The sequence below is a fragment of the Streptomyces qinglanensis genome (assembly GCF_900111245.1).
In the GTDB taxonomy this organism is placed as follows: domain Bacteria; phylum Actinomycetota; class Actinomycetes; order Streptomycetales; family Streptomycetaceae; genus Streptomyces; species Streptomyces qinglanensis.
The window spans coordinates 57,454-172,796 of record NZ_FOGO01000016.1 but is presented as its reverse complement, the minus strand read 5'-3'; the positions used below and the strand labels follow the sequence as shown (position 1 = coordinate 172,796).

83 protein-coding genes, 4 pseudogenes and 1 riboswitch (2 of these 88 only partly in view) are annotated in these 115,343 nt (G+C 73.1%); of the genes and pseudogenes, 34 read left to right on the top strand and 53 right to left on the bottom strand.

From position 1 onward, the window contains the following. Positions 1–983, top strand: partial view of a glycoside hydrolase family 31 protein gene (locus BMX65_RS27290; protein ID WP_075003008.1) — the 3' portion only. The gene continues 1,498 nt to the left of window position 1, outside the view; the window shows 983 of its 2,481 coding nt (coding positions 1,499–2,481); the start codon falls outside the window, past its left edge; it ends in the stop codon at positions 981–983. Positions 984–1,061: 78 nt separating this feature from the next. On the opposite strand, the gene BMX65_RS27285 is transcribed toward BMX65_RS27290, so the two are convergent. Together BMX65_RS27285 and BMX65_RS27280 are read right to left on the bottom strand one after the other, a co-directional pair. Beyond that, positions 1,062–1,874, bottom strand: a complete 813-nt coding sequence (locus tag BMX65_RS27285) for an SAM-dependent methyltransferase (protein WP_075003007.1) — start codon at positions 1,872–1,874, stop codon at positions 1,062–1,064. Positions 1,875–2,006: 132 nt separating this feature from the next. After that, positions 2,007–2,831, bottom strand: a complete 825-nt coding sequence (locus BMX65_RS27280; protein WP_075003006.1) for a M15 family metallopeptidase — start codon at positions 2,829–2,831, stop codon at positions 2,007–2,009. Positions 2,832–3,239: 408 nt separating this feature from the next. On the opposite strand from BMX65_RS27280, the gene glpK reads away from it, so the two are divergent. Beyond that, positions 3,240–4,745 carry a glycerol kinase GlpK gene (gene glpK / locus BMX65_RS27275; RefSeq protein WP_075003005.1) on the top strand — a complete coding sequence of 502 codons (1,506 nt, stop codon included), beginning with the start codon at positions 3,240–3,242 and terminating at the stop codon, positions 4,743–4,745. A gap of 169 nt (positions 4,746–4,914) precedes the next feature. Here the strand turns inward: glpK and BMX65_RS27270 are convergent, their stop codons facing one another. From BMX65_RS27270 to BMX65_RS27220, 10 genes are all read right to left on the bottom strand, one after another. Continuing rightward, complete coding sequence (locus tag BMX65_RS27270; protein ID WP_075003004.1) at positions 4,915–5,520, bottom strand: GTP-binding protein; 606 nt, start codon at positions 5,518–5,520, stop codon at positions 4,915–4,917. Continuing rightward, the gene (locus BMX65_RS27265) at positions 5,501–5,923 is read right to left on the bottom strand and encodes a DUF742 domain-containing protein (RefSeq protein ID WP_075003003.1); all 423 of its coding nucleotides are present in this window, start codon (positions 5,921–5,923) and stop codon (positions 5,501–5,503) included. Before BMX65_RS27265 ends, BMX65_RS27270 begins: the two co-directional genes overlap by 20 nt. A gap of 56 nt (positions 5,924–5,979) precedes the next feature. Next, complete coding sequence (locus BMX65_RS27260) at positions 5,980–6,426, bottom strand: roadblock/LC7 domain-containing protein (protein ID WP_075003002.1); 447 nt, start codon at positions 6,424–6,426, stop codon at positions 5,980–5,982. After that, positions 6,423–9,335 (bottom strand): nitrate- and nitrite sensing domain-containing protein, encoded by a 2,913-nt coding sequence (locus tag BMX65_RS27255; RefSeq protein WP_075003001.1) that lies wholly within the window; start codon positions 9,333–9,335, stop codon positions 6,423–6,425. The genes BMX65_RS27260 and BMX65_RS27255 overlap by 4 nt, the downstream gene beginning before the upstream one ends. A gap of 579 nt (positions 9,336–9,914) precedes the next feature. After that, positions 9,915–14,906 carry a coiled-coil domain-containing protein gene (locus BMX65_RS27245; RefSeq protein WP_075003000.1) on the bottom strand — a complete coding sequence of 1,664 codons (4,992 nt, stop codon included), beginning with the start codon at positions 14,904–14,906 and terminating at the stop codon, positions 9,915–9,917. A 52-nt stretch (positions 14,907–14,958) separates the two neighbouring features. After that, positions 14,959–15,840: a hypothetical protein gene (locus tag BMX65_RS27240; RefSeq protein WP_075002999.1), complete on the bottom strand. Its 882-nt coding sequence runs from the start codon at positions 15,838–15,840 to the stop codon at positions 14,959–14,961. Between the two features lie 46 nt (positions 15,841–15,886). After that, positions 15,887–17,425, bottom strand: a complete 1,539-nt coding sequence (locus BMX65_RS27235; RefSeq protein WP_075002998.1) for a hypothetical protein — start codon at positions 17,423–17,425, stop codon at positions 15,887–15,889. Positions 17,426–17,550: 125 nt separating this feature from the next. Next, positions 17,551–18,249, bottom strand: coding sequence for a GntR family transcriptional regulator (locus tag BMX65_RS27230; protein WP_075002997.1), 699 nt, complete (start codon positions 18,247–18,249; stop codon positions 17,551–17,553). 97 nt (positions 18,250–18,346) lie between these two features. Then, positions 18,347–21,943: a hydantoinase B/oxoprolinase family protein gene (locus BMX65_RS27225; protein WP_075003030.1), complete on the bottom strand. Its 3,597-nt coding sequence runs from the start codon at positions 21,941–21,943 to the stop codon at positions 18,347–18,349. A gap of 95 nt (positions 21,944–22,038) precedes the next feature. Continuing rightward, complete coding sequence (locus BMX65_RS27220; protein ID WP_075002996.1) at positions 22,039–23,526, bottom strand: hypothetical protein; 1,488 nt, start codon at positions 23,524–23,526, stop codon at positions 22,039–22,041. A gap of 325 nt (positions 23,527–23,851) precedes the next feature. Here BMX65_RS27220 and BMX65_RS27215 point away from each other — a divergent pair, with 325 nt between their 5' ends. Next, complete coding sequence (locus tag BMX65_RS27215; RefSeq protein WP_075002995.1) at positions 23,852–25,405, top strand: PP2C family protein-serine/threonine phosphatase; 1,554 nt, start codon at positions 23,852–23,854, stop codon at positions 25,403–25,405. Between the two features lie 209 nt (positions 25,406–25,614). Here the strand turns inward: BMX65_RS27215 and BMX65_RS27210 are convergent, their stop codons facing one another. Continuing rightward, positions 25,615–27,171 (bottom strand): DNA-binding protein NsdB, encoded by a 1,557-nt coding sequence (locus tag BMX65_RS27210; RefSeq protein ID WP_075002994.1) that lies wholly within the window; start codon positions 27,169–27,171, stop codon positions 25,615–25,617. 247 nt (positions 27,172–27,418) lie between these two features. Between BMX65_RS27210 and BMX65_RS27205 the strand changes: the two genes are divergently transcribed. Next, complete coding sequence (locus BMX65_RS27205) at positions 27,419–28,603, top strand: aminoglycoside phosphotransferase family protein (protein WP_075002993.1); 1,185 nt, start codon at positions 27,419–27,421, stop codon at positions 28,601–28,603. A gap of 263 nt (positions 28,604–28,866) precedes the next feature. After that, the gene (locus BMX65_RS27200) at positions 28,867–30,903 is read left to right on the top strand and encodes an N-acetylmuramoyl-L-alanine amidase (protein WP_075002992.1); all 2,037 of its coding nucleotides are present in this window, start codon (positions 28,867–28,869) and stop codon (positions 30,901–30,903) included. Between the two features lie 89 nt (positions 30,904–30,992). Here the strand turns inward: BMX65_RS27200 and BMX65_RS27195 are convergent, their stop codons facing one another. The 6 genes from BMX65_RS27195 to BMX65_RS27165 all read right to left on the bottom strand — a co-directional run bounded on the left by BMX65_RS27195 (position 30,993) and on the right by BMX65_RS27165 (position 36,498). Then, complete coding sequence (locus BMX65_RS27195; protein ID WP_075002991.1) at positions 30,993–31,490, bottom strand: glycosyltransferase family protein; 498 nt, start codon at positions 31,488–31,490, stop codon at positions 30,993–30,995. Positions 31,491–31,877: 387 nt separating this feature from the next. Beyond that, positions 31,878–32,096 carry a DUF397 domain-containing protein gene (locus BMX65_RS27185; RefSeq protein WP_019356239.1) on the bottom strand — a complete coding sequence of 73 codons (219 nt, stop codon included), beginning with the start codon at positions 32,094–32,096 and terminating at the stop codon, positions 31,878–31,880. Between the two features lie 199 nt (positions 32,097–32,295). Then, positions 32,296–33,489 carry a thiolase domain-containing protein gene (locus BMX65_RS27180; RefSeq protein WP_075002989.1) on the bottom strand — a complete coding sequence of 398 codons (1,194 nt, stop codon included), beginning with the start codon at positions 33,487–33,489 and terminating at the stop codon, positions 32,296–32,298. Next, entirely contained in the window at positions 33,486–34,625 is a 1,140-nt protein-coding gene (locus BMX65_RS27175) for a thiolase domain-containing protein (RefSeq protein ID WP_239501884.1), read from the bottom strand. The genes BMX65_RS27180 and BMX65_RS27175 overlap by 4 nt, the downstream gene beginning before the upstream one ends. Next, entirely contained in the window at positions 34,622–35,596 is a 975-nt protein-coding gene (locus tag BMX65_RS27170; protein WP_075002988.1) for a Zn-ribbon domain-containing OB-fold protein, read from the bottom strand. The genes BMX65_RS27175 and BMX65_RS27170 overlap by 4 nt, the downstream gene beginning before the upstream one ends. A 101-nt stretch (positions 35,597–35,697) precedes the next feature. Next, positions 35,698–36,498: a crotonase/enoyl-CoA hydratase family protein gene (locus BMX65_RS27165; protein WP_075002987.1), complete on the bottom strand. Its 801-nt coding sequence runs from the start codon at positions 36,496–36,498 to the stop codon at positions 35,698–35,700. Positions 36,499–36,705: 207 nt separating this feature from the next. On the opposite strand from BMX65_RS27165, the gene BMX65_RS27160 reads away from it, so the two are divergent. Next, on the top strand, positions 36,706–38,370 hold the full coding sequence (locus BMX65_RS27160) for an acyl-CoA synthetase (protein WP_075003028.1): 1,665 nt from the start codon (positions 36,706–36,708) through the stop codon (positions 38,368–38,370). 69 nt (positions 38,371–38,439) lie between these two features. On the opposite strand, the gene BMX65_RS27155 is transcribed toward BMX65_RS27160, so the two are convergent. The 6 genes from BMX65_RS27155 to BMX65_RS27125 form a co-directional block, all read right to left on the bottom strand. Then, the gene (locus BMX65_RS27155) at positions 38,440–39,894 is read right to left on the bottom strand and encodes an amino acid permease (protein WP_075002986.1); all 1,455 of its coding nucleotides are present in this window, start codon (positions 39,892–39,894) and stop codon (positions 38,440–38,442) included. Positions 39,895–40,058: 164 nt separating this feature from the next. Continuing rightward, positions 40,059–41,606, bottom strand: a complete 1,548-nt coding sequence (locus BMX65_RS27150) for an acyl-CoA synthetase (RefSeq protein WP_075002985.1) — start codon at positions 41,604–41,606, stop codon at positions 40,059–40,061. Between the two features lie 130 nt (positions 41,607–41,736). Continuing rightward, positions 41,737–42,837, bottom strand: coding sequence for an NAD(P)H-dependent flavin oxidoreductase (locus BMX65_RS27145; RefSeq protein WP_075002984.1), 1,101 nt, complete (start codon positions 42,835–42,837; stop codon positions 41,737–41,739). A 156-nt stretch (positions 42,838–42,993) separates the two neighbouring features. Further along, positions 42,994–44,721, bottom strand: coding sequence for a serine/threonine-protein kinase (locus BMX65_RS31740; RefSeq protein WP_079172108.1), 1,728 nt, complete (start codon positions 44,719–44,721; stop codon positions 42,994–42,996). Positions 44,722–44,948: 227 nt separating this feature from the next. Beyond that, positions 44,949–46,148, bottom strand: coding sequence for an acyl-CoA dehydrogenase family protein (locus BMX65_RS27130; protein ID WP_075002983.1), 1,200 nt, complete (start codon positions 46,146–46,148; stop codon positions 44,949–44,951). A 115-nt stretch (positions 46,149–46,263) separates the two neighbouring features. Then, on the bottom strand, positions 46,264–47,550 hold the full coding sequence (locus tag BMX65_RS27125; RefSeq protein WP_075002982.1) for an amidohydrolase: 1,287 nt from the start codon (positions 47,548–47,550) through the stop codon (positions 46,264–46,266). A 308-nt stretch (positions 47,551–47,858) separates the two neighbouring features. On the opposite strand from BMX65_RS27125, the gene BMX65_RS27120 reads away from it, so the two are divergent. Together BMX65_RS27120 and BMX65_RS27115 are read left to right on the top strand one after the other, a co-directional pair. Then, positions 47,859–48,053 (top strand): hypothetical protein, encoded by a 195-nt coding sequence (locus BMX65_RS27120; protein WP_019356234.1) that lies wholly within the window; start codon positions 47,859–47,861, stop codon positions 48,051–48,053. A gap of 101 nt (positions 48,054–48,154) precedes the next feature. After that, positions 48,155–49,804: a hypothetical protein gene (locus tag BMX65_RS27115; protein ID WP_075002981.1), complete on the top strand. Its 1,650-nt coding sequence runs from the start codon at positions 48,155–48,157 to the stop codon at positions 49,802–49,804. A gap of 169 nt (positions 49,805–49,973) precedes the next feature. Here the strand turns inward: BMX65_RS27115 and yczR are convergent, their stop codons facing one another. Further along, the gene (gene yczR / locus BMX65_RS27110) at positions 49,974–51,596 is read right to left on the bottom strand and encodes a MocR-like transcription factor YczR (RefSeq protein WP_075003027.1); all 1,623 of its coding nucleotides are present in this window, start codon (positions 51,594–51,596) and stop codon (positions 49,974–49,976) included. Positions 51,597–51,643: 47 nt separating this feature from the next. Here yczR and yczE point away from each other — a divergent pair, with 47 nt between their 5' ends. From yczE to BMX65_RS27090, 4 genes are all read left to right on the top strand, one after another. Then, positions 51,644–52,378 (top strand): membrane protein YczE, encoded by a 735-nt coding sequence (gene yczE, locus BMX65_RS27105; RefSeq protein ID WP_239501882.1) that lies wholly within the window; start codon positions 51,644–51,646, stop codon positions 52,376–52,378. A 40-nt stretch (positions 52,379–52,418) separates the two neighbouring features. Then, entirely contained in the window at positions 52,419–53,210 is a 792-nt protein-coding gene (locus BMX65_RS27100) for a glycerophosphodiester phosphodiesterase family protein (RefSeq protein WP_075003026.1), read from the top strand. Between the two features lie 159 nt (positions 53,211–53,369). After that, complete coding sequence (locus BMX65_RS27095) at positions 53,370–54,764, top strand: MFS transporter (RefSeq protein ID WP_239501881.1); 1,395 nt, start codon at positions 53,370–53,372, stop codon at positions 54,762–54,764. A 308-nt stretch (positions 54,765–55,072) separates the two neighbouring features. Beyond that, positions 55,073–55,459, top strand: a complete 387-nt coding sequence (locus tag BMX65_RS27090; protein ID WP_075002979.1) for an RNA polymerase-binding protein RbpA — start codon at positions 55,073–55,075, stop codon at positions 55,457–55,459. A gap of 265 nt (positions 55,460–55,724) precedes the next feature. On the opposite strand, the gene fxsA is transcribed toward BMX65_RS27090, so the two are convergent. The 5 genes from fxsA to BMX65_RS27065 form a co-directional block, all read right to left on the bottom strand. After that, entirely contained in the window at positions 55,725–56,411 is a 687-nt protein-coding gene (gene fxsA, locus BMX65_RS27085) for an FxsA family membrane protein (protein ID WP_239501880.1), read from the bottom strand. A 35-nt stretch (positions 56,412–56,446) separates the two neighbouring features. Next, positions 56,447–57,250: a polyprenol monophosphomannose synthase gene (locus BMX65_RS27080; RefSeq protein ID WP_075002978.1), complete on the bottom strand. Its 804-nt coding sequence runs from the start codon at positions 57,248–57,250 to the stop codon at positions 56,447–56,449. Then, entirely contained in the window at positions 57,247–59,076 is a 1,830-nt protein-coding gene (gene lnt, locus BMX65_RS27075) for an apolipoprotein N-acyltransferase (protein WP_075002977.1), read from the bottom strand. The genes BMX65_RS27080 and lnt overlap by 4 nt, the downstream gene beginning before the upstream one ends. 601 nt (positions 59,077–59,677) lie before the next feature. Continuing rightward, positions 59,678–61,318: an amidohydrolase gene (locus BMX65_RS27070; protein WP_075002976.1), complete on the bottom strand. Its 1,641-nt coding sequence runs from the start codon at positions 61,316–61,318 to the stop codon at positions 59,678–59,680. 162 nt (positions 61,319–61,480) lie between these two features. Next, positions 61,481–61,921: an Lrp/AsnC family transcriptional regulator gene (locus BMX65_RS27065; RefSeq protein ID WP_019356223.1), complete on the bottom strand. Its 441-nt coding sequence runs from the start codon at positions 61,919–61,921 to the stop codon at positions 61,481–61,483. 237 nt (positions 61,922–62,158) lie between these two features. On the opposite strand from BMX65_RS27065, the gene BMX65_RS27060 reads away from it, so the two are divergent. Together BMX65_RS27060 and BMX65_RS27055 are read left to right on the top strand one after the other, a co-directional pair. Further along, positions 62,159–62,608, top strand: coding sequence for a hypothetical protein (locus BMX65_RS27060; protein ID WP_079172113.1), 450 nt, complete (start codon positions 62,159–62,161; stop codon positions 62,606–62,608). Positions 62,609–63,311: 703 nt separating this feature from the next. Further along, on the top strand, positions 63,312–64,022 hold the full coding sequence (locus tag BMX65_RS27055; protein ID WP_079172107.1) for a hypothetical protein: 711 nt from the start codon (positions 63,312–63,314) through the stop codon (positions 64,020–64,022). A 207-nt stretch (positions 64,023–64,229) separates the two neighbouring features. On the opposite strand, the gene BMX65_RS27050 is transcribed toward BMX65_RS27055, so the two are convergent. Continuing rightward, positions 64,230–65,405 carry an acyl-CoA dehydrogenase gene (locus BMX65_RS27050; protein WP_075002975.1) on the bottom strand — a complete coding sequence of 392 codons (1,176 nt, stop codon included), beginning with the start codon at positions 65,403–65,405 and terminating at the stop codon, positions 64,230–64,232. A 360-nt stretch (positions 65,406–65,765) separates the two neighbouring features. Between BMX65_RS27050 and BMX65_RS27045 the strand changes: the two genes are divergently transcribed. Further along, positions 65,766–67,052: a glycoside hydrolase family 18 protein gene (locus BMX65_RS27045; RefSeq protein ID WP_075002974.1), complete on the top strand. Its 1,287-nt coding sequence runs from the start codon at positions 65,766–65,768 to the stop codon at positions 67,050–67,052. A 284-nt stretch (positions 67,053–67,336) separates the two neighbouring features. Here the strand turns inward: BMX65_RS27045 and BMX65_RS27040 are convergent, their stop codons facing one another. Continuing rightward, positions 67,337–67,612, bottom strand: coding sequence for a GlsB/YeaQ/YmgE family stress response membrane protein (locus tag BMX65_RS27040; protein ID WP_075002973.1), 276 nt, complete (start codon positions 67,610–67,612; stop codon positions 67,337–67,339). 59 nt (positions 67,613–67,671) lie between these two features. Beyond that, entirely contained in the window at positions 67,672–68,379 is a 708-nt protein-coding gene (locus BMX65_RS27035; protein WP_079172106.1) for a TetR/AcrR family transcriptional regulator, read from the bottom strand. A gap of 192 nt (positions 68,380–68,571) precedes the next feature. On the opposite strand from BMX65_RS27035, the gene BMX65_RS27030 reads away from it, so the two are divergent. The 5 genes from BMX65_RS27030 to BMX65_RS27010 all read left to right on the top strand — a co-directional run bounded on the left by BMX65_RS27030 (position 68,572) and on the right by BMX65_RS27010 (position 75,259). Next, entirely contained in the window at positions 68,572–70,329 is a 1,758-nt protein-coding gene (locus BMX65_RS27030) for a bifunctional 3'-5' exonuclease/DNA polymerase (protein ID WP_075002972.1), read from the top strand. Positions 70,330–70,464: 135 nt separating this feature from the next. Beyond that, positions 70,465–71,904: an NADP-dependent phosphogluconate dehydrogenase gene (gene gndA, locus BMX65_RS27025; protein ID WP_075002971.1), complete on the top strand. Its 1,440-nt coding sequence runs from the start codon at positions 70,465–70,467 to the stop codon at positions 71,902–71,904. A 302-nt stretch (positions 71,905–72,206) separates the two neighbouring features. Beyond that, a complete protein-coding gene (locus BMX65_RS27020; protein ID WP_075003021.1) occupies positions 72,207–72,410 on the top strand; it encodes a hypothetical protein in 204 nt (67 codons plus the stop codon). Positions 72,411–72,496: 86 nt separating this feature from the next. Further along, positions 72,497–72,829 (top strand): DUF952 domain-containing protein, encoded by a 333-nt coding sequence (locus BMX65_RS27015; protein WP_075002970.1) that lies wholly within the window; start codon positions 72,497–72,499, stop codon positions 72,827–72,829. Positions 72,830–73,180: 351 nt separating this feature from the next. Further along, entirely contained in the window at positions 73,181–75,259 is a 2,079-nt protein-coding gene (locus BMX65_RS27010) for a M4 family metallopeptidase (protein ID WP_075002969.1), read from the top strand. A 181-nt stretch (positions 75,260–75,440) separates the two neighbouring features. Here BMX65_RS27010 and BMX65_RS27005 read toward each other — a convergent pair whose 3' ends face one another. Continuing rightward, the gene (locus BMX65_RS27005; protein WP_075002968.1) at positions 75,441–75,896 is read right to left on the bottom strand and encodes a VOC family protein; all 456 of its coding nucleotides are present in this window, start codon (positions 75,894–75,896) and stop codon (positions 75,441–75,443) included. A gap of 509 nt (positions 75,897–76,405) precedes the next feature. Here BMX65_RS27005 and BMX65_RS27000 point away from each other — a divergent pair. Together BMX65_RS27000 and BMX65_RS26995 are read left to right on the top strand one after the other, a co-directional pair. Then, positions 76,406–77,374, top strand: coding sequence for a glycosyltransferase family 2 protein (locus BMX65_RS27000; RefSeq protein ID WP_075002967.1), 969 nt, complete (start codon positions 76,406–76,408; stop codon positions 77,372–77,374). Positions 77,375–77,377: 3 nt separating this feature from the next. Further along, on the top strand, positions 77,378–78,790 hold the full coding sequence (locus tag BMX65_RS26995; RefSeq protein ID WP_075002966.1) for a polysialyltransferase family glycosyltransferase: 1,413 nt from the start codon (positions 77,378–77,380) through the stop codon (positions 78,788–78,790). 96 nt (positions 78,791–78,886) lie between these two features. Here the strand turns inward: BMX65_RS26995 and BMX65_RS26990 are convergent, their stop codons facing one another. After that, complete coding sequence (locus tag BMX65_RS26990) at positions 78,887–79,906, bottom strand: acyltransferase (protein ID WP_239501878.1); 1,020 nt, start codon at positions 79,904–79,906, stop codon at positions 78,887–78,889. A gap of 421 nt (positions 79,907–80,327) precedes the next feature. Between BMX65_RS26990 and BMX65_RS26985 the strand changes: the two genes are divergently transcribed. From BMX65_RS26985 to BMX65_RS26970, 4 genes are all read left to right on the top strand, one after another. Next, positions 80,328–80,708 (top strand): YrhK family protein, encoded by a 381-nt coding sequence (locus BMX65_RS26985; protein ID WP_079172104.1) that lies wholly within the window; start codon positions 80,328–80,330, stop codon positions 80,706–80,708. A gap of 1,250 nt (positions 80,709–81,958) precedes the next feature. Beyond that, positions 81,959–83,596, top strand: a complete 1,638-nt coding sequence (locus BMX65_RS26980) for a DUF4331 domain-containing protein (RefSeq protein ID WP_075002964.1) — start codon at positions 81,959–81,961, stop codon at positions 83,594–83,596. A 99-nt stretch (positions 83,597–83,695) separates the two neighbouring features. Continuing rightward, entirely contained in the window at positions 83,696–85,081 is a 1,386-nt protein-coding gene (locus tag BMX65_RS26975) for a tetratricopeptide repeat protein (protein WP_075002963.1), read from the top strand. Then, a complete protein-coding gene (locus BMX65_RS26970) occupies positions 85,078–86,757 on the top strand; it encodes a sulfite exporter TauE/SafE family protein (protein ID WP_177214358.1) in 1,680 nt (559 codons plus the stop codon). The genes BMX65_RS26975 and BMX65_RS26970 overlap by 4 nt, the downstream gene beginning before the upstream one ends. Positions 86,758–86,835: 78 nt before the next feature. On the opposite strand, the gene BMX65_RS26965 is transcribed toward BMX65_RS26970, so the two are convergent. Together BMX65_RS26965 and BMX65_RS26960 are read right to left on the bottom strand one after the other, a co-directional pair. Further along, a complete protein-coding gene (locus tag BMX65_RS26965) occupies positions 86,836–87,207 on the bottom strand; it encodes a peptidase inhibitor family I36 protein (protein WP_075002962.1) in 372 nt (123 codons plus the stop codon). 373 nt (positions 87,208–87,580) lie between these two features. Continuing rightward, positions 87,581–88,324 (bottom strand): AraC family transcriptional regulator, encoded by a 744-nt coding sequence (locus BMX65_RS26960; RefSeq protein ID WP_075003018.1) that lies wholly within the window; start codon positions 88,322–88,324, stop codon positions 87,581–87,583. Positions 88,325–88,378: 54 nt separating this feature from the next. On the opposite strand from BMX65_RS26960, the gene BMX65_RS26955 reads away from it, so the two are divergent. The 3 genes and pseudogenes from BMX65_RS26955 to BMX65_RS26945 all read left to right on the top strand — a co-directional run bounded on the left by BMX65_RS26955 (position 88,379) and on the right by BMX65_RS26945 (position 92,044). After that, the gene (locus BMX65_RS26955; protein ID WP_075002961.1) at positions 88,379–89,641 is read left to right on the top strand and encodes an MFS transporter; all 1,263 of its coding nucleotides are present in this window, start codon (positions 88,379–88,381) and stop codon (positions 89,639–89,641) included. A 385-nt stretch (positions 89,642–90,026) separates the two neighbouring features. Then, a pseudogene (locus BMX65_RS33195) lies at positions 90,027–90,607 on the top strand (site-specific integrase); the annotation flags it as partial. Positions 90,608–90,667: 60 nt separating this feature from the next. Continuing rightward, positions 90,668–92,044, top strand: coding sequence for an IS1380 family transposase (locus tag BMX65_RS26945; RefSeq protein ID WP_075002960.1), 1,377 nt, complete (start codon positions 90,668–90,670; stop codon positions 92,042–92,044). Between the two features lie 193 nt (positions 92,045–92,237). On the opposite strand, the gene BMX65_RS26940 is transcribed toward BMX65_RS26945, so the two are convergent. Beyond that, positions 92,238–92,612, bottom strand: coding sequence for a hypothetical protein (locus BMX65_RS26940; RefSeq protein WP_075002959.1), 375 nt, complete (start codon positions 92,610–92,612; stop codon positions 92,238–92,240). 62 nt (positions 92,613–92,674) lie between these two features. On the opposite strand from BMX65_RS26940, the pseudogene BMX65_RS31725 reads away from it, so the two are divergent. After that, positions 92,675–93,260, top strand: a pseudogene (locus tag BMX65_RS31725) (IS5 family transposase); the annotation flags it as partial. A 62-nt stretch (positions 93,261–93,322) separates the two neighbouring features. Here the strand turns inward: BMX65_RS31725 and BMX65_RS26925 are convergent. Both BMX65_RS26925 and BMX65_RS33060 read right to left on the bottom strand, forming a co-directional pair. Beyond that, on the bottom strand, positions 93,323–94,177 hold the full coding sequence (locus BMX65_RS26925; protein ID WP_239501877.1) for a transposase family protein: 855 nt from the start codon (positions 94,175–94,177) through the stop codon (positions 93,323–93,325). Positions 94,178–94,374: 197 nt separating this feature from the next. Further along, positions 94,375–94,755, bottom strand: a complete 381-nt coding sequence (locus BMX65_RS33060) for a DUF5958 family protein (RefSeq protein ID WP_075002958.1) — start codon at positions 94,753–94,755, stop codon at positions 94,375–94,377. A gap of 244 nt (positions 94,756–94,999) precedes the next feature. Here BMX65_RS33060 and BMX65_RS26915 point away from each other — a divergent pair. After that, positions 95,000–95,764, top strand: a pseudogene (locus BMX65_RS26915) (tyrosine-type recombinase/integrase); the annotation flags it as partial. Positions 95,765–96,224: 460 nt separating this feature from the next. Here BMX65_RS26915 and BMX65_RS26905 read toward each other — a convergent pair. Together BMX65_RS26905 and BMX65_RS26895 are read right to left on the bottom strand one after the other, a co-directional pair. Next, positions 96,225–99,605 (bottom strand): annotated as a pseudogene (locus BMX65_RS26905) (polymorphic toxin-type HINT domain-containing protein); the annotation flags it as partial. A 619-nt stretch (positions 99,606–100,224) separates the two neighbouring features. Next, entirely contained in the window at positions 100,225–101,634 is a 1,410-nt protein-coding gene (locus BMX65_RS26895) for a peptidase C39 family protein (protein ID WP_075002954.1), read from the bottom strand. Positions 101,635–101,887: 253 nt separating this feature from the next. On the opposite strand from BMX65_RS26895, the gene BMX65_RS26890 reads away from it, so the two are divergent. Together BMX65_RS26890 and BMX65_RS26885 are read left to right on the top strand one after the other, a co-directional pair. Beyond that, on the top strand, positions 101,888–102,529 hold the full coding sequence (locus tag BMX65_RS26890) for a uridine kinase family protein (RefSeq protein WP_075002953.1): 642 nt from the start codon (positions 101,888–101,890) through the stop codon (positions 102,527–102,529). Positions 102,530–102,911: 382 nt separating this feature from the next. Continuing rightward, complete coding sequence (locus tag BMX65_RS26885) at positions 102,912–105,035, top strand: AAA family ATPase (RefSeq protein ID WP_398764115.1); 2,124 nt, start codon at positions 102,912–102,914, stop codon at positions 105,033–105,035. On the opposite strand, the gene BMX65_RS26880 is transcribed toward BMX65_RS26885, so the two are convergent. The 10 genes from BMX65_RS26880 to ribD form a co-directional block, all read right to left on the bottom strand. Beyond that, on the bottom strand, positions 104,956–106,182 hold the full coding sequence (locus tag BMX65_RS26880; RefSeq protein WP_075002951.1) for a hemolysin family protein: 1,227 nt from the start codon (positions 106,180–106,182) through the stop codon (positions 104,956–104,958). The two genes, BMX65_RS26885 and BMX65_RS26880, sit on opposite strands and share 80 nt — an antisense overlap. Further along, positions 106,179–107,603: a hemolysin family protein gene (locus BMX65_RS26875; RefSeq protein ID WP_075002950.1), complete on the bottom strand. Its 1,425-nt coding sequence runs from the start codon at positions 107,601–107,603 to the stop codon at positions 106,179–106,181. Before BMX65_RS26875 ends, BMX65_RS26880 begins: the two co-directional genes overlap by 4 nt. A 202-nt stretch (positions 107,604–107,805) precedes the next feature. Next, a complete protein-coding gene (locus BMX65_RS26870; RefSeq protein WP_075002949.1) occupies positions 107,806–108,309 on the bottom strand; it encodes a PH domain-containing protein in 504 nt (167 codons plus the stop codon). A 19-nt stretch (positions 108,310–108,328) separates the two neighbouring features. Beyond that, entirely contained in the window at positions 108,329–109,177 is an 849-nt protein-coding gene (gene hisG, locus BMX65_RS26865) for an ATP phosphoribosyltransferase (protein WP_075002948.1), read from the bottom strand. A 47-nt stretch (positions 109,178–109,224) separates the two neighbouring features. Continuing rightward, entirely contained in the window at positions 109,225–109,497 is a 273-nt protein-coding gene (locus tag BMX65_RS26860) for a phosphoribosyl-ATP diphosphatase (RefSeq protein ID WP_019356185.1), read from the bottom strand. A gap of 34 nt (positions 109,498–109,531) precedes the next feature. Beyond that, the gene (gene ribH, locus BMX65_RS26855) at positions 109,532–110,017 is read right to left on the bottom strand and encodes a 6,7-dimethyl-8-ribityllumazine synthase (protein ID WP_075002947.1); all 486 of its coding nucleotides are present in this window, start codon (positions 110,015–110,017) and stop codon (positions 109,532–109,534) included. A 101-nt stretch (positions 110,018–110,118) separates the two neighbouring features. Continuing rightward, positions 110,119–111,480 (bottom strand): bifunctional 3,4-dihydroxy-2-butanone-4-phosphate synthase/GTP cyclohydrolase II, encoded by a 1,362-nt coding sequence (locus BMX65_RS26850; RefSeq protein ID WP_239501876.1) that lies wholly within the window; start codon positions 111,478–111,480, stop codon positions 110,119–110,121. Positions 111,481–111,526: 46 nt separating this feature from the next. Further along, a complete protein-coding gene (locus BMX65_RS26845; RefSeq protein WP_075002946.1) occupies positions 111,527–112,210 on the bottom strand; it encodes a nicotinamide mononucleotide transporter family protein in 684 nt (227 codons plus the stop codon). After that, positions 112,207–112,884, bottom strand: coding sequence for a riboflavin synthase (locus BMX65_RS26840; protein ID WP_075002945.1), 678 nt, complete (start codon positions 112,882–112,884; stop codon positions 112,207–112,209). The genes BMX65_RS26845 and BMX65_RS26840 overlap by 4 nt, the downstream gene beginning before the upstream one ends. After that, positions 112,885–114,078, bottom strand: coding sequence for a bifunctional diaminohydroxyphosphoribosylaminopyrimidine deaminase/5-amino-6-(5-phosphoribosylamino)uracil reductase RibD (gene ribD, locus BMX65_RS26835; protein WP_075002944.1), 1,194 nt, complete (start codon positions 114,076–114,078; stop codon positions 112,885–112,887). It lies immediately after the preceding gene. Positions 114,079–114,233: 155 nt separating this feature from the next. Continuing rightward, positions 114,234–114,364: riboswitch (FMN riboswitch) on the bottom strand. 259 nt (positions 114,365–114,623) lie between these two features. Here ribD and BMX65_RS26830 point away from each other — a divergent pair. Further along, positions 114,624–115,343 carry the 5' portion of an MFS transporter gene (locus BMX65_RS26830; protein WP_075002943.1) on the top strand. Its footprint extends 630 nt past the window's final position, so only the first 720 of its 1,350 coding nucleotides appear in the window; its start codon is at positions 114,624–114,626; its stop codon lies beyond the right edge, outside the window.

The following is a 115,343-nucleotide window of genomic DNA, read 5'->3' as shown; positions in this document are numbered from 1 at the left end:
GCCGGGGCGGCGACCACCGGGAGGGGCACAACCTCTACGCGCTGGCGATGGCGAAGGCGGGCTGGGCCGGGATGCGGGAGCTGCGCCCCCAGGAGCGTCCGTTCGTGCTCGCGGGTTCGGGGTGGGCGGGGATCCAGCGCTACGGCGGCATCGGCACCGCCGCGCCGGAGGCCGGGTGGGAGGGGCTGCGGACCACGCTGTCGCTGGTGCTGGGCCTGGGCTTGTGCGGAGTGCCGTTCGCGGGGCCGGATGTCGCGGCCCCGGCCCGGCGCCCCTCCCCCGAGCTGTATCTGCGCCGACTCCAGTTGGCCGCGTACCTGCCGCTGCTGCGCACCCGGACGACCGGGAGCGCCGCCGGTGCGTCCTGGGAGGCCGCGGCGCCCTGGGGCGTCGGGGAGGAGCTGCTGGGACATGTGCGCGCGGCGCTGGCGGAGCGGGAGCGGCTGCTGCCGTATCTGATGACGCTGGCTCAACTGGCGCACCGCACGGGCACCCCCTACGTGCGGCCGGTCTGGTGGCAGCATCCCCGGGACCGGGCGCTGCGCGACTGCGAGGACGCGTTCCTGCTGGGGGACGCGCTGCTGGTCGCGCCGGTGCTGGAAGCGGGTGCGCGGTCGCGTGCGGTGCGGCTGCCGCCGGGCCGGTGGTACGACACCCGCACCGGGCGCTGTCACCGGGGCCCGGCGACGGTGCGGCTGCCGGCGCCGTTGGCGGGGCTGCCGGTGCTGGCACGGGCGGGATCGGCGATACCGGTGCGGGGTGCCGGCGGGCGCACGGAGCTGGAGGTGTGGCCGCCGCTCCCGGGGCGTACCGGAGGCGGGCTGCTGATCCCCGATCCGGGTGCCGGAGGGGAGCGCCCGGCCGCCGAGCGGTTCACGGTGCGTGGCGGGCGCGACGGGGCAGTCCTGGTGGAGGGGGAGGACGGTGCGGCGGTGGAGTACGCCGTGCGGGTGGGCCGCCCGCCCGGCCCGTCAGCCGGGTGATCCGGCCCGGCGCACCGGCCCGGCCCGCCTGCCGGACCACCGGCCCGGCGGGCGGGCCGGGCCGGTGGCCGCGTGCGCTCACGGCTTGCGTCCGACTCCTCCGTAGCAGGCGATACGGGGCGGCTCGCCGAACGGCAGCGCCTCGGGACGCCAGTGCGGGAGGGAGACGATGCCTGGTTCCAGCACTTCCAGCCCCTCGAAGAAGCCCGCCATCTGCTCGGGGGTGCGCGGGGTGTAGGGCACGGCTCCGCTGCCCGCGTTGAAGCGGCGGATGGCCTCGACGTAGGCGGGGTCGGTGGTGCTGCCGTCGTTGTAGCCCAGATAGCTGCCGGACGGCAGCGCGTCCAGCAGTTCGCGGGTGACGGCGCGTGCCTCGTCCTCGTCCTGGACCAGGCCCAGGACGCCCATCAGCATCAGGCCGACGGGCTGGTCGAGGTCGAGGGTCTCGGCGGCGGCCGCGAGGATCCCGGCGGGGTCGCGCACGTCGGCGTGCAGGTAGCTGGTGGCGCCCTCGCGGGTGCTGGTGAGCAGCGCCTGGGCGTGCGCGAGGACGAGGGGGTCGTTGTCGACGTAGACGATCCGGGACTCCGGTGCCACCCGCTGGGCGATCTCGTGGGTGTTGTCGACAGTGGGCAGGCCGGTGCCTATGTCGAGGAACTGGCGGATGCCCGCCTCCCCCGCGAGGTGGCGTACGACGCGGCCGATGAAGGCCCGCGAGTGCCGGGTGATGTCGACCATCCCGGGGAAGACCTCGCAGACCTTGTCACCTGCGGCGCGGTCGACGGCGTAGTGGTCCTTGCCGCCCAGGAGGTAGTTCCAGATGCGCGCGGAGTGCGGGACCGTGGTGTCGATCTGCGTCGCGGGCCGTTGTGCCTTCGTCCGTTCGGTCATGGTGGGCTCCCCTGCTCGGCTGTGCTGCGGCTGCTGCGGGTCCGGTGTCCGGCTGCCGCTTCAACCTAGCGCCAAAGGTGCGGCCTCCGGAGCCCCCGGGCGCGTTCGCCGGTGGCTCCGGAGGCGGCGGTCTCAGTGCTGCGGGGTCAGCGAGCGGGGGGAGACGGGAAAGTCGAAGTAGGTGTCCGAGAAGGTCTCCGGCTCATGGGTGAAGTGCCACCACTCCTCCGGCAGGTTGCTGAAGCCCTCGTGCTCCAGTGTGCGCTTGAGCAGCAGCCGGTTGGCGCGCTGCTTCCCGGTGATGCGGGGGTCGTCGGTGTGCGCGAGGGTGTCGAAGCAGTCGAAGCCGGTCCCGGTGTCGACGGAGTTGTCGGGAAACCGCTCCTCCTGGGGTGCGTAGCACGGCACCAGGGGTTCGCCGGGGTGGTAGGGGCGGGTGGGGCGGGCGGGCAGCTCGGCGACGGTGATGTCGACGGTGCTGCCGCGGCTGTGTCCGGACTTCTCCGCGATGTAGCCGTCCTCGAAGAGCCGGTTCTTGGCCACGCGCGGGTAGAATTCGCGCTTCATCCGCTGGTCGTCCAGGTCCTTGGCCCAGCGCACGAAGTGGTCCACGGCCCGCTGCGGGCGGTAGCAGTCGTAGACCTTGAGCGTGTAGCCGCGGCGCAGGAGGGAGCGCTGGGCCCGGGCGAGCGCGCGGCCGGTGTCCCGGGTGACGAGGCACATCGGCCGGCGGTAGCCGTCGATGCGCTCGCCGACGAAGTTGTGCCGGGTGAAGTAGCGGATGTCCTGGCGGATGGTCGGGGCCACGTCGTGCAGGGCGACGAACTCCTCGGGTGCCTTGGGCTCATGGCCGCGCCCGGATGCGGCCTGAGCTGCGGGGACAGGGGCGGCCGCGAGGACGAGGAGAGCGGCGGCTGCGGCGAGCGGGGCCCGAGGGGCGGTGCGGATGCGTCTCATGCCCCTCTCCTCTACCAGGGAACGGGCAGATGCGGAACGGTGGCTCGGGATCACCCCCGTCGGTCCCGTGCCACCGTTCCTGATGCATCTGGACGCCCGGCCCCCGGGAGCGGTTCACGTGAGGGGTGGGACGTGCGGGGGCGTGGGGATCTGGTGACACCCTGGTGACAGTCGCGACAGCAGCGTCGCAGAGGGGGCGTGTCGAGGTGGTCGTGCGCCCGGCCTTGACTGCCCCTCAGCCGCGCTGAACACTGCCGTCACGCTCATCGCGGGCACCGCCGTCAGCCGGGTGGAGCCGCCGATCGGCGGGGCCTGGGGGCTCTGCTCGGCGGGGCTGCGGCGTACCGCTCCGCAAGGCCGCATTCTGATCGGGACGTCCGAACGCACCTATCGAGGGGTCGTCACAACATGACGGACAAGTACGTCGCTGCCATCGACCAGGGCACCACCTCCAGCCGCTGCATCGTCTTCGACCAGCGGGGCGGAATCGTCGCCGTCGACCAGCAGGAGCACCGCCAGATCTTCCCCAAGCCCGGCTGGGTGGAACACGACGCCGACGAGATCTGGACGAAGGTCCAGGCCGTGGTCGGGGGCGCGTTGGAGCGGGCGGAGCTGCGCGCCGACCAGCTCAGCGCCATCGGCATCACCAACCAGCGCGAGACGACGGTGCTGTGGGACCGCGCGACGGGCCGGCCGGTGCACAACGCCATCGTCTGGCAGGACACCCGGACCTCGGCGCTCTGCACGGAGCTGGGCGGCGAGGTGGGCCAGGACCGCTTCCGCGACCGGACGGGGCTGCCGCTGGCCAGCTACTTCGCCGGGCCGAAGGTCGCGTGGCTGCTGGACAACGTACCCGGACTGCGGCAGCGCGCGCTCGACGGGGAGATCGCGTTCGGCACCATGGACTCCTGGCTGATCTGGAACCTGACCGGTGGCGTCGACGGCGGACGGCACGTCACCGATGTCACCAACGCCTCCCGCACCATGCTGATGAACCTGGAGTCCCTGGAGTGGGACGCCTCGGTGCTGGAGGCGATGGATGTCCCCGCCGCCGTGCTGCCCGAGATCAGGTCCTCCTCGGAGGTGTACGGCACGGCCGTCGGGCAGTTGGCCGGGGTGCCGGTGGCCTCGGCCCTCGGCGACCAGCAGGCGGCCGTCTTCGGGCAGACGTGCTACGGCGTGGGCGAGGCGAAGAACACCTACGGCACCGGCTCCTTCCTGCTGCTGAACACCGGAAACCGGCCGGTGCCCAGCAAGCACGGACTGCTGACGACGATGGGCTACCGGCTGGGCGACGAGGCACCCGTCTACTGCCTGGAGGGCTCCATCGCGATCACCGGCGCGCTGGTGCAGTGGTTCCGCGACCAGCTCGGCATCATCGACGACGCGGCGGAGATCGAGACGCTGGCCGCCAGTGTCGAGGACAACGGCGGGGCCTACATCGTGCCCGCGTTCTCCGGCCTGTTCGCGCCGTACTGGCGTTCGGACGCGCGCGGAGTCATCGCGGGGCTGACCCGGTACGTGACCAAGGCGCACCTGGCACGGGCCGTGCTGGAGGCCACGAGCTGGCAGACCCGCGAGGTGGTCGACGCGATGTACCAGGACAGCGGCGTGGAGATCACCTCGCTGAAGGTGGACGGCGGGATGACCGCCAACAGCCTGCTGATGCAGCATCAGGCCGATGTGCTGGGCGTACCGGTGATCCGGCCGGTGGTCGCCGAGACCACCTGTCTGGGCGCGGCGTACGCCGCGGGGCTGGCGACCGGTGTGTGGTCCGGCCTGGAGGAGCTGCGCGCCCACTGGAAGCGGGACGCGGAGTGGACGCCCTCGATGGGCGAGGAGGAGCGCGAGAAGGAGTACGCGAACTGGCACAAGGCCGTGGAGCGCAGCTTCGGCTGGGAGCAGTCCGGCTGAGACCGGGTCGGGCGGGGCCGCTGTCGGCCCCGCCCGGGGTCCGGCACGGCGGGGCCGCCGGGAGACGGCGCGGGCGGCCCGACGGGGAAGCGAGGGGTCCGACGGAGGCCACCGGGCCGGGAGGCGGGCCGTGCGGCGTGGCACCGGCACCGCGCGCTGAACTCCGACCTCAGGTGCCGGCTGTCGTCCGGGTGGCGATCCGCATGGCGTGCTCGACCACCGAGACGAGGACGTCGCGCGCGGATTCGCGCTGCCGCGCGTCGCACAGCAGCACCGGTATCCCGCCGTCCAGGTCGAGAGCCTCGCGGACATGCTCGACGGGGTACCGCTCGGCGTCGTCGAAGCAGTTGACCGCCACCGTGAAGGGGATGCCCCGGCGCTCGAAGTAGTCGACGGCCGCGAAGCTGTTCTCCAGCCGCCGGGTGTCGGCGAGCACCACGGCGCCCAGCGCGCCGGTCGCCAGTTCGTCCCACAGGAACCAGAACCGGTCCTGTCCCGGTGTGCCGAACAGGTACAGCACCAGCTCTTCGTTGATGGTGATCCGGCCGAAGTCCATGGCGACCGTCGTGGTGGTCTTCGCCTCCACACCGCGGGTGCTGTCCACGGGGCGGCTGGCCTCGGTCAGCAGTTCCTCGGTGCGCAGCGGTTTGATCTCGCTGACCGCCCCCACCAGTGTGGTCTTGCCGACGCCGAACCCGCCGGCCACCAGGATCTTCAGTGTGACCGGTTCGGCGGGGGCCTTGCTGCCGCGCCGCTCAGAGCGCCCGAAGACCATTGATCACCTCTCTGAGGATGCTCTCGTCCGGCAGTTCCGCCGGAGGGACGGGGCGGGTGACGCGTACCAGTGCGGACTCCAGCAGGTCGCCGATCAGCACGCGTACCACCCCCACGGGAAGGTCGAGCTCTGCCGCCACTTCCGCCACCGACAGCGGCGAGCGGCGACAGAGCACGACGATGTCGTGGTGCTCGGGGACGAAGGAGTGGTCGGCGAGGAGCTTGTCCTCGGCCGCGGACAGCGCTCCCGGCTCCGCCCCGTCCGCGTCGTCGGCGCCGTCGGCGATGACGAGGGCGATGAGGTCGAGCTGCGTGTCCGTGCCGCCGCTGCGCGTGCGGCCGCGGGTCATCGCGTACGGCCGCACCACGGGTCCCGCCGCGTCATCGAACCAGTGGTCCGCCATGGCCGGCCCGCCTCCTCCCGCTCCTCGTCCCGTCGCCTGTCATCCTCGCCGCGCCGTCACCCGGCTCCGGGCGTGCCGCCGTCGCCCGGGGTGCTGCGCGGTGCGGTGCCCAGATGCGCCCCGACGCGCTTGACCAGGAGCGTCATCTCGTAGGCGACCTGGCCGACATCGGCGTCCTGGTCGGCCAGGACGGCGAGGCAGCTCCCGTCCCCGGCGGCCGTCACGAAGAGGAACGCTTCTTCCAATTCGACCACGGTCTGCCGTACGCCGCCGACGCCGAAGTGGTGACCCACCCCCTTGGCGAGGCTGTGGAACCCGGAGGCGACAGCCGCCAGGTGTTCGCTGTCCTCGCGGGACAGGCCCTCCGAAGCGCCTCTGGCGAGGCCGTCCCCGGAGAGCACGAGGGCCTTGCGGATACTGGCGACGCGCTGGACCAGCTCGTCGAGGAGCCAGTTGAGTTCACCGCTTCCGGCCTGGTGCGATGCGGTGTCTGGTGCGGTCATCGACCGTCCCTTCCCGGTGTTGTTCCTGGTGCTGACTCCCCCGCCTCGTGCGGCGGTTCGCTCTCGCGTCTGCCGCGTTCCCAGCCGCGCTGGAGGGATGCCATCTTGCTGCGCACTTCGTCGGCGTCGCGGTCGGCGACCTCCGGCGCGCTGGTTCCTGGGGGATCCGTCCGCGGCTGCGGCATACGGGTGTTGACCGTCGGCGCGTCCCCTTTGAGCTGCGGTGCGAGGCTGGCCTGCCGCACCCGGCGGGGCAGCCCGCCGGGGCGCTCGCCCCCGGTGCCCGGTCCTCCGGACGGCGTACCTTCCGGAGAGGTGCCGTCCGCACGTCCGGAGGTGCCGCCCGCGCCGGAGCCGGTGGCTGCCTCGCCGCTGTGCGGCCCGGTGGCGGTGCCTCCGGGCCCGGTGGCCGCCGCCGGCCGCCCGCGGCTCCCCGGCTCGCTGCCGGAGCCCGTCCGGGCGGCGGCGTCGGACGCCTCCGCGGAGGACGCCTGCCCGGAAGGCGTCTGCTCGGAGGGCGCACGCCCGTCCGCTCCGGTGCGCGGATGTGTGCGGGGCTTCTTGCGGCGGGGCAGCGGTGCGGGGCCGCCGCCCGCGGGCCGGTCCGCCGGGGTCTGGCGGTCCGGGTCGACGGTGCGCCCGTTGTCGGAGACCAGGACCGGGGCGCCCGGCCGGCGCCGGGGCAGGGGCTTGGGGCCGCCGTCCGCGGGCTCGCTCCCGCCGGTGCGGGAGTCCGCGTCCCCGGCGGGGGCCGGGGCGCTCCCGGAGCCGCCGCGGGAGTCCGCGCGGGAGGCGGGAGCCGTCTCGTCCCGCGCCTGCTGGTGCTGCTCTCCCGCCGGGGCGACCGCGGGTGCTCCCGGGCCGCGGGGCAGCTTGCGGGGCCCGCTCTCCTGACCCGGCCGGCTCCCGTCCTCCAGCGGGGCCTCCAGCTCGACGGGGCCGTCCAGCGGCCGGCCGGCTCCCGCGGGGGAGCCCGCGGCACCGTGGAGACCGCGCGGCTCGTCGCCGCGGCCGGGGGTCTCGGTGAGGACCGCGCCGGGGATGAGGACGACCGCGGTGGTTCCGCCGTAGGGCGAGGGCTGCAGCGAGACCCGGACGCCCTGGCGCTGAGCCAGCCGCGAGACCACGAACAGGCCCAGCCGGTCGGTGTCGGACAGCTCGAACTCGGGGGTCTCGGCGAGCCGCAGGTTGGCGTCCAGCATCGCTTCGGCCGTCATGCCCAGGCCGCGGTCGTGGATCTCCAGGGTGAAGCCGTTGGCGACGCGCTCCCCCAGCACCTGCACGGCGGTGTGCGGCGGGGAGAAGACCGTGGCGTTCTCCAGCAGTTCGGCGATCAGGTGGGTCAGGTCGGCGACCGCGCTGCCGTCCACGGCGAGCCGGGGCAGCCTGCGCACCTCGATCCGCTCGTAGTCCTCGACCTCGGCGACGGCGGCCCGTACGACGTCCATCAACTGGACGGGCTTGCGCCACTGCCGCGACGGCGTCGCACCGGAGAGGATGACCAGGCCCTCGGCGTGCCGGCGCATCCGGGTGGTCATGTGATCGAGCTTGAAGAGGTCGGCGAGTTCGTCGGCGTCCTCGGTACGTCGCTCCATCGCGTCGAGCAGGGTGAGTTGGCGGTGCAGCAGCACCTGGTTGCGGCGGGCGAGGTTGACGAACACCTCGGAGACGCCGCGCCGCATGTCGGCCTGTTTGACGGCGGCTTCGACGGCCGCGCGCTGGAGGGTGTCGAGGGCCTGGCCCACCTGGCCGATCTCGTCCTGCGGGTACTCCAGGCGGGGCGACTCGCTCTCGACGTCCACCCGTTCACCGGCGGCCAGTCGGCGCATCACGCTCGGGAGGCGCTCACCGGCGGCCTCGCCGGCCTCCTTGCGCAGCGTGTTCAGGTCGCGGACCAGGCCGCGGCCGACGCGGATGGAGATGACGAGGGAGGCGAGCACCGCGAGGAAGCCCAGCACGCCGGCGGCCGCCGCCTGGACGAGCACCCGGGTGGCGACCGGGTCGACGCGCTCGTGGTAGCGCTGATGGGTCTGCTTCGCCATCTTCCGGAGGTCGTGCATGACGGTGTTCATGGCGAACCGCCAGCGCTCCTCGCTGACCGGCCCCTCGGTGGTGCGCGGTCCGGCGGCGATGACGGCGTCCTCGTAGCTGCGCAGGGTGCGGCCGTCGCTGCTGTTCCAGTAGTTCTCGAACAACTGCCGGTCCTCGGCGGGCAGCGTGGGGAGGTTGCTCTCGTAGGCGATGTTGCGCTCGGCGACCCGGTCCGACAGCGCCCGCTGGTCACCGCGGGTGAACTGCCCGGCCGCGTATGCGGCGGCCATCAGCGCGTCCTCCCGGGAGAGGTACTCACGCGCGCGGTTCACACCGACCAGGGCCCGGCCCTGCTTCTCCAGGTCGATGTCGTCCACCGCACTGAGCGAGTTGACCAGCGCGTAGGCGGGGTCGATCAGTTCGTTGTACGCCTGGAAGGCACCGCCCCGGGTGATGGTGTCCTGCTCCACCCGGGTCCGCAGCGTCTTCAGCCCGTCCAGGGCCTCCAGGAAGTCGTCCAGCCGGGCCTCGGAGTCGGGTCCGAGCTCGGCGCGCAGGCCACTGTCGTCCGCGTTCCGGCGCACCGCGGCGGCCTCGCGGTCCGTGGTGCGCTGGAGTTCGTGCAGCTTCGACAGCCCCTTGTCGCCACCCGGATCGGCCACCTGGACCATGATCTGGCGGCGCTCCTGCTGGAGGGCGCGGACGGCGTCCTCGGACGGCTCACCGATCCTGTGGGTCACCTCGTCCAGGCGCAGCAGGCTGTTCGCCTCGGTGGCGGTGATGTAGGTCGCGAAGCCCCAGATGGACAGCAGGGAGACCAGCGGCACCAGCAGCAGCACCACGATCTTCCGGCGGATGGACTTCCCGCGAAAGCGCATGGCCTCCCCTACGTCGTCCCCAGCGCACGGGGGGTGTGTACCGACAGCAAACGGCCTGAGCTTACTACTGGGGCGCCGGCAACTCGTAGGCGTGCGAGAGCGTTCGACCAGGCAGTCCAGGGTGCCTCATCCTGAGTTGTCCGTCGATGCCCCTCCGGACGTTCGAAGTGTGTGGCACAGCCCACGTTTACGGAAGCGTGGGAGGATCAGGGGGTAGTGAAGGGGGAGTGAAAGAGATGTATGCGAAACCCCGCCTGCCGGACCCGGTACGGACGGCGGCGGTACGAGCGGTGATCGTCGCGGCACTGACGCTGGTGCAGCTCATGGTCGCGTTCTTCTGCTCGCTGGCTGCCGTCTGGCTGGCGTTCCCGATGGTGCTGTCGACCATCGGCAGCACCGTCGTGGCGACGTGGGCGGTCCTCGACGTGTGGATCACCCGGCAGGTGTGGGTACAGCGGCACGGGGTGCTCTCCGAACCCAGCAGCGCCGCCAGACGCCGGGCGCTGGCCGACCGCCACCGCACGGCGGGCACCGGGACGGAGCGGGGCGGCGCCGAGGCTCCGGGCGCCGCCCCCGGGGTCAGCCGTGCGGGGAGTGTGCCGCATCCGACGCGTCACCCGGCTGCTGAGGAGCGGGAACGTCCGGCCGGGCGTCCGGCTCCGGTGGCCGCGCGCGCGGCTCGTCCTGACCGCCGGACGGATCCTGGCCGGGCCGGCGGAACATCCGTGTCGCGGTGATCTCCCCGTGCACCGCGGCCTCGTCCTCCTCGGCCTCCGGCCGGGGCACTCCGGGGCGCATGTGCTCCTCCACGCTGATGTACTTCAGCCCGGCCCGCAGGTCGGCATCGTTGCGCAACCGGATCACCAGCGGGAACTCCGCCAGCGCCGTCGTGTCGAACAGCCCGGTGGTGTACAGGAGCTGGACGCCCAGCGCGTCGGCCACCGCCCGCTGGAGCTCCAGCAGATAGGTGGCGTTGGCCCGTCCGATGGGGTTGTCCAGGAAGAGCGTGCCGGCGTGCCGGTGCTTGTCGTGCCCCCGGTCGTTGCTGCGCAGCGCCGCCATCGTGCAGTACAGGGCGATGGCGGCGGTCAGCAGCTGTCCGCCGGAGAAGACGTCGCCCATCTGCCCGACAGGAACGCGCTCGGCCCGCAGCACGGCGTCCGGCTTCAGGATCTCCACCGCGACACCGCGCGGCTGGAGCGCCGCGTGCACCCCGCGCAGCAGCAGCGTCATGCCGTCCCGGCGCAGATCGGAGTTCTTGCGGACCGCCGCACGGGTGGCCTCGTCGATGACCTCGCCCAGCCGTTCGGTCAACGTCACCTGATCGGGGTCGTCGAACCGGATGCGCAGGAACTCCTGGCCGGACCACTCCCCCAGCCCCTCCGGCAGCCGGGAGAGCCGCTGCGCCGAACGCAGCGTGGTCAGTGACGACTCGACCAGACCGCGCAGCCGGTCCACGATGCTGTCGCGGTTGCGCTCCAACTGGGCCAGCTCGTCGGTGAGGACCCGCAGCCGGGGGGCGAAGGCCGTCGCCCAGGCGGCCGCGTGGTCGGGCAGCGCCGAGGCCGGGAGTTCGCGCACCTGCTGCCGGGCCGGGGTGCGGACCTGCTCGTAGCGGCTGGAGTTGGCGTGCCGCACCAGCACCTCGCATGCCTCGCGCACGGACTGCTCGGCCGCGCCGAGGTCGGCGGCGCAGCCGCGCAGCGACCGTCTCGCCTCGGCGGCCGCCTGCCGTGCCTCGGCCGGGCTGCCCGCATACGGCTCGGGGGCCTCCTCGCCGTCGCCGCCGGGGGCGGGGGCGGCCGGATCGCGCAGCAGGTCGCGGAGGACGGCCGCCGTCTCGTCGAAGCCGCCGGCGGCGTCCTCCGCGGCGGAGTGGTCACGCTGGAGCGCGGTGTGGGCGGCACGCGCGGCGTCCAGCTCGTCGCCGCGGGCCGCGAGTTCGGCGTTGGCGGTCCGCAGCAGGGTCTGGGCCTGCGCGGCGTCGGCGGGCACCAGCTCGTCCGGCAGTTCGGTGTGGCGCTCGCCCTCGCTCGGCGAGAGGCGCTCGGCCTCGCCGCGGAACCTGCCGAGCTGCTCGCTGATGTCGGAGCCGCGCGCCTCCAGCCGCTGGACGAGTGCCTCGGCCCGGGCCGCCGCGGCCTGCCGGGAGGGGCCGTCGGCGCCGTCCGGGCCTTCGAGCAGTTGGGCCGCGCGGGTGCGCACCTTGTTGCTGAGCCGGTCGAGGGCGGCCTTGGCCGCGGACTCGTCGCCCTCCGAGCGGGCCTGTTCGGCGCGCAGGTCGGCGCCGACGCCCACCTTCTCGTAGAGCTGGGAGGCCGAGCGGTAGGCGGCGCGCAGGTCCGGCAGGGACGCGGTGCGCTCGGCTTCCGGCGTGCCGTGGCCCGCATCGGCCTCCGCTTCCGCTTCCGCATCCGGCTGCGCGGGGCCGTCGGGTACGCCGGCGATCTCGGCCCGTTCGGCGCGCAGGGTGCGCGCAGTCCGGCGCGCGTCGTCGGCGGCGCGCTGCGCCTCGCGGCGGTCCTCGTCGGCCGCGCGGGCCCGTTCCAGACACTGCTCGGCACGTTCCCCGGCGGCGGCCACGCCGTCGGCCAGCTCGCGCAGCCGAGCCTGCCAGCCGGCGCGCTCCCGCAGCCGGAAGGCGAGCCCCGCGAGCGCGTCGGCGGCACGGCGCGCGCGCTGGGCGGCTTCCTGGCGCTCGTCGCGGACCCGGGCCGTCTCGGCGGCCTGTTCGTCGGCCTCCGCGCGGTCCTCGCGGACCTCGGTGAGGTGCCGCTGGGCGGCTTCGGCGGCCTCGCGGGCCCGGGCCGCGGCCTCGGCGAGCTCGACGAGGCGGCCTTCGGGGCAGCCCCCGCGCCAGGAGGCGAGCCGGGCGGCGAGCGCCCGGTCGGCGGAGAGCCGGGCGGCGAGACCGCGGATCTCCTCGTCCCGGGTGGCGGCGCGCTCCCGCAACCGGCCGCGCTCGCCGTCGGCCGCGTGCTCGTCGTGCATCGCCGGGTTGGGCGGTACCAGGAACACCTGCCCGGCGGCAGCGCCCTCCCCGCCGCCGTCCGGCGCCGGCGCGGGGGCCAGCAGCGCGGCGGAGGTGCCGACGGCCACCGCGGAGCGGGGCAGCAGCACCGCCCCGGCCAGCACTTCCCGGGCGCGCGCGTGGCTCTCCGGGTCGGTGATGATGACACCGTCGACCAGTTCCGGCCGGGCCGCGAGCACCGCGGCGTGGTCGGCCGGGTCGACGGCCTGGGCGAGATAGCGCCAGCCGGGCAGCGCGGGGACCCCGTGCTCGCCCAGATACTCGACGGTGGCGGTCACATCGGGTCCGGGCGGCAGGAGTCCGCCGTCACCGAGCGCGCCGAGCATCCTGGAGTCGTCAGCGGCCGCCGTCCGCAGCTCGAAGAGCTGCCGCTCGGCCGCGGCCACGCCCTCGTCCAGCAGTTCCTGGAGCGTCCCGGCGCTGCGGTCCAGTTCCTCCGCCGTGAGCGGCCCCTGGGCGGCCGGGGTGCCGTGGTCGGGCACCGCGCGGGGAGCGGGCGGCGCGCCCCGTCCCGGTCCGTCCTCCGGGGCGCCGCCCTGGCCGGGTACCCCGCCGGTGCTCCGGCCGGCCGCGGGTGCGGTGTCCGCGGGGGACGCCTGCGCGTCGGGGGCGCTGCCCGCGTCCCGCTGGCCCGGTACGGAGGGGCGGGAGGGCCCGGCGGCCCCCGTGCTCCCCGCGGCGGCGGCCGCCGGGCGGTCGGGCAGTCCGAGGAGTTCGGCCAGCCGCTCCTCGGCGCCGAGGGTTTCGGCCGCGGCGCGCTCGGCGGTGTACGCCCCCTCCGCGGCGTCCGCGGCGTCCGCGGCGCGGGCGGCGTGGAGTTCGGCGCTCGCGTGCCGGTCGGCCAGCTCCCGGGCACGCTCACCGCCGCGCACCGCCGCTTCCCGGGCCGTGTCGAACGCGGCGACCGCGCTCTTCTCCGCGTCGCCGGCCGCCAGCGCGGCGCGCGCCGGGTCGGCCTCCGGGTCGCTGTCGTCGAGCCAGCCGGCCCGGACCGCCTGTTCCATCTCCGCTTCCACCTCGGCGCGGCGCTGGCGCAGGTGTTCGGCCTCGCTGCGGGCGCGCTCCCCCTCGGTGGCGGCCGCGGTGGCGTCCCGGTGCGCGGCCTCGCTCTCGTGCTGCAGCGCGGCGGAGCGCTCCTCCTGCTCACCGGCGATGCACTCGCTGTCCCGGGCCGCGGCGTTGAGGGCGCCCACCAGCGCGCCGGCGGCCCGGGCGCGGGCCTCCAGGGCGGGGGCTGCATCGCGCTCGGCCTCCTGGATGGCGGCGGCCACCCGGGCCGAACGGTCGGCGGCGGTCCGGTGCGCGAGCACGGTCTCGGCCGCCTGCCAGGCGGAGTGCAGGGTGCGGGCCTCGCTCAGTTCGCGCTTGTGCGCCGCCGCCGACTTCTCCGCGGCGGCCAGCGCCAGCGAGGCGTGCCGGTAGGCCAGCTCGGCGGCGGTACGGGAGGTGCGGGTGCGCGCGTCCTCGGCACCGGTCACCGACTCCTGCGCCTGCTGCAGCTGCTCGGCCAGCTCGGCGGCGCGGCCTCGCTCCTGGGAGCCGCGTGCCGTGAGGCGGCGGGCCAGTTGCCGGGTGCGGCGCTCGGCCCCGGCGTGGATCTCCCGGGCCCTGGCCCGGGCCTCGGCGGTCTCGGTGATGCGGTGCAGATGCTCCAGGGAACCGGCGGTGAAGTCGCGCTCGGCCGTCAGCTCGGCGCGGCGGCCGAGCTTGTGCGCGAAGCCGTGCACCAGGTCGGCGAGTCCGTCGGTGTCGCGGGTGTCGGTGACGGCGCGCAGCAGCAGGTCGGTGAAGTCCGAGTCGTTCTTGACGGCGAACAGGCCCGCGGCCTCGCCCTCGTCGGCGTTCATCTCGCGCTGGTAGCGGAAGAGTTCGGGGTCGAGGCCGAGTGTGGTCAGATGCTCGTTCCAGCGTTCGTGGATCTCCTCCCAGACCACGTCCAGGTTCGGGTACGCCTTGCCGGTCTCGGCCAGGACGTCGCGGAAGCCCTTCATGGTGCGCCGTCTGCCGCGGGCCGAGGACGCGCCCTCGGCCCGCGGCCGCAGCGCCGCCGACTCGGCGACCGGGAGGGAGTCCAGGGACAGGCCGGGGCCCGGCCGGAAGGAGTACCACGCCTCGGCGAACTTGCGCGGATCACCGGAGACCTGGCGGCCGCGCCACTCGCTGACCTTGCCGACGACGATGGTCTCGCCGGTCCTGGTGTGCTGCCACTCCAGCGCGACGTGCCCGCAGTCGTCCGCGAGCAGGAACTTGCGCAGCACGCCCGAGCTGGCGCCGCCCAGGGTGTTGCGGTGACCGGGCAGCATCACCGAGAAGATCAGTTTGAGCAGGACGGACTTGCCGCCGCCGTTCTCCAGGAAGAGCACCCCGGCGGGGGCGGGGCGGCGCGGTGGGCCCTGCGGCTCCTCCTCGAAGAAGTCCGCCTGCGTCGGTGCGGGGCTGGGCACCGGTTCGCCCACCCCGCGCAGGTCCAGCACGGTGTCGGCGTAGCGCGCACCGGCGGGCCCGATGGAGTAGAGGCGGATCCGGGACAGCTCGTACATGGCGGCGGGGCTCTCGTTGCTGGGGCGGGCGGTGCCCGAAGGGGCGGGCAGGTCAGGAGTGGAAGGGCAGTCCGGCGTCCGGAACCAGGTCCGGATCGTCGTCCTGGGGCGGAAGCAGGCTGGCCGTACCGTCCGAGACGGGTACGACGCCCAGTTCCAGCAGTTCGGCCATGGCGGCACTGCCCGCCATGTCGCGGACCTGCAACTGGTAGCGCGCGGTGGTGCGGTAGGTGCCGCCCGCGTCGTCCCCGGTGCGCTGGAGGAACCCGGAGTCGGCGAGGAAGGCGGCGGCCTTGGCGATGATGCCGGTGGTGGAACCGGCGAGCCGCCGCGCGTCCTTGGTGGCGCCGGTCGCGCTGCGCCGGGCGTAGACCCGCCAGGCGGCCTCCAGCCCGGGCGCGTCGGTCGCCGGGTCGGTGTTCTCGCCGTCGGCCTCGGCGCGCTCCTCCAGCCTGCGGCACGCCTGCCGCACGAAGGAGTCCACACCGTTGACGCTGATCCGGCCGATGTACCCGTCGTCGGCCAGGTCCTCCGGGCGCGGGAAGGCCATCGCGGCGCAGGCCAGATGGGCGAGGCCGTGCAGGAAGCGGTCCGCCGAGTCGGCGCCGGCCCGGCGCGCGTAGTCGCCCATGCGGACGGCGAAGACGGAGTCCTCCGCGGCGGCCAGCGCCATGCCGGCCCGGGTGGAGACCTCCAGCACGACCAGGCCCAGTCCGGTGGCGACGGCGTCGGCCAGCCGTGCGAAGGGCGGCTCGTCGCGGTAGCGGCGCAGGAGTTCGGTGTACTCGGCGTCCCGGGCGGGCGCCAGTTTCGGCTGCAGGCCGAAGGAGACCAGGCGGGCCGCGTCGGCGGCGTCCGCGGGGGTCACCCGCGGCGTCGGGCCGGGGTCGGCGGGCCGCTCCTCGTGCTCGGGCTCCGGCGCGGGGTCAGTCATGGTCGCTCCAGTTCGCAAGAGTGCCGGGACGCGGCGGGCAGCGGGCTCACGCGGCCTCCGTCCGGTCCGCGGCCATGCCCGCCGCGTCCAGCAGGGCCGTGCCCACGATCAGGTCGGCTCCGCCGAACTCGGGGTCGTCGAGCTGCTCTCCGTCGTCGACGGCGAACAGCAGCCGCTGCTCGCCCTGCCGGTAGGCCGTGCCCACCGGTGGGCTCGCGGCGTGGATGGCGAGGAGGGCGATCAGATACGGCAGCTCCGGGTCGCGCCGGCGGGCGTCGGCCAGCAGTCCGGACAGCCGCCGCGGCGCGTCCGGCGGCAGCTCCAGCAGTTCGGTGGCCGCCGCGAACTGCTCCTCGCTGAACCGGCTGTCGTCGGGGGTGGCGACCAGGTCGGGCTCGGGCATCTCCGCGCCGAGGTGCTCGCGGGGGGCCGGCGGGGTCAGCAGCAGGTCGGTGAGGTCGCCCAGCCGCACGGTGCCGGGCGTGCGCAGCCCGGTGCCGCGGGCGAAGAAGGCGTCGGTCACCCGGCTCGCTTCCGACAGCGCCAGCGGCAGCACGGGCGCCAGGAGCTGGCCGTGGAGGTCGAGTCCGGCACGGACGGCGGGCGGCGCGAAGGACTGCCGGTCCTGCTCGGCGCGGAAGAGCGGGCCGGCCTCCAGCAGCCGGGACTGCAGCTGGGTGTGCCGGCGGATGCAGTCCTTGACGATGTCGACCAGTTCGGCGGCACGGCGCTTGTGGTCCGGCCCCCGTTCGGCGGCGGCCTCGTCGCGGGCCTTGCGGATGTTGGTGAGGATGGCGTTCTCGTGGCGGTAGCGGTCGGCGACGTGGTCGAGGGCTTCGTTGATCATGTCGGGGACGGCGCTCAGCCAGTCGACGGCCCGCACGTCGCGCCGGGTGGCCTCCAGGGTGCGGCGCAGCGTCTCCGCGTACTGGACCGTGCGGTAGCGGGCCTGTTCCGCGGCGAGCTGGGCGTCGGCGAGGCGGCCGCGGCTGATGAGGACCTCCAGCTTGACCTCGGCGGCGATCTGAGCGCTGGTGACATCCGTGTCCAGCGCGCCGACCAGGACGTTGACGGCCTCGTCGGTGGTGCGCAGATACACGCTGCCGCCGGGCCCCGGCACCTCTTCGACGAGCTTGAAGTCGTAGTCCCGCCGCACATAGCTGCCGTCGGGGCCGAACGTGCCGTAGACGGCGCGGAAGCCACGGTCCACACTGCCGACGTTGATCATGTTCTCCAGCACCCAGCGGGCCACGCGTTCGTGCTCGGCGGTGGCGCGCCCGGGCGCCTGCGCCGCGACCCGCGGCAGCAGCTTGGCGACGACCTGGTCGTGGTCGGCACCGGTGTCGAAGTCCATCTGGAGGGTGACCAGGTCGATGGCGGCCAGCGCCAGCTCGGCCATCTCGTAGGCGCGGTACTCGCCCGCGAGATTGGCCTTGCGGGTGTCGAGGTCGTGCAGCGGCGCGGTGCAGGCGAGCGCGCGCAGGCGGCGGGCCAGGCCCTCGTCGGCCGCGGGGCCCGGAGCCGGGGAGGGTGCGGCCGCACCGGTCCCCGGCGGGGTGCTCGTCGTGGTGGCGCTCTCAGTCACGACGCACACATTATGCGGTCACCCTGACAGGATCCGAAACGGCACGGTTGTCACGGTCCGGGCGGTTGCCGCACGCCGCGCGCCAGCCGGTCCCGGACGGCCGCCCCGGGCGACCACGCACCGGGTCAGCCCAGCCGGCGGGCGTACGCCTCGGCGAGCTGGCGGCGGGAGTCGTCGAGATAGTCGGCGAGCAGCAGTTCCGCACCCGGCCGGTCGCCCTCCCGAAGGGTACGCAGGATCTGCTCGTTGCGCGGCAGGTAGGGCTCGTGGAAGCGGCGGGGATCGTCCATCGTCTGGAAGACGAGCCGCAGTTCGGCCAGCACCCCGCGCATCATCTCATCGGTGCGCGGGCTGCCGGCCAACTGTACGAGGCCCTGGTGGAAGCGCATGTTGGCGGTTCCCAGATCGCGCCACCGGTGCGCTTCCGCCGCGTCCCGCCCGGCCGCCACCGCTGCCGCCATCGCCGCCACGGCCCGCTCCGGGCAGGGCGGCCCGGCCGGTTCGCGCAGCGCGGCGCACTCCAGGAGGCGGCGCACCCGGTACAAGTCGGCCAGGTCCTCGACGGTGAGCTTGCGCACGAACATGCCCCGGTTGAGTTCGTGCACCAGCAGCCGCTCGTGGGTGAGCAGCCGGAACGCCTCGCGCAGGGTGTTGCGCGAGACCCCGAGCGCGCTGCCGATGTCCTCCTCCGCGAGCCGCATGCCCGGCAGGAAGCCGCCCTCGATGATCCGGGTGCGCAGCAGGCCCGCGACCCGCTCCGCCGTGCTGGTGCGCTCCAACAGCTCTCGTTCGCCGCGGAGTTGGTCCAGCACGTGGTCGCTCATGGCTGAAGTGAACCGCACCGGCCGGAAAGGGGACAACACGGGGGCCGCGGAACCGGCCGGGTGCGCGTCCGGCCGTCCGCCCGGCGGGCGCTGCGGGTCAGTCCGGCGGCGGGGTGCCGTAGCCGCCGCCACCGGGGGTGCGCAGCACCAGCACGTCCCCCGCGGCCAGTTCCGCCACGTCGCGCCCGGCCAGCCGGGTGCGGGTGCCATCCGCGCGCTCCACCGCGTTGTCCCCGAGCGCGCCCGGGCAGCCGCCCGCCATCCCGTAGGGAGGCACCCGCCGGTGGCTCGTCAGCAGTGCCACGGTGACCGGTTCCAGGAAGCGCAGGCGCCGCACCACGCCGTCGCCGCCGTGCCGGCGGCCGGCGCCGCCGCTGCCGCGGCGGATGCGGAAGTCCTCCACCCGTACCGGGTAGCAGGACTCCAGCACCTCGGGGTCGGTCAGCCGCGAATTGGTCATGTGCGTCTGGACCGCGTCGGCGCCGTCGAACCCGTCCCCCGCGCCCGCACCGCTGGCGACGGTCTCGTAGTACTGGACGCGCGCGTTCCCGAACGTGAGGTTGTTCATCGTCCCCGAGCCCTCGGCCTGCACGCCCAGCGCCGCGTAGAGCGCGCCGGTGACGGCCTGCGACGTCTCCACGTTGCCCGCGACGGTGGCCGCGGGGCGGACGGGCGCGAGCATCGACCCGGCCGGGATGCGCACCTCCAGCGGGACCAGGCAGCCGCTGTTGAGCGGGATGTCCTCGGCCACCAGCGTCCGCAGGACGTAGAGCACCGCGGCCCGCACCACGGAGCTGGGCGCGTTCAGGTTGTCCTCGCGCTGCGCCGAGGTACCGGTGAAGTCGAGCAGGGCCGAGCGGCCGGCCCGGTCCACGGTGACGGCCAGCCGGATCACGGCACCGCTGTCGGTCTCGTACGCGCAGGCGCCGTCCCGCAGTCCGGCGACGAGCCGGCGCACGGATTCCTCCGCGTTGTCGCGCACATGCTGCATGTACGCCTGCACTACGTCGAGGCCGTACTGCTCGATCGTCGCGCGCAGCTCCGCGATGCCCTTCTCGTTGGCGGCGATCTGGGCGCGCAGGTCGGCGAGGTTGGCGTCCGGGTCCCGGGAGGGGTGGCGGGCGCCGGTGAGCAGCGCGCGGGTCTCCTCGGTGCGCAGCCGCCCGCCGCGCACCAGCAGCCAGGTGTCGAACAGCACGCCCTCCTCCTCGACGGTGCGGCTGAAGGCGGGCATCGAGCCGGGCGTGAGGCCGCCGATCTCGGCGTGGTGGCCCCGCGAGGCGACCAGGAAGAGCAGCCGGTCGCCCGCCTGGCCGAAGACGGGCGTCACCACCGTGATGTCCGGCAGGTGGGTGCCCCCGTGGTACGGGTCGTTGACGGCGTAGACGTCCCCCGGGCGCAGCTCGTCGCCCCTGCGCCGCAGCACCTCCTTGACGGTGTCGCCCATGGAGCCCAGGTGCACCGGAATGTGCGGCGCGTTGGCGACGAGGTTGCCCCCCGGGTCGAAGAGCGCGCACGAGAAGTCGAGCCGCTCCTTGATGTTGACGGAGTGCGCGGTCTTCTCCAGGCGTGCCCCCATCTGTTCGGCGATCGCCATGAAGAGGTTGTTGAAGACCTCGAGCCGCACCGGGTCGACCCCGGTGCCCACCGCCGGCCCCGCCGCCCTGGCCCGGACCCGGGTCAGCACCAGGTGCCCGCGCGGGTCGGCCGCGGCCGCCCAGCCCGGTTCGACCACGGTGGTGGCGTCGGCCTCCACCACGACGGCGGGTCCGGCCACCCGCTGCCCGGGACGCAGTTCCTCCCGCCGGTGGAGCGGGGTGTCCTGCCACTGCCCGTCCGTGAACATCCGCACCACGTCGTGCGGCTGCGCGGCGCCTCTGGCGGATCCGGACGCGGGGGCCTGCGCGGCGACCCGCCCGGCTCTGCCGGTCGCCTCCGCCACCGCGGTGGCGACCACCAGCGGCTTGTCCATGGTGAATCCGTAGCGCGACCGGTGCTCGGCCGCGAAGTCGCGGGCCATCCGCTCCGCACCGCCCAGCGGGACGGTCAGCGCGGCGTCCGTTCCGGCGTACCGCAACTGCAGCCGCGCGGTGGTGCTGATGGCCTCGTCGGGAATGCCGTCGTCGCGCAACTCGTCCCGGGCCTGCCGCTCCAGGCGCGCGCACAGGTCCCGCACCCGGACGAGCCGCTCCGCGCCGAGTTCCTCCTCGACGGACTGCTCCCGCAGCACGGTGGCGTCCGCCACGCCGATCCCGTACGCGGACAGCACTCCGGCCCTCGGGGGCACCACCACCGTGCCGATGCCCAGTTCGTCGGCGACCGCGCAGGCGTGCTGCCCGCCCGCGCCGCCGAAGCTGGCCAGCGCGTAGCGGGTGACGTCGTGGCCGCGCTGCACGGAGATCTTCTTGACGGCGTTCGCCATGTTCAGGACGGCGATCTCCAGGAACCCGGCCGCGACCTGCTCGGGGTTGCGGCCGTCGGCGGTCCGGGCGGCGAGCCGGCCGAAACCCGCGCGGACCGCCTCCACGTCCGGCGGGAGGTCGCCGTCCGGGCCGAGGACGGCGGGGAAGTACGCGGGCTGGATACGGCCCAGCATCACCTGCGCGTCGGTCACGGTCAGCGGACCGCCGCGGCGGTAGCAGGCGGGGCCGGGGACCGCGCCCGCCGAATCGGGGCCGACACGGTAGCGGGCGCCGTCGAAATGCAGCACCGAGCCGCCGCCGGCCGCCACTGTGTGGATGTCCATCATCGGCGCGCGCATCCGCACCCCGGCGACCTGCGTACCGAACACCCGCTCCAGCGCGCCCGCGTAGTGCGACACGTCGGTGGAGGTACCGCCCATGTCGAAGCCGATGACCCGCCCCTGCCCGATCTCCGCGCAACTGCGGGCCATGCCCACGACACCGCCCGCCGGTCCCGAGAGCACGGCGTCCTTGCCCCGGAAGTGCCGCGCCTCCCGCAGTCCGCCGTTCGACTGCATGAACATCAGTCGCACACCGTGCAGTTCGTCCGCCACGTCCGCCACGTAGCGGCTCAGCACGGGCGAGAGGTAGGCGTCGGCGACGGTCGTGTCGCCGCGGGGCACCAGTTTGATCAGCGGGCTGACCTCGTGCGAACAGCTCACCTGGGAGAAGCCCGCCGCGCGGGCGAGACGGGCGACCTCGCGCTCGTGGGCGGGATACCGGTAGGCGTGCAGCAGGACGACGGCGGCGCTGCGGAAACCCGCCTCGTGTGCCTCACGGAGGGCGCGCGCCGCCGCTTCGCGGTCCAGCGGCAGCACCACGGTGCCGTCGGCGGCCAGCCGCTCGGGGACTTCCACGACGCGGTCGTGGAGCGCCTCCGGCAGCACGATGCGGCGGTCGAAGAGGCGGGGCCGGTTCTGGTAGGCGATGGTGAGGGCGTCCCGGAAGCCCCGGGTGGTGACCAGGACCGTGGGCTCGCCCGTGCGTTCCAGGAGCGCGTTGGTGGCGACCGTGGTGCCCATCTTGACGACGTCGATCCGGTCGGCCGGGACCGGTTCGCGGGCCGGCACCTCCAGCAGCGCGCGGATGCCGGCCACCGCGGCGTCCCGGCCGGGCCGCGCCGGGTCGTGGGACAGCACCTTGCGGCTCACGAGGGTGCCGTCCGGCCGTCGGCCGATCACGTCCGTGAACGTTCCGCCCCTGTCCACCCAGAACTCCCAGCGGCCGTCCACGCCCTCCATGGTGCCCCCGGCACGCTCCACCGCAAGGCGGAGAGGCCCGGGTGCCCCCTTGCGCGCCGTGCGGCGCCGGCAGGCGGAAGGGCCGATCAGGCGGGCGGGGTGAGGCGGCCGCGGACGGCGGTCTGGACTCCCGCCTCCTCGGCCGGATCGGCGGCCAGCCTGCGCAGCCGCTCCACGACGCGGGCGTCTCCGGTCGCGGCGTGCTCGGCGGCGACCTGCCGGGTGGATTCCTCGCAGTCCCACAGGCACTCGATGGCGAACCCGGCGGGGAAGGAGGGGTCGGTGACGGCGAGGGAGCGGGCGGTGCGCCCGCGCAACTGGGAGGAGGCGGTCTCCCGGTAGATGTGCCGCAGCACCGGTGCCGCGCAGCCGATGGACAGCCGCCCGGCACCGTCCACCAGCGGCCACAGTGCCGGGCTGTCGGGGCCTTCCAGGCGGATGGTGCGGCGCAGCGCCGCGAGGACCGCCTCGGCGTCCTGCTCACCGCCCCGGCAGGCCAGCATCTCGGCGGCGACGGTGGCCAGCCCGGACGGCAGGGCACCCTCGGGTGCGGCGGCCCACCGGCGGGCGCGCTCCAGCGCGGCCAGGGACCGCATGCGGGCGAAGGCGGAGGTGGCGGCACCGGCGACGGTCTCGGCCGGGTCGGCGGCGGCTTCCTCGACGAGGTCGAGGACGTCGGGGTCGTTGCGGTCGGCCAGGTGCCGCAGGGCGGCGGCCCGCGCGGCCTCGTGGGGCCCGCGCGCCGCGGCCAGCAGCAGCGGGCGGTCCTCGGGCCCGGCGACGGCGGACAGGCAGCGGGCGGCGGGGGCCTCGCGGTGCTGGCGGGGGTGCTGGTCGTGGCCGTCCTGTGCCCAGTCGAGGATCTCCCGCACGCTCCAGCCGGGCCGCGGTCCGGGGCTGCGGAGCTGGCGCTGCCAGCGGTCGAAGGAGCGGCACTCCCGGGCCCGGCGCAGCCGCTCGGCCTGCTCGGGGTGTGCGGGGTCCTCCGCCCACAGCCGCCAGGGGCGGGGTTCGAAGGCGTCGCGCGCGGCTTCGGCGAGCTCGGCGTCGCCCTCCGGGGTGCGCGGGAAGCGGGCCAGCACGGCAGGGCCCAGGGGCCGCAGTCCGGCGTCGGTGTCGCGGACGGCGAGCTCGTCCAGCGCCCATTGCCAGTTGGTGCCGGTGGTGGCATAGCGGCGCAGCAGCCGCAGGGGCGCGTTGTCCTGCGGGTTCGCGGGGTTCCCGCCCCGGGCCGCCGCGTAGGAGGCGAGGTGACCGAGGACGGAGAGGGCGAGCCCGGTGCGGCTCTCGGCCTCTTCGGGGGTGCAGAGCAGGTCCGCGGGGGCGAAGAGGTGCGCGGCGATGTCGTCGAGCCCGGCGTCCAGCTCGCTGTGCAGACGGGCGTAGTACAGGGAGCGGTGCTCGACCTGCCAGTCCCGCCTGGGGTCGTGCAGCACGCAGTGCCGTAGCGCGCCGAGCGCCTCGGCGCGCGGCGCGGCGAGCGCGTGCAGCGTTCCGTCGCCGCGGCCCCTCTGGAGGAGGCCGAGCAGCGTACCGCTGGGCGCTATGTCTGAATCGACGGAATCGACGAACATAAGAGTCAGCATCCGGTGCGGGGTATTCGACTGGCAACGGGATTTCCGTTGCCCGGCATTCTTGCCGGTGACCGCGGTTCTACTCCTGGGTTTCACCTTTCGGAGCGAGGACACCGGGTCGGCAGCCGGAGCTTACCCGGAGTGAGGGATTCCGCCGAGCCCGGGCGCCCGCAGCGCCGGAACCGGCTCCCCTGGCCCGGACCCCGGGCGTCCTACCGGGACATATGACGGCAGCACCACCGCATCGAGTGTGGCCGAATCCCTTACGGGGAGTCGCGGGCTGTGTCACAGTCGTAATCGACTCTCCCCCGTATCGGAGTTCTCCATGGCCCCCTCTCTCCATGCGGACCGCTCGGCACCGCAGCCCCCGGACCGCGGCACGCTGGACGCTCTGATCACCCAGGCGCGCACCCTGCGGGGGCGCCTCGACGCCGTGCGCCGGGGCGCGGACGAGGAGGGCGAGCCGGACCCGGGGGTCGCCGGAGCGGATCCGGGCACGCGGTGGCGGCGCGCGCTGTGCGAGCTGGCCGTGCACCAGCTCGACGACCTGGGCAGCCAGCTCGACCAGTTACGCGAGGGCATGCCGCCCGAGACGCCCCGGGCGTGGCCGTCCGCCGACCAGCCGCCCGGGGAAGCCGCGGCGGACACCGGGGGCGCCGCCTACTCCGCGGCCCGGCCCTCCGGAGAGTCCGCGGCGCCCGCCCGGCGCGACCGGGTGGGCAGCGCCGAATGGAACCTGCTGACCGACGAGGTGTCCTGGTCACCGGAGCTGTACGGGATCTTCGGCAGGACCGGGCGGGACGGCCCGCTCTCGCTGGACGAACTGCCCTCCTGGGTGGTGCCCGAGGACCAGCCCGCGCTCGCCCTCGCGTTCACCGACTGCCTGGTGGACGGCAGGGCCATCGACCAGGAGTTCCGGCTGGTGCGGCCCGACGGCTCCGTGGGAACGGTCCACATGGTCGGCGAGCCGGTGCTCGACAGCGACGGGAGCACCGCCTCCATGTGGGCGGTGGTGCGGGACGTCAGCGCACTGCGCCGCAGCGAGCACGCGGTGCGGGAGACCCGGGACTCGCTCCAGCAGGAGCGGCATCTCGCCCGGACCGAACACAAGCTGGCCGTCGAACTCCAGGAGGCCGTGCTGCCGCCCTGGCGCGGCTCGCTGCGGTTCCCGCAGGGCGACGAGCGGACCACCGGCGCACTCGATCTGGCGGCGCACTACCTGCCCTCCGCGTCCAGCACGCTGATCGGTGGCGACTGGTACGACGCGATGGAACTGCCCGGCGGTGCGACGCTGCTGACGGCGGGCGACCTGACGGGGCACGGGGTCACCGCGACCTCCGGCATGGCCATGCTGCTGGGTGCGGTGCGCGGAATGGCGCTGGCCGGTGTCGGGCCGGGGGCGCTGATGGGTCATCTCAACCAGCTCCTGGACTCGACCGCCCAGCCGTCTCTGGGCAGCGCCCTGTGCTGCCGGTACGAGCCGCACGCCCGCACCCTCACCTGGGCGCAGGCCGGCCACCCGGCGCCGCTGCTCTTCCGGGACGGCGCGGGCAGCGTGCTGCCGCGCCCTGAGGGGGTGCTGCTGGGCGTCACCTCCGGCGCGGCCTACGGGCAGCGCACCGTGCAACTGCGGCCCGGCGACCTGCTGGTGCTGCACACCGACGGCCTTGCTCCCGACGATGCGCTCCGGCCCTCCGGCCCCGCGTGCGGCCCCCGGTCGGCCGCTCTGCACGCGGGCAGCGCCCGCCTCCTGGCCCTCGCCGACCGGTTCACCGCGGCCGACTCCGCACAGGAGTGTGTCCGGGCCGTCGCCGAGGCATTCGCCGACCGGGAGCGCGAGGACGACGCGTGCGTACTGGTGGCTCGTGTGACCTCCTGACAGTCGGCGCCCCCAGGGGCGGTGCCCGGGAGCGCCCTGCTCCGATCCGCAGGACCCGCCCGCCTCGGGTGCACCCGGCGCCTTTCGACCGGTGACCGCAGGGTGCCGGTGGACCGGGCCGGTGCCCGCGGGTCCCGGGCCGGTGCCCGCGGACCGGTGCCCGCGGGCTGCCGCCCCGCAGGGGCCGCGCAACGGCCCGGTCTCCCGTCTCACACCGCCTCGGCCCCCTTCGCTCCGCGTACTCTGCGGATGTCGCCGGGGGCCCGCCGCAGCTCCTCCGCGTCCTTGAGGCTCCTGCCGGTCCGCGACGGCTTCGGCGCCCGGGGAAGCGCCTCCTCGATCTCCGCGCGCAGGTCCTCGACCTTGCCGTGACCGGCGTACTGCCCCGTGAGCCGGTACATCTCGCGCAACCGGTCCCAGGTGCGGTGCGAGGAGTTCTCGCTGATGGACAGCAGGGCGAGGCGGGCGTAGCGGTCCGCCTGCTCCGGGTCGTCGGAGATGAAGCAGGCCGAGGCCACCGAGAGGTAGTCGAAGATCTGGGAGCGCCGACGGCCCTCCTCACGGAGCGCCAGTGCCCGCTTGGCGTGCTGTTCGGCCGTCTTGGCGGCGGCGGGTTCGTGTTCGGCGAGGGTGCGGAAGGCCAGCGCCTCCATGCCGTACAGATCGGCCTCGTCGAACATCTGCATCCAGCCGGGCGGTGCCACGTCGCCCCGGTCCGAGGCGAACAGGTCCTCGGCCTGGCCCAGAGTGCGCCGCATCTCTCGCCCCCGCCCCATGGATGCCTGCGCCCACGCCTCGATCGTGCGGAACATGGCGCGGGTGCGGGGCAGGGCCTGGTCGCCGGAGCCGGACCGGGCCAGCTTCACCAGGTCGAGCGCGTCGTCGGGGCGGCCCAGGTGCACCATCTGCCGGGCGGCGCGGGAGAGCGCCTCGCCGGCCCGCGGCCGGTCGCCGCCCTCCCGCGCCGCGTGCGCGGCGATGACGAAGTACTTCTGGGCCGTGGGCTCCAGGCCCACGTCGTGCGACATCCAGCCGGCGAGCACCGCGAGATTGGCGGCGACGCCCCACAGCCGCTGCTGCAGCGGCTGCGGGTGGTGGTAGGAGAGCATCCCGCCCACCTCGTTGAGCTGGCCCACCACGGCCTTGCGCTGGAGGCCGCCGCCACGTTCGGCGTCCCAGGCGCGGAAGACCTCCACGGAGTGCTCCAGCGCCTCGACCTCCTGCCGCCCGACCGGAGCGGCCTCGTAGCGGTCGTAGGCCGAGTGGCCGACGGGGACCGCCTGGGCCGCCCCTCCGGTGCCCTGTGCGCGGGACGTCACCGGGTCGCTGCCGAGCCAGTTCTGCATGGCACTGCTGAGTGCCGATCCTGCGGCGAGCGCGGCGCCCGCGCCCACCATGCCGCGTCGGTTGAGCATGAGGTCCATTCCCGTGAATTCGGTGAGGACCGCGGCGACCTGGCCGGACGGCAGGGGCAGTCCGTCGACGGGCTGCCCCTGAGCTGTCTGCCCCGGCCCGGTGAACCCGAGGTCCTCGATGGTCACGACACGGCCGAGTCGCTCGGTGAACAGGGACGCCAGCACCTTGGGCACCGGATCACGCGGAGTCTCCCCGGTGTCGATCCAGCGCCGCACCCGGGAGGTGTCCGTTGCCAGTTGCGCGTACCCCATCGCTGCCGCCTGCCGGTTGACCAGCCGGGCGAGCTCGCCCTTCGACCATCCGGCGAGTGCGAAGAGGTCCGCGAGGCGCGCGTTGGGTCCCTTTGTCACGTCAAGCCCCCAGGTTCTCGGCTGAGTTGACAGTAGCTTCCGTACGCCCCGGTACGGCGGGCCCGAGAACATTCGCCAGGGTTCGCCAGGGTCCGCCAGATGGTGTGCCACCCGCGCCCGGGTGTCGTGTAGGAACGCGCCACCCCGGTCGTTCCGCCCGGCCCGCATTCCCCAGGGTGCTCAGGTCCGGACGGGCAGCCGGGGAGGCGCGGAAACCCGTCGGCACACGAAGGGATCTCGCGCGCCCATGTATTCAGCACCATCCCCCGTGTCCGTGCAGCGTCGGCCGCGTGCGGCCCCGGTGCCCCCGCCCAGCGGAAGAGGGCCGGCCGTGCTGGCCCCCGATCCGGCACGCGATCCCGCGCGGGCACCGGGCCCCGTCGTCCCGCACCCCGGCGCCCGCATGGATCTCCGCGCGCCCAGCACCGTGTCCCCACCCGTCAGCGGGAGGCTGGACTTGTCCGGCCCGCAAGGTACCCGGCTCCGTGCCGCCATCTCCTCGATCCACCGGATCTGCCCGGAGTTCACCCCTGTCCAACTGCTCCGCAGGCGAGGACGCTCGGTGCTGCTGGCCGGCACCGCCGGACGGAACACCCTCATCGCCAAGTGCCTGCTGGACCACTCCTCCGCCTGGGCCGAGCGCTTCCAGCACGAAATAGCGGTCTACCGGGCCTTCGTACGGCACCGTCCGCCGGTACGGACTCCGCGGCTGGTCGCCGCCGACCCGGACGCCTGCACCCTGGTGATCGAGCGCGTTCCGGGGCGGGTCGCGGCGGCGCAGCGGCACCCGGTCGAGGCGCCGCCCCGGGCGGATCTGCGGGCGGTGATCGGCTCCTTCCGCCGGCTCAACGAGTGGGAGCCGCCGCCGTCGGCGTTCGAGCGCCCGCTCGACTACCCGGCGCGGCTGACCCGCTTCCACGAACAGGGCCTGCTGACCGACCGCGATCTGGGCGATCTGCAGAAGCTGCTGCACGGACTGGTGCAGTACCGCGGGCCGGGCGGCCGGCGCGGGGTGCCCTGGCAGTTCTGCCACGGGGACGCCCTGCTGACCAACGTCATGCTGGGTCCGGCCGGTCCCTCCCTGGTCGACTGGGAGCACGCGGGCTGGTATCTGCCCGGCTACGACCTGGCCTCCCTGTGGGCGGCACTGGGGGACGCGCCGCTGGCGCGCCGTCAGATCAGCCAGCTCGCCCAGGCGGCCGGTCCGGCGGCACGGGATGCCTTCCTGGTGAATCTGATGCTGATCCTCACCCGGGAGATCCGTACCTACGAGGCGGCCGTGCAGCGCACCATGCGGGAGCCCTCGCCGCAGGTCGCAGCGGAGGGGGGCGGCCTTCCCACGGGCGAGGAGCAGCGGCTGCTGCTGCGCAGGCTGCACGACGACTGCGCCACGGCGCGGCGGGCCGTGCGCGCGGCGGTCGGCACCCGCTGATCCGGCAGCCGAGGGGCCGTTCGGGTCATCCGCCCGGAGCGGCGGCCGGGACGCGTGGCGTGCCCGGGGGTGTCACCGGTCTGCACCGGTGACACCCCCGGGCGCCCACCCCGCCGGGGCCCGGACGACGTGCGGAGACGGGTTCTGTGGTGTGGCAGCGAACTGACAGCCGCGCGGAATGATTGACGGATCGTCGGCCAATGGGTACGTCTGAGGACTGCTCGCGTCCGTGACCTCACGGCGCACAGTCCGAGGAGGCGGCATTGCCACGATCCTTCCGTGACCCAGACAGCGCACCCGCCGACGGCAGCAGCCCCAGACGCGGCAGCCGCGGCGAGAGACGTACCGGCCGCCGCGGATCCCGCTCCGCGGTCGTCGCCGCGTCAGCAGCCGCACTGGTCGTCCCGCTGCTGACGGCGGGGAGCCCGGCGACAGCGGACCAGCCCGACGGCCGGACGTTCCAGCAGCAGTTCGCCGCTGCCGCGGACCGCTACCACGTGCCGGAGAAGGTCCTGCTCGGCGTCTCGTACCTGCAGTCGCGCTGGAACGCGCACCTGGGGGCACCCAGTGTCTCCGGCGGGTACGGACCGATGCACCTGACCGACGCGCGCACAGCCCTGGCCTCCTCCCGTCCGCAGGGCCACACCTCCACCGAGGACGCCCGGGGCGACAGCGCCCGCCCGCTCCGCTCCGCCGCGCGGCCCGGCCGTCAGCAGCCGGCCGGGAAGCTCCCGGCGCGGCTGCGGACGCTGGCGCGTGCCGCCGAGCTGACCGGGCTCGACGCGGCCCGGCTGCGCTCCTCCACGGAGGCCAATCTGCGCGGCGGCGCCGCCCTCCTCGCGGACGCGCAGCGGCGGCTCGGCCACCCGCTGAGCGCCGACCCGGCGGACTGGTACGAGGCGGTTGCCGCCTACCCGGGCGGCGGGCGCGGCGAGCCGAGCGCCACGGCGTTCGCCGACGACGTGTTCGACGTACTGCGCACGGGTGAAAGCCGGACCACCGACACCGGCGCCGCCGTCACCCTGCGGGCCACGCCCGGGCTGCGCTCTCCGCAGGCGTCCGACCGGGCGCGCCGTCCCCGGAACAGGGTGGAGTGCCCGCGCAGCGTGGACTGCGAGTGGTATCCGGCGGCGTACGAGAAGTGGACCGACGACTCCGGCGCCGAGGACTACGGCAACCACGACAAGGCGCGGCGCCCCCGGTCGCAGAAAATCGACTACATCGTCGTCCACGACACCGAGGGGACGTACGAGACGACGCTGAGTCTGGTGACCAACCCGAAATACGTCTCCTGGAACTACACGCTCAGGTCGTCCGACGGACACGTGGCGCAGCATGTGCGGGCCAAGGACGCCGCCTGGCACGCGGGCAACTGGTACGTGAACTCCAAGTCCGTCGGCCTGGAGCACGAGGGCTTCCTGACCGATCCGGACGCCTGGTACACCGAGGCGATGTACCGCAGCTCGGCGCGGCTGGTGAAGTACCTCGCCAAGCGGTACGACATCCCGCTGGACCGCCAGCACATCCTCGGCCACGACAACGTGCCCGGCCCGACCGCCTCCAGCGTCCGCGGCATGCACACCGACCCCGGTCCCTACTGGGACTGGCAGCACTACTTCACGCTGATGGGCAAGCCGTTCACGCCCAAGGCCGGTCCGCGGTCGGGAGTGGTGACGATCCGGCCCGACTACGACGGGCACAAGCCGCTGTACACCGACTGCGAGGGCGCGGGCAAGCCCTGCCCCGCGCACGGTTCCTCCGCCGTCCGGCTGCACCAGGCGCCGGACGCGTCCTCGCCGCTGGTCGAGGACATCGGGCTGCGGCCCGACGGCTCCCCGTCGACCACCGGGGTCAACGACACCGGCGCCCGGGCCACCACCGGCCAGCAGTACGCGGTCGCCGACCGGAAGGGCGAGTGGACGGCCGTCTGGTACCTCGGGCAGAAGGCGTGGTTCCACAACCCCGCCGACGGGCGCACCGCCGTACCCGGCCGGGGCACGGTGCTCACACCCCGCGAGGGGCGTACGGAGATCCCGGTGTACGGGCGGGCCTATCCCGAGGCGGACGCCTACCCTGAGGGCGTACCGGTGCAGGCGCTCTCACCGCTGCCGTACAAGGTCACCGCGGGGCAGCGCTACGTCGCGGGGCTGCGGACGTCGGGCGAGTACCTGTACGCCGTGACCTACGACCCCGATGCGGAGAACTTCCAGGTGGTCCGGGGCAAGCAGCGGTATTACCAGATCCAGCTCGGCCACCGGGTCGCGTTCGTGAAGGCGGCGGACGTGCGCGTGGTCCGCTGAGCGTTCCGCTGCGGAAGGCGGGCACCGCCTCCGGCCGGACGGCCGGCGGAGGCGGTGCCCCTCGGCCGTCGGGCCGGCGCCCGGGGCGGCTACTGCTGGAACATCTCGGCGGGCAGCGGCTTGAGGAGCGCGTAGAGGTCGTTGGTGATGGGGCGGTCCCAGCTCGCGATGGTGACCAGCACGCCGTCGCTGCGGTCGAACTGGACGCAGGAGATCCGGTCTTCGGAGAGCTTGACCCGGCGGACGATCAGCAGGTTGTCCTCGTGCATGACCGGGTCGTCCTCGGTGCTGACGACCTCGACGTGCTCGTCGTTCTCCAGCGCGGCCAGGAGCTGCGCCACCTCGAAGGGTGCCTCGTCGTCGGCGACCTCGCGCGCCGGGGAGCCCTCCGGGAGGTTCCCGATGATCATCGCCGGGCCGCGGCCGCCGAACAGGTCGTACCGCAGGAAGACGCCCTGGCAGGTGCCGTCCGGAGCGGGCAGCAGTCCCGCGCCGAGATTCCCCGGCCAGTCGGACGGGTCCATGGCCAGGACATCGAAGTCCGGGCCCGCGGGCACGGCGGCGCTGCGGCGGCGGAGGAACGACATGCCGCAATAGTACGTGCCCCTCGGTGATCGCCCTCAGTCAGTGCCCCGCCACCCGCACGGCGACGGGGTTCCCGGTGGCGGGGTCCGCTGCGGGGCGCCGCGCGGTCAGGCTGCGGGAGGGGCCGGCACTTCCGGTGCCGGACGGGCGGGGCGGGCGGGGCGGGCGTGGCGCAGGGGGGCGGATCAGTGTCAGCTCCTCACCGTGCGCCCCCGCGTACGGGCGCTCCGCGACGACCTGCCGCAGCAGGGTGCCGGCGGGGCGGTGGTCCCCGGTGCGGTCCTCGGACTCCGCCGCTCCGGTGCGGGCGGGTGGGGACGTCTCCGCCGGGTGCTGCGAGCCGGGTTCCGACGGCGTCCGGGAGGACCGGGACGCCGTCGGCCGGGATGTCACGTCAGGTCGAACTCGCCCTCGCGGGCCCCGCGGACGAAGGCGCGCCACTCCCCCGGGTCGAAGATGAGCGCGGGCTTGTCGGGCTGGCGGCCGTGCCGCATCGCCACGAACCCCTCGACGAAGGCGATCTCGACATCGCCGGTGCCCCGGCTGCTCGACTGCCACTGCGCCCGGCTGAGGTCGAGTTCAGGCTGCCCGATGGTGCTGTCGGCCACGCTGGTGCTCCTCCCGGTCGTCCTGCCGCCGGCGTCACCCTAACCAGCGGCGCGGTCGCCGGGACAGGGCGCGGCAGCGGGAAATCGAGGGACGGGCGGCTCCTCCCGCGCCGGGTGGCGGCCGGCCCGTGCGCCGCGCCCGGCGCGGTTCCGGGCGGGTGATCGAATGATCAGATGGTCAGGCGGTCACGTGGTCTGGTCACGTGGTGGGCGGCCGGTCGCCGACCAGCCACATGGCGAAGAACTGCGAGCCGCCCCCGTAGGCGTGCCCCAGCGCCCTGCGCGCCCCCGGCACCTGGTGTGCACCTGCGGCGCCACGCACCTGGAGGGCGGCCTCGGCGAAGCGCAGCATGCCCGAGGCGCCGATGGGGTTGGTCGACAGCACCCCGCCCGAGGGGTTGACCGGCAGCTCCCCACCGGGGCCGGTGGCGCCGGACTCGGTCATCCGCCAGCCCTCCCCCTCCTCGGCGAAGCCGAGGTTCTCCAGCCACATCGGTTCGTACCAGGAGAAGGGGACGTACATCTCCACCACGTCGATCTCGCGCCGCGGGTCGGCCACGCCCGCCTGCCGATAGACGTCGGCGGCGCAGTCGGTGCCCGCGCGCGGCGAGACGGCGTCCTTGCCCGCGAAGAGGGTGGGCTCGCTGCGCATGGCTCCGCCGTGCACCCAGGCCGGCGGGCGGGGGGCGCGCGCGGCCCCGGCCCGGTCGGTCAGCACCATGGCGCAGGCCCCGTCCGAGGAGGGGCAGGTCTCCGAGTAGCGGATGGGGTCCCAGAGCATCGGTGAGGAGCGCACCTTCTCCAGCGTGAGGCCCTCCTCGTGGAGGTGCGCGTAGGGGTTCCGCAGCGCATTGCGGCGGTCCTTGTAGGCGACGAGCGCACCGATGTGGTCGGGCGCCGAGGTGCGGTGCATGTAGGCGCGGACGTGCGGCGCGAAGAAGCCGCCCGCGCCCGCCAGCAGCGGCTGCTGGAACGGCACCGGCAGCGACAGGCCCCACATGGCGTTCGATTCGGACTGCTTCTCGAAGGCGAGGGTCAGCACGGTGCGGTGCAGCCGGGCCGCGACCAGGTCGGCGGCGACCAGCGCCGTGCTGCCGCCGACCGAACCGGCCGTGTGCACCCGCAGCATGGGCTTGCCGACCGCACCGAGCGCGTCGGCGAGGTAGAGCTCGGGCATCATGACGCCCTCGAAGAAGTCGGGCGCCTTGCCGATCACCACGGCGTCGATGTCGGCCCAGCCGAGCGCCGCGTCCTCCAGCGCCCGGACCGCGGCCTCGCGGACGAGCCCGGCGATCGAGACGTCGCGGCGGGCGGCGACGTGCTTGGTCTGGCCGACCCCGACGATGCCGACGGGCTCCTTGTTCCTGGCGCCGGGCCGGGTGGCGGTGCTCATCCTCGCTCCTCCTCGGCTCCATGGCTGCCGGGCCCGTCCGCGGCGGCGTCCGACTCCAGGACCGCCACGAGGTTGTGCTGCAGGCAGGGGCCGGAGGTGGCGTGCGCGACCGCGCGGCGGGCCTCCCCGCAGGCCACGCGCTCCGCGGCCTCGCCGATGCGGATCAGTCCGGCCGCCATCACGGGGTTGGCCGCCAGCGGCCCGCCCGAGGGGTTGACCGCGGTGCCCGGGCCCAGCCGCAGCGCCTTGCGCAGGACGACCTCCTGCGCGGTGAAGGGGGTGTGCAGCTCGGCGACGTCCGGTGGCGGCGCCTGCGGGTCGAAGAGTCCGGCGCGTTCGGCGGCCAGCCGGGTGGAGGGCGAGTCGGTGAGGTCCCGGACGCCCAGGCTGTGTGCCTCGATCCGGTGGTCCATCCCGCGGATCCACGCGGGGCGGCGGCCGGTGCCGCAGAGCCGGCGGGCGGTGTCCCCGGCGGCCAGCACGAGCGCGGCGGCGCCGTCGGAGACGGGTGGTACGTCGTGCAGCCGCAGCGGTCCGACGAGGTGGTCGCTTTCCAGCAGCGCGTCGGCGGAGGGCGAGCCGGTGAGCTGGGCGTACGGATTGGCTTCGGCGGCGTTCCTGCTGCGGGCGGCGATCCCGGCCAGCTCCCGCTCGTCGGTGCCGCCCGCGTCGAGCAGCGCGCGGGTCTGCAGCGCGGCGAGGGAGACGGAGTCGGGCCACAGCGGGGCGAGGTAGTAGGGGTCGAGTTGGCGCGTGAGGACCGCGGGCAGATCGCCCGCCGAGGACTTGCCGTACGCGTACACCAGTGCCGTCTCCGCCCGGCCGGTCAGGAGCTTGACCCACGCCTCGTGGAGGGCCCAGGCGCCGTCCGCCTCCACGTGCGACTCGGAGATCGGGGGCCAGGCGCCCACCCCGTCCAGGGCCATGGTGAAGGAGAAGGCGCGCCCGGCGAGGTAGTCGCAGGAGCCGGAGCAGGTGAAGTCGACGGCCCCCGCGGACAGCCCGGTCCGCTCCAGCACCTCGCGCAGCACCGGCAGCAGCATCTCCACCTCGGAGAGGTCGTCTGCCGCCCGTACGTGCGCGGTCTGCGCGAAGGCGACGACGGCGACCTCGGGGAGTCCGTTCCGGATCGTCACAGCAGCTCCTGGTAGGTCTCGGGGGCCGCGTCCGGCTCGCCGGTGGGCCGGTAGTGGTCGGGATGGCGGCCGCCCTCGGTCCAGACGGGTTCGACGCGCAGCCCCATCCGCACCTGGTCGTAGGGGATGCCGGCGATCCGGCCGTGCAGGGCGAGCCCGGCGCCGTCCAGCGCGATGTGCGCGTAGACGTAGGGCACCTCGATGTCGAGCCCCTTGGCCTTGATGTTCACGACGCAGAAGGTGGTGACGGTCCCCGCCGGCCCCACCTCCACCTGTTCCGCGGTGGGCACTCCGCAGGTGGGGCAGGCGCCGCGCGGCGGGACATAGACCTTGCGGCACCCGGGGCAGCGCTCGCCCAGGGTGCGGTGCCGGGCCAGTGCCTCCAGGTAGCGGGTCTGGGCGCGGCCGGGCGTGTAGGTGTAGTCGAGGCGGGCCTCGGCGACGATGCCGTGCACGGGGTCGGCGAACGCTCCGCTGTGCGGCCTCGCCGCGGGCCGGGTGCTGTCGTCCGCGGCGTCGGCGGCCGGCTCGAAGCAGGCGATGTCGGTGATCGCACCGCTGCGCTCCTCGGCCCAGCGGATACGGACGCGCATCCCGGTGCGGACCTGTGCGGGCCCGCCCGGCACATCGAGCGCGTGCAGGAGCGCGGTGTCGGCGCCGTCGAGGCGGACCAGCGCCCATGCGAAGGGGTGCCGGAGGGGCTGCCCGCGGCGCGGGGCGCTGTTCCACGCCCAGGTGGTGACGGTGCCGGTCCGGCCGACCTCCACCAGGTCGCGGAGTTCCGCGGCGGTGTCGGGGTCGTACTCGGCCGGCGGCACCAGGGTGCGGCCGTCCGCGGTGCGGACGCCGAGGACCGTGCGTTCGCGGAGGCCGGTGAGGAAGGCGCTCTGGACCGGGCCGAGCGAGCGGGTGAAGGGGAACTCGACGACGAGGGGGGCGCTGAGCGTTCCGTGCGCGGGTGCCGCGTTCAAGGGTGGGTGCCCCTTCCGTCTCTGGTGGAGGTTCCTGCTCCGGCTGAGGTTCCTTCTGCGGTCGCGGATCTGTCTCCGGCCGAGCCGGCGGGTCGGCGGGCTCACTCCCGGCGGAACCGTGGCGCCCTCTTCTCGGCGAAAGCCCGGGCTCCTTCCTTCGCGTCGGCGGTGGCGAAGACGGGTTGGCCGCACTCCAGTTCGGCGGCGAGTCCCTCGGCCTCCGCCATGGACGCGGTCCGGTGGACCGACTCCTTCACGGCCTCGACGGCCAGCGGCCCGCAGGCGTTGATCCGCGCCGCGGTCTCCAGTGCCGCCTCCAGCGCGGTTCCCTCGGGTACCACGCGTCCGATCAGCCCGATGCGCGCAGCCTCCTCGGCGCTGTACGGACGCCCGGTCAGCAGCATCTCCAGAGCGTGGGTACGGGGAATCTGCCGCGGCAGCCGCACCGTCGAGCCGCCGATCGGGAAGAGGCCGCGGCGCACTTCGTAGAGGCCGAAGACCGCGCTCTCGCCCGCGACGCGGATGTCCGTGCCCTGGAGGATCTCGGTTCCGCCCGCCACGCAGTGCCCCTCGACCGCCGCGATGACCGGCTTGCGCGGCCGGTGGTGGCGCAGCATGGCCTTCCAGTGCAGGTCGGGGTCCGCGCGCAGCCGTTCGCGGTAGGGACCGGCGGCCGTGCCGTCTCCGGCGAGGGCTTTCAGATCCATGCCGGAGCAGAAGGTGCCCCCGGCGCCGGTGAGGACGACGGAGCGGATCGTGTCGTCCGCGTCGGCCTCCAGCCAGCCGTCGTACAGGCCGACGAGCAGCGGCAGGGAGAGCGCGTTCCTGGCTTCGGGACGGTTGAGGGTGAGCACGAGGGTGGCACCCGCGCGCTCCACGGTCAGATGCTCGGTACCGCCCATCGCGGTTCCTCCCGTCTGCGGTCCGCATCCGGACCTGGAACAGGTTGCAGTACGGGCGGCCGGAGTTCAAGAGGTTTCTGACGCAGCGTCATATTTTTTCCCGCGGCCTCTTCCGGTCTTCCCCCGCCGGTGCTCTGATGGCGCCGGCACGCACGGGGGCACGCACACCAGACGAGCACGCCGGGCCGGGGTATGGAGGAGCGCGCCGTGGAATACAACCTTGCCGACCTGTTCGAATCGGTCGCCGACACCGTCCCCGACCGCGAGGCGCTGGTCCATCTGGACCACCCCGGCACCGGCGCCGAGCGCAGACTCACCTACGACGGGCTGGACCGCGCGGCCAACCGGTTCGCGCACCACCTCACGAGCAGCGGCGTGCGGCCCGGCGAACACGTCGGACTGCATCTGTACAACGGCGTCGAGTACGTGCAGACCCTGCTGGCCTGCCTGAAGATCCGGGCCGTCCCGGTCAACGTCAACTACCGCTATGTGGAGGGCGAACTGGTCCACCTCTACCGGGACGCCGACCTGGCGGCGCTCGTCTTCGACGGTGAGTTCACCGCCCGGGTGGCCGCCGCCGCATCACGCGCGCCGAAGCTGCGCCACCTGGTGCGGGTGGGAGGCGGCCCGGACCCGCGCCCGCCGGCCCCGCGGGGCCGCACGGCGCCCGCCACGTTCGCGGAGTTCGCCGAGGCCGAGGCGGCGGGATCGCCCGAGCGCGACTTCGGTCCGCGCTCGGGCGACGACCTGTTCCTCATCTACACCGGCGGCACCACGGGAATGCCCAAAGGGGTGATGTGGCGCGCCGAGGACCTGTTCTTCTCCGGGCTCGGCGGCGGCGCGCCCACCGGCGAACCGGTGGCACGCCCCGAAGAGTTGGCCGAGCGGGTCGCGGCCGGGGGCGAGGGGCTGGTGTTCTTCCCCACTCCCCCGCTGATGCACGGAACCTCCACACTGACGCTCTTCATCGGGCTGGACTACGGCCAGAAGGTGGTGCTGCACCGCAAGTTCGCCCCGGAGGAGGTGCTGCGCACCGTCGAGCGCGAGCGGGTCACCGCGCTCTCGCTGGTGGGGGACGCGATGCTGCGGCCGCTGGTGGACGCGCTCGCCGGGCCGATGCGCGGGACCGACTGCTCCTCGCTGCTCGCGCTCTCCAGCTCCGGAGCCGTGCTCTCCGGGACGGTGCGCGAGCAGTTCACGGCGCTGGTCCCGCACACCGCCGTGCTCAACAACTTCGGGTCCTCCGAGTCCGGGTTCAACGGCACCGCCACCGCGGACTCCGGCCCGGCGAACGGCTTCCGGATCAGCGTCGACGCACACACCACCGTCGTCGACCCGGACACCCGCCGCCCCGTGGCACCGGGCGGAACCGGCCGCATCGCGCTGCGCGGCCACGTCCCGCTGGGCTACTACAACGACCCCGCCAAGAGCGCCGAGACCTTCTTCGAGGCCGAGGGGGCGCGCTGGGTACTGCTGGGCGACACGGCGACCGTCGACGCGGACGGCGTCGTCACCGTGCTGGGCCGGGGGTCCCAGTGCATCAACACCGGAGGCGAGAAGGTCTACCCGGAAGAGGTGGAGGAGGCCCTCAAGTCCCACCCCGGCATCTACGACGCGCTCGTCGCGGGCCTCCCGGACGAGCGGTGGGGCCAGCGGGTGGCGGCCGTCGTCCAACTACGCGGCGACGCCGCCGTACCGCTCACCGCCGAGGGGGTGCGGGCCCACGCCCGCACCCGGCTGGCGGGCTACAAGGTGCCCCGCAGCGTGGTGCTCGCCGCGCACATCCAGCGGTCGCCCAGCGGCAAGGCGGACTACCGCTGGGCCCGGCGGATCCTGCGGGAGGCGACGCACCCCGCACCCCCGGACGGCTGAGCGGCACCGGCCCGCCCGGCGCGTTCCGTTGCCGCTCGAACGGGCGCGCTCACATGGCGGGACGCTCCGTCACTCGTCCCGCTTGTCGAAGGAGCCGGGCCGGGTGTCGCCGGGCCGGACGGCCAGCTCGGACTTCCGGTAGGAGTAGCCGAAGTAGACGATCAGGCCGATGAGGAACCACACCACGAAGCGCACCCAGGTCTGCCAGTCGAGGTAGGTGGTCAGCCAGATCGAGAAGATGACGCCGAGCGCCGGTGTGACGGGCATGCCCGGGGCCCGGAAGGTGCGCGGCAGGTCCGGGCGCCGGTAGCGCAGCACGATGACCGCGACGCAGACCACGACGAACGCCAGCAGGATGCCGATGTTGGTCAGCTCGGCGGCCTCCTGGATCGGCAGCAGGCCCGCGATGACGGCGGAGACGACACCCACGATCCAGGTGACGCGCACCGGCACGTGGTGGACGGCGTCGGTCTTGGCGAACCACTTGGGCAGCAGCCCGTCCCGGCTCATGGAGAACCACACCCGGGTGACGCCGAGCATGAAGGTGAACATGACGGTCAGGATGCCGATGATGGCGCCGACGGCGACGACGTCGGCGATGCCGCTCAGCCCGACCGACTTGAACGCGGTGGAGAAGCCGCTGTCGGGGTCGATGTCCCGGTAGTTCTGCATACCGGTCAGCACCAGGCTGACGGCCACGTACAGCACCATGGAGATGGCCAGCGAGTAGATGATCGCCTTGGGCATGTGCCTCTGGGCGTCCACCGACTCCTCGGCGGCCGTGCTCATCGCGTCGTAGCCGAAGACGGCGAAGAAGACCGTCGCCGCACCGGTGAAGGCACCGGAGACGCCGAAGGGGAAGAAGGGGTGCCAGTTGCCGGTCTTGACGTGGAAGACGCCGACGACGATCACCAGCAGGACCACTGCCACCTTGAGGCCGACGACGATCAGCTCGAAGCGGGCCGCGTTCTTGATGCCCCGGGTGAGCAGATAGGCGATCAGCAGGCAGAGCACCGCGGCGAACAGGTCGACACGGTGCCCGGCACCGGTTCCGGGCGCCCCCAGCATCCAGGCCGGCAGGTCGAGGCCGGTCTCGCCGAGCAGGAACGAGAAGTACCCGGAGATGCCGATGGCCACCACCGCGACGATGGCCGTGTACTCCAGCAGCAGGTCCCAGCCGATGAACCAGCCGCCGAGTTCGCCCAGCACCGCGTAGCCGTAGGTGTAGGCGGAGCCCGCCTTCGGGATGAGCCCGGCGAACTCGGCGTAGGAGAGGGCCGCACAGGCGCTGGCCAGCCCGGCCACCAGGAAGGAGATCAGTACGGCGGGACCCGCCTTGCCGTTGGCGACCGTTCCCGCGAGGCTGAAGACTCCGGCCCCGATGATGCCGCCGACGCCGATCGCGGTCAGGTGCCGCAGGCCCAGGGTGCGGGAGAGCTGCTGTCCGGCTCCGCCCTCGGTCTCCTCGATGTGCTCGATCGGTTTGCGGCGCAGTACGCCTTCGCCGCTCCAGAGCCCGGCCATGGGTCCTCCTGCCATCGGTGCGTGTGACGGCGACGCCGCGGGCGCTGCCCACGACGCCCCGTCAGCATCATGGCCGTGCCGGGGAGGGGGGAAAAGTGGCCACGAGGTCCGCGGGGGCCATCACCCCCAGACATACCCGTCTGGCCCTGCGCGGCGGCCGCCGGTCACGGCTGCCGCGCCCGGTCCGCCCAGTACGGCTCCCGCAGCCTGCGCTTGTAGAGCTTGCCGTTGGGGTCGCGGGGCATCTCGTCGGTGAAGTCGACCGTCGCGGGGCACTTGTAGCGCGCGAGCCGGTCCGCGCAGTGCGCCAGGATCGCCGCGGCCAGCTCCGGGCCGGGCCGATGGCCCGGTGCGGCCTCGACGACGGCCTTGACCTGCTCTCCCCAGTCCTCGTGCGGCACGCCGAAGGCGGCGGCGTCCGCCACGGCGGGGTGGGTGAGCAGCGCGGACTCGATCTCGGCCGGGTAGATGTTGACCCCGCCGGAGATGATCATGTCGATCTTGCGGTCGCGGAGGAAGAGGCTGCCGTCCTCGTCCAGAAAGCCGAGGTCGCCGACGGTGAAGAAGTCACCGATCCGGTTCTTGCGGGTCTTCCCCTCGTCCTTGTGGTACGAGAAGCCGCCGGTGGTCATCCTCATGTAGACGGTGCCCAGCTCCCCCGGCCCGAGGCGGCTGCCGTCGTCGTCGAAGACCGCCAGTTCGCTGATCGGCCACGCCCTGCCGACGGTGCCCGGTTTGGCCAGCCACTCCTCCGCGGTCGCGAACGCCCCGCCCCCCTCGCTGGCGGCGTAGTACTCCTCCACGCACCGGCCCCACCACTCGATCATGGCGCGCTTCACATGGTCGGGGCAGGGCGCGGCCCCGTGGATGGCGTGCCGCATCGAGGAGACGTCGTACCGGGCGCGGACCGCCTCCGGAAGCGCGAGGAGCCGGTGGAACTGTGTCGGCACCATGTGGGTGTGCGTGCAGTGGTGCCGGTCGATCAGCCGCAGCATCTCTTCGGGATCCCATTTGTCCATCACCACCAGCCGGTGCCCCAGGTGCAGCGCGGCGGCCGCGAACTGGAGCACGGCGGTGTGGTAGAGCGGCGAGCAGACCAGGTGCACGTTGCCGTCGAAGGGCTTGATGCCGAAGATGCCGAGGAAGCCACCGAGGTGCGTCTCCTCCGGACGCTTGCCGGTGAGGGGCCGCCGGATGCCGCGCGGGCGGCCCGTGGTGCCCGAGGTGTAGTTCATGACCCACCCGCTGGTGCGGTGGGCCGGCGGCTCGGCCGGATGGCCTTCCAGGAGCTGCGCGTAGGGCCGGAAGCCCGCGATCGGCCCCACGGCGTAGCGCCGGTCCGGGGGCAGTCCGGCCTCGTCGGCGGCCGCGCTCGCGGGCTCCGCGAAGCGGGAGTGCGCCAGCAGGACCTTCGCGCCCGAGTCGGAGAGTATCCAGGCGATCTCCGGACCCACCAGATGGTGGTTGACGGGCACCAGGTAGAGGCCGGACTGGGCGGCGGCCAGGTAGGCGGCGAGGAACTCGGGGCCGTTGGGCAGGATCGTGGCGAACGCGTCGCCGGCGCGGAGACCGGCCGCCGCGAGGCCGTGCGTGATCCTGTTGCATTCCGCGTGCAGCCGGGCCGCGGTCCACTCCGCGCCGTCCGGTGCGGCGAGGACCTCGCGCCCGGGGTCGCGCCGGGCCTGCGCCCAGAACCCGTTGGGTGCGTCCACCTCGTTCTCCTCTCGTGTACGGGGCCGGCGCGGGGACGTTCCGCCGGGTGGCCGGGCGGCCGGCCGCCGGGGCCCGCCGTGCCGGCCCCGGGATCAGCGGCACCGCGCCGTCGGCCTCCCGGGGTGCCGCTCAGCGCGCGAGGGCGTTCAGCCGGGCGAGGGCGCGGTCGAAACCGCGGGTGAGGTCGTCGACGACGGCCTGCACCGACCGTTCGCTGTTCATCGAGCCGACGATCTGGCCGACCGGGGTGCCGAGCAGCGGCTCCACCTCGTGCCGCTGGATGCGCGAGGTGGCGTCCGCCACGAGGAGCCCCTGCAGGGGCATGGGCAGCGGGTCCGGACGCCCCTCCGCCGTTTCCCAGGCGTCGGTCCACGCGGTCCGCAGCAGCCGCGCGGGCTTGCCGGTCAGGGCGCGGGAGCGGACCGTGTCGCCGGGTCCGGCGGCCAGCAGTTTGCGGGTGAGCGCCCGGGAGCCGAGATCGGCCTCGGTGGTGGTGAGCCAGACGGAGCCGAGCCAGGCGCCCTGCGCACCCAACGCGAGGGCGGCGGCGAGCTGTTCGCCGGTGCCGATGCCACCCGCGCAGAGCACCGGCAGCGGGTCCACGGCGCGCACCACCTCGGGGGTGAGCACCATGGAGGCGATCTCCCCGGTGTGGCCGCCCGCCTCGTAGCCCTGGGCCACCACGATGTCGATGCCGGCCTCCTGGTGGTGCCGGGCGTGCCGGGGGCTCCCGGCGAGCGCGGCCACCGGGACACCACCGCGGTGGGCCCGTTCGACGACGTCCGGCGGGGGCGGGCCCAGCGCGCTGGCCAGCAGCCCGATCGGATGCTGGAAGGCGACGTCGAGTTGGCTGCGGGCGACGCTCTCCATCCAGCCGGTGATCCGCCAGCCGCTGCGTTCGCTCTCCGGGAGTTCGGGGACGTCGTAGGCCGCGAGGATCTCGCGGACGTAGTGCCGGTGCTCTTCGGGGATCATCGCCTCGATCTCGTCCTCGCTCGCGCCCTCCACCTTCCTGGCGGGCATCACCACGTCCAGGCCGTAGGGCCGTCCGTCGGCGTGCGCCTCCAGCAGGTCGAGGTCGCGGGCGAGTTCGTCGGCCGCGCCGTAGCGCACGGCGCCGAGCACCCCGAATCCGCCCGCCCGGCTGAGTGCCGCGGCGACGGCCGGGAAGGGGGTGAAGCCGAAGATGGCGTGCTCTGCTCCCAGGCGTCTGCTCAGCTCCGTCTGCATGCGCGGCAGGATGCCGCAGGAGTGCCGCGGAGGGAAGACGTTTTCTGATGCAGCGTCAGATATCGGCCGCGGGCGGCCACCCCGCCGGTCGGCCCGTCCGCCCCACCCGGCCCTGTCGACACCCGCACCAGGTCCGCGTGCGCGTGCGCCTGCGGGTCAGCGCCTGCGCGCCAGTTCCCGGTAGACCTCGTCCGCCTCCGAGCGACGGCCCAGCCGCTCCAGGCAGTGCGCCTCCTCGTTCCGGCTGGCCACCGTCGCCGGATCGGCGGAGCCGAGCGCCTGTTCCCGCGCGGAGGCGAGTTGCCGGTGCACCTCCAGCGCCTCCTCCCAACGCCCGAGCCGGCCCAGCGCGTGCCCGAGCTCGTGCCGGACGGCGAGCGTGTCCGGATGGTCAGGGCCCAGCGCCCTGGCACGGCCGGCGGCGGTGCGGGCGTACTCCTCCAGCGCCTCCGGATGGCGCCCCGACCGGGCCAGTGCGGTACCGGTCTCGTGCCGGCTCGCGAGCGTGTCCGGGTGGTACGGCCCGAGCAGCAGTTCGTGTTCGGCGGCGACCGCGCGGTGCACCGCGTACGCCTCCTCCCAACGACCGGCCCGGCCCAGCCGCAGCCCGGCGTCACGCCTGTCCGCCAGGACGGCGAGCCGCTCCCGCGGCGGAGCGCCCCGCGGAGGGACGCGCGCCGGAGCCGGACGGGCGGCCGCCCGGGTGTCCGCCGCGGCCGACGCAGCGGACACCCGCGCGACGCCCCACGACGCCACCGGCCCCCGGAGGGCGGCGGACCCACCGGGACCAGGAGACACGGGGTGTGCTCCGGACGGCCGCCCGGGGCTTCCGCTCCACCACGCGGAGAGCCCGCCGGCCCCGACCGGGGCTCCTTCCGGCGGCGTGCGGGCCGGACGGCCGCCGCCCGCGGGCAGACCGGCGTCCATCCCGCGCGTCCACGGCGGCATCCACAGCGGCGCGATCCCTCCGACCGCGGCCGGTGCGCCGGGGAAGGCCGCCGTACCCCACGTGCCCGTCCATGCACCGGGCAGGTGGGCGCGTGCGGCGGCGAGTTCGTCCGCCAGCCCGGCTGCGGCGCCCGGCCGCTCGTCCGGCGCCTTGGCCAGCAGCCGCAGGATCGCGGCGGCCAGCGGCGGCGGCAGCTCGGGGCGGTGGACGCGCGGCGGTACCGGCGGAGTGTCCCGGTGGCCGACGAGGACCGCCCAGGGGTCGCCGCCCTCGAACGGGGGTGAGCCGGTGGCGATCTCGTAGAGGACACACCCGAACGAGTAGAGGTCGCTGCGGTGGTCGACGGCGGAGTCCGCGATCTGCTCGGGGGACATGTAGTGCGGGGTGCCCATGGCCGTACCGGTGCCGGAGATCCGGGCGGTGAAGCCGATGTCGTGGGCCAGCCGGGCGATGCCGAAGTCGCAGATCTTCACGGCCCCGTCCTCGGACCGCATGACGTTGGCCGGTTTCAGGTCCCGGTGCACGACGCCCTGGGCGTGGGTGTACGTGAGGGCCGCCGCGACCTGTTCGGCCACGTCGAGGACTTCGGCCATCGGGAGCGGCTGTCCCTTGTTGTCCGCCAGCAACTGGCTGAGGTTGCGGCCCTCCAGCAGTTCCATGACGAGATAGAGCAGTCCGTCGTCGTCTCCGAAATCGTGCACGACCGTCACACCGCGGTGCTGGAGCGAGGCGGCGACCCGCGCCTCCCGCCGGAAGCGTTCCCGCAGGACGCGCAGGAACCCCGCGTCGTCGCGCCGCGCCAGCGGCTTCAGGCACTTGACGGCCACGCGTCTGCCCAGCGACTCGTCGCGCGCCCGCCACACTTCGCCCATGCCGCCGCGCCCCACAAGATCGAGCAGCCGGTACCGGCCATGGATCAGGGTGCTCTGCACCATCCCCGTCTCTCGCCCCCGTCGTTGCCGCGTTCTTCCCTCCCCTGTCTGCCCAGTATGGCTGCCTCGTTCCTGCGCGTGTATGCCAACCGATGCCGAGGTGTACGCGTTTGACTGGTTCGATGTGTTACTGACATATACAGATGGTTTCGGTGTCGCGCGTGGGGCGGAAGTTTCCGCCGATGGCGGACTCCCGGCCCGGCCGGACACCGGAGAGCGGCGCCGCCGGCTCAGCGCCGCACGCGCGGCATGCCCAGGCCGATCCAGGAGATGATCTCGCGCTGGATCTCGTTGTTGCCGCCGCCGAAGGTGAAGACGACGGCGCTGCGGTAGCCGCGCTCCAGTTCACCGCGGAGCACCGCACCGGCGGAGCCCTCCTTGAGCGGTCCGGCGGCGCCGACCACCTCCATCAGCCAGGCGTACGCGTCGCGGCGCGCTTCGCTGCCGTAGACCTTGACGGCCGAGGCGTCGTGCGGGGTGAGCGTGCCCTTGTCGAGGGCGTCCACCATCTGCCAGTTGAGCAGCTTCATGGCGTCCAGCCGGGCGTGCGCGCGGGCCAGCCGGGTGCGGACCCAGCCGAGGTCGCTGACGCGGCGGCCGTCGGAGAGCTTCGTCCGCCGCGCCCAGCGCCGGGTGTCCTCCAGCGCGCGGACGGCCGTGGTCCCGTGCGCCGCCAGGGTGACCCGCTCGTGGTTGAGCTGCGTGGTGATCAGCTTCCAGCCGCCGTTCTCCGCGCCGACCCGGCGGCGGGCCGGGACCCGCACGTTCTCGTAGAAGCCCGCGGTGGTGTCGTGCGAGGCGAGGGTGGTGATGAGGGTGCAGGAGTAGCCCGGATCGCTGGTCGGCACGAGCAGCAGGGTGATGCCCTTGTGCGGCGCGGCGTCGGGATCGGTGCGCACCGCGAGCCAGACCCAGTCGGCGGTGTCCCCGTTGGTGGTCCAGATCTTCTGCCCGTTGACGACGTAGTGCCCGGTCTCGGTGTCGCCCTCGCGCACGGCGCGGGTGGTCAGGGCGGCGAGGTCGGTACCGGCACCGGGCTCGCTGTAGCCGATGGCGAAGTCGATCTCGCCGGAGAGGATCCGGGGCAGGAAGTAGTCCTTCTGCTCCGGGGTCCCGAACCGCATGAGGGTGGGCCCGACGGTGTTGAGCGCCATCAGCGGCAGCGGCACCCCTGCCTGGGCGGCCTCGTCGAAGAAGATGAACTGCTCGACGGCGCTCATCCCGCGGCCGCCGTACTCGCGCGGCCAGCCCACGCCCAGCCAGCCGTCCCGCCCCAGCCGCCGCACGGTCTCGCGGTAGAACCGCTTCTGCGCGGCCGGTTCGGCGTCCCGCGGAGGCGCGTCCGGGGGGACGAGCCCGTCCGGGCCGGTGAAGTACTCCCGCAACTGCGCCCGCAGTTCCTGCTGTTCGGTGGTGTATTCGAGGTACACGGTCCCTCCGCTCCACGACGGTGTGCCGGCGGCGGCGCACAGAGTAGAACGTGTTCCACCAGATGGGAATGCCCGCCGCCGGGGCGCAGGGCACCGAACCCGGCGCGAGCACCGGTCAGTCGGGCTTCGGGCGCGGGGCCAGCCAGGCGAGGGCGGCAGTCACCAGGGCCCGTACGCCCGTGTCGAGGGTGGGCTGGACCACGGGCGCGAAGCGCGAACTGTGGTTGCCGGGGATGTCCTGGTCGACGGTTCCGGCGCGCTCCGCCTTCCGGTAGGCGGCCGGGTCGGTACCGCCCAGCCCCCAGTAGGTGGCGGGGCAGCCGAGACCGGCGGGCAGCTCGCCGAAGTCCTCACCGGCGGGGAGCGGGCCGGTGGTCCGGGCACGCTCCCCGAAGTAGGCCCCGAAGGCGCTCGCGACCCGCTCGGTGGCCTCCGCGTCGTTCTCGGTCACGGAGAAGGCGCGGATCGTCTCGAACTCCGCCGGGTCGGCGCCCGAGGCGGCGCACTCGCCCGCGACGATCCGGCGCACCGCCCCCAGCACCCGGGCGCGGGTCCCCTCGTCGAACGTGCGGATGTCGAGCTGGATCTCGGCCCGGTCGGGGATGCGGTGCGGCCCGCTGCCCGCGTGGATCGCCCCGACGGTCACCACGGCGGGCGTGGTCGCACCGGTCTCCCGGGCGACGACCGTCTGCAGCCGGACCACGGTCGAGGCTGCCAGCACCACGGGGTCCACGGCCCGTTCGGGCGTGGAGCCGTGCGCGCCCCGCCCGTGGAAGGTGACCCGCAGGCTGTCGGACGCCGCCATCATGACGCCGGCCCGGGTCAGCAGCGTCCCCGCGGGCGCGGGAAGCACGTGCTGGCCCAGGACGACGTCCGGACGGGGGACGCGCCGGGCGAGGCCGTCGTCGATCATCGCCCGCGCCCCGGAGCCGTTCTCCTCGTTGGGCTGGAAGAGGACGACCAGGGTGCCGCGCCACGCGTCGGTCCCGGCCGCCATGAGGCGCGCGGCACCCAGCAGGCAGATGACGTGGACGTCGTGGCCGCAGGCGTGCATCACCGGCTGCTCAGCGCCGTCCGGGCCGCGGACGGTGTCGGTCGAGGCGTAGGAGAGCCCGGTCCGCTCGCGCACCGGCAGCGCGTCCATGTCGGCGCGGAGCAGGACGGTGGGGCCCGCCCCGTTGTGCAGCACGCCGACGACGCCGGTCCCGCCGACCCCTTCGGTGACCTCGTAGTCGCACTCGTTCAGGGCCTGGGCGACGTGACCGGCCGTGCGGCGCTCCTGGAAGCCGAGTTCGGGGTGCTGGTGGAGGTCCTTGTAGCGGAATTCGAGGCTGTCGCGGATGTCGGGCAGCCCGGTGAGCACCGCGTCCGCGGCGGCGGTCGTGGGGTCCTTCTCGGCCATACGCTCCTGGTCCTCCGGCGGTGCGGGCAGCGGTCCGGCGCGGGACGTCCGCGCCGGGGCACCGGCCCGGTGCGGGCTGCGCGCCGGAGTCCGCAGGCGCGGGAAGCTGCGCTCCCGCGCCCGACGGAGCGCGACGTCCCACGAGTCGGCTGTGTCACCAGTGGGTGCTTCCACCGGAGGCGGTCCGGCAACACGACCCGTTCAGGGGCGTTATCCGAAGAATCACCCACTTGCCAGCTTCATACGATACGTCCTGTCTGTGAAGCTGGTGACGCTCATGGTGATCGTCCCCTACATCAGGAGTACTGGTGATTCTCTCGATCTCGGGCGTCGTACTGCTTGGCTTGATCGTCTTCCTGTTCTTCCGCAAGGACAATCTCAAGGTCTCGCACGCGCTGGTGTGCGCGCTCTTCGGCTTCTACCTGGCGGGCACCGCCATGGCACCCAGCATCAAGGCGGGAGGCGAGAGCCTGGCCGGCCTGCTGGGCGGCCTCAAGTTCTAGCCGCCCTGCCGCAGTCCGCACGGCGGCGAGCCGGGCGGAGGGCCGACGGCCCGGGAGGCCGGCGGGTCCGAGCATCAGTCAGCGGGCCGGGAGGAGCGGGTGTGGGGCGGTGGGCGGTACCGTCACGGCGGCACGCACGCACGTCCGTGCGTGCCGGTACCGACGCGGCGCTCGACGTGCTGCACCCGCTGCTCGTACTCGGCAGGGGGGCCTGCCACCTGGCCGCGAAGGGCCGGAACTGGTGGCTGGGCACACCACGGGAACGGCGGGGTCCCACGCTGTTCGCCGTCGCCGCGAGCGGGGTGCTGCTCTGGCTGCTGCCCTACGGGCCGGTCCTGGCCGGGATCGCGCTGCTGGGCTCGACCGCCTGGTACGGGAGACGGCAGGCCGGACCCGCACCGCCTCGCGCAGCTCCCACGGAGGCGCAGCGGGCGCGGCTGCAGGCGCTGTACGAGGCGCTGGTGCCGTACTTCGCGCCGCCGGGCGCCGCTCCTGCGGAGCCGCTGTACGCGTCCGACGGCGGATGGGAGCGCGCGTTCGAGGAGTTCGCCTTCCGGGACGGACGGATCAGCGGCCTGCTGCTGCGCTATCCGACCTCGTTCCGCGACAGCGAACCCGCCGAGCGGCTGCGGCTCGAACACCTGCTGGCGGCCAAGACGGGCCGTGGCCGCGAGTACCGCTTCTGCTGGGACGAGGAGTGCAACCTGCTGGAGATGACGGCGTTGGAACCCCTGCCCTGCGGAATCCGTGCCCAGCCGTTCCGGACCGCGCCCGGCGAGGCCGTCCTCGGCTTCACGGACGGCGACGAGACCGGCAGGACCCTGCCCGTCCGCCTCTCCGGCGAGGACAGCGAGGACAGCGAGGACGGCGAGCTCGACGTACCGGCGGTGGTCTGGCGCACCGGGCCGCGCTCGGCCGAGCCGCACCTGCTGGCTGTCGGCACCCCCGGGGCCGGCACCAGCACACTGCTGCGCTCGCTCGCCCTCCAGGCCCTCGGCCGCGGCGAGGTGCTGCTGGTGGACGGCGACGGGGGCGGCGAGTTCGCCGCCTTCGCGGCTCGGCACGGGGTGCTGGGGGTGGAGTCCACCCTGCCCGGAGCGCTCGCCGCGCTGGAGTGGGCGGCGCGCGAGACGGAACGGCGGCTGCTGGCGGCGGGCCGCTCGCGGCAGCGCGGCGCACGCTCGCCTCAGGAGGCGCCCCGACCGCTGTGCGTGCTGGTGGACCGGCCCGCCGTCCTCAGCCACCTCGCCCGCTCCCGGGGCCTGGCCGACCCGCAGGAGCTGCTGCGGACCCCGCTGCGGCACGGCCGCGCCGCGGGGGTGGCCGTGGCGGTGGCCGAGCAGTTCGACGGTTTGGACGAGCTGTCCGAAGCGGTCCTCGCCTGCACCCGCGCCCGGGTGGTGCTGGGCGCCGTCACCCCCGGGCAGGCGGGCGGCGTGCTGGGCCGGGCGCCGCAGACGGGACCGGCGGCCACAGGACCGGCCGCCGAGGTGCCGCGGGGCCGGGGCTTCGCGCGGCTGGGCGACGGACCGGTGCTGCGGCTCCAGGTGCCCGCGACCCCCGATCCGCGGGACGAGACCGCGGACGAGGCCGACCGGATCGCCGTCCAGGAGCTGCTCCCCGCATCGGTGCGCACCCCGGTGCGGGAACCGGCGGGGCCCGCGGCGGCCGAGGCGGCGGCCGCCGCGTACGGCGAACCGCGGGAGTCCGGCGGGACGGTACCGCTCCCGCCCGCCGGTCCCTTCTCGTAAGTCCCGTCGGTCTCGCAGATCTCGCAGGACCTCGCAGATCTCGCAGGCTCGCAGGTCCAGCAGGAGGCCCGGCAGCTCCGTCCCGGCTCCCGGCCGCGAGGACCCGCCGGTCCCGCACACGGGCCCGTCCCCTCCCGCAGGGCGGCAGGGGCAGTCCGCCGAGGAGGCGTCAGGCCACGTAGGAACGCGGCACGTCGGAGGGGGTGGGCGCCCCGGAGCGCACGAGTTCGGCGGCGGCGGCCAGCCGGGAGGCCGCCTCCCGGGCCAGCGGTTCGGCGATGGTGAAGGGCAGCCGCACGAATCCCTCGAAGGCGCCGTCCACCCCGAACCGCGGCCCGGAGGGCACACGTACCCCGAGCCGTTCACCGGCCTCGGCGATCCGGGATCCGGACAGGCCGCCGGTACGCACCCACAGGGTGAGGCCGCCGTGCGGGACGGTGAACTCCCAGTCGGGCAGGTGGTCGCGGAGCGCCGCCGTCAGCGACTCGCGGTTCTCCCGGGCCCGGGCCCGGCGCTCGGTGACGGCCTGCTCCCAGCCCGTCCCATTCAGCAGTTCGGCCACGGCGAGCTGTTCGAGCACGGGGCTGCCCAGGTCGACGTAGGCGCGCGCGGCGGTGAGGCCGCGGATCACCTCGGGTGCGGCCCGGATCCAGCCGATCCGCATCCCGGCCCAGATGGACTTGCTCACGGAGCCGACCGTGATGACGGCCGAGCCGCCCGGGTCGAAGGCGGCCATCGGCCGCGGCATCTCCAGGCCCGGGGAGCCGGTGCTCGGCGTGCCGGTGGCGCCGGGCGGGCCCAGCGGCAGGTCGGCCATGGTCTCGTCGGCGATCAGCACGGTCCCCGAGGCGCGGGCCGCCGCGACCAGTTCGCGGCGCTGCTCGGTGCCGGCCAGCGCACCGGTGGGGTTGTGGAAGTCGGCGACGACGTACGCGAGCCGGGGTGCGGATTCCCGCAGTGTGCGGTGCCAGGTGGGCAGGTCCCAGCCGGCCAGGTCGTCGGCCATGGGGACGGGGACGAGCCGGCCGCCGGTCTCGCGCAGGAGTTGCAGGACGTTGGCGTACGAGGGGTGTTCGACGGCGATGCGCTCGCCGCGCGGCACCAGCATCCGGGTCAGGGCGCCGACGCCGCCCAGCGCACCGGTGGTGACCATGATCTGCTGCGGCATCGTGGGCACGCCGAGTGCGGTGTAGCGCTCGGCGAGGGCCTCGCGGAGCACGGGCAGCCCGGCCGGGTAGTCGCCGTGGGTGTGCGCGTACGGCGGGAGCGCCTCCAGGGCGCTGCCGAACGCCTCGTTCATCACCGGCTGGGCGGGCAGCGCGGCACAGCCCAGGTCGATGACGGTGCCCTCGTTCTCCGGCGGCAGCGGGTGGAGGCCGCGGGTGGGCAGCGGGTTGCCCGCGGGCACGGTCGTCCAGCTCCCCGAGCCCCGGCGGGACTCCAGGAACCCGTCCGAGCGCAGCGCCTCGAAGGCGGCGGCCACGGTGGTGCGGCTGACCGAGAGGGCCGCGGCCAGTTCCCGCTCGGCGGGCAGCCGGGTGGCGACGGGGATGCGCCCCTCCAGGACGAGCATCCGCAGCCCCTCGGCCAGCGAGCGGTAGGCGGGCAGCTTGCGGACCGCCTGTGCCGGGTGCGTGCCGAGGCCCGTGCCCGGGGTTTCGACGGTGGCTGCCGGGTCCGCTGCGGCCGCGGTCGGGCGGGCCGCTCCGGGGCCTTCCCGTCGCACGCTGTGCTGCGAGCCGAGGAGCCGCGCGAGCTGAGCGGCCCCCACGGCGGAGTTCCAGTGCGCCATCTTGCGGTCCACCTCTCCTGGATTGGCCGTTCAAATGGCCTGCTTCCATGCCACAGAGTGCCACGAGACAGTCCAATGACACGAGAAGGGGTAGATCTTTGTCCCATTCGAGGGGTTCTGACAGGCATCTGGTCCGTCGGCTCACGCAGCTCTACGTGGGTCTGGTGCTGTACGGGGCGAGTGCGGCGCTGATGGTGCGCGCGGGGCTGGGGCTGGACCCCTGGGACGTCCTCCACCAGGGCGTAGCCGAGCACACCGGACTGTCCATCGGCACCGTGGCGATCATCGCCGGGGCCGCGGTGCTGCTGCTGTGGTGGCCGCTGCGCGAGCGCCCGGGCCTGGGCACCGTCTCCAACGTCTTCCTGGTGGGCCTGTCCATGGACGCCACGCTGTGGCTGCTCCCGCACCCGGAGGCGCTGGCCTACCGGATCCCGCTCCTGGTGGGCGGCGTGGTGCTGAACGGCGCCGCGACCGGGCTCTACATCTCGGCCCGGTTCGGACCGGGACCGCGCGACGGCCTGATGACCGGGCTGCACAAGGTGACCGGCCGCTCGATCCGGCTGGTGCGGACCGCGATCGAGCTCGTGGTCCTGGTCGTCGGCATCCTGCTGGGCGGCTCGGCCGGTGCGGGCACGGTGCTGTACGCGCTGGCGATCGGCCCCCTCGCCCAGTTCTTCCTCCGCCTCTTCGCCGTGCCGGGCGGCGCCGGGGGCTCGCACGTGGTGGCCGGCGGCGGCAGGAAGGAAGCGCGCGGCGGTGCGCCGGCGGACCGCAGGCGGTGAGCCGACGGCGGACGGGCGCGGCTGCGGCGATACTGCCGCAGTGACGAGAGCGAGAGATCCCCGCGGCCGCCCCGGCCACCCCTTCCTGGACTCGGCCGTGCCGCTGGCCTTCGCGCACCGCGGCGGCGCGGCGGCCGGCCTGGAGAACACCCACGCGGCCTTCGCCCGTGCGGTGGAGCTGGGCTACCGCTACCTGGAGACGGACGTGCACACCACGGCGGACGGCGCCCTGGTGGCCTTCCACGACACCACCCTGGACCGCACCACCGGCAGCGGGGGCCGCCTCGCGGAGCTGAGCTGGGCCGAGGTGAGCCGGGCGCGCGTGGCCGGGCGCGAGCCGGTCCCGCTCCTCGCCGACCTGCTGCGCTCGTTCCCCGGTGCGCGCTGGAACATCGACGTGAAGTCGGACGGGGCGCTCGCCCCGCTGCTGGAGCTGCTGGCGGCCGAGAACGCATGGGACCGGGTGTGTGTGGGCGCCTTCGCCGAGGCGCGGGTGGCCCGGGCGCGGGCACTGGCGGGGCCGCGGCTGCTGACCTCGCTGGGCACCCGCGGAGTGCTCGCGCTGCGGCTGCGCTCCTGCCGGCTCCCGTGGCGGCTGCCGTCCGGCGCCGGATGCGCGCAGGTGCCCGAACGGCACGGGCCGGTCCGGGTGGTGGACCGCGCCTTCGTGCGGGCGGCGCACGCGCGGGGCCTGCGGGTGCACGTCTGGACGGTGAACGACCCCGTCCGCGCCGCGGCGCTGCTGGACCTGGGCGTGGACGGGATCATGACCGACGAGTTGGAGATGCTGCGCGAGGTGCTGGACGCACGGGGCTCCTGGCCCCCGGACTGAACCGCGCCGCCCGGACGGCACCGGCCCCGCACCGCGTCCCCGGCGGCACACCGGACCGCCCACGACGGGCTGTAGTCTCCCGGCACCGGCGGTGCAGGCGCTCGGCCCCCGCGCCGCCGGTCAGGAACCCGCACGGCGGGCCGACGGGGAGGAACGGGGATGGGAACGGTCGCACCGGATGCGCCGCGGGCGCCGCAGGAGGGCACGGGATCCGGGGACGCGGCCCCGCTGCGGGAGCGCCGCCGCGAACAGCGTGGCTGGTATTTCTACGACTGGGCGAACTCCGTGTTCTCCACGAGTGTGCTGACCGTTTTCCTCGGCCCGTATCTGACCTCGGTCACCGAGGCCGCCGCGGACGCGGACGGCTATGTGCACCCGCTGGGCATCCCGGTGCGGGCCGGTTCCTTCTTCCCGTACGCGGTCTCGGCCTCCGTCCTGCTGTCGGTGCTGGTGATGCCGCTGGCGGCGGCCTTCGCCGACCGCACGGGGCGCAAGAAGCCGCTGCTGGGTGCCGCCGCCTACCTGGGTGCCGGGGCGACCACCGGGATGTACTTCCTGGACGGCGACCGGTATCTGCTGGGCGGCGTGCTGCTGGTGGTGGCGAACGTCAGCTACGCCGTCTCCATCGTGCTGTACCACGCCTTCCTGCCGCAGATAGCCCCGCCCGAGGAGCGCGACGCGGTCTCCTCGCGCGGCTGGGCCTTCGGTTACGGGTCGGGCGCGCTGGTCCTGGTCGCGAACCTCGGGCTGTTCCTGGGGCACGAGGCGCTGGGCGTCGCGGAGTCGACGGCGGTGCGGATCTGCCTGTCCTCCGCCGGGGTGTGGTGGGCCGTCTTCACTGTCGTACCGCTGCTGCGGCTGCGGGAGCGCCCGGCAGTGCGCCCGGCGGCGGGCTCCGGGCGCAGCGGACCCGGGCAGGGGTTCCGCCAGTTGGCCGGAACGTTCCGCCAGTTGCGCCGCTATCCGCTCACGCTGCTGTTCCTGCTGGCCTACCTGCTCTACAACGACGGCATCCAGACGGTGATCACCCAGGCGTCGGTCTACGGATCGGAGGCGCTGGGCCTGGATCAGACGACGCTGATCGGCGCCATCCTGCTGGTGCAGGTCCTGGCGGTGGCGGGCGCGCTGCTGCTGGGCCGGCTCGCCGCCCGCTACGGAGCCAAGCGGACCATCCTGGGGTCGCTGGTGGCGTGGACCGCGACGGTGAGCGCGGGATACTTCCTGCCGCGGGAGGACCCGCTGTGGTTCTACGCGCTCGCGGTGGGCATCGGCCTGGTGCTGGGCGGCAGTCAGGCGCTGTCCCGCTCGCTCTTCTCGCACCTGGTGCCGGCCGGCAAGGAGGCGGAGTACTTCGCGCTGTACGAGATCAGCGACCGCGGCACCAGTTGGCTGGGACCGCTGGTGTTCGGGCTGGCGTACCAGCTCTCGGGGGACTACCGGAACGCGATCCTGTCGCTGGTGGTCTTCTTCGCGCTCGGTTTCGTACTGCTGCTGCGGGTACCCGTACAGCGAGCGGCGGCGGCAGTGGGCAACGTCGCTCCGGACCGGATTTAGACGTGTGGGTGCCGGACCGGTAGTGTACGCCTTTGGCCCACCGGGATGGACCGTTACTGCGCGCCGAAGAGATGCGAACAGTGGGTGACATCTTCTGCCAATTGTGACAAACCGGTCACCGGCGGGTACCGCAGATCAACGAAGCGGCGGCACGAAGCAGCGGCGCGCAGCCTTCCGTCAGGTTGGAGGTGCGTGAAGGGTGGGCGATCTCCCGATTGCGGGAATCTTCACCGGCAGCCGGACGTTGACCGGATGACGACGACAGCGACACCTGTCCTGTGGGCGACCAGCCCGGGAGGCACGAATTCATGAGTGAGCGAGCTCTTCGCGGCACGCGACTCGTGGTGACCAGCTACGAGACCGACCGCGGCATCGACCTGGCCCCGCGCCAGGCCGTGGAGTACGCATGCCAGAACGGACATCGTTTCGAGATGCCGTTCTCGGTAGAGGCCGAGATTCCGTCCGAGTGGGAGTGCAAGGTGTGCGGTGCACAGGCACTCCTGGTGGACGGCGAGGGTCCGGAGGAGAAGAAGGGCAAGCCCGCGCGCACGCACTGGGACATGCTCATGGAGCGGCGTACCCGTGAGGAGCTCGAGGAAGTTCTCGCCGAGCGGCTCGCCGTGCTGCGCTCCGGCACCATGAACCTCGCGGTGCACCCCCGAGACGACGGCGGGAACAAGCGCAAGTCCGCCTGACGACCCTGCGCTCCTGAGAGTTCCGGAGCGCAGCAGGAGGGCCCCGGCCACGCAGTTCACAGCGTGGCCGGGGCCCTCTTGCGCGTTCACCGGGACTCTCTTGCGCCCCGTTCACCGGGACCCTCCGGGACGGCCGGGGCCTCCGGGACGGCCGGGGCCTTCGCGGACGCCCGGGCGTCTTCCTGCACGTGCCAGGACTTCTGCGCGCTCCCCGAGCCGCGCGAGCACCGGCGCGTGTCTCGCGAGAGGGGCGCGCGAGCGGCGATCAGCTTCCGCTCTGCCCGCCTTCGCGCTCCTGTGGCTCGTCGTCGCGGACGACCTCGCCCTGGACGACCTTGCCGTCCGGGCGGTGCATCCGCACCTGCTGCTCGGCCGTGCGCGCCTGCTGGTAGGCGTCGCCCAGGGTGCCGGGCGCAAAGCCGCTGCGGCGGTCCAGGGAGCGCTGCACCGCGCCGCGCAGCAGCTTGCCCGTCGGCGGGAGGACCAGCAGCAGCCCGACCGCGTCCGAGAGCAGCCCGGGGATCATCAGCAGCAGCCCGCCCAGCATGGCCGTCCCGTTGCCGCCCCGGCCCTCCGCAGCGGCCTCACCGGAGGGCTCGGCTCCGGTACGTGCCTGGTCCTGGGCACGCTGGACGGTCTCGGCGAGGTTGCGCCAGGCGCGGCGCCCGGCTCGCTTGATCACCGCGGCGCCGAGCACGAAGCCGCCGGCCAGCACCAGGAAGACCGTGAACCCGCCTGCGGCCTGACCCAGCAGGGTCAGCAGCCAGATCTCCAGAACCGCCCACAGCGCGACCGCCAGCGGCAGCAGGGTGCGGCCCCTCGGCCGGTTCCGCCGGGGCTGCGGGCCCCCTTCGGAACGCGTCCCGCCACCCGGGCCGCCGGCTGCGCCGCCGGGCTCCTGTCTCCCGGGTCCGTGCGGAAGTCCGTGGGAAAAGGGTGCGCGCGTCGTCATGCTTCCAGTGTGCCTGCTGCCGCGTAGGCCCGGGATCAGCTCGGCGGGCGGCCGTCCCCGTCGCCGCCCCTGCGCTGCTCCGCTCGGCCGAGGACCTTCTTGACCCGGCCCTCGACCCCCCAGGCGGCGATCCGCCAGAGCGCCTCGGCCATGATGTCCCGGCTCATCTTGGAGTCGCCGCGCTCGCGCTCGACGAAGGTGATCGGGACCTCCACCACGTGGTATCCGGCGTGCACCGTGCGGCGGGTGAGGTCCACCTGGAAGCAGTAGCCCTGGGAGGCGATGGAGTCCAGGCCGATGCCCTCCAGGGTCTCCTTGCGGAAGGCCCGGAAGCCCGCCGTCACGTCCCGTACGTCGACGTCCAGGAGCAGCCGCGAGTAGGTGCTGGCGCCGCGGGAGAGGAACTCCCGGGACTTGGGCCAGTTGACGATCCGGCCGCCCGGCACCCAGCGCGAGCCGATCACCAGGTCGGCGCCGCCCAGCGCGGTCAGCAGCCGGGGCAGCTCCTCGGGCGGGTGGGAGCCGTCCGCGTCCATCTCGATCAGGACGCCGTAGCCGTTGTCGATGCCCCAGCGGAAGCCCGCAAGATAGGCCGCGCCGAGCCCTTCCTTGCCCTTGCGGTGCAGGACGTGGACGTGGCCGTCCTCGGCCGCCAGCTCGTCGGCGATCTTCCCGGTGCCGTCGGGGCTGTTGTCGTCCGCGACGAGGACGTGCGCCTCGGGCACCGCCTCGCGCACCCGGGAGACGACGGGCCGGATGTTGTCGGCCTCGTCGTAGGTCGGGATGATGACCAGGGCCGTTCCCAGCGGGCCGTACCGCCGTTGTCCGCCGTCCGTCACTGGTGCTGCCCCTCCGCTTGAGCCTGTCGGTCCTGCTTGTCGGTGCCGTCCCCGTCACCGGCCGTGTCGGGCGCGGTACGGTCCTGAGCACCGGTGCCGCGCCGTCTGCGGCCCAGGAGCCAGGCTCCGGCGCAGGCGAGCACGCCCACGATAGCGATCACCCATTCGGGAGCGGCACCGACGCGGTCGGCGAGGGTGATCTCGTCGCGCAGCGGGAGCTCCCCGGTGAGCACGTCCTGGGTGAACTCGTCCGTACGCTGCTGGACGGTGCCGTCGGGCGCGACGATGGCGCTGATGCCGCTGGTCGCCGCGGTCACCACGGCGCGGCCGTGCTCGACGGCGCGCAGCCTGGACATCGCCAGTTGCTGTTCGGGCTGCCCGGTGCGGCCGTAGGTGGCGTTGTTGGTCTGGACGACGAGCGCGCGCGCCCCGTCCTTGACGGTGTCCCGGGGGATCTCGTCGTAAGCGACCTCGAAGCAGATCACGTCGCCGAGGCGCGCCGGGCCGGTCTGCAGCACGCCGGTGTGGTCGCCCGGATAGAAGTCGCGGGGCACCTGCTGGAGGCGGGTGATCACCTTGCTGAGCTGGTCGCGGAAGGGGACGTATTCACCGAAGGGGACCGGGTGCTGCTTGGTGTAGGACGCGCCGGGCCCCTTCTGCGGGTCCCAGACGATGCCCTGGTTCTCGACGTAGCCCTCCTTGGTCGGGTGGTCGACCAGGGCACCGACCAGGACGGGGACGCCGACCGCCTTGACGGCCCGGTCGATGCGGTCACCCGCCTCCGGGTACGTGTAGGGGTCCAGGTCGGAGGAGTTCTCCGGCCAGATCACCAGGTCGGGCCGGGGCTCCTTGCCCTGCTCGATCCGCTTCGCCAGGTCGAGGGTGGCCTCGGCGTGGTTGTTGAGGATCTGCATCGGGCGGCCCAGGAAGTGCATGCCGGGCTGCTGGACGTTCCCCTGCACGACGGCGACGCGCACCGTGTCGGCCGCCTTCGTCGGCACCGGTACCGCGAGACCGGCCGTGGTGGCGGCACCCGCGAGCGCGAGCGCGCCGAACCCGGTGGCGTAGGCGCGGCCGGTGCGGGCCGCGGCGGAGCGCAGTCGCAGGCCCCGTAGCAGGACGGCGGCCAGCAGGGTGCCGGTCAGGGCCACCGCGAAGGACACCAGCGGGGCTCCGCCGAGCGCGGCCAGCGGGGTGTACGGGGAGTCGGTGTTGGCGAAGGCCAGCCGCCCCCAGGAGAAGCCGCCGAACGGGAGCCGGTCGCGCAGGAATTCCTCGGTCAGCCACAGGCTGGCGCCCCACAGCGGCCAGAGGGGCAGCCGCGCGGTGACCGCCAGCCCGGCTCCGAGCCCGAGGACGAACAGGCTCTGCAGAAAGGCGAGTCCGATGACCGCGTCCCAGCCGACGACGTGCAGCCACTTGAGCAGCACGATGAAGAAGGGCCAGCCGAACGCGAATCCGAGCCAGGCGCCCTGGCGGCCGGTCCGGCCGCGGGTGAGCAGGCTGAGCGCGGCGACGGCCGGCAGCGAGAGCGGCCAGATCCCGTAGGGCGGGAAGGCGAACGCCAGGGCGACCCCGCCGAGTGCGGCCAGCGCGGACCGACCGGCCTCGCGTCGCGCGAGCGCCGCCAGCCGGCGCATCCGCCCCGGGCGGGCGCCCCGGGTCTCCGGGGCTGCGCCGTCGTCGGGCGGAACGTCACTGCCCGTGTCGGCGCTGCTCGCGCGCGCCGGCCCCTCCGGGGCGGTGCGCTGCGCGGCGGGTGCCGCCTTCCGCTCCCGGGAGCCGTCCGGGGCGGAGGCGGAGGTGGTGTCGGGGCCCGATGCCAAGGTCGCGGCCTTCCTAGCAGGTCGTGCGGTGGTGTGTGGTGACGGTACAACGCGCGGGGGGCTGCGCGGGGCGCGGGACCGTAAAGCAGCGGAAATCCAGGGGAACGCCGCTGTGGGCACCGGAGAAGAGCACGGGACAGTAGCCGACGTGTCGCGGAACGTCACCAGTGGGCGCGCGACCCGGTTCGGGTCGCTGTCTGCGGATCGGGGCCCGGTGCCCTTCGGGCCGACCTGGGACCCGCTGGCTGCGGATCGTCCGAAAGCCGTTGTCTACTGAGCGTCCGGGCCCCGTCCCGGGTCACACCCGCCGACCGGCGGAAACCATCTGTCCCCGTGCCGCGGGCGCTGGACCTGGCTCGCAGTGGTGGTGCGCCGGTGCGGTACACCACCCCGTGGCCCAGCGGCGTTCGACGACAGCGCGGAAGCTCCCCGGTCGGACGTCCTGTGGTGGACGCCGCCGAACCTACCGGGCTCCGGGCAAACATTGTCAACAGCCGAGTTACCTGGGGTGTTTCGGTGAAATCCCAGGTCAGTGCGGACCCGACGGCGTCCCGGTGCCGAGCGGAGGGGGTCTCGTTCGGCCGTATCGCCGTCCGCTATGTCACTCGTCCGGCCGTGCGTAGACCTCGCGTCCACCCACCACCGTCCGCAGGCAGACGGGGACTTGACCGCCCGGCGTCAGGTCGGGCAGCCCCGGCGTGCCGGAGCGCGGGTCGGTGGACCAGTTCGCGACACGGGTGTCGGGCGCCTGCACCACCAGCGGACCGGTGCGCCAGAGCGCGTAGTCCGCGGGCGCGCCGGGGACCAGCACGCCGGCGTCGTCCAGGCCGAGCGCACGCCAGCCGCCGCGGGTGTGCGCGGTGAAGGCGCCGCGCACCGAGATCCGGTGGTCGTGGGTGCGGTGGAAGGCCGCGGCACGGACGGCCTCCCAGGGCCCGAGCGGGGTGACCGGGCTGTCGGAGCCGAGTGCGAGCGGGACACCGGCCCGCAGCAGCGCTGCGTAGGGGTTGAGCGTGGCGGCGCGCTCGGCCCCCAGGCGGCGCGCGTACATACCGTCCGCGCCGCCCCAGGCCGCGTCGAACCCGGGCTGCACCGAGGCGGTGAGCGCGAGGTCCGCGAAGTCCGCGACGGTGCGGGCGGTGAGCATCTCGGCGTGCTCGACACGGTGCCGGGCCGCGCGGACCCGGGCGGTGCCCACCTTCTCGGCGGCACGCCGCACCCCGTCGGTGACGGTCTGGACGGCGGCGTCCCCGATGGCGTGGAAACCGGCCTGGACCCCCGCCTCGGTGCAGGCGGCGACGTGGACCGCCACCGCGTCTGCGTCCAGCAGAGCGCTGCCGCGGGTGTCCGGCGCGTCCGCATAGGGGGCGCACAGCCGCGCCGTGTGCGAGCCCAGAGACCCGTCGGCGAACAGGTCGCCCGCGGCCCCGACCGCGCCGAGTTCCCGGACGCGGGCCGCCTCCTTTGCCGAAGTGACGAGTTCGGCCCAGTACCCGTGCACGCGGGGACCGGGTTCCTCGGCGGCCAGTGCGAGCAGCCCGCGCAGATCCTCCTCGCCGGAGATGTCCGGGCCCGCGCACTCGTGCAGCGAGCCGATGCCGAGGGATACGGCGCGGGCGCGGGCCGCACGCTGGGCCTCGGAGCGCTGCCGGGCGGTGAGCGTGCCGTGCGCGGCCTCCCGCACGGCGTGGTGCGCCGCGCCGGTCAGCGGCGCGTCGGGCCGGTAGCCCTCGCGGGTGGTGATGCCGGGGACCAGGTCCAGCATGGCCGTGCTGACGAGCGCGGAGTGCACGTCGACCCGGGTCAGGTACAGGGGCCGCCCGCCGCTCGCCTCGTCGAGTTCGGCACGGCCGGGATGGCGCTGCTCGGGCCAGGCGTGCGCGTCCCAGCCGGTGCCCAGCAGCACCCGGTCGTCCGGCCGCGCCCGCGCGTACGCGCGCACCCGGGCCAGCGCGTCGGCCAGCGTGGGCGCTCCCGACAGGTCGAGCCCGGTCAGCGCGAGACCGGTCGCCGTGGTGTGCACGTGCGCGTCGGTGAAGGCCGGGGTGACCAGTGCGCCGTCGAGGTGCACCACCTCGTCGACGCCCTCGGCGAACGAGTCGGCGGCCCCTTCCGAGCCGACCCAGGCGATGCGGTCGCCCTCGACGACCATCGCGGTCGCGAACGGGTCGGCGGGGCTGTGCACCTCGCCCTCGCGCAGCAGGACGGTACGGGGCCGGGAGGGGGTCGTGCGCTCGGTCATGGGGACAGTCTCCCGCCTCCCGGCGGCTCCCCGGCGCGCGGGGGCCGGGACGGCCCCCGGGATCCGGGAGGAGGCTCCCTCCGGGCAGGGTCCCGGGCCCAGCCGCCCCGGCCCCGGGTCCGGCCCAGCCCCGTCCCCGGCGGATTCCGGGCCCGGGGACGGTCAGATGCGGGGCGGACGCGCCTCGTAGGGGGTGGACAGCACGACCGTGGTGCGGGTGGAGACCCCCGCCAGGCTCCGGATCCTGGCCAGCAGGTGCTCCAGCTCGATCGGCGTGGCCACGCGCACCTTGAGGATGTAGTTCTCGTCCCCCGCCACGCTGTGACACGCCTCGATCTCGGGCACGTCCGCGAGCCGGTCCGCGATGTCGTCCGGGGCGCTGGGGTCGAACGGTTTGACCGAGATGAACGCCGTCATCGGCAGGCCGACCGCCTCGGAGTCCACCAGCGCGGCATAGCCGCGGATGACGCCGCGCTGTTCGAGACGGCGCACCCGTTGGTGCACGGCCGAGGTGGACAGGCCGGTGGCCTTGCCCAGGTCGGTATAGCTCATCCGCCCGTCCTTGACGAGCAGTTCCACGATCTGACGGTCGAGTTCCTCCACAGCGGATCACCGTACTGCCCTCGCGCGCCCGCCGCAGCGGAAAATGCTCCGGCGCACGCAGACGGCGCACCGGGCCCACCGGACGCGGCAGCGAATGCCCAAGTGCTAAGTATGTGACCAAGGCCACACTTATGCATCTGCGTGCTCCCGTGCAGAGTGATTATGCGCGCGGCACGACGGGAAGTGCTTGCTGTGGCCGGAGCCCAGTCGCCCGGCCGTTCCATCAAGGGGGATCACATGCGCACGACGAAATCCGCCCAGTCCACTCGCCCGCGAAGCGCTCTCCGGAGCGAGACGCACCGCGACGAGGCGCGACCGGACGAAGCGGCCGCTCCCCCGGACGGCCCGAACACCCCCATCGACCTGTCCGGACCGGTCGCCGAGGACGAGATGTACGAAGGTCTCCGCGTCAAATGCCCCGAATGCCGCCAGGCGATCGCGGTGTTCGCGCAGGAGGAGAAGCTGCCGCGGCACGGGCTGTGTGCCTCCCCCTGGGATCCGTTCGGCCTGACGGTGTGCCAGGGATCCGGTCACCCGGTGGGCGAGGCCGCACCCTGGGACAGCGAGACCCGCGGATGCGCGGTCAGCGAACTGCTCACCCTTCCCGAGGGGTTGGACTGGCGCACCCAGCCGTTCTCGCACGCGGGCCGCCCCGACCGCCGACCGGTTCCGGTCGGCGCCGAGTGACCGACCGGCACACCGAGGTACGGAACGAGCGACCCCGGTCCCCGTCGGCAGACCCCGCCGCCGGGGCACCGACTCCCCGCTGAACAGCCGGTCCGCCGACGGCCGTCCGCACCCCGCCTGTCGAGTGCGCGTCCGGCCAACCCGGCCGCCGGACGCGAACACACCACGCCGCCCGTGCGGCGCGGCGCACGCCTGCCACGCGCGCAGGTCGGCACGGCACGCCGCCGCGGCCCTCTCGCCCGGAGCGGGCGTCGCAGACCGCACGCTCGGCGTTCCCCCGGGGAACGCGACACAGCCGCACGGCGGACGCAACACGCCGTGCCGGCGGGGCTGTTCGGCTGCGTCGGCCACTGCCCCGTAGCGGAGCGCCCCGGACCGCCGCAGGCGAGCGGTCCGTCCGCACGGAGGCGGCCGCGCACCGCGACCCGGTCCGGCGCGCTGCGCACGACCGCCGCACCGGCACCGCACGGGCCACGGCCCTCCCCACCGCTGCCCGGCGCCGAGGGGAGTGCCGGACGTCCGGCGCCGGGACCGGCTCCTGACATGGCGGGCCCGGCCCCGGACATGGCGGGTCACCCACCGGGCCGGAGGACGACACAGCGTGATCGCTCCAGCGCACAGCCCCGCCCGCGCGCTACGCTCACACGTGCGGGCCCGGCGTGGATCGCGCGCGGCTGGGAACCTCGGGGGCCGAGGAGGCATCATGGCGAACACCCGCACGAAGAGCAGGACGGCCGCGACCGACCGCCGCACCGAACGGGACCGCCGTCGCACCGAACGGGACCAGCAGCAGGCCGTGGTACGGGAGCTGCTGCGGCGGCACGGGAACACTTACGCGGAAGACGCCGGAATCACGTTGCGTGACACTCCACAGCCGCTCTACCGCCTTCTGGTGCTCTCCCTGCTGCTGAGCGCCCGCATCCGTGCGGACATCGCGGTCGCCGCCGCGCGGGCGCTGTCGCGGGCCGGAATGCGGGACCCGCGGCGGATGGCGGAGGCCACCTGGCAGCAACGGGTCGACGCACTCGGCGAGGGCGGCTACCGGCGCTACGACGAGCGCACCGCCACCCAGCTCGGCCGGGGAGCGGAACTGCTGCTGGACCGGTGGGGCGGCGATCTGCGCAGGATGCGGCGGAGCGGCGACGTCGCGGCCGCGCTGCGCGAGATCCCCGGTATCGGCCCGCTGGGGGCGTCGATCTTCCTGCGCGAGGCCCAGGCGGTGTGGCCCGAGTACCGGCCCTGGCTGGACCCGAAGGCGCTGCAGGGCGCGGAGCGGCTGGGGCTGCCGGGGTCCGCGGAGGCACTGGCCGACATGGTGCCGGAGGACGAGCTGGCTCCGCTGGCCGCCGGGCTGGTGCGAGTCGCGCTCAGCAAGGACGTCGCCGAGGACGTCTGGGACGCCGCCCGCGGGTGAGGAGCGCCGCACCGTGCGGCGGTCGGCTCGGCGACCGCCGCCGTCGGTGACCGGCCCGCGGGTCACGCCCGTTCACCCCGGAGCCGGAACCGGAACCGGGGGCCGGTGGAACCACGGGCCGACGTCCCGGTCCCGGGCGCTCGGCTCTCGTGCCCGCTCGGGGCCCGCTCAGGGCCAGGACCTGCTCAGGGCCTGCTCGGGGCCCGCTCAGCTCTTGCGTTCCGGCCCCGCCACGTGCCGGGCGATCACCATGCGCTGGATCTGGTTGGTCCCCTCGACGATCTGGAGGACCTTGGCCTCGCGCATGTAGCGCTCTGCGGGGAAGTCCGTGGTGTAGCCGTACCCGCCGAGGAGTTGCACCGCGTCGGTGGTGACGGCCATGGCGGCGTCCGTGCAGAACAGCTTGGCCATCGCCGCCTGTCGCGAGAACGGCTGCCCCGCGTCCCGCCGCCGGGCGGCCGCCAGGTAGAGAGCGCGCCCGGCCTCGATCCGGGTCGCCATGTCGGCCAGCATGAAGCGCAGCCCCTGGAAGTCCGCGAGGGGGCGGCCGAACTGCTCGCGTCCGGCGGTGTAGGCCAGCGCTTCGTCCAGCGCCGCCTGTGCCACGCCGACGGCGCAGGCCGCGATCCCCAGGCGGCCCGAGTCCAGGGAGGAGAGGGCGACCGCGAAGCCCTGGCCCTCGTCTCCGAGCCGGCGGGTGTCGGGGACCCGCACCTCGTCGAGGTGGAGCTGCGCGGTGGGAGAGCCGTTCAGCCCCATCTTGTGCTCGGGGGCCGCCGCGTTCAGCCCCTGGGCGTCGGCGGGGACGAGGAAGGCGGTGATACCGCCCGCCCCCTCGCCGCCGGTCCGGGCGAGCACGGTGTAGAAGTCGGCGACGCCGCCGTGGGTGATCCACGCCTTGGTGCCGTTCAGTACCCAGTCGTCCCCGTCCCGGACGGCCCGGGTGCGGAGTGCGGCGGCGTCCGAGCCGGAGGACGGTTCGGAGAGGCAGTAGGCGCCCAGCAGGCCGCCGCCGAGCATGTCGGGCAGCCACTCGGTGCGCTGCTCCTTGCTCCCGAAGTGCGCCAGACCGTGGCAGGAGAGCGAGTGCACGCTGGTGCCCAGCCCCACGGTGAGGCGCGCGGCGGCGAGCTCCTCGAGGACCTGGAGGTAGACCTGGTACGGCTGGCTCCCGCCGCCGTACTCCTCGGGGTAGGGCAGGCCCAGGAGCCCCGCCTCGGAGAGCAGCCGGAAGGTCTCGCGGGGAAAGACACCCGCGGCCTCCTGCTCCGCGGCGACGGGCTTGATCTCCCGCTGCACCAGGTCGCGGACGAGCCCCAGCAGGTCGCGTGACTCGTCCGTGGGCAGGTCGCGTTCCACCGGCTGCGGACCGTCCTTGGGCATGGCGCGCTCTCCTTCGGGTCAGGAATCGCGGCGACCGGCGCCGGGGTGTGGCGGGTCGCCGAGGGACACCGGCCCGCTGGCGGACCGGGGGTGCCGCTGCCCCTGCCGTGATACTGCACCGTCGGGTCGCGAGGGTGGCTGACCAGCGGCTGCGGCGAGTTGGAGTATGCCCGATCGAGCGCCGCACGTCACCGGCGTAGGGGTGTGAACCGCTCGGTGATCGCGAAGAAGCGTCGGGCGCGGCACCAGGCATCGAAATTGGTCCGAACCATTGACGGACTGGTCTAGTCCATCTACATTCCCCGAACGTACGACCGGCGCCACCCCCCACACCCTCCGCACCCCACACGCGAGGTGACCATGCTCGGATCGGACAGCCAGCACTCCCCACGCACCAAACGCTCCCGCCGCCGCGGACTCATCGCCTTCCTGGGTGCACTGTGCGCGGCCCTGCTGACCACGACACTGCTCTCGGCCACGGCCTCCGCCGGTCCCCGTCCCACCGCGGACGAGAACCGCCACGGCTCCGTCGCGGCACCGTCGGCAGTCGGCGGAAAGACGGTCGGATACTTCACCAACTGGGGCGTCTACCAGCGCAACTACCACGTCAAGAACATCGAGACCTCCGGCTCGGCGGACAAGCTCACGCACATCAACTACGCCTTCGGCAACGTCCAGGGCGGCAAGTGCACTGTCGGTGACAGCTACGCCGACTACGAGAAGTCCTACACCGCCGCGCAGAGCGTCGACGGCAAGGCCGACACCTGGGACCAGCCGCTGCGCGGCAACTTCAACCAGCTCCTGAAGCTCAAGAAGAAGCACCCGGACCTGAAGGTGCTGTGGTCGTTCGGCGGCTGGACCTGGTCCAAGGGCTTCACCGAAGCTGCCGAGAACCCGGAGGCGTTCGCCGAGTCCTGCTACAACCTGCTCGACGACCCGCGCTGGAAGGGGCTCTTCGACGGCATCGACATCGACTGGGAGTACCCCAACGCCTGCGGACTGAGCTGCGACACCAGCGGCCGGAACGCCTTCGGGAACCTGATGAAGGCGCTGCGCGCCAAGTTCGGCGACAAACTGGTGACCGCAGCCATCACCGCTGACGCCTCCCCCGGCGGCAAGATGGAGGCCACGGACTACAAGACGGCCTCCCAGTACGTCGACTGGTACATGCCGATGACCTACGACTACTTCGGCGCCTGGGACGCGAAGGGTCCCACCGCACCGCACTCGCCGCTGAGTTCCTACTCGGGCATCCCCAAGGAGGGCTTCAACACCCAGGCGACCATCGCCAAGCTCAAGAGCATGGGCATACCCGGCAGCAAGCTGCTGTACGGCCTCGGCTTCTACGGCCGCGGGTGGACCGGAGTGACGCAGTCGCAGCCCGGCGGCACGGCGACGGGCCCGGCCCCCGGCACCTACGAGCAGGGCATCGAGGACTACAAGGTCCTCAGGAGCAAGTGCCCGGCCACCGGCACGGTCGGCGGTACCGCCTACGCCCACTGCGGCAACCAGTGGTGGAGCTACGACACCCCGCAGACGATCGGCGCCAAGGGCGACTGGGCCGCGCAGCAGGGTCTCGCCGGCTCCTTCTTCTGGGAGCTGAGCGGCGACACCGCGAACGGAGAGCTGATCAAGGCCATCCGGTAGCGCGCACGACGCCCGGCAGAACACCAGGGGCCCCGCGGAGCACCACCGCGGGGCCCCTGGCCTCGGCGCCGCTCAGCGGTCCCCGAGCGCTCGGGGACAGCACCACCGGGCACAGCGCTCGGAGAGACGGCACCATCAGGCATCTGGCCGCACCCCGCCTCTGCGGCCCCGCGCGGGTCCGGACCGGGTCGGCGGGCATCGCTTCCGGGCACACCGGGCAGCCCTCTCCCGCCGCGCACACCGGGCAGCCCCGTCCGCCCGGCGGACGGGGCTGCCCGGACTCTCTAGCGCTGCACTCGTCTGCCCGCGCGCGCCCGCTCCAGCGCGCCGACGCCGACCGCGGCGAGGGCGACCTGGATGATCAGCTCGATCCAGTCGAACCCCCTGGTGTCGGCGACACCCAGGCCACTGGCGATTCCGGTGCCGACGAACGCGGCGACGATGCCCACCACCACCGTCCACAGCAGGCCCACGCGCTGCCTGCCCGGCAGTACCAGCCGACCGAGCGCGCCGATGACGACGCCGACCACGAGTGCACTGATGATTCCGGATATGTCCATGACCGCCTCCCGGACCCAAGGACACTGCTACCGGAACGAGTGTCCCGGAAGTGCCCGGATCATGCGGAGCCCTGCACGGCACCGGCCGCCGCCTGCGCGGGAAGCGGCTCCCTGCGGCCGGCGCGCGGTGGCGGGAGCGTGCTCTCGAACCGCGCGACGATCTCCAGCGTGCCCTGCAGCGTGCGGGTGAGCAGGCCGCACAGCACCTCGGGGGAGAGCTCCTGCCCGCGTGCGAGCCAGTCCAGAGTGACGCCCTCCACCGAGGAGAGCCAGCCCACCAGGGCGGCCCGGGCGAGCGGCGGAATGCGGGTGGGGCCCCAGGAGCCCTCGGCGACCACACTCAGCAACTGCTCGCGCAGCCGGTCACGGATCGCCAGTACCTGCGCGTCGTGGCCCACTCCCCCGGTGACGACCGTGCGGTAGGCGGCCTGGTTCTGCTGGGCGTAGCGCAGATAGCTCTCGACGGTGCGCTGAACGCGTTCGGCGCGAGGCAGCTCGCGGCAGCTCGTCGCGCGGAGCACCAGTTCGGCGACGGCGTCCTCGATGACGGCGAGGTAGTAGCCGCGTTTGCTGGTGAAGTAGTAGTAGATCAGCCCCTTGGCCACACCTGCGCTGCGCGCGATGTCGTCCATGGACAGGGCGTCGTAGGAGGTGTCGGCGAAGAGGGTGCGCCCCGTCGCCAGCAACTCGGCGCGACGCGCCTGGGACCGCTCGGTACCCCGGGACCCGGAGATCGGGCGCGCCTCGTGCGCCCGGCCGTCAGCCACAGTGCGCCCATTTCTCCATGTGGGTTGGCATGGCGGGAGTATGGCACTCCCTCACCCGCCTGCGCCGCGGAAATACGCCGATCCGCGGCACCGCCGGTCCGCCTGCGGCCCACCCGCGCGCCGGCGGTGATCGGAACGGTCCCACGGGCATTTCCGACGGGCATTGTCGGAGGCGGCTGGGAGACTCCCGGCATGGACGACAGCACGGGGGGCACGGGGGACGGGCACGCGCGGGAGGCCCCGGACCGCGGCAGGTGGGCGCTGGCCCCGGCGGGCGGCACCGGGGTGCGGGTGTGCCCGCTGGACGCGCGCGGCCGCGCGGCGGGTCCCGTGCGCACGGAGGAGTCGGCGGCGGCTGCCGTACGGGCCCGCCCGGAGGTGACCCGCTGGGTGTGGCGGACCACCCCGCAGGTGCAGTCCGAGCTGCTGGCCGCGGGGATCCGGGTGGCGCGGTGCTACGACGTGGAGACGGCCGAGGCGCTGCTGCTCGCGCACGAGGGCCGCGCGGGCGATCCCCGCTCGCTGCCTGCCGCGTGGGCCCGGCTGCACGGACGTCCGGTGCCGCCGGACCGGCCGCCGGAGCACCCGGAGTCCGACGTCCCGCCCTCGCTGTTCGAGACGGGCCCGGTACCGCTGCCGGACGGCGTGGATCCGCTGGAGGCGCTGCTGGAGGTGTACGCGGCGCAGCTGGACCGGACGGCGCGGGCGCAGCATCCGGACCGGATGCGGCTCCTGCTGGCCGGGGAGTCCGCGGGGACGCTGGTGGCCGGGGAGATGACACGTGCGGGGCTGCCCTGGAGCGCGGAGATCCACCGGGAGCTGCTGGAGGAGCTGCTGGGTGAACGGTATGCGGGCAACGGACTGCCGAGGCGCCTGGTGGAGCTGGAGGAGGAGATCTCGCAGGCGTTCGGCCCCGGCGAGCGGGTGCGCCCCGACCTGGCTGCTGAGGTGCTGCAGGCGTTCGCCCGCGCGGGTGTCCGGTTGGGGTCCACGCGGGCCTGGGAGCTGCGGAAGGTGGATCATCCGGCGGTCGAGCCGCTGCTGCGCTACAAGAAGCTGTACCGCCTCTACACCGCGCACGGCTGGAGCTGGCTGCGCTCCTGGGTGCGGGAGGGGCGCTTCCACGCCGCGTATGTGCCCGGCGGCGCCGCCTCCGGCCGCTGGACCACCAACGGGGGCGGTGCGCTGCAGATCCCGAAGGTGGTGCGGCGGGCCGTGGTCGCCGATCCGGGGCATCTGCTGGTGGTGGCCGACGCGGACCAGCTCGAGCCGCGGGTGCTCGCGGCCGTCTCCCGGGACCCGGGGCTGATGACGGTGGCGAGCAGCGGGCAGGACCTGTACACGGCGCTGTCGCAGCGGGCCTTCGCGGGCGACCGCGACCGCGCCAAGCTCGCGGTGCTGGGTGCGGTCTACGGGCAGACCAGCGGTGACGGCCTGCGGAATCTCGCCGCGCTGAGGAGGCGGTTCCCCGCCGCGGTCTCCTATGTGGACGAGGCGGCCCGCGCGGGAGAGGAGGGCCGGCTCGTCCGCACCCATCTGGGCCGTACCTCCCCGCCCGTGGGCCGCGGCGGGGAGGAGGACGCGGGCGGCACCGGGCCGGAGGCGGGCACGGAGGCGTCCGGCCCGCCTGAGAGCGCCCCCGGGAACGCAGCGGGCGCAGCGCGGGCCCGGGGCCGCTTCACCCGGAACTTCGTGGTCCAGGGCAGTGCGGCGGACTGGGCGGTGCTGATGCTCGCGGCGCTGCGCCGGCGCCTCCTGCCCCTCGCTGCCGAACTGGTGTTCTTCCAGCATGACGAGGTCATCGTGCACTGCCCCGCCGAGGAGGCGCCCCGGGTCCGGGAGGCGATCACGGCGGCCGCCGAGGAGGCCGGCGTCGCCGCGTTCGGACCGACGCCTGTGCGCTTCGGCTTCACCACCGCAGCGGTGGAGTGCTATGCGGACGCCAAGTGACCGGGCAGCCCGTACCGCGGCAGCGCGCGCCGGGACGCATGTCGGGGGACGATCGAGGGGCCGGCCGGTCGGCGCGGGAGCCCCCGTGCGGACGTTCCCGGCACCCGGAAGTCTCCCCGTCCGAAAGGTGTGACCATGACAGCGTCGGCGCGGATCGGTGTCACGGGACTGGCCGTCATGGGGCGCAACCTCGCCCGCAATTTCGCCCGGAACGGCTTCACGGTCGCCCTGCACAACCGCACCGAGGCGCGGACCAGAGAGCTGGTGGACGCGTTCGGCCACGAGGGCGACTTCGTACCGACCGGCTCCGCGCGGGAGTGCGTGGCAGCGCTGCGGCGGCCCCGCTGTCTGGTGGTGATGGTCAAGGCGGGCGAGCCGACGGACGACGTCCTGCAGGAGTTCGCCGCACTGCTGGAGCCCGGCGACATCCTCGTCGACGGAGGGAACGCGCACTTCGAGGACACCCGCAGGCGGGAGGCCGCACTGCGCGAGCACGGCATCCACTTCGTGGGAACGGGCATCTCGGGCGGCGAGGAGGGCGCGCTGCTGGGCCCGAGCATCATGCCGGGCGGCTCGGACGCGTCCTACGAAGCACTGGGTCCGCTGCTGGAGCGGATCGCGGCGCGGGCTCCGGACGGCGCCCCGTGCACCGCGCACATGGGCCCGGACGGAGCCGGCCACTTCGTGAAAATGGTGCACAACGGCATCGAGTACGCGGACATGCAGCTCATCGCGGAGGCGTACGACCTGCTCCGGAAGGTCGCGGGCCTGGCCCCCGCGGAGATCGCCGAGGTCTTCCGGCGCTGGAACCAGGGGCGGCTGGACTCCTATCTGATCGAGATCACCGCACAGGTGCTCACCCACACCGACGCGGAGACCGGCCGGCCGTTCGTCGACGTCGTCGCCGACCGCGCGGAGCAGAAGGGCACCGGCCGCTGGACCGTGCAGACCGCCCTCGACCTGGGGGTTCCGGTGCCCGGCATCGCCGAGGCGGTCTTCGCCCGCTCGGTCTCCGGCCACGCGGACCTGCGTGCCGCCTCCCGCCACCTGGCAGGGCCCGGCGCGCGCGCCCTCGGCGGGGACGCGGCGGCCGCGTTCACCGACCGCGTCGAACAGGCCCTGTACGCATCGAAGATCGTCTCCTACACCCAGGGCTTCCACGAGATCGCCGCCGGCAGCGGGAAGTACGGCTGGAACATCGACCTCGGAAGGGTCGCCGCGATCTGGCGCGGCGGCTGCATCATCCGAGCCGCCTTCCTCGACCGGATCACCAGGGCGTACGCCGCACAGCCCGGACTGCCCAGCCTGCTCACCGACAAGGGGTTCGCGACCGAGATCGCCGCCGCGCAGGACGACTGGCGAGCAGTCGTCGCCACGGCCGCCACCCAGGGCGTCCCCGCACCAGGCTTCGCCTCCGCCCTCGCCTACTACGACTCCCTGCGCGCCGAACGTCTCCCCGCCGCACTCACCCAGGGGCAACGCGACTACTTCGGGGCACACACCTACCGCCGCACCGACCGCGACGGCGTCTTCCACACTCTCTGGGCCGGCGACAGGACCGAAGCCGAAGGCTGACCCTTCGCCCTCGCCGATCCGGGGAGTCCCGGCGCCTCCGGTCGACGCGTGCGTGCTGGGCCGGGGCGCGGAGCGCCTGGCGGGAATCCGTCGCCGCCTCGGCCGGGCGCGGAGTACCGATGCCGGGGTGCGGCACCGCTTTCCGCGGCGGAGCGGACCTCGCTCCGCTGTCGGACCTCGGTCCGCTGTCACAGGCCCGTCCCCGGACCGTCGCGGCACGGTACCGGGGGCACCTGTGCGCGGCCCTGCGCACGTCCTTCCGGGCAAGACCACCGAACGGGAACGAAGGCGAGGGATCCGCGATGGCTGCCGGCTGCCGGGACTGCGAGAGCTGCACCAAGTCCGGACTGGGAAAACTGCTGCAGGCGGCGGGAGTCGGCCTGGTGTACGTGTGCACGGCGGGCATCGGGTACGTGCTCAAGCGGGCGCTGCGGCGCCACTGCCCGCTGTGCGGGCACCTGCTGGCCCGGCACGCGCGGCGGGCCGACGGCTCGTTCCGCGACTGAGTCCTTCGCGGCCGGCACCGGGGGGGGGCGGACCGCCGGGGGCGTATCAGATCCCCCGAGGGGCGCACGGCGACTACCGTGCGGGGATGGCCGAGGTACTGCACATCACCGAACGGGTCCTGTGGGACGAAGCCTGCACGCGGGGGACGTACGAGATGTCCACCCGTGGCCGGACGCTGAGCGAGGTCGGCTTCATCCATCTCTCGTTGCGGCACCAACTCCCCGCCGTGGCGGCCGCGCTCTACGGCGACCAGGTGGCACCGGACCGGCTGGTCGTCCTCGTCGTCGACACCGAGCGGCTCTCCTCCCCCGTCCGCTACGAACCGGCAGCTCCCGGCGGTGAGGAGTTTCCGCACCTCTACGGGCCGCTGCCGGTGTCGGCGGTCGTGGCGACCGAGCCCTGGACCGGCGGGGCCTGAGGCGCCGTTCGCCGGGCGACGGACCGGCGCGGCGCAGCGTGCGGCTGAAGGAACGGCACCGGATAGCGGACGTGAACGCACGGACAACGGACCGTTTCCGGCCAAACCCTTGATGCGCTCCTGACAGGAGCTTGTCCCGAGTGGCAGTCTGCGACTGGCCGCTCGCACCACTGCACGAACAGCGAGCGGTAGTTCCCCCACGCGGTGCTGGTCGTTCCGGTCGCCGCACCAGCAACACCGTTCCACCAGCTCGCGTTTGCTCCGCCTTGCTCTGCCGAGATCCGCCGGACGGTCGTCCGCCGTCCGGTCTCCCAGGCCGCACGCCCGTGCGGCCAGCAGAAGGAGCCAGTCTTGCGAAGATCAACCTCCCACAGAGGCACCACCCCCACCTCCCACAGACGCCTGCTGCCGCCGAAGGCATCGGCGGGCGTCGCGCTCGGCGCCGTGGCCGCCCTGCTCTCGGTCGCCGTCCAGACCGGTCCGGCCGCGGCCGACGACCAGAGCCGCGACACCGCAGCGGCAGCCGCCAAGGGCGCCGACACCGGGGCCCTGCCCGTCAAGCTCTCGCCCGCCCAGCGCGACGCGCTGCTGCGGAAGGCGGACAGCAAGAAGGCCGCCACCGCCGACAAGCTCGGCCTGGGCGCCAAGGAGAAGCTGGTCGTCCGCGACGTGCTCAAGGACCGCGACGGCACCGTCCACACGCGCTACGAGCGCACCTACCGCGGAATGCCCGTGCTCGGCGGCGACCTCGTCGTGGAGACCACCGCGAAGGGCACCACCAAGGAGGTCGGCCGGGCCTCCAAGCACGCCCTCAAGAACCTCTCCGCCAAGGCAGGCGTCCGGCCCGGCACGGCGGAACGGCAGGCGCTCAAGGCCGCCGACGCCGCCGGGGCGAAGAAGACCGACGCCGACCGCGGACCGCGCAAGGTCGTCTGGCTGGTCGAGGGCAAGCCCACCCTCGCCTTCGAGACGGTCGTCGGCGGACTGCAGCACGACGGCACACCCAGCGAGCTGCACGTCGTCACCGACGCGCGCACCGGCAAGAAGCTCAGCCAGTGGCAGGGCATCGAGACCGGCATCGGCAACACCCAGTACAGCGGCCAGGTCACCCTCGGCACCGCGCAGTCGGGCTCGAACTACACACTGACCGACAACGCCCGCGGCGGCCACAAGACCTACAACCTCAACCACGGGACCTCCGGCACCGGCTCCCTCTTCTCCCAGTCCTCGGACACCTGGGGGAACGGCAGCCCGTCCAACGCCGCCACCGCGGGTGCGGACGCGCACTTCGGCGCCGCGGAGACCTGGGACTACTACAAGGAGGTGTACGGCCGCTCCGGCATCCGCGGTGACGGCCAGGCCGCCTACTCCCGGGTCCACTACGGCAACAGCTACGTCAACGCCTTCTGGAGCGACTCCTGCTTCTGCATGACGTACGGCGACGGCTCGGGCAACAACAAGCCGCTGACCTCGCTGGACGTGGCGGGACACGAGATGACCCACGGTGTCACCTCGGCCACGGCCGGCCTGATCTACAGCGGTGAGTCCGGCGGCCTGAACGAGGCGACCTCGGACATCTTCGGCACAGCCGTGGAGTTCCACGCCGACAACTCGACCGACAAGGGCGACTACCTCGTCGGCGAGAAGATCGACATCAACGGTGACGGCTCCCCGCTGCGCTACATGGACAAGCCCAGCCGGGACGGCGCCTCCAAGGACTACTGGTACTCGGGTATCGGGAACAGCGACGTGCACTACTCGTCGGGTCCCGCCAACCACTGGTTCTACCTGCTGAGCGAGGGCAGCGGCGCCAAGGTCATCAACGGCGTCAGCTACAACTCGCCCACCTCCGACGGTCTCCCGGTCACCGGGATCGGCCGCGAGAAGGCCGCGCTGATCTGGTACAAGGCGCTGACCACCAAGTTCACCTCCACCACCAACTACGCCGGGGCGCGCTCCGGCACCCTGGCGGTCGCCGGTGACCTGTACGGCACCGACAGCGCCGAGTACAAGTCGGTGGCGGACGCCTGGGCCGGTGTCAACGTCGGCGAACGCCCCGGCGACCCCGATCCCGGGGACGGCAAGACGTTCACCAACGACACGGACGTCTCCATCCCGGACTACCCCGGCTCCGCGGTGACCTCCAAGATCACCACCACCGGTCTGAGCGGCAAGGCCCCCAGCAACCTCAAGGTGGGCGTGAACATCGTGCACACCTACAGCGGTGACCTGCAGGTCGACCTGGTGGGCCCGAGCGGCAGGTCGTACCGCCTGCACAGTTCCTCCGGCGACTCGACGCCGAACATCGACACCACCTACAGCGTCGACGCCTCGGCCGAGAACGCCAACGGTGTCTGGCAGTTGAAGGTCCGGGACCGGGCCTACTTCGACACCGGGTACATCAACAGCTTCAAGCTCACCTTCCCGTAACCCTCCGCAGCACCGGTCCGGCGCCCTGCGCGCCGGACCGCCGCGGCACCGCGTGCGCCGTGCCGGGAGCCACGGCTCCCGGCCCGGCGCACGTATGCGTACCTGGCCGTTTCCCTTTCCTTGTGTGTCCCTTCGGCTCCGCTGCGCGCCGCTTTGCCGTACGGGGCGCGGACTCCGCCCCTCAGGCCCGACGGGCGAAGTGTCCGTGCAGCATTCCGGTCGCCTGACCGACCTCGATCAGATAACCGTCGGGATCGCGCATGTAGCAGCGCAGTTCGGCTTCCCGGTCGAGGGGCGGGGTGAGGAATTCGGCACCTTTGGCCGTCCACTCCTCGTACACGGCCTGGATGTCGGCCACCCGGAGGTTCATGAAGCTGGAGACGACCTCCCGGCTCTCGGGGGCCTGCAGCGTCACCCCGGGTTTGTCGGGCGTGGGCCCGCCGCCGGGGTTCATGATGATCCAACTGTTGGCGAGCCGGATGGTGCAGGGGTTCTCCGCCAGAACGATCTCGCCGCCCAGCACCTCGCTGTAGAACCGGCGCGAGCGCGCCACATCGTTCACGGTGAGGAAGACGGTCACCGCCATTCCCTCGCTGGGCGCGGGAAAGGCATTGCCGCTCGATCGGCTCTCGGGCATGGCACGCGCTCCTTCACTGGGGGAAGCCGCACACCGGTGGAGAGCACCGGCGGACTCCGCGGCCCGACGCGCACCCGGTCGGCGGTCGGGGCGGCCTCGCGTGCTTCGAGCCTAGGCGACCGGGGCAGTGCGGGCATCCCGGCGCGGCGCAGCCCGGCCCCGCGCGGCGGCGCCGCCCGCCCCGCGCCCCGAGCGGCGCACGGCTCGGGCCCCCTGTTCGGCGGGAATTCCGACCGGAGCAGAATTCCGGCCATCGAGAATTCACCGGCCGCACGAACACCTTTCCGGTGTGGGGATCCGCACCCGGGCAGAAGCGCCGGTAATCGCGCGTGACCTTCAGAAACCCCTGGCCGGGAGGGTAGGCTCACCGCCTGTGCCGCCTATCCGCTCGCCTCGCAGCATCCCGATCCGGATACCGGCCCGCCGCATTGTTCTTCCATACAGTCGACCACCGGAATTCACTGTCAGTTCACCGTCCCGCCCACTTCGCACTATCTCCTGGATTACATATGCCCAAACTCTCCGTCATCGTGCCGTGCCACAATGTGCAGGAATTCGCGGAAGACACCCTGAGGAGCCTCGCCAACAACGCGGGGCCGACAACGGAGTTCATCCTGGTCGACGACTGCTCCACGGACGCCACCCCGGAGATGTTGGACAGGTGGGAGCAGCGCCTCCCCGGCGCCACCGTCATCCGGCACGAGGAGAACCGGGGCATCGCCCGCAGCCGCAACGCCGGGATCGAGGCGGCCCGCGGCGACTACCTGACCTTCCTGGACGGTGACGACTGGTACGGCCCCGGCCACCTCGACGAACTCGTCCGCGTCATCGAGCGGTTGGACTGCGACTTCGTGCGCACCGACCATGTGCAGAGCACCGGCACCAAGCGCGTCGTGCGCCGCGCCCCGGCACCGGTACGCGACGCGGTGCTGCACCCGCGGGATGTGATAGCCCCTCCGCAGGCGGAGACGATGGTGGACTACCCGTTCGTCTGGGCCGGCGTCTACCGCCGCGCCCTGTTCGAGGACGGGGCGCTGCGCTTCGCCGCCGACCTGCGCACCGCCGAGGACCGGCTGTGGACCTGGCGGCTGCACCTGGCGGCCCGCTCGTTCGCGGTCACGGGCCTGCTCGGGGTGTTCTACCGGCGCGGGGTGACCACCTCGCTCACCCAGATCCGGGACGCCCGGCAACTGGACTTCATCCCCGCCCACGACGCGCTCCTCGCCGACCTGGCCGCCGATCCGGAAGGTGACCGCTTCCTGCCCAAGGCGGTGCGGACCTACTGCGCGCTCATCGCCTTCCACCTGGCCAACATCCGGCGCTACCACGCCCCGGTGGCACGGCAGCTGAAGAAGAGGGTGACCTCCGCGCTGCAGCGCATGCCCCAGGACGTGCTGGACCGGACGCTGGCGGAGATGGACCACGAACGCGCCGACAGACTGCAGCGCATGCGCGCGGCGGCCGGAAAGGCGGCCTGACCGATGCCGGATTCCCGTGGAACGGCGCAGCAGCGCCGCCCCGACCAGCAGTCCGCCCGCCCCGTCCAGATCTTCGAGGTCTCCACGCTCTACGGAGCCGCGACCCTGGCCGCCTCCGTGGACGCGGGGCAGTTCGGGAAGCAGGACGCGGCACGCCGCATCCTGCTGGTCTCCAACAATGCCGCCACTCCGGAGGCGGCCACCCGCCTGCCCACGATGAACGGCTTCGAGCGGCTGGCGGCGCGCTTCGACGAGATCGTCGACTGGAACGAGGCCATCCAGCCCTACCACCCCAGCACCTGGGCCCCGTTGCGGGACGAGGCGCCGGTGTGGGAGCGGATGTTCCGGCACGCCTGGGGGCTGGGGAGCGCGCCGGTGGAGCTGGTGGTGGAATCCGTCCACGTCAGCCCGGCCAAAGCGCTGGCCACCGTCTTCAGCGGCAGTGCGGTGCACGTGTACGCCGACGGTCTGATGAGCTACGGACCCACCCGGGAGCGGCTCCCCCAGTGGCTGGGCTGCCGTGTCCAGCGGCTGCTGCATCTGGATCTGGTGCCCGGCCTGCGCCCGCTGCTGCTGGCGGAACACACCGTGCCGCCCGAGGCCGTACCCGATGCGGCGTTCCTGAAGGTGCTCGGTGAGCTGGGAGAGGCCGCCGCCGGGGAGCCGGAGCTGGCCCGCGTCGCACGGGACCGCCCGAGCGCCGTGCTGCTGGGGCAGTACCTGGCGGCACTGGGCATCCTCACCCCCGAGGAGGAAGAAGAGCTCCACGCGCGGATGCTGCGCGGGGCGGTGGCCGCGGGACACTCGTGTGTGGTGTTCAAGCCGCACCCCACCGCTCCGGCGCGCTACTCCCGCGTCCTGGAGCAGGAAGCCGCCCGGGCGGGAGTGCGACTGCACGTCCTGGAAGGCCCCGTGCTGGCCGAGGCCGTGTACGACCGCTGCCGTCCCACCCTGGTCGTCGGCTGCTTCTCCACCGCGCTGCTGACCGCGGCCGCCTACTACGGCATCGCGATCGCCAGGGTGGGCACGGAGACGCTGCTGGAGCGGCTGACGCCCTACCAGAACAGCAACCGCGTGCCCGTCACGATCGTCGACTTCGCGGTGCCCGAGCCGGCCGACCGCATGGAGGACGCCCCCACCGTCGCCGAGCGGGCCGGCGAACTCGGGGCTCTGGTGCGGACCGTGGGCTACTGCATGCAGGCCAAGCTCCATCCGCAGTTGCGCCAGGAGGCCGCCGCCTGGCTGGAGGACCACCTCGGTGAGGCCACCGAGCGCTACTTCAAGCGCCGTCGGCTGACCGCACTCGCTCTCCCGGGTGGCGGTACGTCGGTCCGGGCCAGGCTGCTGCGGACCAGCCCGTCGGCACGCTGGGCGGCCCGCCGGATCCGCGCGGCGCAGGCAGCGGTCCGGGGCTGACGGGCTCGGGACCGACGCACGAGGGAGGGCCGGTGCCGGACTGCTGTCCGGCACCGGCCCTCCCTCCGTCGGTCCGCGCCCCGCGGTCGCGCCTGCCTACCCCAGGTAGCGCCTCAGCTTGAACCGCCCCCACAGCATGCTCAGGCCGAAGGACGGCACCACCGTGAGGACCGTCAGCGCGGCCGCGGCCCCGGCCGCGCCCAGCCATCCGCGATCGGCGGAGACGAACGCGGGCGAGATCGTCTTCAGCAGCAGCACATGGAACATGAACGCTCCCAGCCCGGCGTCCGTCAGCTTGGTCAGCGTCGGACGCATCCGCTCCGGGATCCGCACCCCGTTGGCGGCGAACAGCACGCAGACGCTGAGCGCGGCGACGAAGATGCTGGCGTTGGGGATCACGAAGTGGATGCGGTCCTGCGACCAGAGCACCAGGCCCAGGGCCGGCACAGTGCCCGCGAGCCACCAGCCGCGGTGCCTGCGCCGGGTGGCGGGCAGGCTGAGCAGCAGGGCTCCGATCACGGCGTAGACGAGTGAGTAGCTGCCGACCTGCCAGCCGAAGTGCGGCACGTCCCAGCCGGTGAGCCGGGCGAGATCGCTGAAGGCCGTGGGGCCCGCCGAGATCACCACGAGTGCGGCCACCACGCCCCAGGGGCGCTTGCCGGCCTTGAGCAGCATCACGAAGCCCAGGATCAGGATGAGCGGCACGTGGGCGTAGAAGTACCAGAGATGGAAGGCCGGTTGGACGGTGCCGAAGAGCGCGTCCAGCGCGAGCTTCGAGGTCGGTCCGCCGTTCGTGTCCCGCAGCCGTCCCCACAGCAGGTAGACCGCCGACCAGATCCCCACCGGGATGATCATGCGCAGTGAACGCTTGCGCAGCGTCCCGCCGTTCCGCGGCGGCGCCCCCACCAGCACGGCCCAGCCCGCGATCGCGAAGTACATCGGCACGGCCCAACTGGTCACCGAGTCCAGGAAGAGGCCCGTCCAGTAGACAGCGCGGCCGTTCTCCGCGCTCTTGCCGACCGCCAGCATGCACTCGCCGCCGACGTGTCCGGTGATGACCGCGCAGGCGCAGATCACCCGCAGCAGATCGATGTCGAAGCGGTGCTCGCGGCGCACCGGCGGCGCCTGCCCGGACGCGGCCGGCCCGGCGCCGGCTCCGGACTCGGCGGCAGCGGCCGGAACCGCGGAAGGAACCACCGGACTCGCGGGTGGGGTCACCGGACCCGCGGAAGCTTCATCAGTTGACATGCCCAGCCTTGTGAGGACGAGGATTTCCTGTGCTGCCTCACCGGTCACCGGCGCGCAGACCCGCAAGAGCGTGCCAGCCGCCCGGGCCCGCGACCTGTACGGAAGGGGAACAGCAGCGGAACTCCTGCACCGGTCCCGGATCGCGTGCCGTGGGCGGCAGTTGCCACGTTCAGGCAGCCGGGTGCCGGGTACGGGCGCAGAGGGTCGTCAGCATTCTCCGCGCGAGTGGTGCGCGGTCGCCGGGGCGTCCGGCGATGCCCGGCCGTCCCGTTTCAGGAGGTGTCCGCAGATGTCCGAGTCCACGTCCACGAGTGTCCCCGCCGAGGGAGAGGCATCCGGCCCGCACCGGCTCGGAAGCACGTCCCGGCCGTCGGACCGCGAGACGTCCCCGCGTCCGCTGATCGTGCAGATCGGCCACGAGGAACTGGTGATCCGCCGGCGGTACGCCACCGCGAGCATCGTCAACGACATCCTCATCGCCCTCTGGTTCATCGTCGGCAGCGTGATGTTCTTCTCCGAGGCGTGGACCGTGCCGGGCACCTGGTGCTTTCTCATCGGAAGCGTGGAGCTCCTGGTCCGGCCGGTGATCCGGCTCAGCCGGCACGTCCATCTGCGGCGGGTGGGCGGCAGCCCGGAGGCGGCGCACATGGCGTCCTCGCAGGACTACTGACCAGCGGGACCACCGACCTTCCGAGCGCCGTCCGGGGGTCGGCCCACCCGGCGGCCCCGCCGTCCGCACCCGCCGCACCCGCCGCACCGGGCGGCGCATCCGCCCGCGGTCGGCCTCGGCACGGTCGCGGCGCGCGGGCCAGCTCCGTGCGGGATGCTGCGCACACCGGTTCCACGCCCGGCCCGAGGTCCGGCTTTCCGCTGGCCGGCCCGGAGCGCATCACTTCCCGGCAATTATTTCCACGCACAGAAAGGGAGCAGCCCACCGCAAGAGCGGGCCACCCATTCCGTTTGTCCAGTATTCCGAGACCGCTACACTGTGTCCTCTCGTTTGCGTTGATTAATTACTTGATCGAGAGCTCCGTGTCATTCGCCAGGCTCCGCGAAACCCCGAGCCCCTCCCCGCGCGCCGTCCAGGCCGACGACAGCGACTGATCCGCCCCGTCGGCCGCACGGACCCCGGCGCTCTCGCGAGACGCGCAGCCCCGCACCCACGGCTTCGCCGCGGACGGGGCGGTCGAAGACTCCGGGGGCGGGAGAGGAGCCGCACCGCCGGATCGAACCTGCACACCCAACGGCCGGGCCGGGGCGCAGGACGGCGCCCCACCCCGGTGACGCACCATCAGCCCGGGAGGGCTCCTCGACGCCGGCCACGGCAGCAGCACCCCTCCGAGCGGCGCCGCACTCGAGACACCCCGCATGTCGCCCACCTCCTGTCGCAGCCACGGAGCACCCTGCGGCGCCGCCCGGGCCGGCCGTACTGCCCGTACTGCCCGTCACTCCCGGTTCGGGGTAGTGGCGCCGCCGGATTGGCCGCGCCGACACTCACCACTCGAAAGCAGTAACCCCACCCCGCCTCATTGACATCGTCCGCCCGCGGGCACGGGCTCCCAGCGGCGCGCAGGAATGCGCCGCACACTCGCAGAACCCTCTCCGACCTGCGAATCAATCTCCCCGTGCAAACCTATTGCAAACCATATGCAACAGTCCGAACCACGCGCACAATCACACTCCGCCGGACGCACATCCCCTTACTTCTGGATACACACGGATCCGAATTACCGGCGACTGCGCAATTCGATGTTCTACTTCTGCTTGCCCTGCGGAGCACCGAGAAGGGCGACGCGCCATTCGGCTCCGCGGACACCTCTCCGCCCAGCGGATCACCGTGACCGAGGTACTGACCGGGCTGATCAGCCGGCAGCAGTCACGCCTTCGACCCGATACCGGCGGCCGACCGGAAGGACCTTCATGAGAAACCGTTCATCGACCCGCAGGTTCCGCCTGCCCGACGGGAAGGCGTTCGACCGCGCACTGGTCACGACAGGCGTCGGCATCCTGGCGACCGCCGCCGCCGTGACCGGCCTGGCACCGGGCACCAGCGCGGCGTCCAGCCACCGCGAGGCCCCGCTCATCTCGGGCGACCCCCGCGCGGACAACACGGACGTCTACGCGTTCACCAGCCCCGACAAGCCCGACACCGTCACGCTGGTCGCCAACTGGATCCCCTTCGAGGAACCGAACGGCGGGCCGAACTTCTACCCGTTCGCCGAAGACGCCCGCTACAACATCAAAATCGACAGTGACGGCGACGGCCGCCCGGACACCACGTACACCTGGACCTTCCGGAACCGCACCAAGAACGCCGGCAGCCAGTTCCTGTACAACAAGGGCGTCGTCACCGGCTTCGACGACCCCGATCTGCTGTTCAAGCAGACCTACGACCTGCGCGTCACCCGCGCCGACGGCCGCACCCGCACCCTGCTGCACAACGCCCCCGTGGCCCCGTCCCGGGTCGGGCCCGCCTCGATGCCGGACTACGGCGCACTCCGCGACCAGGCCGTACGCCGGCTGCCGGGCGGCGGCAAGGCGTTCAGCGGCCAGTCCGACGACTCGTTCTTCCTCGACCTCCGGGTCTTCGACCTGCTCTACGGCGGGGACCTGAGCGAGCGCGGCAAGGACACGCTGGCGGGCTACAACGTCAACACGCTCGCCGTCCAGGTGCCCAAGAAGCACCTGGCGCTGGAAGGCGACGCCGAGCGCAACCCCGTCATCGGCGTGTGGTCCACCACCGACCGCAAGGGAGCCAGCGTCCTCGAGGGCCGCGACGCGCAGCGGCACCACGGCTACCGCCAGGTCTCCCGGCTGGGCAACCCCCTGGTCAACGAGGTGGTGGTGCCCCGCAAGTACAAGGACGCCTTCAACAGCATCTCCCCCGACCAGGACCGCACCGTACAGCCGGTCGTCGACAAGGTCTACGACCCGATCCTGCCCAAGACCATCGAGAAGGTCTACGGCGTCCCCGCGCCCGAGACCCCGCGGGACGACCTGGCGGAGATCTACCTGACCGGCATCTGCAAGGCGTGCGGCCCCATCAAAGCCGATCTCAACGCCCACCGCCTCAACAAGGACGCCGACCGGGACCGGATCGTCCCCGCGGAGGAGCTGCGGCTGAACATGGGCGTCGCGCCGGCCGGAAAGCCCGACCGCCTCGGGGTGCTGGGCGGAGACCTGGCGGGCTTCCCCAACGGCAGGAGGCTGACGGACGACGTCGTCGACATCTCCTTGCAGGCAGTCGAAGGCGCCGCCCAGACCGGCAAGCCGGTCGAGGCGCTGGCCGACGGCGACCGGGTGGATGCGAACGATCGCGCCTTCGGGAACACCTTCCCCTACGTGGCGCTGCCGCACACCAAGAGCGTGAACGACGCCGGTTCCGGTGGCGGAGCACGGCAGTCCGCCGCCGAGGGCGACCGGGCGGGCTTCCTGGGCGTGCCGCAGGAAGCGGCTGCTCCGGCCGGGCTCGCCGCGCTCGGCGCGCTGCTGCTGGGCGCCGGCGGTCTGCGCCTCCGGCGCCGCGGGTCCGGACGGGGGCACCGCACCTCCGCATGACCTGACCGCTCATCACGGACGGCCTGCAGACATCCGGCACCCGACCGGAGACACGCGGGCCGTCCGTCCCTCTCCGCACAGCCGACCTCCGGGGGCTCCATGACCACCGCACCGCCGCACCGGCCCGCCGACCGCACCCCTCCCGCCGCGCACGACGCGGGGCGGCGAGCGCGGCGCAGACACCTGCGCAGAACAGGTGCCGTCCTCGCGCTGGGGACCGCGCTGTTCGCGGCCGGTGCCCTGGGGCTCGCGCCGGATCGGGCCGACCCGTCGGCGGGCGGGAGACGCACCCCAGTCGCTTCGTCCGAGGACGCCGCCCAGCGCCGGATCGAAGGACTGCGGCAGCAGATCCGCCGTACCGGGAAGAACCCCCGGGCATGGGCCCAGCTAGGGCTGGAGTATGTACAACAGGCCAAGACGACGGCCGATCCTTCCTACTACCCGAAGGCCGAGAAGGCCCTGCACAGAGCACTGGACCTGCAGCCGCGGGACAACTTCACCGCGGAGGTGGGACTGGGGGCGCTGGCGGCTGGACGCCACGAGTTCCGCGACGCACTGCGCTGGGCCCGCCGCGCGGCGCGGACCAATCCGGCCAACGCGGCCGCCCAGGGAGTGCTGGGCGACGCCTACACCCAACTGGGCCGGTACCGGGAATCCTTCGAGGCCGTCCAGAAGATGGTCGACCTCCAACCCGGCACTCCCGCGCTCGCGCGCGCCTCCTACACGTGGGAACTGCGCGGCGAGACCGACCGGGCACGCGCCTTGATGCGCCGGGCGCTGAAGGCGGCGTCCGACCCCGGGGACACGGCCTTCGCGCGCTACCACCTGGCCGAATTGGCGCTGCAGGCCGGTGCGCCCTCCTCCGCGTTGCGGGAGGCGAACGCGGGCCTGCGCAGCGTTCCGGACAACCCCGGTCTCCTCGAAGTGCGGGCGCGGGCCCGCACCGCACTCGGCCGGCACGCCGGGGCCGTGGACGACTTCGAGCAGGCGATCGCCCACGTGCCCCAGCCGGCCTACGTGATCGCGCTGGGCGAACTCCAGCAGGCGCGGGGCAACCTGGGGAAGGCACGTCAGCAGTACGCCGTGTACCGGGCCCAGGAGCGCCTCCTGCAGCAGGCCGGGGTCCGGGACGACGCCGAGGCGGTGCTCTTCGAAGCCGATCACGGCGCCGCCGACCGCGCGGTCGAACTCGGACGCCGGGCAGTGCGCAGCCGCCCGTTCCTCGCCAGTCACGACGCCTACGCCTGGGCACTGCACCGGGCGGGCCGCGACCGCGAGGCGCTCTCCCACGCCGACCGGGCCCTGCGTCTGGGGACCCGCAGCGCCCTCTACCGCTACCACCGCGGCATGATCCACCACGCCCTCGGTGACCGCGCCGCCGCACGCACCGACCTGCGGGCCGCTCTGCGGACCGACCCGCACTTCCACCCGCTCCACGCACCGGTCGCACGCCGGACACTCACCAGGATCGGAGCCGAGGCATGACCGGCCGACCGCGGCGCAGAGCCCCTGTACCGACCGTCGCGAGGGCAGCGGTCCTCGCCGCCGGGGCGGCGCTGCTGCTCCTGGGCGGCGCGCCCTCCGCGCAGGCCCATCCGCTGGGCAACTTCACCGTCAACCACTACGACGGGTTCACTCTCTTCCCCGACCGGATCGACGTCACGGCCGTCGTCGACCGGGCCGAGATCGCCGCGGCCCAGGAACTGCCGGCCGTCGACGCCGACGCGGACGGACGGGCCTCCACAGCCGAGCGGAAGACGTACGCGCGCCGGCAGTGCGACGAGCTGGCGCGGAAGGTCACCGCGCGGGTCGACGGCGAAAGAGTCCACTGGCGCGTGCGGACCAGCGCCTTCACCCGACACCCCGGTCAGGCCGGGCTGCGGACCAGCCGGCTGCACTGCGGTCTCACCGGTCCGGCCGACCTCTCCTCCCCGGCGCGGGTCGAGGTCACCGACTCCTTCGCGGGGACCAGCGTCGGCTGGCACGAGATGACCGCCGAAGGCAGCGGCGTGCGGCTGTCCTCGTCTCCGCTGCCGACGTCGTCCGCGACCGACGAGCTGCGGCACTACCCGGCGGACCTGCTCGCCGACCCCCTCGACCAGCGCTCGGCGACGCTGCGGACCGAGCCGGGCGCCGGGGACGGCGCTCCCGCCCTGCCCGCCGAACTGCCGGGCGCCGGGCCGCTGACCGCCGCGCTGACCCGGGTCACCGGCCTCTTCGACTCCCTCGTCGGTGCCGACACCCTGACCCTGCCGGTGGGACTGCTGGCGCTGGCCCTCTCTCTGGTGCTCGGCGCGTCGCACGCGGCCATGCCCGGCCACGGGAAGACCATCATGGCGGCGTATCTGGCCGGACGGCGCGGCAGCGTGCGGGACGCGGTGACCGTCGGTGCGACAGTCACCTTCACCCACACCGCCGGTGTCCTGGTCCTCGGCTTCGCCCTTCCCCTGACGACCCGTCTGGCGGGCGAGTCGGTGCTGGGGTGGCTGGGAGTCGCCAGCGGACTGCTGGTCACCGGCATCGGTCTGGCGCTGCTGAAAGGGGCGTTGCGCAGCAGCGGCGACGGAATCGGCCATTTCCACGGTCACTCCCACGGGCACGGGCACTCCCACTCCCACTCCCACAGCCACGGGCACGGGCACGGGCACAGTCACGGGCACAGTCACGGGCAGCACGCACCCGGACACCCGCACCCGGGTCAGCCGTACGCCGACAGGACATCGCACGGCGGTGTCGCCGTGCTGGCCCCCGCCGCGGAGGCCACCGAGCCCCGCGCGGAGGCCGGGGCCCGTCCCGGCGCCGCTCCCCGGCCCGCCCGCGCCCACGCCCGGCGCGGCCTGATCGGTGTCGGGATCGCGGGCGGACTCGTCCCCAGCCCCTCCGCGCTCGTCGTACTGCTCGGGGCCGTGGCCCTGGGACGTACGGCCTTCGGCGTGCTGCTCGTCCTCGGCTACGGACTCGGCATGGCGCTCACCCTGACCGCGGCGGGTGTCGCGCTGGTGAAGTTCCGCGACGCGCTGACCGGCTCACAGCGCCTCTCCCGGCTGGCGTCGTCCCGGGTGGTCACCCGCCTCGGCCGCCGGGGCCCGGCGCTCACGGCCGGACTCGTGGTGGCTGTCGGTCTCGGGCTGACGGCCCGCGCCTTCTTCGGCAGCCTGTGAACGTGGAGCCGTCGGTTCGCCGGGGTCGCATCCCGCGCGGTACGTGCCGCGGGATGCGCCGGTGGCTCTGTCACGCGCTCAGCACTCGCCGCGCCACACGACCTTCTGGACGACGAGCGTGCGGTAGGCGGTCCATTTGTACTGGCCGGGACCGGGGTTGTAGTGGAAGCAGGAGGTGGCGGTCCCCTCGTACCAGTAGGTCATGTCGACGTGATCGGCACCGGGATAGGCGTAGCCGTTGTTGAACACGGACCTGAAGGCGACGCTGCCGCTCCAGTTGCCCGCCGTCCTGAGCACCAGCGAACCGGTCTGGTCCGGGCCGCTCCAGGCGCAGAAGTACCCCTTGGGGCAGCCGGCCGGGCTGGCCTCGGCGGAGGCCGTGGGCGCCAGGCCGATGATTCCGGCTAACGCGCCGGAGGCGGTGAGAGCTGCGACGGTCGACTTGCGCATCGGGATTCCTTCCGGGACGGATTCGGGAGTGCACGCCGGTCGGTGGCGCTGTGCGGTCGCTGCCCGGTCACCGCAGTTCGACCATTCCCCCGGGCACATGCGGGATGGGCCCAGAAGCGAACCGGGCAGGTGGATCGGCATCCGGACGCACGGGGACAGGTACCCTCGCTCACCCGATACAGCACAGCAGCCTCCGAAGGACAGTGCCGAACACAAAGGACAGTGCCGAACACATGAGGGCCCATCGGCCCATCGGCCCATCGGTTGGACACTCGGCAGCCCCCTACGGTTGTGCCACCACCCGCTGCGGGCCGGACTGCCGCTGGACGGAGGCCGCTTCCTCCCGTCGCCGCCGGGCGTGCGTCCGAGGCTGTCAGTCCGCCGGGTGGGAGCCGGGCGTGTGCCCGAAGGTCCGCCGGAAGACGTCGATGAACGCGCTGGTCGACGACCAGCCGCACCGGTGGGCCACCGCGGTGACCGACTCCTGCTCGGCCAGCAGGACCAGGGCGTGCTGGAGCCGCAGTTGGGTGCGCCACTGCGGGAAGGACATGCCGAGGTCGCCGCGGAACAGCCGGGAGAGGGTGCGGTCGCTCGCGCCGACCTGGCGCCCGAGTTCGGCAAGAGTGCGGTCGTCGGCCGGATCGGCGCGCAGGATCCCGCACAGCGCGCGCAGTGCGGGTGCGGCCGGCGCTGGCAGGTGCAGCGGCTGTTGCGGAGAGGCGCGCAACTGGTCGAGCAGCACCCCGCGCAGCCGGGCGCGTTCGGGGCTCTCGTCGTCGGGTGCGCGGGTGTAGGCGATGAGCAGCTCACGCAGCAGCGGACCCACGGCGAGCACCGTAGGGGCGTCCAGGCCGAGCGGGTTGTCGGTCGCGGGCAGCCCCACCAGGTGCAGATCGAGCTCCCCGCGGGCCTCGTGGGCGTGCACCGTGCCGGCCGGCACCCAGATGGCGCGGTTCCCCGGGGCGACCCAGGAGCCGGAGCCGGTCGTGACGATCAGCACCCCACGTCCGGCGTAGACGATCTGGTGGTCGTCGTGCCGGTGCGGGTCGATCGCACCACCGGAGGCCAGTCGCCGGGTGTGCGTCGGAGCGATCGGGGTGTGGCGGTTCTCCGGCATCATCTGGCAGATTATCGGAAGCCCGACAGCCGCGCCGCCCCGGAGCATGGCGCTGTGCGAAGAAACCTCTCGATCACTCTGCTGTCCCTCGGGCACGCCTGCGTCGACGTCTACCAGGGGGCGGTGGCGTCCCTGGTCCCGTTCTTCGTCGCCGAGCGCGCCTACGGCTACGCCACCGTCTCCGGCCTGGTGCTGGCCGCCTCCCTGCTGTCCTCGGTGGTGCAACCGGCGTTCGGTGCCCTGACCGACCGCTGGTCGATGCCGTGGCTCCTGCCGGTCAGCACGCTGGTGGGCGGCGCGGGCATCGCCCTGAGCGGAACCAGCGGCTCCTACGGGGCGACCGTGCTGTTCCTGGCGGTCTCCGGAATCGGCGTGGCCGCCTATCACCCCGAGTCCGCCCGGATCGCCCGGATCGCGTCCCGCGGCAGCCACAGCGCCATGGGCTGGTTCTCCACGGGCGGCAACCTCGGCTTCGCCCTCGCCCCGCTGCTGGTCGGCGCGGTGGTGGGGAGCGGCGGGCTGCACCTGACTCCGCTGCTGGCGCTGCCCGCGCTCGCCGGGAGCGTGCTGTGCCTGCCGGTGCTGCGCGCGCTGGGACGGCGGCACACTGCCGGGGCCTCCGCGGCGGGCGCGTGCGGAGCGGACGACAGGGCCGCGTTCGTGCGGCTGTCGCTGGCCGTGGTGTGCCGCTCGATCGTCTTCGTGGGACTGAGTACGTTCCTCTCGCTGTACGCGCAGCAGCGGATGGACGGCGGCGCCGCGGCGGGCACGGCGGCCCTGTTCGTGCTCTACCTCGGCGGCGCGGTCGGCTCCGTGCTGGGCGGCACCCTGGCGGGCCGCTGGGGGCGGGTCACCGTCGCCCGCTGGTCGTACCTGGTCGCGACCGGCGCGGTCGCGGGTGTGCTGGTCGCGCCGGGTCCGGCCCTGTACCTGTTCGTGGCGCTCACCTCGGTCGGCCTCTACGTGCCCTTCTCGCTGCAGGTCACTCTCGGCCAGGACTACTTGCCCTCGCGGGTCGGCACCGCGGGCGGGATCACGCTCGGGCTCGCCGTCAGTGTCGGCGGCCTGGCCGGTCCCCCGCTGGGCGCCCTCGCCGACGCGACCTCGCTGCGGACCGCCCTGGCCCCGCTCGTCCTGATGCCGGTCCTGTGCTGGCTGCTGTTCCGCACGCTGCCGGAACCGGCCGCACCGCTGCCGGCATCCGGGCCGCCGGAGGTCCCGGCCGTCACGGAGCCCGGCCCGGACGCGACGGACCCGGGCACGAAGGGCCCGGAGGCGACGGCCGCGGAGCCCGGCCGGCAGTCCGGCCCGCACTGACCGAGCCGCTCTCGTGCGGGAGCGGCGCCGCCGCCCCGGGCGCCGCCGCCCCGGGCGCCGGGGCGGCCGGCCGCCGCGATCGGCGGCGGAGCACGCACGGTTCGGCCGCCGGGGCGGCCCGGCGCCCTGCCCGACCGGGCCGGGCGTGGCCGCTTGCGATGCGGCCGGCAACCCGGGCGGGATCGGGCACCGCCCGTCAGCCGATGGCGGAAACCTCGCGCGGCCCGCCCGCCCCTACAGCCCGGACCGGCCCCGTCCCCCGCACACCCTGCGGTGCCCGCGGTTCCCGGACCGGTCGGCCGGTCCGGGGACGCCGCAGGCGCGATGTCCGCGGGGTGTCACGGTGTCCGGCGGGAGGCCCCGCTTCCCCGCCGGCTCAGCACACTCCGTCGCCCTTCGCACCGCCCTCCGCAAGGGCGAACTCCTCGGCCTCCACTGGGAAGACCTCGACCTCACCACTGGAACGGTCAGCATCAGGCGCTCGCTCCAGCGCACCCGCACCGGCGGTCTCACACATCTGCCCACCAAGACCCGAGGTCCGAACGCCGCATCGCCCTCCCGACCGAATGCCTCCATCCCTCAAGGAAGACAAGGAGCGGCGGGACATGGAACGCCAGGCTGTCGGCTCGGGCAGGAAGGGCAGCGGCCTGGTCTTCACCACGCCGACCGGTGGGCCTCCCGACCCTGTCAACCTCCCGTCGCTTCCGTAGCTTCCTCGACCGGGCCAGACTCCGCCGCATCCGCTTCCACGACCTCCGACACTCGACGGCGACCCTTCTCCTGGAGCAGGGCGTGGACCTCGTCGTGATCAAGGAACTCCTCAGACACTCCCACATCGGCGTCACCGCCGTCGTTTACGCCCACGTCCGGCTCCGCCTCCAACGCCAAGCCATCGACTCCCTAACCTCGCGCTTTCACCACGGTGGCTGTCCGATGCTTGGTCGAAAAAGCGAGAAGTGCCCCTGACCTGCAACGATGGGACTTGTCTAGGGTCCTGTTGGCTGCAAGGAAAGAAGCACTTCTCAGGTGAAGAAGCGTATCGGGTCGTACCCGCGTGTCCGCGTCGAGGGCTATGGCCATGCGGTGGTGTCCCAGGCCGGGGCTGTGCTGCTGGTCGAGACCGTCCGCAAGGCCGGGCTGGATCAGGCGATGTCGAGGACGCTGGCGCCGTGGCGGAAGCAGCGTGCGGTGCACGATCCGGGCAAGATCCTGCTGGACGTGGCTCTGGCGGTCGCGCTGGGCGGGGACTGCCTCGCGGACGTCGCGATGCTGCGGGCCGAGCCGGACGTCTTCGGCCCTGTCGCCTCCGATCCGACGGTCTCCCGCCTCATCGACACCCTTGCCGAGGCTGGGCCGAAGGCCCTCTCCGCGATACGGACCGCGCGGGCCGCAGCACGCGAGCACGTCTGGAACGTGGCCAAGCATGCGGCCCCGGACGCCTCAGGGGAGGTGATCGTGGACCTGGACGGGGTGCTCGTGCTGGCCCACTCCGAGAAGCAGGACGCCACCGCGACCTGGAAGAAGACTTTCGGACACCACCCGCTGATGGGGTTCGTCGATCACGGAAGCGGCGGGAGCGGGGAACCAGTGGCCGGCCTGCTCAGGCCCGGCAACGCGGGCAGCAACACCGCCGCCGACCACATCACCACGGCCCAACTCGCCCTGGCGCAACTGCCGAAGAAGTACCGGCGCGGACGCCGGACGCTGATTCCTACCGACTCCGGGGGCGGAACACATGAGTTCACGGCCTGGCTCGCCCAGCGCGGACGGTGGCTGTCGTACTCGGTCGGCATGACCATCACCGAGCAGATTCACCAAGCCGTACTCAAGGTCCCCGCCACCGCCTGGACGGCAGCGATCGAGCCCGGCGGCGAGATCCGGGACGGGGCATGGGTCGCCGAGATCACCGGCGACTGCCTGAAGGGCTGGCCGAAGGGAATGCGGCTGATCGTCCGCAAGGAACGGCCCCACCCTGGCGCCCAGTTGCGGATCACCGACGCTGACGGACTGCGGCTGACCTGCTTCGCCACCAACACCAGCGACATGGCGATTGCGGCGCTGGAGCTGCGGCACCGTCAGCGGGCCCGAGCCGAGGACCGCATCCGGGCCGCACGGGCCACCGGCCTGCGCAACCTGCCCCTGCACGACACCGCACAGAACCAGATCTGGCTGGAGATCGTCCAGCTCGCCCTGGACCTGCTGGCCTGGATGCCCATGCTCGCCCTGACCGGCAAAACCCGCAGGTGGGAACCCCGCCGGCTCCGGCTCCGGCTTTTCTCCGCCGCCGCCCAGATCATCACCACCGCCCGCCGCCGGCACCTGAGATTCGCACGCCACTGGCCCTGGACCGACGTGATCACCGACGCCCTGGCGCGGCTCGAAACTCTCCCGAACCCCGGCTGACCAGCGCGTTCCCGTCCCTGCAACCAGCACCACCCCGACCGGAGCCGTGGAACCCGGCGCCCACCCGACGCGACAGCCGGGCCATCAGCGTGCCCACCACCGACCCCGAACAACCGAAACGGCCCGCCGAAGAAACCGACGGACCGTCACGAAAGATCGAGGCTAATAGATCGTTTCAGAATGGGGCCGATGGTCAGTCGTCGTCGAGCCGATGAAGGACCTGCGTAAAGTCACCGCAATCGAGCAGACCGGTCAGCACGTGAGTGATGTTGTCGATGCCTGCGTCTCGAACGATGAGACCGTCGGAGCACCAGAAGTAGCGGCCGCTCAGGGACTCGCCGGTTCGGGAGTCCTTTTCCATAAGGCGCTCGACCTCAGCAAGAGTGAACACGGTCGCGCTCCAGCGTGACTCGTCCGCTGTCAGCCGGACCTCGACATCGACGTTGCAGACGGCATCCAGGGGCTCTTCCGCACTGGGCAGAAATGATGCCTGGAACCGATCTGTTCGGACGCGATACCAGGGAGCGTCCCATCCCTGCTCGACGGCTTCGGCCCCGTTGCTGGTCATGCGGGGAGTATGTCGATCTGGCCCGGAGGGCTCAACAGGAATCTCTGGCAGGCTTCAGCACCGTGACCAAGAACCTTGTCCCCGACGAACTGTGGGGGCCGGATAGCCCCGCTGCTGCCAGCACGACCCGCGCGCCGACACCGTCACCCCGGGCGGCTCCCCGTGCCGGACCGGGTCGCACTGGGCGGCATCATCTACGTCCTGCGCAAGGGTGTGGCCTGGCGTGACGTTCCCAGCACCGTCGTGGGTTGCTCCGGTGTGGCGGCCTGGCGCCGGTTGCGTGACGAAACCGAGGCCGGCGTCCGGCCACGCCTGCTGACCGCCCTGCTGGCCGAACTGCGCCGCGCGGACTCGCTGGACATGGACGATTGTGCCGTGGACGGCTCGCACATCCGGACCCTCAAAGAGGGGACCACGGCGGTCCCTCAGCCGTCGACCGCGCCCCTCCTGGTTCCAAACACCACCTGATCGTCGACCACCACGGAACCCCGCTCGCCGTCACACTCACCGGCGGCAACCGCCATGACGTCACCCAACTCCTGCCGCTACTCGACGCCATCCCGTCAATCCGAGGTCTGCGGGGCCGCCCCCGGCCGCAAGTCCCGGTGCCTGTATGCCGACCGGGGCTACGACTTCGACAAGTACCGCTGCCCAACGAGCTCGTGCATGGTTGGCGGTGAGGCGTCGAGGATGGCGGTCAGACCCGATGTTCACCTCTGCCGTGCCGAGATCAGGTCCGCGGTCTGCTGATGGGACAGCAGTCCGGCGACGGCCTGGACGGTGTGACTCATGTGCTCGCGGCGACCGAGGTGGCGGGTGAGAGCACGCCAGTTCTTGAGGTGGGCGATGCCGTGCTCGACCCGGATACGCCGTGAAGAATGCGCCTTGCGCTGCCGCTCGTACATCTCCTCGTACCAGTCCGGGGCGTTCTTCTTGAACTTGCGATGCGGTGGTGTCACCACCCGTCCGCCCGTCTGCGTGCCCAGACCCTGGTAGCCGGCATCGGCGAGGATCTCTACCGCGGGACCGTTGTCCAGGAGCTCGACCAGCCCTGACTGGCGGGCGTGGGTGATGTCCGCGCAACTTCCGGGCTTGCTCGGGCTGCAGAAGAGTATCCGGCCGTCCGCGTCGGTGAGCACCATGCTCTTGCCGGCGTTCTGCTTGCTCTTGCCGGAGATGAACTTGTCCCGGTCCTTGCGTCCGGCGGCCGGACGCCGGACCCGGATCTCGGTGCCGTCGACGATCCCGGTCTCCCCGCCGGCACCGAGATGGTCGACGACCTCGGCCAGAGTCCGCAGCCGAAGGCCAGGGCTCACAGTGCATCCGCGCTCGGCGAGCAGCGGTCGTACCTCGCCGATGGCACGGGTGATGGTGGAGCGGTCCACGTCGAACCAGCAGGCCAGCACGTCGTGCGTGGCCCCGTGACGGAGGTGAACGAGAGTGGCCAGGAGCCGGTCGACGAAGACCAGCCGGTGCTTCGCGCCAGCACCCAGGGCCCGCTTCCGCGGTCTGGACGCAAGCCCGGCCTGGTGCCGTTCATGCCACAACGGGCCCAACTCAGCCACGAGTTCAGCGATCACATCAGCCGACGGGCCCGTGATCCTCCGGTCGCTGATGATCGCTGAACGAGACGCGTTCTCCACCACACGACCATGATCGACCATCAGGCACTCGACGCCTCACCGCCAACCATGCACGAGCTCGTTAGCGAACTCCGGAGCCCTTGGCAATCTACCCCTCGGCACGCCGGTGGCATCGGCGCTTACGACAGGTTGTGCCAGGCGTGGCTACAAGTTCCTCGGCACTCCGTTTCTCTTCGTCGCGTATCAGCTACTGCGAACGTAGACACGAGGATGCGAAATGATTTCACGTACTCACCGGGAGGCAGATTTATGATCTTCCCCATCTGTTCGAGAATCGGTTCCCGGACAATCAGCACTGCCGGGGTCATGGTCGGCTTGACACCTGATCGCGGTAGCCCCTCACGCGCGTCGTTCACCGTTGCATGGGCCTGCATGGCGTAACGAACAGCCTCATGCAGTACCGCCTTCTGCTGAGCCTGTTCCAACGAGGAGAACCAGGCCACAGCATCGTCCAGGGCGCGGAGCCCTTGAGCGACCTCGTTGATGACGCGCTCTGACACTCGCAAATCCTCACCTGCTCCGGGGCTCGAATACCACGTACGGCCTATTCCGATCCAGCTCTGCATAATCGGGCCGGTTCGGATTATAGCTTTGCCAGAAGTCTCGACCGCGCCCGCTCCCTTCACCGTCACCTGTCCCTCTTGGCAGTGAATTCTTGACGCTGTGACGAGTTCTGGACGGGCCAGACAGGATGTAGTCCCAGTCTGACGTCGGATTGGGGGTTCCGTTTGCGCGGCTTCCGACCACGATGTGCTGAAGTCGGCACTGGAACACGCCGTCCGCGAAGACGAGCTGCCCCGCAACGTCGCCCGCAACGTCAAGACCACCACGCACCAGCCCAGGCGCTTCCGTCCGCTCACCGCGGCAGAGGCCCGCCAGTTCCTCGATGCGGCCCGTGCCGACCGGCTCCACGCGCTGTACGAACTCGCGCTCCGTACCGGGCTCCGCAAGGGCGAACTCCTCGGCCTCCACTGGGAAGACCTCGACCTCACCACCGGAACGGCCAGCATCCGCCGCTCGCTCCAGCGCACCCGCACCGGCGGCCTCACCCACCTACCCACCAAAACCCGGGCGTCCGAACGCCGCATCGCCCTCCCGACCGAATGCATCCACTCCCTCAAGGAGCACAAGGAACGGCAGGACAGGGAGCGAGAGACCGCTGGATCAGCCTGGCAGGACAGCGGCCTCGTCTTCACCACCCCTACCGGCGGGCCTCTCGACCCTGCCAACATCACCCGCCGCTTACGCAGCTTCCTCGACCGGGCCGGACTCCGGCGCATCCGCTTCCACGATCTCCGCCACTCGACGGCCACCCTGCTCCTGGAACAGGGCGTCGACCTCATCGTGATCAAGGAGCTGCTGGGACACGCCCACATCGGCGTCACCGCAGGCGTATACGCCCACGTGCGTCTCCGCCTCCAGCGCCAGGCCATCGACACCCTGAGCGATGCACTCGGCCTTACCGACAACGACCCCGACGATCCGCCCGCCGCAGCCGTCGTCCGCTGACGTTGCCGTCAGCGTTGCCGTCAAACACCCCAGAAGCCCCGCCGGATCCCGGCGGGGCTTCCCATTCGCGCCCGGAAGTAGATCCGATCAGACTCTATGACATGACTATTCGATCCACCTCTGGGAGCGAAGTCGGGGGTTCATCGCCATACCAGGCGTATTCAAGGCCGGACAGCATGCCCGTTTCAGTCCAGAGAATGATTTCGCCAATAAGCTCGCCCCCCTCGTCAATAACCGTGCAAGTTACCGGCACAACCCCATCCGAGATAGGAGCAGGAGCCGTATCATTCGTGACTCGCAAGTCAACACTTGCAGAATTGGATCCCCACAGGGCCACCACCCGAACCCAATCAAGCTGATGGCGGAGCTCTGCCGCTCCAGGGAAGTCCAGTTGCAGAATCTGCTCCGCTACTGCCCGCTCCTTACTGGTCAGCGGGCGCGGTTCAACGGGAACCCGCATCTACTTGCCTCCAGGGAACTTATCGGGGTTGAACGCCGTGCCGATTCTCGGAACGCCGTTTACGACAGCTCCTCGAATAGTCACGTTCTCACCATCAATGACTCGACCCACTTCAAATCGCCCCGCTGTCGGAAGGTCGCTTACATCTCCCAGACTGTCCACGATACGTCGCATTGCCTGCTCGCGGCCGCCAGAACGAGCGACTAGGTCAGCGAAGCCATGCTTCTCCGGGTCGATAACATGCTCCAGCTTTGCTGGCGTACTCGCCGACTTGTAGGTCTCGTCCAGGATTTTCGGACAGAGTCCACCCGAATTGTGCACGAGGACCGGAGTCTGTCCCGCCAGCACATAGTACGTGTGCACACCCTCGACAGTGAGATTGTAGGTGCGTCGGCGGTCCGTGTAGTGGTGGGTGGACTTGACGGTGACAGTGGTGTGGCCGTCGTCGGTTCGCAGGGTGGTACCGGGGGTCAGGTCTCCGGCTTCGACCCAGCTCCGTTTGGAGACCGACCAGAACGGGTGCTCGTCGGTCGCGGTGAGGGTCTCGGTGCCCTTCGGGGTCTTCAGGGTGAGCCGAGTGAAGTGCTTGTCCTCGTCGGTGACGATCGTCGCGGTGACTTCGTGCTCGCTGGTCTTGCCGGTTTTGGGATCGGTGGTACGGACTTTGTCACCGAGTTCGATGTCCTCGATGCTCTTCACCGAGCCATCGGCCATTTCGACGCCAGTGCCGGCCAGGAAGCACTTGCAACCCGAGCGCGCACCCTTCTTCGCCCCGCGCTGCACCCCCTTGCCGCGATTTGCCCCCTTCTCGGCTGCCTTGGCAACCTTCGCAGCGGCCTTGCCCAGCTTGAGGACCTTGAACCAGGGCAGGTCCATCGCCGCACTCGCGCAGTCGGCGCTGACGTCGGGGTCGGATATGCAGCCCTGCCAGGCATCGGCGTCCGGAAGAACGACCTCGAACGCGAATTTCAGGACGTTCAACACGGGATCGCTACCATGGTCCGGGTACGGGCCCGGCGTGGGCGACGGCCCCGGACTCGGCTTGGGGCGGCGGTAGTCGACAGTGCTGACGTGATAGCCGGCCCTCCGCCCCACGCTGCTTCCCAGCCACCTGCCGATGGAGGAGGAGGCACGATTCCACCGGGATGCCTGTCTGTGGACGGCTACGGCGGTCTTCTTGATCTGCTTCCAAATGCCGCCGAAGAGCAGGCCGGTGGGGTCGGAGTTCACGACGGGGCTGTTGTTGCCGTAGGTGTAGCCGTTGATCTGCTGCGGATCGGTCAGGTCCATCACCGGGTCCACAGAGAGGAACGTCCCGGTCGCCGGATCGTATTCGCGGGCCCCGAGGTGGGTGAGGCCGGTGTCGGCACTGTCGTCGATGCCGCCGACGAAGCTCTTGCTGCCCGGCCACGATCCAGGCTTCTCGCCGCGTGGGCCCCCGAAGGGCAAGGTTCGGCGCTGTGTCAGCTTCAGATCCTTCGCCGCGACGGCCAGTTGTCCGGTGCCCTGGTGATCGGCCGCGGTGAAGGTGAGCGTGCCGTCGTCCTGCTGGACGGCCTCATTGCCGCTGCCCAGCGGCGTGTAACGGGTGGCCTCGGGCTTGTCCGCCCCCTTGGCCAGGGTGACTTCGGTGTGGCCCTGGCCCAGGTACAGCGTTGTCCTGCTCGGGGTACGCGCGATCAGGCGGTTGCCGTCGGCGTCGTAGAGGTACTCAGTGGTTTGTTCCTCGGGCCCCTCCTCTCCGCCACCGGTGCTCTCCTCGAGCGGTTCTGTGACCTTGGCCAGATGCCCTTCCGCATCCCACCGCAGCTTCTGCGGAGTGCCGTCAAGGGTGCGCGTCGTCGTGTTGCCCGACTCGTCGTAGTCGTAGGAGTCGCGGGTGGCGGTACCACTCGGCAGCTCGGTCGTGACCGAGCTCAGCGCGTGCGGCTGCGGCTCGCCAGGCTTGGGGTAGGTATAGGTGCGCTTGGTGTCCTTTGTTCCGCCTCCGGTGTCGTGCTGCGTCTCGGTGAGCCGGTTGCCGGACTTGCCGTAGGTGTAGGAGTGCCAGTACGGCGCGGGGCCGGCGATCTCGCCTGCTGTGGGATCGTCGTCGCACGCCTTGTCGCTCTGGGTCCAGGCATCGGTCAAGCGGCGCAGATAGTCGTAGGTGAAGCACTGGGTGTCGGTGCCGCTGCGCGAGGTGTCCGAGAGGGACAGGACGTTGCCGGCCTGGTCGTAGCGGTAGGTGTTGTGACGGTCGACACCGGGCTGATCCTCCCGGTCGACCCTGCTGGTGGCCAGCCGCCGGGTGCCCCACTCGTAGGTGTTGGTGATCCAGGTCTTCTTGCCACCGCTGGTCGCCCCGAGCGTGTGCTGCAGCGGCTTCCCCGTCAGGGAGTAGCTGGTGTCCGCTTTGAAGCCGCTCGCCAGAACGGAAGTCGGACGCAGGGTCTCCTTTTCGTAGCTGGTGGTGTAGCCGCCGCCGGGCAGCGAGCCGGCCGCCGAGTAGCTGATGCCCCCGACGAGACCGGAGGGGAGGTACCGGGTACCGGTCTGGTAGGTACCGGCCAGTTTCCCTTCCTTCTCGGGGATCACCACAGCTGTTTTGACCGGTCGGTAGAGCCGGTCGTAGCTCGTCACCTTCGAGCTGTAGGCGGCTCCGTCCGCATAACGGGTCGATTCGGTCAGCTGGCCCTTTGCACCGCTGATGGAGTCGTAGACCCATTTGGCGCGCAGTTCGCCAGAAGGGCTGCCCTCGCGCAGCTCGGTGGGGCGGCCCAGGTTGTCGTAGACGTGGGCGAGGGTGGTGCCTCTGGCGTCCGTAGCGGTCACCAACTGGTCGTGGTCGTCGTAAGCGCTGGTGGTGGTGCCCTTGTCGGGGTCGTGGCTTTTGACCTGGCGGCCCAGTTGGTCGTAGCTGTAGGTCCAGGTGTTGCCGGCCGGATCGGTGACCTTGGCCAGCTGCCCTCCGGGGGTATATGCGTACTTCGTCGCGTCGAAGGCCGCGTCAGCAGTGCGCTTGTGGTGCTGGCGCAGTTCGATGGTGCGGTCCCGGGCGTCGGTCAGTGTCGTGGTCGCCGTGCCGCCCTGCGGCGGGATGACGGTGGTCCGGTCTCCGCCGTAACTGGTCGTCGTGGTGCCCAGGGTCTTGCCGCCGTCGCCGTTGCCGGCGATCAGCCTCTCCTCGGTGGGCCGTCCGAGCCCGTCGTACTCTGTGCGGGTCTGCGACTCGACGCTCAGTGCCTGCTCCGGCTCGAAGAGCGCGCGGTTCGGTTTGCCTTCGGCGTAGTAGGACTCGAAAGTTCTGGCTGCGAGGCCACGTTCGTCATAGAAGGTGTCGGTCAGGAGGCGTCCACCGTCGGGACCGGGTTCCTGGGTCTGTCGTTCCCGCAGTGCACCCGTAAGTGGTGTGCAGGCCGGGGCCCTTCAGCGGTCTGTCGCAGCCGTGCAGGCGGGCTGAGAGGGGGAGCCCCCGGCACAGAAAAGGCCCGCCGTGCCTCGTGGGGGCTTTTCGCAGTCCGGGGGCCCAGCCGGACAGGACGTGGATGCGAGCTGGGCGAACGTCTCGTTCTTGCGCAGGTGTGCCAGGGCGGGGCAAGCCTGGTGGAAGCAACCGGGCTTGTGCCACTGCGAGTTCAGTTCACGCCTTCGGGCGTGGATGAGCCAGGAGGCATGCCCGACCAGCTCATGCGGGACGTCGAGGATGGAAGGACACGGAACCGACGGAGCCCCTCGGTTGCCGGTGTGATGAGTGAGATCACCACGCCGACGACGAGGGGCTCCGCCACGCCACCACCCTCGCTGACCAGCCCATTTCATCTCTACGGCACGGGATGAAAGAGGTCAGCGGACCACCGTGACCCTGACGAATGGTGTCGCCATCCACGAGGTGTCCCGCTGGCTGGGCACCGTTCGATCAAGGTCACGGTCGACCGCTGCGGCCATCTGACACAGAACGGCCACGAGCGCTGCCGTCAGGTGGTGGCCACGGTGTCTGCCGACCACCTGCCCAGCGGGTTCAGCACACTCCGTGCTTGCGCAGCACCCGCCGCTGGGCGCCGGTCGGCTTCGTCGGGAAGTAGAGGTAGCAGATGCCGCCGGTGCCGCCGACGACCTTGCCGTCGGCGTTCTTGCGCTTGGTCCGCAGCCAGATGTTCTCGAACTGCCGCCGCTGGTAGACGTGCCGGACGGAGGGATCGTCCGGTGAGTTGGGGTCGTTGGCGATGACGTCGCCGGACGCGGTGAAGCCGATGACGGTCATCAGGTGGCCCGAGGTGCCGTATCCGGCGCCGTCCAGTTCGGACTCGAGGAAGGACTGGGAGGTGATCAGCGGGATGCCCGCCGCGACGAGTTCCTCGGCCTCGTTCAGGGAGTTCATGCGGGTGACGACCGCGTTCATGTCCCGGTAGGTACTGGCGTAGGCGCCGTTGAAGGGCCAGTTGCCGCAGCCTTCGTACCGGTAGTCGAAGGTGTACCGGGCGGCGTGGCAGACCTGTGGGTCGGCGTAGTCGGGATCGACCCAGGCCAGGTCCTCGGCGCTGGGCCTGCGGCCCCAGTACTCGATGATCATCTGCGAGGAGGTGGGGCTGCACCACGCCTCTCCCCCGTTGTCGTACTCGGGGTACTGGCCCTTGTGGATCTCCTGCGAGTAGCGCGGCACCTTCAGCTCCACGGCCCGGCCGAGGCCCGGCTCGGAGGCGGGGACCTCGAAGCGGTCGGGCACGTCGGAGCACATCGCGCCGGCGCGCCAGACGGTGGGGGTGGTGCGGCTGCCCGGGGCCCGGTAGAGGGTCAGGCGGAGCCGGTAGGACCTCAGACGGAGCCCGGTGGAGGGGTCGTCGAGGGCGAAGGTGTCGGTGTAGATGGTGCTCTTGCCGTCCTTCTGGCTGCCGACCGAGGTGCGGCGCGGTACGTCGTCGCCGTCGCCGGAGGTCCAGATGCCCATGGTGTACCAGGGCGTGTGCCCGCCGTCCGAGTAGCTGCCGCGCAGTTCGACGCGGATCCAGGTGCCCTCGGGGGTGTGGGCGTTCCAGGAGGCGATGGCCTCACTCGCGGGGACGGCGCAGGTGTGGCGCGGTGAGGTCCAGGTGGCGTATTCCCAGTCGGCCTTCCTGCCGGTGTGCGGATCGGTGTAGGAGGTGGTGCCCGCGGGATTCCCGAGCACGATGCCCGGGCGCCTGCCCGACCGCACCCGGGTGCCGTCGGCCTCGCCCGCGGCCCAGTCGCGCCGGGAGGCCCAGTCGTGGAACTCCACGTGTCCTGCCTTCCCCGGTCGGCCCGGCCGGGGCGGGCGGCCGGTGTGCGGCGCCCCGGTGGTTCCACCCGTCCGGGCGTCGGCTGCCAGAGCGGTGGGGGCCGCACCGGCCGAGGCGGCCACGGCGACCGCGGCGGCCAGGACGGTACGGCGGTTGGCGGATCTGCTGGTCATGCGGAGTGCCCCCAGTCGTGGGTCGGTGCGGTGGTGCCTCACGGTGGTGCGCGGCGTCGTACCCGGTCCTGCCCTGCGGTCCGGTCCGGGTCGTACGCGGAAGCCAACTATCGCGGCTCGGCGGGGCGCGTGCCAGGGCTTCGGCCGCTCGGCATGCCGCCGTCATTGGCCGAGACCGGTGACGCGCCGTGGCGGTCCGGCAGGCGCGGGAGTGGTCCGCACATCTGTGTGAACCGGGACGTACGCTGGGAGGATGTCTGCACCGCTCCCGCTCGACGCGCTCGCCGACCGGCTCGCTGCGCTGCCCGCCTCGTGCGGACCGGTGCGCCTGGTCGGTGTGGACGGGCATGCCGGATCGGGCAAGACGACCCTGGCCCGGGAGCTGTCGGAGCGGCTGGGCGGGGCACCGGTGCTGCACCTGGACGACCTGGCCTGCCACGAGAGCCTGTTCGACTGGACGGATCGGCTGACCCGGCAGGTCCTCGAACCGCTGGAGCGGGGAGTCCGCGCACGCTACGTGGTGTACGACTGGGTGGCGCGCGCCTTCTCGGCGGAGGCCGAGCTGCCGCCCGCGCCGGTCGTCCTCGTCGAGGGCGTGGGGGCGGGACGGGCAGCCCTGCGTCCCCGGCTGGCCTGCCTGCTGTGGGTCGAGATGGCGGCCGGCGACGCGTGGCGGCGCGGGCGCCGCCGCGACGGTCCGGCACAGCGGGACTTCTGGGCGCAGTGGATCCCCGCGGAGCGCGCGCATTTCGCGGCCGACCCCTCGCGCCCGTTCGCGGACTTCCTGGTAGGCGAAACGGGCCCGGGACGCACGGGGTACGAGGTGCGGGAGAGGCGTGGAGAGACGCCGAACCCGGCGCTGAATATGACGCTCCGTATAAGTGACGGCCGTTGACGGCATGTTGTCGGCACGGTGTGCAACCGAGCGGCTTGACCATCGGCGCGGGACCGATTAGTTTTCCAACAGGCGGTCTGCGCAGGCCGTCTTCACACGCGAAGCCCCCGGTTGTTCCCCCGTGACCGGGGGCTTCGTTCTGCCTCGGAACACCCGAAGCGGAACAAGAACCTCACATTTTCCTCACCCTCCGTATTGGCTCTACGGATGCCCTTCCGCGCCGGCTTCCCCCTCGCATCCCGCCGCGACAGGCCGTTCCGCGCGCCCGGAAGCCGGGTACACCGCCCTTCGACAGCGCCCTGAGCACGGGTACGATGCGGAACAGCGTGGGAACCCCGGGTGATAACCGGCAGATGACGGGGGACATTTCGTGGGGGACGTGATGAACTTCGGCACGCAGGACCCCCAGGGCCTGCACGCCCCGGCCGAACTCGCCTGGCTGCGCGGGGTGGACGCGTACACCATCGGCGGATACGCGCAAGCCGAGGAGGAGTTCCGCACCGCGGTGCGGCTCGATCCGGGGATGGCCGACGCCTGGCTGGGCCTGCACGCACTGCGCGCCGACACCGCGACCGCGCTGCTGCGGATGCACCACCACCGGGAACGCTTCGGCGAGCAGCGCGCCCGGCACGGACGCACTCTCAATTCCTGGTACTGGCTGGGCTGGTGGGTGCAGCCCGTGCTGGAGTACGAACGGGACCTGCTGCTGGCGCATGCCTCACACTGGCTGGACGGACGCCATGTCGCCGAACTCGACCGTGCCCTGGCGGGGTGCCCCCCGGTGGACGCCGACCCGCAGGTGCGGTTCCTGCACGCATGCCGGGCCTATCTGGCCAAGGACTGGGAGGGGCTGGTCGCGCACACCGAGCCGCTGGTGGACGATCCCCTGCTGGGTATCGAGGCCGGGCTGTTCGCGGGCATGGCCCGGGTCCGGCTGGAGATGTACGGGCAGGCCGAGCCGCTGCTCGCCGCCGCGCTGATGCGCTGCCGCAGCGAACAGCCGCAGCGCAAGGAGCTGCGCTACTGGCTGGCGCGCGCCCGGGAGGGCACCGGGCGCAGCGCGGCGGCACTGCCGCTCTACCGCGCGGTGCACCGCGTCGACCCGACCTTCATGGACACGGCGGCCCGGCTGACCACCATCGCGGACAGCGACGGTGGCGGCGGGACGGCGGAGGATCTGGCAGCCGCCGTGCTCTCCGGCTCGCTGGGCGGCCCGGACCGGACCGCGGCCCCGGAGCTGTTCGACAGAGGAGCCGAGCCGCCCGGCGACCCGGCGCAGCCCGCCGATCCGGCGGATCCCTCCGACGGCGCCGCAGCGGAGGAGGGCCGTCCCCTCTCCGGCGGCTCCGGGTTCCGGGACGGGGGTGCGCGCCGCAAGGACCCGGGCGCGCCGCCGGGCGCCGCCGACGGTGGGGAGCCGGAGCTGGAGGCCCTGGAGGACTTGGAGGACCTGGAGGACGAGGCGGGGGCAGCCGATCCGCTGGTGGATCCGGAGGCCGACGCACTGCGGCTGGAGGACTCCGGTGACCCGGCCGAGCCCGTCCGCGTCGACACCGGCGTCCTGCGCGGGGCCGCCGCCGGGGACGGCAGAGTGCCGACCGGGCCCTCGGATCCGGTGCTGCTGGCACAGGCGCTGGAGGAGCTGGAGCGGATGGTCGGACTGGAGCCGGTCAAGCGCCAGGTCCGGGCGCTCTCCGCGCAGTTGCACATGGCCCGGCTGCGCGCCGGTCAGGGGCTGCCCGTCCAGCCGCCGAAGCGGCACTTCGTCTTCTCCGGGCCCTCCGGCACGGGCAAGACCACGGTGGCCCGGATCCTGGGCCGGGCCTTCTACGCGCTGGGGCTGCTGGGCGGCGACCATCTGGTCGAGGCGCAGCGCGCCGATCTGGTCGGCGAGTTCCTGGGGCAGACGGCGGTCAAGGCCAACGAGCTGATCGACTCGGCGCTGGGCGGGGTGCTGTTCGTCGACGAGGCGTACGCGCTCTCCAACTCCGGTTACACCAAGGGCGACGCCTACGGCGACGAGGCGCTGCAGGTGCTGCTCAAGCGCGCGGAGGACAACCGGGACCAACTGGTGGTGATCCTGGCGGGCTACCCGGAGGGGATGGACCGGCTGCTGGCGGCCAACCCGGGGCTCTCCTCCCGCTTCACCACCCGCGTCGACTTCCCCAGCTACCGTCCGCTGGAACTGACGGCGATCGGCGAGGTGCTGGCCGCCGACAACGGCGACGTCTGGGACGAGGAGGCGCTGGAGGAGCTGCGCAGCATCAGCGGGCACGTCGTCGACCAGGGCTGGATCGACGAGCTGGGCAACGGCCGCTTCCTGCGCACCCTCTACGAGAAGAGCTGCGCCTACCGGGATCTGCGGCTGTCCGGCTACGCGGGCACCCCGACCCGCGACGATCTGGCGACGCTCCGGCTGCCCGACCTCATGCAGGCGTACGGCGAGGTGCTGTCGGGGCGGGGGCCGGACGGCTCTCGTCCCGGTCCGCAGCCGCCGCCGGGTTAGCGCCCTCCGCGCCGTCCCCCCGGGTGTCCGGCAGCCGCCGGGCCCCCGGCAGGGCGCCGCCGGCTGCGGCGGGCAGCGCCGCCGCGGCGGCGGGACGGCCGGTCCCGGGGCCGCCCGGGTCGGTATGGGCGGGGTCGTGCACCTCGCCGACCAGGATCTCCAGCACGTCCTCCAGCGCGGCCACCCCCAGCACCCGACCCGCGGCGTCGGCGACGGCGGCCAGATGGGAGGCGCCGGCCCGCATGGCGGTCAGCGCGTCGTCCAGCGGCAGCTCGCCGCGCAGTGTGGCGATGGGGCGCCACAGCCGCTGCGGTACGGCCCGGTCGGCTTCCTCCAGGTCGAGCACGTCCTTGACGTGCAGGTACCCCAGGAAGCCGCCGTCCTCGGCGCGCACCGGGAAGCGGGAGTAGCCGGTGCGCACCGTCAGTTCCTCCACCTGGCGCGGGGTGACGTCGGTGCCGACGGTGACCAGCTCGGTGCGGCCCAGCAGAACGTCGGTCAGCGGCCGGGAGCCGAGTTCCAGCGCGTCGGCCAGCCGCTCGTGTTCGTCCGGCTCCAGCAGACCCGCCTGGCGGGAGTCGTCCACGAGCTGGTTGAGCTGTTCGCTGGTGAAGGCGGCCGCCACCTCGTCCTTGGGCTCGACACGGAAGAGCCGCAGGACGAGGGTGGCGCACGCCCCGAGCGCCGCGGTGACCGGCCGGGTCAGCCGCGCGAAGGCGACCAGCGCGGGGCCGAGCCACAGCGCGGTGCGCTCGGGCGCTGCCATCGCCAGGTTCTTGGGCACCATCTCGCCCACGACCAGGTGGAAGAAGACCACCACGGCCAGCGCGAGCACATAGCCCACCGGGTGCACGAGCGCCTCGGGCAGCCGGGCGGCGTGGAAGGCGGGCTCCAGCAGGTGGGCCAGCGTCGGTTCGGCCACCGCCCCCAGCGTCAGCGAGCAGACGGTGATCCCGAACTGCGCGGCGGCCATCATCTGCGGCAGCGTCTCCAGTCCGCGCAGCACGCGCCGGGCACGCACCGATCCGCCGGCCGCGAGCGGCTCGATCTGGCTGCGGCGTACCGAGACCAGCGCGAACTCGGCGCCGACGAAGAAGCCGTTGGCGAGCACGAGCAGTGCGGCGAAGAGGAGTTGCAGCACGCTCATGACGCCACCGCCTCCACGCTCCGGGCCGGCCGCGGAGCGGCGGCGTCGGCCGGGCCGGAGCGAGCGGCGGGGCGGGCCGGAGCCACGATGCGGACGCGTTCGGCACGGTGGTGGGCCACGTGCCGCACCCGCAGCTGCCACTCCGGGCCGTCCTCGCCGGCCCGCGGGTGCGGCACCCGCAGCCGGGCGGTGTCGCCGGGCGCCGGGATGCGGCCCAGCAGGTCGGCGACGAGCCCGGCGACGGTCTCGTAGGGGCCCTCGGGGACCTCCAGGCCGATGCCGCGCAGGGCACCGACCCGGCAGCCGCCGTCCGCCTCCCAGGCCGGGCGGCCCTCCGCCTCGGCGGGCGCCGGGGCCAGCTCGGGCAGTTCGTCGTAGAGCTGCCCGTCGTGCTCGTCGCGCACCTCGCCGACGATCTCCTCGACGATGTCCTCGAGCGTGACGACCCCGGCCGTACCGCCGTACTCGTCCACGACCACGGCGATGGGCTGTTCGCTGCGCAGCCGCGCCAGCAGCGGGCGGACGGGGAGCGTCTGGGGGACGAGCAGCGCCGGGACGGCGATCCGGGCGGCGGGGGTGTGCAGCCGCCGGTGCGCGGGCACGGCGAGCGCGTCCTTGAGGTGCACCATGCCGACGACCTCGTCCAGGGTGTCCTGGTAGACGGGGAAGCGGGAGAGTCCGGTGGCGCGGGTGAGGTTGAGGACGTCCTCCGCGGTCGCCGCGGCCTGCAGCGCGCCGACCCGGACGCGGGGTGTCATCACGTGCTGGGCGGTCAGCCCGCCCAGCGCCAGGGTGCGCACGAACAGGTCCGCGGTGTCCTGTTCGAGAGCCCCGGCACGGGCCGAGTGGTGGGCGAGGGAGACGAGTTCGCCGGGGGTGCGCGCGGAGGCGAGCTCCTCGGCCGGCTGGACTCCGAAGAGCCGCACGAGGCGGTTGGCCGCCGCGTTCAGGCCCGCGATGACCGGCCGGAAGGTGCGGGAGAAGAGGCGCTGCGGGCCGGCGACGAACCGGGCGACCGCCAGCGGCCGGGAGACGGCCCAGTTCTTGGGCACCAGTTCGCCGACGACCATCTGGACCGCGGAGGCGGTCAGCATCCCGGTGACGACGGCGATCCCGCCGACGGCGCCGGCCGGTATCCCGAGCGCGCCCAGCGGCCCGCTCAGCAGCCGGGCCAGCGCGGGCTCGGCCAGCATGCCGGTGACCAGGGAGGTGAGGGTGATGCCGAGCTGGGTGCCGGAGAGCTGGAAGGAGAGCTCGCGCAGCGCCAGGACGACGCCGCGCGCCTTGCGGTCGCCCTCGGCTGCGGCGCGTTCGGCTTCGGGTCTCTCGACGGTGACGAGCCCGAACTCGGCCGCGACGAAGAAGCCGTTGGCGAGTACGAGCAGGAACGCCACACCGAGCAGGACGAGCGGGAGGGTCATGCCGCGCCCCCGTGGAGACGGGACGCGGCGCATGTACTACAGGACGATCCGTCCATCGCTGGAGGGTCTCACTCCTCGGTTCGCAGGTGCCCGCGCGAGCGCGGGGCGGCTCACGCCGGTGTGCTCCAGAGTAGACACTGGGCCGCACCTCGCGAAGACGCGCGGCGCCGCGCCGGGGTTGCCGCGGCAAGCGGCCGGGCCGCTACTTTCCGGTCCCGGACCCCGTCTCGCCCGCGGCGTCGCCCGGTACTCCGTTCGGGGCACCGTCCGGGACGCCCTTGAGGTCGACCAGGGCCCGCAGGGCCCGCGCGTCGGCGAGGGCCTGCTGCTTGGCGATACCCGGCTGGATGCCCATCGCGGGCAGGCTGGTGCCGTCGGCCAGATCGAGCGAGACCCAGGGGTCACCGGGCCGCAGATGGACGGCGAGCACCTGCGCCCAGGCGAGGCGCCGCTTGGTCGTGAGGTTGACGACTGTCACCGCGTCCTCGTCCGCGGTCACCCGGGGGCGGCTGAGCAGCACCAGCACGCCGAGGAAGAGCGCGGCGGTGCAGATGAAGCTGGCCCGTTCGCCGCCGCCGAGCTGGAGCATCAGCGAGATGGCGGTGATGACGACGAACGCGGCGAGCCCCGCGCTCAGCAGCACCGCGCGGGTGCGGGTGGGCCGGAAGGTGACGGGAAGCGCGGGCACCCGCGGACTGTCGGTCATGAGCTGCTCCGGTGGCGGGTCACAGGCGGCAGGCGTGGATGCCCGTGGTGAGGATGGCCCGGGCGCCCAGGTCGTAGAGGTCGTCCATGATCCGCTGCGCCTCGGTGGTGCGCACCATGGAGCGGACGGCCACCCAGCCCTGGTCGTGCAGCGGGGAGATCGTCGGGGACTCCAGTCCGGGGGTGAGCGCGACGGCCTGCTCCAGGTGCTCGGCCCGGATGTCGTAGTCCATCATCACGTAGCTGCGGGCCACCAGGACGCCCTGGAGACGGCGCAGGAACTGCTGCACCTTGGGCCCGTGCGGATCGGCTCCGGTCCGGCGGATGACGACGGCCTCGGACTCCAGGATCGGCTCGCCCGCGATCTCCAGGCCCGCGTTCCGCAGCGAGGTGCCGGTCTCCACGACATCCGCGATGACCTGGGCCACACCCAGCTCGATGGCCGTCTCCACCGCGCCGTCCAGGTGGACGACCGAGGCGTCGATGCCCTTGTCCGCCAGGTGCTTGGCGACGATGCCCTCGTAGGAGGTGGCGACCGTCAGCCCGGCGAGATCGTCGAGGGTGCTGACGGTGCCGGGCTTGGCCGCGTAGCGGAAGGTCGAGCGGGCGAAGCCGAGCGGGAGCACCTCCTCGGCCCGCGCCCCGGAGTCCAGCAGCAGGTCGCGGCCGGTGATGCCGATGTCCAGCCGCCCGGAGCTGACGTAGATCGCGATGTCGCGGGGGCGCAGGTAGAAGAACTCGACGTCGTTCTCCGGGTCCACCAGCACGAGTTCCTTGCTGGCTTTGCGCTGCTGGTACCCGGCCTCATGCAGCATCTCCCCCGCAGGTCCGGAGAGGGAACCCTTGTTGGGGACGGCGATGCGCAGCATGCGGGAGCTTCCTTTGTTCGTGCGGCGGCAGAAAGTCGTGCCGGGTCTCAGAGGTGAGCGTATACGTCGTCGAGGGAGAGGCCCTTGGCGGCCATGAGCACCTGCAGATGGTAGAGGAGCTGCGAGATCTCCTCAGCCGTGCGTGCGTCGCCCTCGTGCTCGGCGGCCATCCAGACCTCGGCGGCCTCCTCCACGATCTTCTTGCCGATGGCGTGCACGCCCTGCGCGGCGAGCTCGGCGGTGCGGGAGGTGCCGGGGTCGCCGGTGGCGGCCTTGTGCTGCAGCTCGGCGAAGAGCTGCTCGAATGTCTTGTTCGCCATGGTGCCTCTCACCCTACGCGGTGGCGGGGAGCGCTCACCGCCAGGGTTCCGCGACCGTGCGCAGCGTCGCGGCGGTCGCCACGGCGGCCGTGACGGCTTCGTGCCCCTTGTCCTCGGTGGAGCCGGGAAGTCCCGCGCGGGCCACCGCCTGCTCCTCGTCGTCGCAGGTCAGCACGCCGAAGCCGATCGGGACGCCGGTGCGCACCGACACCTCGGTGAGCCCCTGGGTGACGCCCTGGCAGACGTAGTCGAAGTGCGGGGTCCCGCCCCGGACGACGACGCCGAGCGCCACGATCGCGTCGTAGCCGCGGTCGGCCAGGACCTTGGCGACGACGGGCAGCTCGAAGCTGCCCGGGACGCGCAGCAGGGTGGGCTCGTCGATGCCCAGTTCGCCCAGCGCGCGCAGGGCGCCGTCGACGAGGCCGTCCATGACCTGCTGGTGCCACTGCGCGGCGACCACGGCCACCCGCAGGTCCTGGCAGTTCTTGACGGTCAGTTCGGGTGCGCCCTTGCCGCTCACGGTGCTCCTCGTGCGTGTGTCGTGTGCTGTGTGGTGGTGGTGTTGCCGGTGTCCCGGATCCGCGGGGCGGGGGAGCCTGCGCGGATCCGGGCCCGGCGTGGTCACTGGGTGCCGCAGGGTGAGCTGCGCTCGGCGTCCAGCCAGGGCAGGTCGTGGCCCATCCGGTCGCGCTTGGTACGCAGATAGCGCAGGTTGTGCTCGCCCGCCTGCACGGGCATCGGCTCCCGTCCGGTGACGCGCAGGCCGTGCCGCTCCATCGCGGCCGTCTTCTCCGGGTTGTTCGTCATCAGCCGCAGGGACCGCACCCCCAGGTCGGTGAGGATCTGCGCGGCGGCCGCGTAGTCGCGCGCGTCGGCCGGAAGCCCCAGTTCGAGGTTGGCGTCGAGGGTGTCGCGGCCCCGTTCCTGCAGTTCGTAGGCGCGCAGCTTGGACAGCAGTCCGATGCCGCGGCCCTCGTGTCCGCGCAGGTAGAGCACCACGCCGCGGCCCTCCTGCTGGACGCGCTCCAGGGACGCCTCCAACTGGGGTCCGCAGTCGCACCGCTGGGAGCCGAAGACGTCGCCCGTCAGGCACTCGGAATGCACTCGTACGAGCACGTCCTCGCCGTCGGCGGGATGTGCGGAGTCACCCGGGCCGGTGAGATCGCCGGCGACGAGCGCGATGTGCTCCACCCCGTCGACGACGGAGCGGTAGCCGTAGGCACGGAAGTCGCCGTGCCGGGTGGGCAGCCGGGTCGTCGCCTCACGCCGCACGGTGGGCTCGGCGGAGCGGCGGTAGGCGATCAGGTCCTCGATGGAGATGATCCGCAGCCCGTGCTTGCGTGCGAACGGGACCAGTTCGGGCAGCCGCAGCATGGTGCCGTCCTCGCCGGCGATCTCCACGATGGCGGCCGCGGGGCGCAGCCCGGCCAGCCGGGCCAGGTCGACGCCCGCCTCGGTGTGCCCGGCGCGGGCGAGCACACCGCCGGGCCTGGCCCGCAGCGGGAAGGCGTGCCCGGGCCGGACGAAGTCGGCCGGTGCGGTGCCGGGGTCGGCGAGCAGCCGGATGGTGGCGGCCCGGTCGGCGGCGGAGATGCCGGTGGTGACGCCGTGCGCGCCGGTGGCGTCGACCGAGACGGTGAAGGCGGTGCCCATGGACTCGGTGTTCTCGGCGACCATCTGGGGCAGCGCGAGCCGGTCGAGGTCACCCCCTTCCATGGGGGTGCAGATCAGGCCGCGGCACTCGCTCATCATGAAGGCGACGGTCTCGGCCGTGATCAGCTCGGCGGCCACCACCAGGTCGCCCTCGTTCTCCCGGCTCTCGTCGTCGACGACCACGACCGGGCGGCCCTCGGCGATGTCGCGGACCGCCTCCTCGACGGGGTCGAGCGCGAGCCCGAACACCGCCCCGGGGTCGGCCGGTTCCGCCTCGGACGGGGATCGCGGGGCGGGGGGCGCGTCGTACCAGTTCGGCAGCGCGGTCATGGGCGTGCTCCTTCCTTGCGGTGCGCCGGGGCGGGGTACGGCGCGTTCACAGCACAGCTCCGGCCGAGTGCAGCGCGTGCTCGGGGCGGGCGGCGGCCCGCGCGCCCGCCTCCTCGCGGGAGCGCTGCCACCAGGCACGCAGCCCCCACAGGACGAGGGCGAGGTAGACGACGTAGACGAGGCCGGAGAAGGCCAGGCCGCTGCTGAAGGCGAGCGGCACCCCGACCACGTCCACCAGCAGCCAGGCGAGCCAGAACTCCACCAGCCCGCGGGCCTGGGCCACCATCGCGGCCAGGGTGCCGACGAAGATGTAGGCGTCGGCCCAGGGGCTCCAGGAGAGGGCGGGCACCAGGGTGAAGAGGGTGCCGACGGCGGCCGTGCCCAGCGCGGTGCCGAGGGCGAGCAGGCCCCGCTCCCGCCAGGTGGCGAACCGTACGGCGATGGAGCCGTCCTGCGCCTGCCGCCGGCCGCGCCCCCACTGCCGCCAGCCCCACAGCGCCACTCCGATGACCAGGAGCTGCTTGCCGACGCCGCCCGCCAGTTGGGCTGAGGCGAAGGCGCCCACGAGGATCAGCCCGGACAGCAGTTGCACGGGCCAGGTGGCTATGGAGCGCCGCCAGCCCAGCGCGAGCCCGAGCAGCCCCATCAGGTTGCCGAGCATGTCGGACCAGATGACGTGCTGCCCGAAGGCGGCGAACGCCTCCTGGTTCAGCCAGTGCAGGCCGCTCATCGCGCCGCCCCGCTCTGCTGTGCGGCGCCGCTCTGCTGCGAGGGTGCCGCACCGCCGGGGCGCGGCGGCTGCGGGACGCCCTGCGCGGTCGGGCCCAGCAGCCGCTCGACGTACTTGGCGAGGACGTCGACCTCCAGGTTGACCGGGTCGCCCGGCTGCTTGGTGCCGAGCGTGGTGAGGGCGAGCGTGGTGGGGATCAGGGAGACCGTGAAGTACGTGTCGGTGGCTTCCACGACCGTGAGGCTGATGCCGTCGACGGTGATGGACCCCTTCTCGACCAGGTAGCGGCCCAGTCCCTCGGGCAGCCCGATGGTGAGGTCCGTACCGCTGTCCGCGTCCTGCCGTGCGGTGAGGGTGCCGGTGCCGTCGACGTGCCCTTGGACGAGGTGGCCGTCGAGCCGCCCGCCCAGCGCCATGGGGCGCTCCAGGTTGACGGGCGAGCCCGTGGTGAGGGCGCCGAGGCTGGAGCGCTCCAGCGTCTCGGCGATGACGTCGGCCGTGAACTCGCCGTCGCGGGTCTCCACGACGGTCAGGCACACGCCGTTGACGGCGATCGAGTCGCCGTGCCGCGCGTCGGCGGTGACGCGCGGTCCGCGCAGCCGCAGCCGCGCGGAGCCGCCCCGGTCCTCGACGGCGACGACCTCGCCCAGTTCTTCCACGATTCCGGTGAACACTCAGGACTCCTCGGTCTGCTCGGGCTGCCCGGCGACGGCGGCGGACGGGCGGTCGGTCGGGTGGGCGGTGCTGCCGACCGCGGTGATCCGCAGGTCGGGGCCGATGCGCAGGGTGTCGCTCACGGTGAGCCGCAACGCCTGCGCGATGGTGCTGATTCCGGCGTCCCCCAGGACGGGCGGCCCCGCGCCCAGCAGCACGGGGGCGAGATAGCCGACGACCCGGTCGACCAGCCCCGCGGCGACGAAGGCGGCGGCGAGGGTGGCGCCGCCCTCCAGCAGGACCGCGCGCACGTCGCGGGTGTGCAGGGCGGTCAGCAGCGCGTCCAGGTCGAGTCCGGCCCGGTCACCGGCCGCCCGCGGCAGCCGCAGCACCTCGGCCGGGCTGCCGTCGGCGGCGGCCTCCAGTTCGGCGGTGTCCGCGTCGCGGGCGACGGCGATCAGGGTGGGCGCGGCGCCGTCGAGGACGCGGGCGCCCGCGCGCACGGCGGTGGCCTCGGTGTCGACGACGACGCGGAGCGGCTGGGTCGCGCCGGGCACTCCGCGCACGGCCAGGTGCGGGTCGTCGGCGCGGGCGGTTCCGGAGCCGACGAGGACGGCGTCGGACTCGGCGCGCAGCCGGTGCACGTCGGCGCGGGCCTCGGCGGAGGTGATCCAGCGGCTGGAGCCGTCGGCGGCGGCGGTGCGGCCGTCGAGTGTGGCGGCGTACTTCCAGGTGACGTACGGGCGGCCGTGCAGGACGGAGGTCAGCCAGGCCGCGTTGCCGGCCGCCGCCTCGTCGGCCAGCAGCCCCCCTTCGACGTCGACACCGGCGGCGGCGAGCGTCGAGGCGCCGCCCGCCGAACCGGGGCCGGGGTCGGGCACGGCGTAGACGACGCGGGAGATGCCGGCGTCGATGAGGGCGCGCGAGCAGGGGCCGGTGCGCCCGGTGTGATCGCAGGGTTCGAGCGTGACGACGGCGGTGCCGCCGTCGGCGTCCTCGCCCGCTTCGGCCAGCGCGTGGATCTCCGCGTGCGGGCCGCCGGCCCGCTGGTGCCAGCCCTCCCCCACCTGGCGTCCCACGTGGTCGAGGACGACGCAGCCGACGACGGGATTGGGGCTGGTGGAGCCGAGTCCCCGCGCGGCGAGCGCGATGGCACGGTGCATCGCGTCGCGCTCGGCCTGCGGCGCGAGCGGCGTCTGGGGGTGGGGGGCCACCGGGTCCTCCTGCCTCTTCGGGCACGGACTCCGGGGCTCGGAACTTGTGTGACGGACGCACGTCGGGACGGCCTGCCGGAACGGGAGGCTCCGCTCCGGTCCGGCCGCAGCCTCCGGAACGGGGCCGCCGGCCGGCGGCGCACCGATCGCGTCCGCCGCGCACTGCCTCCCATCCGGACTTTCACCGTCGGTCCAGGAATCTCACCTGGTCAACCGACCGCTGGAGGCGGCCGGGTCGCGGACTGTAACCGCCGGTTCGGACTTTCACCGACCCCGGAGTGCGCTGACGTCACTGGTACTCCCCCAGCTTTCGGCCGGGGGTACTCCCCAGTCTGCCACGCGGGGACGGGTGCCATGCGGGCGGCTGCTGTGCGGTGACTCACAGCAGCCCCGCGGCAGCGCGTGCGCCACCCGTCCTCCACGGGTGTTCGAGCGGGGTTCGAGCGGGGCACGATCACCGTCGTGGGCCGCGCGGACCCACCGCCCGGCGGCGGTACGGACGCGTGCCGGGAGTGCGGTGTCGGAGCGTGCGGCGGGGAGACGGGATGCGTACGGATGCACACGGACCCGATCCCGGTGCCGGGTCGAGGGCCGGTAGGGAGACGGGAACCGGCCCGCAGCCGGATGCCGGGGCGGAGCCGAAGGCCGGGGCGGGGCCACGGACCGGTACGGGGCGGCCCGCCACGCGGACGGGCGGCCCCCCGAGCACGCCGACGGCCCGGCCCGCGAAGCCCGCACGGGCCGGGCGGGTGGCGGTCTCGGTGGTCTTCGCCGTGCACGGTACGGCCAGCGGTACGTTCGCCACCCGGATCCCCTGGCTGCGCGAGCATCTCGGGCTGAGCCCCGGCTGGCTGGGGCTGGCGCTGGTCTTCATGACGGCCGGGGCCTCCGCCGCCATGCCGCTCGCCGCGCGCGCGGCGCACCGCCACGGGCCCCGCCGGGCGCTGGCCGCGGTCTCGCCGGCCTGCTGCGCCGGGCTGGTGCTGCCGCCGCTCGCCCCGGCCCTGGGCTGGCTGTGCCTGGCACTGTTCCTGTACGGCTGCGGGCTCGGTCTGATGGACGTGGCGATGAACGCCCAGGGGGTGCGGGTCGAGGCGGAGTACGGGCGGTCGGTGATGTCCTCGCTGCACGGGCTGTGGAGCGTGGGGACGCTGGTGGGCGGCGCAGGAGGCGTGCTGGCCGCGCACGCGGGACTGGACGCGCGGGTGCATCTGGGGCTCGCGGCTCCGCTGCTGGCCGCGGCCGCGGTGGTCGCGGCCCGGTGG

Bases quoted from the DNA above. Each gene is read 5' to 3' on its own strand.
- BMX65_RS27285 (WP_075003007.1), bottom strand. From the start codon at position 1,874: ATGACCGAACGGACGAAGGCACAACGGCCCGCGACGCAGATCGACACC.
- BMX65_RS27280 (WP_075003006.1), bottom strand. From the start codon at position 2,831: ATGAGACGCATCCGCACCGCCCCTCGGGCCCCGCTCGCCGCAGCCGCC.
- glpK (WP_075003005.1), top strand. From the start codon at position 3,240: ATGACGGACAAGTACGTCGCTGCCATCGACCAGGGCACCACCTCCAGC.
- BMX65_RS27270 (WP_075003004.1), bottom strand. From the start codon at position 5,520: ATGGTCTTCGGGCGCTCTGAGCGGCGCGGCAGCAAGGCCCCCGCCGAA.
- BMX65_RS27265 (WP_075003003.1), bottom strand. From the start codon at position 5,923: ATGGCGGACCACTGGTTCGATGACGCGGCGGGACCCGTGGTGCGGCCG.
- BMX65_RS27260 (WP_075003002.1), bottom strand. From the start codon at position 6,426: ATGACCGCACCAGACACCGCATCGCACCAGGCCGGAAGCGGTGAACTC.
- BMX65_RS27255 (WP_075003001.1), bottom strand. From the start codon at position 9,335: ATGCGCTTTCGCGGGAAGTCCATCCGCCGGAAGATCGTGGTGCTGCTG.
- BMX65_RS27245 (WP_075003000.1), bottom strand. From the start codon at position 14,906: ATGTACGAGCTGTCCCGGATCCGCCTCTACTCCATCGGGCCCGCCGGT.
- BMX65_RS27240 (WP_075002999.1), bottom strand. From the start codon at position 15,840: ATGACTGACCCCGCGCCGGAGCCCGAGCACGAGGAGCGGCCCGCCGAC.
- BMX65_RS27230 (WP_075002997.1), bottom strand. From the start codon at position 18,249: ATGAGCGACCACGTGCTGGACCAACTCCGCGGCGAACGAGAGCTGTTG.
- BMX65_RS27220 (WP_075002996.1), bottom strand. From the start codon at position 23,526: ATGTTCGTCGATTCCGTCGATTCAGACATAGCGCCCAGCGGTACGCTG.
- BMX65_RS27215 (WP_075002995.1), top strand. From the start codon at position 23,852: ATGGCCCCCTCTCTCCATGCGGACCGCTCGGCACCGCAGCCCCCGGAC.
- BMX65_RS27205 (WP_075002993.1), top strand. From the start codon at position 27,419: ATGTATTCAGCACCATCCCCCGTGTCCGTGCAGCGTCGGCCGCGTGCG.
- BMX65_RS27195 (WP_075002991.1), bottom strand. From the start codon at position 31,490: ATGTCGTTCCTCCGCCGCCGCAGCGCCGCCGTGCCCGCGGGCCCGGAC.
- BMX65_RS27180 (WP_075002989.1), bottom strand. From the start codon at position 33,489: ATGAGCACCGCCACCCGGCCCGGCGCCAGGAACAAGGAGCCCGTCGGC.
- BMX65_RS27165 (WP_075002987.1), bottom strand. From the start codon at position 36,498: ATGGGCGGTACCGAGCATCTGACCGTGGAGCGCGCGGGTGCCACCCTC.
- BMX65_RS27155 (WP_075002986.1), bottom strand. From the start codon at position 39,894: ATGGCCGGGCTCTGGAGCGGCGAAGGCGTACTGCGCCGCAAACCGATC.
- BMX65_RS27145 (WP_075002984.1), bottom strand. From the start codon at position 42,837: ATGCAGACGGAGCTGAGCAGACGCCTGGGAGCAGAGCACGCCATCTTC.
- BMX65_RS31740 (WP_079172108.1), bottom strand. From the start codon at position 44,721: ATGGTGCAGAGCACCCTGATCCATGGCCGGTACCGGCTGCTCGATCTT.
- BMX65_RS27125 (WP_075002982.1), bottom strand. From the start codon at position 47,550: ATGGCCGAGAAGGACCCCACGACCGCCGCCGCGGACGCGGTGCTCACC.
- yczR (WP_075003027.1), bottom strand. From the start codon at position 51,596: ATGGCGCACTGGAACTCCGCCGTGGGGGCCGCTCAGCTCGCGCGGCTC.
- yczE (WP_239501882.1), top strand. From the start codon at position 51,644: ATGCCACAGAGTGCCACGAGACAGTCCAATGACACGAGAAGGGGTAGA.
- BMX65_RS27095 (WP_239501881.1), top strand. From the start codon at position 53,370: ATGGGAACGGTCGCACCGGATGCGCCGCGGGCGCCGCAGGAGGGCACG.
- BMX65_RS27090 (WP_075002979.1), top strand. From the start codon at position 55,073: ATGAGTGAGCGAGCTCTTCGCGGCACGCGACTCGTGGTGACCAGCTAC.
- fxsA (WP_239501880.1), bottom strand. From the start codon at position 56,411: ATGACGACGCGCGCACCCTTTTCCCACGGACTTCCGCACGGACCCGGG.
- BMX65_RS27070 (WP_075002976.1), bottom strand. From the start codon at position 61,318: ATGACCGAGCGCACGACCCCCTCCCGGCCCCGTACCGTCCTGCTGCGC.
- BMX65_RS27060 (WP_079172113.1), top strand. From the start codon at position 62,159: ATGCGCACGACGAAATCCGCCCAGTCCACTCGCCCGCGAAGCGCTCTC.
- BMX65_RS27055 (WP_079172107.1), top strand. From the start codon at position 63,312: ATGGCGAACACCCGCACGAAGAGCAGGACGGCCGCGACCGACCGCCGC.
- BMX65_RS27050 (WP_075002975.1), bottom strand. From the start codon at position 65,405: ATGCCCAAGGACGGTCCGCAGCCGGTGGAACGCGACCTGCCCACGGAC.
- BMX65_RS27045 (WP_075002974.1), top strand. From the start codon at position 65,766: ATGCTCGGATCGGACAGCCAGCACTCCCCACGCACCAAACGCTCCCGC.
- BMX65_RS27040 (WP_075002973.1), bottom strand. From the start codon at position 67,612: ATGGACATATCCGGAATCATCAGTGCACTCGTGGTCGGCGTCGTCATC.
- BMX65_RS27030 (WP_075002972.1), top strand. From the start codon at position 68,572: ATGGACGACAGCACGGGGGGCACGGGGGACGGGCACGCGCGGGAGGCC.
- gndA (WP_075002971.1), top strand. From the start codon at position 70,465: ATGACAGCGTCGGCGCGGATCGGTGTCACGGGACTGGCCGTCATGGGG.
- BMX65_RS27020 (WP_075003021.1), top strand. From the start codon at position 72,207: ATGGCTGCCGGCTGCCGGGACTGCGAGAGCTGCACCAAGTCCGGACTG.
- BMX65_RS27015 (WP_075002970.1), top strand. From the start codon at position 72,497: ATGGCCGAGGTACTGCACATCACCGAACGGGTCCTGTGGGACGAAGCC.
- BMX65_RS27005 (WP_075002968.1), bottom strand. From the start codon at position 75,896: ATGCCCGAGAGCCGATCGAGCGGCAATGCCTTTCCCGCGCCCAGCGAG.
- BMX65_RS27000 (WP_075002967.1), top strand. From the start codon at position 76,406: ATGCCCAAACTCTCCGTCATCGTGCCGTGCCACAATGTGCAGGAATTC.
- BMX65_RS26995 (WP_075002966.1), top strand. From the start codon at position 77,378: ATGCCGGATTCCCGTGGAACGGCGCAGCAGCGCCGCCCCGACCAGCAG.
- BMX65_RS26985 (WP_079172104.1), top strand. From the start codon at position 80,328: ATGTCCGAGTCCACGTCCACGAGTGTCCCCGCCGAGGGAGAGGCATCC.
- BMX65_RS26980 (WP_075002964.1), top strand. From the start codon at position 81,959: ATGAGAAACCGTTCATCGACCCGCAGGTTCCGCCTGCCCGACGGGAAG.
- BMX65_RS26975 (WP_075002963.1), top strand. From the start codon at position 83,696: ATGACCACCGCACCGCCGCACCGGCCCGCCGACCGCACCCCTCCCGCC.
- BMX65_RS26970 (WP_177214358.1), top strand. From the start codon at position 85,078: ATGACCGGCCGACCGCGGCGCAGAGCCCCTGTACCGACCGTCGCGAGG.
- BMX65_RS26965 (WP_075002962.1), bottom strand. From the start codon at position 87,207: ATGCGCAAGTCGACCGTCGCAGCTCTCACCGCCTCCGGCGCGTTAGCC.
- BMX65_RS26960 (WP_075003018.1), bottom strand. From the start codon at position 88,324: ATGCCGGAGAACCGCCACACCCCGATCGCTCCGACGCACACCCGGCGA.
- BMX65_RS26940 (WP_075002959.1), bottom strand. From the start codon at position 92,612: ATGACCAGCAACGGGGCCGAAGCCGTCGAGCAGGGATGGGACGCTCCC.
- BMX65_RS26895 (WP_075002954.1), bottom strand. From the start codon at position 101,634: ATGACCAGCAGATCCGCCAACCGCCGTACCGTCCTGGCCGCCGCGGTC.
- BMX65_RS26890 (WP_075002953.1), top strand. From the start codon at position 101,888: ATGTCTGCACCGCTCCCGCTCGACGCGCTCGCCGACCGGCTCGCTGCG.
- BMX65_RS26885 (WP_398764115.1), top strand. From the start codon at position 102,912: ATGAACTTCGGCACGCAGGACCCCCAGGGCCTGCACGCCCCGGCCGAA.
- BMX65_RS26880 (WP_075002951.1), bottom strand. From the start codon at position 106,182: ATGAGCGTGCTGCAACTCCTCTTCGCCGCACTGCTCGTGCTCGCCAAC.
- BMX65_RS26875 (WP_075002950.1), bottom strand. From the start codon at position 107,603: ATGACCCTCCCGCTCGTCCTGCTCGGTGTGGCGTTCCTGCTCGTACTC.
- BMX65_RS26870 (WP_075002949.1), bottom strand. From the start codon at position 108,309: ATGACCGACAGTCCGCGGGTGCCCGCGCTTCCCGTCACCTTCCGGCCC.
- hisG (WP_075002948.1), bottom strand. From the start codon at position 109,177: ATGCTGCGCATCGCCGTCCCCAACAAGGGTTCCCTCTCCGGACCTGCG.
- BMX65_RS26860 (WP_019356185.1), bottom strand. From the start codon at position 109,497: ATGGCGAACAAGACATTCGAGCAGCTCTTCGCCGAGCTGCAGCACAAG.
- BMX65_RS26850 (WP_239501876.1), bottom strand. From the start codon at position 111,480: ATGACCGCGCTGCCGAACTGGTACGACGCGCCCCCCGCCCCGCGATCC.
- BMX65_RS26845 (WP_075002946.1), bottom strand. From the start codon at position 112,210: ATGAGCGGCCTGCACTGGCTGAACCAGGAGGCGTTCGCCGCCTTCGGG.